The organism is Methylobacterium soli (assembly GCF_008806385.1).
In the GTDB taxonomy this organism is placed as follows: Bacteria; Pseudomonadota; Alphaproteobacteria; order Rhizobiales; family Beijerinckiaceae; genus Methylobacterium; species Methylobacterium soli.
The window spans coordinates 1-108,966 of sequence record NZ_VZZK01000018.1; the positions used below are offsets into that span (position 1 = coordinate 1).

Annotated in this window: 112 protein-coding genes and 1 tRNA gene (1 of these 113 only partly in view); 51 read left to right on the top strand and 62 right to left on the bottom strand. The window is 71.4% G+C overall.

Annotated elements, in window-relative coordinates:
* Nucleotides 1-218: 218 nt before the first annotated feature.
* Complete coding sequence (locus F6X53_RS17210) at nt 219-1,328, top strand: branched-chain amino acid ABC transporter substrate-binding protein (RefSeq protein WP_151001431.1); 1,110 nt, start codon at nt 219-221, stop codon at nt 1,326-1,328.
* A gap of 18 nt (nt 1,329-1,346) precedes the next feature.
* Here the strand turns inward: F6X53_RS17210 and F6X53_RS17215 are convergent, their stop codons facing one another.
* On the bottom strand, nt 1,347-1,919 hold the full coding sequence (locus F6X53_RS17215; protein ID WP_151001432.1) for a tyrosine phosphatase family protein: 573 nt from the start codon (nt 1,917-1,919) through the stop codon (nt 1,347-1,349).
* Nucleotides 1,920-2,119: 200 nt separating this feature from the next.
* Here F6X53_RS17215 and F6X53_RS17220 point away from each other — a divergent pair, with 200 nt between their 5' ends.
* The 3 genes from F6X53_RS17220 (at nt 2,120) to F6X53_RS32450 (ending at nt 5,788) form a co-directional block, all read left to right on the top strand.
* Nucleotides 2,120-3,253 (top strand): TRAP transporter substrate-binding protein, encoded by a 1,134-nt coding sequence (locus tag F6X53_RS17220; RefSeq protein WP_151001528.1) that lies wholly within the window; start codon nt 2,120-2,122, stop codon nt 3,251-3,253.
* Nucleotides 3,254-3,686: 433 nt separating this feature from the next.
* Nucleotides 3,687-5,075: a deoxyribodipyrimidine photo-lyase gene (locus F6X53_RS17225; RefSeq protein ID WP_151001433.1), complete on the top strand. Its 1,389-nt coding sequence runs from the start codon at nt 3,687-3,689 to the stop codon at nt 5,073-5,075.
* A 116-nt stretch (nt 5,076-5,191) separates the two neighbouring features.
* Entirely contained in the window at nt 5,192-5,788 is a 597-nt protein-coding gene (locus F6X53_RS32450; protein ID WP_191970875.1) for an SCO family protein, read from the top strand.
* Here the strand turns inward: F6X53_RS32450 and F6X53_RS17230 are convergent.
* On the bottom strand, nt 5,733-7,445 hold the full coding sequence (locus F6X53_RS17230; RefSeq protein ID WP_238296671.1) for a glycosyltransferase family 2 protein: 1,713 nt from the start codon (nt 7,443-7,445) through the stop codon (nt 5,733-5,735). The two genes, F6X53_RS32450 and F6X53_RS17230, sit on opposite strands and share 56 nt — an antisense overlap.
* Before the next feature lie 376 nt (nt 7,446-7,821).
* On the opposite strand from F6X53_RS17230, the gene F6X53_RS17235 reads away from it, so the two are divergent.
* The 4 genes from F6X53_RS17235 (at nt 7,822) to F6X53_RS17250 (ending at nt 11,434) form a co-directional block, all read left to right on the top strand.
* Entirely contained in the window at nt 7,822-8,640 is an 819-nt protein-coding gene (locus F6X53_RS17235) for a transporter substrate-binding domain-containing protein (RefSeq protein ID WP_244965588.1), read from the top strand.
* Between the two features lie 92 nt (nt 8,641-8,732).
* Complete coding sequence (locus F6X53_RS17240) at nt 8,733-9,095, top strand: nucleotidyltransferase domain-containing protein (protein ID WP_151001434.1); 363 nt, start codon at nt 8,733-8,735, stop codon at nt 9,093-9,095.
* Nucleotides 9,064-9,546, top strand: coding sequence for a ribonuclease toxin HepT-like protein (locus F6X53_RS17245; RefSeq protein ID WP_238296667.1), 483 nt, complete (start codon nt 9,064-9,066; stop codon nt 9,544-9,546). Before F6X53_RS17240 ends, F6X53_RS17245 begins: the two co-directional genes overlap by 32 nt.
* A gap of 151 nt (nt 9,547-9,697) precedes the next feature.
* Entirely contained in the window at nt 9,698-11,434 is a 1,737-nt protein-coding gene (locus tag F6X53_RS17250) for a lysine--tRNA ligase (RefSeq protein WP_151001435.1), read from the top strand.
* Nucleotides 11,435-11,479: 45 nt separating this feature from the next.
* On the opposite strand, the gene F6X53_RS17255 is transcribed toward F6X53_RS17250, so the two are convergent.
* The 11 genes from F6X53_RS17255 to F6X53_RS17305 form a co-directional block, all read right to left on the bottom strand.
* Nucleotides 11,480-12,322, bottom strand: a complete 843-nt coding sequence (locus F6X53_RS17255; RefSeq protein WP_151001436.1) for an SDR family oxidoreductase — start codon at nt 12,320-12,322, stop codon at nt 11,480-11,482.
* Nucleotides 12,323-12,377: 55 nt separating this feature from the next.
* Complete coding sequence (locus F6X53_RS17260; protein WP_056469231.1) at nt 12,378-12,557, bottom strand: DUF1328 domain-containing protein; 180 nt, start codon at nt 12,555-12,557, stop codon at nt 12,378-12,380.
* An 88-nt stretch (nt 12,558-12,645) separates the two neighbouring features.
* Entirely contained in the window at nt 12,646-13,983 is a 1,338-nt protein-coding gene (locus tag F6X53_RS17265) for a chloride channel protein (protein ID WP_151001437.1), read from the bottom strand.
* 250 nt (nt 13,984-14,233) lie between these two features.
* A complete protein-coding gene (cysG, locus tag F6X53_RS17270) occupies nt 14,234-15,688 on the bottom strand; it encodes a siroheme synthase CysG (protein ID WP_151001438.1) in 1,455 nt (484 codons plus the stop codon).
* An 82-nt stretch (nt 15,689-15,770) separates the two neighbouring features.
* Entirely contained in the window at nt 15,771-18,455 is a 2,685-nt protein-coding gene (locus F6X53_RS17275) for a nitrate reductase (RefSeq protein ID WP_151001439.1), read from the bottom strand.
* 74 nt (nt 18,456-18,529) lie between these two features.
* Nucleotides 18,530-20,125, bottom strand: coding sequence for a sulfite reductase subunit alpha (locus tag F6X53_RS17280; RefSeq protein ID WP_151001440.1), 1,596 nt, complete (start codon nt 20,123-20,125; stop codon nt 18,530-18,532).
* Nucleotides 20,122-21,915, bottom strand: coding sequence for a NirA family protein (locus F6X53_RS17285; RefSeq protein WP_151001441.1), 1,794 nt, complete (start codon nt 21,913-21,915; stop codon nt 20,122-20,124). The genes F6X53_RS17280 and F6X53_RS17285 overlap by 4 nt, the downstream gene beginning before the upstream one ends.
* A gap of 12 nt (nt 21,916-21,927) precedes the next feature.
* Complete coding sequence (locus F6X53_RS17290; protein ID WP_151001531.1) at nt 21,928-23,157, bottom strand: NAD(P)/FAD-dependent oxidoreductase; 1,230 nt, start codon at nt 23,155-23,157, stop codon at nt 21,928-21,930.
* 392 nt (nt 23,158-23,549) lie between these two features.
* Nucleotides 23,550-23,762 carry a hypothetical protein gene (locus F6X53_RS17295; RefSeq protein WP_151001442.1) on the bottom strand — a complete coding sequence of 71 codons (213 nt, stop codon included), beginning with the start codon at nt 23,760-23,762 and terminating at the stop codon, nt 23,550-23,552.
* Nucleotides 23,763-23,848: 86 nt separating this feature from the next.
* Complete coding sequence (locus F6X53_RS17300) at nt 23,849-24,865, bottom strand: CmpA/NrtA family ABC transporter substrate-binding protein (RefSeq protein ID WP_151001443.1); 1,017 nt, start codon at nt 24,863-24,865, stop codon at nt 23,849-23,851.
* Nucleotides 24,862-25,449: an ANTAR domain-containing response regulator gene (locus F6X53_RS17305; RefSeq protein ID WP_151001444.1), complete on the bottom strand. Its 588-nt coding sequence runs from the start codon at nt 25,447-25,449 to the stop codon at nt 24,862-24,864. Before F6X53_RS17305 ends, F6X53_RS17300 begins: the two co-directional genes overlap by 4 nt.
* Before the next feature lie 207 nt (nt 25,450-25,656).
* Here F6X53_RS17305 and F6X53_RS17310 point away from each other — a divergent pair, with 207 nt between their 5' ends.
* The 7 genes from F6X53_RS17310 (at nt 25,657) to F6X53_RS17340 (ending at nt 36,296) form a co-directional block, all read left to right on the top strand.
* Nucleotides 25,657-26,349 (top strand): hypothetical protein, encoded by a 693-nt coding sequence (locus F6X53_RS17310; protein WP_151001445.1) that lies wholly within the window; start codon nt 25,657-25,659, stop codon nt 26,347-26,349.
* 239 nt (nt 26,350-26,588) lie between these two features.
* Nucleotides 26,589-28,457 (top strand): glycoside hydrolase family 15 protein, encoded by a 1,869-nt coding sequence (locus tag F6X53_RS17315; RefSeq protein WP_151001446.1) that lies wholly within the window; start codon nt 26,589-26,591, stop codon nt 28,455-28,457.
* Between the two features lie 39 nt (nt 28,458-28,496).
* Nucleotides 28,497-30,572 carry a transketolase gene (gene tkt / locus F6X53_RS17320; protein ID WP_151001447.1) on the top strand — a complete coding sequence of 692 codons (2,076 nt, stop codon included), beginning with the start codon at nt 28,497-28,499 and terminating at the stop codon, nt 30,570-30,572.
* A gap of 250 nt (nt 30,573-30,822) precedes the next feature.
* On the top strand, nt 30,823-33,675 hold the full coding sequence (locus F6X53_RS17325) for a bifunctional transaldolase/phosoglucose isomerase (protein WP_151001448.1): 2,853 nt from the start codon (nt 30,823-30,825) through the stop codon (nt 33,673-33,675).
* Between the two features lie 144 nt (nt 33,676-33,819).
* Nucleotides 33,820-34,794 carry a phosphogluconate dehydrogenase (NAD(+)-dependent, decarboxylating) gene (gnd, locus tag F6X53_RS17330; protein ID WP_151001449.1) on the top strand — a complete coding sequence of 325 codons (975 nt, stop codon included), beginning with the start codon at nt 33,820-33,822 and terminating at the stop codon, nt 34,792-34,794.
* A 114-nt stretch (nt 34,795-34,908) separates the two neighbouring features.
* Nucleotides 34,909-35,637, top strand: a complete 729-nt coding sequence (pgl, locus tag F6X53_RS17335; protein ID WP_151001532.1) for a 6-phosphogluconolactonase — start codon at nt 34,909-34,911, stop codon at nt 35,635-35,637.
* Between the two features lie 185 nt (nt 35,638-35,822).
* Nucleotides 35,823-36,296, top strand: a complete 474-nt coding sequence (locus F6X53_RS17340; RefSeq protein ID WP_151001450.1) for a hypothetical protein — start codon at nt 35,823-35,825, stop codon at nt 36,294-36,296.
* A gap of 22 nt (nt 36,297-36,318) precedes the next feature.
* Here F6X53_RS17340 and F6X53_RS17345 read toward each other — a convergent pair whose 3' ends face one another.
* Entirely contained in the window at nt 36,319-37,431 is a 1,113-nt protein-coding gene (locus F6X53_RS17345; protein WP_151001451.1) for a 2'-deoxycytidine 5'-triphosphate deaminase, read from the bottom strand.
* A 50-nt stretch (nt 37,432-37,481) separates the two neighbouring features.
* Complete coding sequence (locus F6X53_RS17350; protein WP_151001452.1) at nt 37,482-38,060, bottom strand: hypothetical protein; 579 nt, start codon at nt 38,058-38,060, stop codon at nt 37,482-37,484.
* A 194-nt stretch (nt 38,061-38,254) separates the two neighbouring features.
* On the opposite strand from F6X53_RS17350, the gene apaG reads away from it, so the two are divergent.
* The 3 genes from apaG (at nt 38,255) to speG (ending at nt 40,500) form a co-directional block, all read left to right on the top strand.
* The gene (gene apaG / locus F6X53_RS17355; RefSeq protein WP_109895218.1) at nt 38,255-38,647 is read left to right on the top strand and encodes a Co2+/Mg2+ efflux protein ApaG; all 393 of its coding nucleotides are present in this window, start codon (nt 38,255-38,257) and stop codon (nt 38,645-38,647) included.
* Nucleotides 38,648-38,740: 93 nt separating this feature from the next.
* The gene (argE, locus tag F6X53_RS17360) at nt 38,741-39,934 is read left to right on the top strand and encodes an acetylornithine deacetylase (protein ID WP_151001453.1); all 1,194 of its coding nucleotides are present in this window, start codon (nt 38,741-38,743) and stop codon (nt 39,932-39,934) included.
* A complete protein-coding gene (gene speG / locus F6X53_RS17365) occupies nt 39,931-40,500 on the top strand; it encodes a spermidine N1-acetyltransferase (protein WP_151001454.1) in 570 nt (189 codons plus the stop codon). Before argE ends, speG begins: the two co-directional genes overlap by 4 nt.
* Nucleotides 40,501-40,577: 77 nt before the next feature.
* On the opposite strand, the gene F6X53_RS17370 is transcribed toward speG, so the two are convergent.
* The 4 genes from F6X53_RS17370 to F6X53_RS17385 form a co-directional block, all read right to left on the bottom strand.
* Entirely contained in the window at nt 40,578-41,705 is a 1,128-nt protein-coding gene (locus F6X53_RS17370; protein WP_151001455.1) for a hypothetical protein, read from the bottom strand.
* Between the two features lie 192 nt (nt 41,706-41,897).
* On the bottom strand, nt 41,898-42,914 hold the full coding sequence (locus tag F6X53_RS17375; protein ID WP_151001456.1) for an Hsp33 family molecular chaperone: 1,017 nt from the start codon (nt 42,912-42,914) through the stop codon (nt 41,898-41,900).
* Between the two features lie 262 nt (nt 42,915-43,176).
* The gene (gene argF, locus F6X53_RS17380; RefSeq protein ID WP_151001457.1) at nt 43,177-44,145 is read right to left on the bottom strand and encodes an ornithine carbamoyltransferase; all 969 of its coding nucleotides are present in this window, start codon (nt 44,143-44,145) and stop codon (nt 43,177-43,179) included.
* A 41-nt stretch (nt 44,146-44,186) separates the two neighbouring features.
* Complete coding sequence (locus tag F6X53_RS17385) at nt 44,187-45,380, bottom strand: aspartate aminotransferase family protein (RefSeq protein ID WP_151001458.1); 1,194 nt, start codon at nt 45,378-45,380, stop codon at nt 44,187-44,189.
* A gap of 301 nt (nt 45,381-45,681) precedes the next feature.
* Here F6X53_RS17385 and F6X53_RS17390 point away from each other — a divergent pair, with 301 nt between their 5' ends.
* Nucleotides 45,682-46,155, top strand: a complete 474-nt coding sequence (locus F6X53_RS17390) for a RidA family protein (RefSeq protein ID WP_151001459.1) — start codon at nt 45,682-45,684, stop codon at nt 46,153-46,155.
* Entirely contained in the window at nt 46,155-46,928 is a 774-nt protein-coding gene (locus tag F6X53_RS17395; RefSeq protein ID WP_238297181.1) for a glycerophosphodiester phosphodiesterase family protein, read from the top strand. Before F6X53_RS17390 ends, F6X53_RS17395 begins: the two co-directional genes overlap by 1 nt.
* Here F6X53_RS17395 and F6X53_RS32900 read toward each other — a convergent pair whose 3' ends face one another.
* Nucleotides 46,929-47,267 (bottom strand): HigA family addiction module antitoxin, encoded by a 339-nt coding sequence (locus F6X53_RS32900; RefSeq protein WP_238297179.1) that lies wholly within the window; start codon nt 47,265-47,267, stop codon nt 46,929-46,931.
* A 12-nt stretch (nt 47,268-47,279) separates the two neighbouring features.
* The gene (locus F6X53_RS32905) at nt 47,280-47,561 is read right to left on the bottom strand and encodes a type II toxin-antitoxin system RelE/ParE family toxin (protein ID WP_210386389.1); all 282 of its coding nucleotides are present in this window, start codon (nt 47,559-47,561) and stop codon (nt 47,280-47,282) included.
* A 152-nt stretch (nt 47,562-47,713) separates the two neighbouring features.
* Here F6X53_RS32905 and F6X53_RS17405 point away from each other — a divergent pair, with 152 nt between their 5' ends.
* From F6X53_RS17405 to F6X53_RS17415, 3 genes are all read left to right on the top strand, one after another.
* Nucleotides 47,714-48,940, top strand: a complete 1,227-nt coding sequence (locus tag F6X53_RS17405; protein ID WP_151001460.1) for a GNAT family N-acetyltransferase — start codon at nt 47,714-47,716, stop codon at nt 48,938-48,940.
* A 2-nt stretch (nt 48,941-48,942) separates the two neighbouring features.
* Entirely contained in the window at nt 48,943-50,103 is a 1,161-nt protein-coding gene (locus F6X53_RS17410) for a M20 aminoacylase family protein (RefSeq protein ID WP_151001461.1), read from the top strand.
* Between the two features lie 89 nt (nt 50,104-50,192).
* Nucleotides 50,193-50,705: a glutathione peroxidase gene (locus F6X53_RS17415; protein ID WP_151001462.1), complete on the top strand. Its 513-nt coding sequence runs from the start codon at nt 50,193-50,195 to the stop codon at nt 50,703-50,705.
* Nucleotides 50,706-50,735: 30 nt separating this feature from the next.
* Here the strand turns inward: F6X53_RS17415 and F6X53_RS17420 are convergent, their stop codons facing one another.
* The gene (locus tag F6X53_RS17420; RefSeq protein WP_151001463.1) at nt 50,736-51,707 is read right to left on the bottom strand and encodes a cation diffusion facilitator family transporter; all 972 of its coding nucleotides are present in this window, start codon (nt 51,705-51,707) and stop codon (nt 50,736-50,738) included.
* A gap of 312 nt (nt 51,708-52,019) precedes the next feature.
* Here F6X53_RS17420 and F6X53_RS17425 point away from each other — a divergent pair, with 312 nt between their 5' ends.
* Nucleotides 52,020-52,445, top strand: coding sequence for an HIT family protein (locus tag F6X53_RS17425; protein WP_151001534.1), 426 nt, complete (start codon nt 52,020-52,022; stop codon nt 52,443-52,445).
* Here the strand turns inward: F6X53_RS17425 and F6X53_RS17430 are convergent, their stop codons facing one another.
* The 3 genes from F6X53_RS17430 to F6X53_RS17440 form a co-directional block, all read right to left on the bottom strand.
* On the bottom strand, nt 52,446-52,871 hold the full coding sequence (locus F6X53_RS17430; protein WP_151001464.1) for a PilZ domain-containing protein: 426 nt from the start codon (nt 52,869-52,871) through the stop codon (nt 52,446-52,448).
* Between the two features lie 87 nt (nt 52,872-52,958).
* A complete protein-coding gene (locus F6X53_RS17435; RefSeq protein ID WP_151001465.1) occupies nt 52,959-53,192 on the bottom strand; it encodes a hypothetical protein in 234 nt (77 codons plus the stop codon).
* 156 nt (nt 53,193-53,348) lie between these two features.
* Complete coding sequence (locus F6X53_RS17440) at nt 53,349-55,406, bottom strand: NAD(+) synthase (protein ID WP_373875961.1); 2,058 nt, start codon at nt 55,404-55,406, stop codon at nt 53,349-53,351.
* A 267-nt stretch (nt 55,407-55,673) separates the two neighbouring features.
* On the opposite strand from F6X53_RS17440, the gene F6X53_RS17445 reads away from it, so the two are divergent.
* Nucleotides 55,674-59,249: a DNA translocase FtsK gene (locus F6X53_RS17445; RefSeq protein ID WP_151001467.1), complete on the top strand. Its 3,576-nt coding sequence runs from the start codon at nt 55,674-55,676 to the stop codon at nt 59,247-59,249.
* Between the two features lie 104 nt (nt 59,250-59,353).
* Nucleotides 59,354-60,283 carry a LolA family protein gene (locus F6X53_RS17450; protein WP_151001468.1) on the top strand — a complete coding sequence of 310 codons (930 nt, stop codon included), beginning with the start codon at nt 59,354-59,356 and terminating at the stop codon, nt 60,281-60,283.
* 25 nt (nt 60,284-60,308) lie between these two features.
* Here F6X53_RS17450 and F6X53_RS17455 read toward each other — a convergent pair whose 3' ends face one another.
* On the bottom strand, nt 60,309-61,040 hold the full coding sequence (locus F6X53_RS17455; protein ID WP_151001469.1) for a lysophospholipid acyltransferase family protein: 732 nt from the start codon (nt 61,038-61,040) through the stop codon (nt 60,309-60,311).
* Nucleotides 61,041-61,245: 205 nt separating this feature from the next.
* On the opposite strand from F6X53_RS17455, the gene F6X53_RS17460 reads away from it, so the two are divergent.
* A complete protein-coding gene (locus F6X53_RS17460; protein ID WP_151001470.1) occupies nt 61,246-62,055 on the top strand; it encodes an exodeoxyribonuclease III in 810 nt (269 codons plus the stop codon).
* A 178-nt stretch (nt 62,056-62,233) separates the two neighbouring features.
* On the opposite strand, the gene F6X53_RS17465 is transcribed toward F6X53_RS17460, so the two are convergent.
* Complete coding sequence (locus tag F6X53_RS17465; protein ID WP_151001471.1) at nt 62,234-63,760, bottom strand: amino acid permease; 1,527 nt, start codon at nt 63,758-63,760, stop codon at nt 62,234-62,236.
* Nucleotides 63,761-64,056: 296 nt separating this feature from the next.
* On the opposite strand from F6X53_RS17465, the gene rpsO reads away from it, so the two are divergent.
* From rpsO to F6X53_RS17480, 3 genes are all read left to right on the top strand, one after another.
* Nucleotides 64,057-64,326, top strand: a complete 270-nt coding sequence (gene rpsO / locus F6X53_RS17470) for a 30S ribosomal protein S15 (RefSeq protein ID WP_151001472.1) — start codon at nt 64,057-64,059, stop codon at nt 64,324-64,326.
* Nucleotides 64,327-64,528: 202 nt separating this feature from the next.
* Nucleotides 64,529-66,730 carry a polyribonucleotide nucleotidyltransferase gene (pnp, locus tag F6X53_RS17475; protein ID WP_151001473.1) on the top strand — a complete coding sequence of 734 codons (2,202 nt, stop codon included), beginning with the start codon at nt 64,529-64,531 and terminating at the stop codon, nt 66,728-66,730.
* Nucleotides 66,731-66,957: 227 nt separating this feature from the next.
* Nucleotides 66,958-67,179, top strand: coding sequence for a YgaP family membrane protein (locus F6X53_RS17480; protein ID WP_151001474.1), 222 nt, complete (start codon nt 66,958-66,960; stop codon nt 67,177-67,179).
* Between the two features lie 83 nt (nt 67,180-67,262).
* On the opposite strand, the gene F6X53_RS17485 is transcribed toward F6X53_RS17480, so the two are convergent.
* On the bottom strand, nt 67,263-67,532 hold the full coding sequence (locus tag F6X53_RS17485) for a GlsB/YeaQ/YmgE family stress response membrane protein (protein WP_109895320.1): 270 nt from the start codon (nt 67,530-67,532) through the stop codon (nt 67,263-67,265).
* A 206-nt stretch (nt 67,533-67,738) separates the two neighbouring features.
* Here F6X53_RS17485 and F6X53_RS17490 point away from each other — a divergent pair, with 206 nt between their 5' ends.
* The gene (locus F6X53_RS17490) at nt 67,739-68,110 is read left to right on the top strand and encodes a RidA family protein (RefSeq protein ID WP_151001475.1); all 372 of its coding nucleotides are present in this window, start codon (nt 67,739-67,741) and stop codon (nt 68,108-68,110) included.
* Nucleotides 68,107-69,225: a polyamine ABC transporter substrate-binding protein gene (locus F6X53_RS17495; RefSeq protein ID WP_151001476.1), complete on the top strand. Its 1,119-nt coding sequence runs from the start codon at nt 68,107-68,109 to the stop codon at nt 69,223-69,225. The genes F6X53_RS17490 and F6X53_RS17495 overlap by 4 nt, the downstream gene beginning before the upstream one ends.
* Before the next feature lie 103 nt (nt 69,226-69,328).
* Here the strand turns inward: F6X53_RS17495 and F6X53_RS17500 are convergent, their stop codons facing one another.
* Together F6X53_RS17500 and F6X53_RS32455 are read right to left on the bottom strand one after the other, a co-directional pair.
* Nucleotides 69,329-69,760, bottom strand: a complete 432-nt coding sequence (locus F6X53_RS17500; protein WP_151001477.1) for a DUF3597 domain-containing protein — start codon at nt 69,758-69,760, stop codon at nt 69,329-69,331.
* Nucleotides 69,761-69,841: 81 nt separating this feature from the next.
* Entirely contained in the window at nt 69,842-70,006 is a 165-nt protein-coding gene (locus F6X53_RS32455; RefSeq protein ID WP_191970879.1) for a hypothetical protein, read from the bottom strand.
* Between the two features lie 304 nt (nt 70,007-70,310).
* Here F6X53_RS32455 and F6X53_RS17505 point away from each other — a divergent pair, with 304 nt between their 5' ends.
* From F6X53_RS17505 to F6X53_RS17515, 3 genes are read left to right on the top strand one after another with little or no spacing between them, the layout of a single operon-like run.
* A complete protein-coding gene (locus F6X53_RS17505) occupies nt 70,311-71,339 on the top strand; it encodes an ABC transporter substrate-binding protein (RefSeq protein WP_151001478.1) in 1,029 nt (342 codons plus the stop codon).
* An 18-nt stretch (nt 71,340-71,357) separates the two neighbouring features.
* Entirely contained in the window at nt 71,358-72,110 is a 753-nt protein-coding gene (locus tag F6X53_RS17510) for an ABC transporter permease (RefSeq protein WP_151001479.1), read from the top strand.
* A 5-nt stretch (nt 72,111-72,115) separates the two neighbouring features.
* Complete coding sequence (locus F6X53_RS17515) at nt 72,116-72,889, top strand: ABC transporter ATP-binding protein (RefSeq protein ID WP_151001480.1); 774 nt, start codon at nt 72,116-72,118, stop codon at nt 72,887-72,889.
* Here F6X53_RS17515 and F6X53_RS17520 read toward each other — a convergent pair.
* From F6X53_RS17520 to F6X53_RS17535, 5 genes are all read right to left on the bottom strand, one after another.
* Entirely contained in the window at nt 72,847-74,025 is a 1,179-nt protein-coding gene (locus tag F6X53_RS17520; RefSeq protein ID WP_244965587.1) for an alpha/beta fold hydrolase, read from the bottom strand. The genes F6X53_RS17515 and F6X53_RS17520 overlap by 43 nt on opposite strands.
* A gap of 184 nt (nt 74,026-74,209) precedes the next feature.
* Nucleotides 74,210-74,461: a hypothetical protein gene (locus tag F6X53_RS17525; RefSeq protein ID WP_151001482.1), complete on the bottom strand. Its 252-nt coding sequence runs from the start codon at nt 74,459-74,461 to the stop codon at nt 74,210-74,212.
* A 124-nt stretch (nt 74,462-74,585) separates the two neighbouring features.
* Nucleotides 74,586-74,900: a hypothetical protein gene (locus F6X53_RS17530; RefSeq protein WP_151001483.1), complete on the bottom strand. Its 315-nt coding sequence runs from the start codon at nt 74,898-74,900 to the stop codon at nt 74,586-74,588.
* Entirely contained in the window at nt 74,890-75,066 is a 177-nt protein-coding gene (locus F6X53_RS32460) for a hypothetical protein (RefSeq protein WP_191970880.1), read from the bottom strand. Before F6X53_RS32460 ends, F6X53_RS17530 begins: the two co-directional genes overlap by 11 nt.
* Before the next feature lie 495 nt (nt 75,067-75,561).
* Entirely contained in the window at nt 75,562-75,891 is a 330-nt protein-coding gene (locus tag F6X53_RS17535; protein WP_151001484.1) for a hypothetical protein, read from the bottom strand.
* Between the two features lie 453 nt (nt 75,892-76,344).
* Between F6X53_RS17535 and F6X53_RS17540 the strand changes: the two genes are divergently transcribed.
* From F6X53_RS17540 to F6X53_RS17555, 4 genes are all read left to right on the top strand, one after another.
* Nucleotides 76,345-76,578, top strand: a complete 234-nt coding sequence (locus F6X53_RS17540) for a hypothetical protein (protein WP_151001485.1) — start codon at nt 76,345-76,347, stop codon at nt 76,576-76,578.
* Between the two features lie 200 nt (nt 76,579-76,778).
* The gene (locus tag F6X53_RS17545; protein ID WP_151001486.1) at nt 76,779-77,153 is read left to right on the top strand and encodes an RNA-binding protein; all 375 of its coding nucleotides are present in this window, start codon (nt 76,779-76,781) and stop codon (nt 77,151-77,153) included.
* A 126-nt stretch (nt 77,154-77,279) separates the two neighbouring features.
* Complete coding sequence (locus F6X53_RS17550; RefSeq protein WP_151001487.1) at nt 77,280-77,492, top strand: hypothetical protein; 213 nt, start codon at nt 77,280-77,282, stop codon at nt 77,490-77,492.
* A gap of 274 nt (nt 77,493-77,766) precedes the next feature.
* Nucleotides 77,767-77,952 carry a hypothetical protein gene (locus tag F6X53_RS17555; RefSeq protein WP_151001488.1) on the top strand — a complete coding sequence of 62 codons (186 nt, stop codon included), beginning with the start codon at nt 77,767-77,769 and terminating at the stop codon, nt 77,950-77,952.
* A gap of 60 nt (nt 77,953-78,012) precedes the next feature.
* Here F6X53_RS17555 and F6X53_RS17560 read toward each other — a convergent pair whose 3' ends face one another.
* From F6X53_RS17560 to F6X53_RS17615, 13 genes are all read right to left on the bottom strand, one after another.
* On the bottom strand, nt 78,013-78,462 hold the full coding sequence (locus F6X53_RS17560) for a hypothetical protein (protein ID WP_151001489.1): 450 nt from the start codon (nt 78,460-78,462) through the stop codon (nt 78,013-78,015).
* A gap of 516 nt (nt 78,463-78,978) precedes the next feature.
* Complete coding sequence (locus F6X53_RS17565; RefSeq protein WP_191970881.1) at nt 78,979-79,209, bottom strand: DUF6894 family protein; 231 nt, start codon at nt 79,207-79,209, stop codon at nt 78,979-78,981.
* Nucleotides 79,210-79,362: 153 nt separating this feature from the next.
* Nucleotides 79,363-80,133 carry a CDP-diacylglycerol diphosphatase gene (locus F6X53_RS17570; RefSeq protein ID WP_238296658.1) on the bottom strand — a complete coding sequence of 257 codons (771 nt, stop codon included), beginning with the start codon at nt 80,131-80,133 and terminating at the stop codon, nt 79,363-79,365.
* 175 nt (nt 80,134-80,308) lie between these two features.
* Nucleotides 80,309-80,719: a hypothetical protein gene (locus F6X53_RS17575; protein WP_151001492.1), complete on the bottom strand. Its 411-nt coding sequence runs from the start codon at nt 80,717-80,719 to the stop codon at nt 80,309-80,311.
* A gap of 164 nt (nt 80,720-80,883) precedes the next feature.
* Nucleotides 80,884-81,087 (bottom strand): hypothetical protein, encoded by a 204-nt coding sequence (locus tag F6X53_RS17580; RefSeq protein ID WP_151001493.1) that lies wholly within the window; start codon nt 81,085-81,087, stop codon nt 80,884-80,886.
* Between the two features lie 146 nt (nt 81,088-81,233).
* Nucleotides 81,234-81,473 carry a hypothetical protein gene (locus F6X53_RS17585; protein ID WP_151001494.1) on the bottom strand — a complete coding sequence of 80 codons (240 nt, stop codon included), beginning with the start codon at nt 81,471-81,473 and terminating at the stop codon, nt 81,234-81,236.
* Between the two features lie 381 nt (nt 81,474-81,854).
* Nucleotides 81,855-82,106, bottom strand: a complete 252-nt coding sequence (locus F6X53_RS17590) for a hypothetical protein (RefSeq protein WP_151001495.1) — start codon at nt 82,104-82,106, stop codon at nt 81,855-81,857.
* 43 nt (nt 82,107-82,149) lie between these two features.
* Nucleotides 82,150-82,782, bottom strand: a complete 633-nt coding sequence (locus tag F6X53_RS17595) for a hypothetical protein (RefSeq protein ID WP_151001496.1) — start codon at nt 82,780-82,782, stop codon at nt 82,150-82,152.
* A gap of 198 nt (nt 82,783-82,980) precedes the next feature.
* Nucleotides 82,981-83,496 carry a hypothetical protein gene (locus F6X53_RS17600; protein ID WP_151001497.1) on the bottom strand — a complete coding sequence of 172 codons (516 nt, stop codon included), beginning with the start codon at nt 83,494-83,496 and terminating at the stop codon, nt 82,981-82,983.
* 79 nt (nt 83,497-83,575) lie between these two features.
* Complete coding sequence (locus F6X53_RS32465; protein WP_191970883.1) at nt 83,576-83,719, bottom strand: hypothetical protein; 144 nt, start codon at nt 83,717-83,719, stop codon at nt 83,576-83,578.
* A gap of 221 nt (nt 83,720-83,940) precedes the next feature.
* Nucleotides 83,941-84,015, bottom strand: a tRNA-Gly gene (locus tag F6X53_RS17605).
* Between the two features lie 128 nt (nt 84,016-84,143).
* Nucleotides 84,144-84,608 carry an NUDIX domain-containing protein gene (locus F6X53_RS17610; protein WP_151001498.1) on the bottom strand — a complete coding sequence of 155 codons (465 nt, stop codon included), beginning with the start codon at nt 84,606-84,608 and terminating at the stop codon, nt 84,144-84,146.
* Nucleotides 84,609-84,616: 8 nt separating this feature from the next.
* The gene (locus tag F6X53_RS17615; protein WP_151001499.1) at nt 84,617-85,315 is read right to left on the bottom strand and encodes a fumarylacetoacetate hydrolase family protein; all 699 of its coding nucleotides are present in this window, start codon (nt 85,313-85,315) and stop codon (nt 84,617-84,619) included.
* Nucleotides 85,316-85,519: 204 nt separating this feature from the next.
* On the opposite strand from F6X53_RS17615, the gene F6X53_RS17620 reads away from it, so the two are divergent.
* From F6X53_RS17620 to F6X53_RS17630, 3 genes are all read left to right on the top strand, one after another.
* A complete protein-coding gene (locus F6X53_RS17620; RefSeq protein ID WP_151001500.1) occupies nt 85,520-86,974 on the top strand; it encodes an FAD-binding oxidoreductase in 1,455 nt (484 codons plus the stop codon).
* Nucleotides 86,975-87,422: 448 nt separating this feature from the next.
* Nucleotides 87,423-87,716: a DUF2218 domain-containing protein gene (locus F6X53_RS17625; RefSeq protein ID WP_151001501.1), complete on the top strand. Its 294-nt coding sequence runs from the start codon at nt 87,423-87,425 to the stop codon at nt 87,714-87,716.
* Nucleotides 87,717-87,790: 74 nt separating this feature from the next.
* Nucleotides 87,791-89,053, top strand: coding sequence for an aminopeptidase (locus tag F6X53_RS17630; protein WP_238296659.1), 1,263 nt, complete (start codon nt 87,791-87,793; stop codon nt 89,051-89,053).
* A gap of 54 nt (nt 89,054-89,107) precedes the next feature.
* Here F6X53_RS17630 and F6X53_RS17635 read toward each other — a convergent pair whose 3' ends face one another.
* The 9 genes from F6X53_RS17635 to F6X53_RS17675 all read right to left on the bottom strand — a co-directional run bounded on the left by F6X53_RS17635 (nt 89,108) and on the right by F6X53_RS17675 (nt 96,502).
* Nucleotides 89,108-89,872, bottom strand: coding sequence for a DUF1223 domain-containing protein (locus F6X53_RS17635; RefSeq protein ID WP_151001502.1), 765 nt, complete (start codon nt 89,870-89,872; stop codon nt 89,108-89,110).
* 1 nt (nt 89,873) lies between these two features.
* On the bottom strand, nt 89,874-90,890 hold the full coding sequence (locus tag F6X53_RS17640) for a lipid A biosynthesis lauroyl acyltransferase (RefSeq protein WP_151001503.1): 1,017 nt from the start codon (nt 90,888-90,890) through the stop codon (nt 89,874-89,876).
* 82 nt (nt 90,891-90,972) lie between these two features.
* Nucleotides 90,973-91,995, bottom strand: coding sequence for a zinc-binding dehydrogenase (locus tag F6X53_RS17645; protein WP_151001504.1), 1,023 nt, complete (start codon nt 91,993-91,995; stop codon nt 90,973-90,975).
* Nucleotides 91,996-92,121: 126 nt separating this feature from the next.
* A complete protein-coding gene (locus F6X53_RS17650) occupies nt 92,122-92,421 on the bottom strand; it encodes an SH3 domain-containing protein (protein ID WP_151001505.1) in 300 nt (99 codons plus the stop codon).
* A gap of 8 nt (nt 92,422-92,429) precedes the next feature.
* The gene (locus F6X53_RS17655) at nt 92,430-93,206 is read right to left on the bottom strand and encodes an SDR family NAD(P)-dependent oxidoreductase (RefSeq protein WP_151001506.1); all 777 of its coding nucleotides are present in this window, start codon (nt 93,204-93,206) and stop codon (nt 92,430-92,432) included.
* Nucleotides 93,203-94,501, bottom strand: coding sequence for a beta-ketoacyl-ACP synthase (locus F6X53_RS17660; RefSeq protein WP_151001507.1), 1,299 nt, complete (start codon nt 94,499-94,501; stop codon nt 93,203-93,205). Before F6X53_RS17660 ends, F6X53_RS17655 begins: the two co-directional genes overlap by 4 nt.
* A 42-nt stretch (nt 94,502-94,543) precedes the next feature.
* On the bottom strand, nt 94,544-95,674 hold the full coding sequence (locus tag F6X53_RS17665) for a beta-ketoacyl-ACP synthase (RefSeq protein WP_151001508.1): 1,131 nt from the start codon (nt 95,672-95,674) through the stop codon (nt 94,544-94,546).
* Entirely contained in the window at nt 95,671-96,147 is a 477-nt protein-coding gene (locus tag F6X53_RS17670; RefSeq protein WP_151001509.1) for a 3-hydroxyacyl-ACP dehydratase FabZ family protein, read from the bottom strand. The genes F6X53_RS17665 and F6X53_RS17670 overlap by 4 nt, the downstream gene beginning before the upstream one ends.
* Before the next feature lie 46 nt (nt 96,148-96,193).
* Nucleotides 96,194-96,502 carry an acyl carrier protein gene (locus F6X53_RS17675; RefSeq protein WP_151001510.1) on the bottom strand — a complete coding sequence of 103 codons (309 nt, stop codon included), beginning with the start codon at nt 96,500-96,502 and terminating at the stop codon, nt 96,194-96,196.
* Between the two features lie 344 nt (nt 96,503-96,846).
* Here F6X53_RS17675 and F6X53_RS17680 point away from each other — a divergent pair, with 344 nt between their 5' ends.
* Nucleotides 96,847-97,965, top strand: coding sequence for an AI-2E family transporter (locus F6X53_RS17680; RefSeq protein WP_151001511.1), 1,119 nt, complete (start codon nt 96,847-96,849; stop codon nt 97,963-97,965).
* 81 nt (nt 97,966-98,046) lie between these two features.
* Here the strand turns inward: F6X53_RS17680 and F6X53_RS17685 are convergent, their stop codons facing one another.
* Together F6X53_RS17685 and acnA are read right to left on the bottom strand one after the other, a co-directional pair.
* Complete coding sequence (locus F6X53_RS17685; protein ID WP_151001512.1) at nt 98,047-98,730, bottom strand: metal ABC transporter permease; 684 nt, start codon at nt 98,728-98,730, stop codon at nt 98,047-98,049.
* Nucleotides 98,731-98,910: 180 nt separating this feature from the next.
* Nucleotides 98,911-101,610 (bottom strand): aconitate hydratase AcnA, encoded by a 2,700-nt coding sequence (acnA, locus tag F6X53_RS17690; protein ID WP_151001513.1) that lies wholly within the window; start codon nt 101,608-101,610, stop codon nt 98,911-98,913.
* 368 nt (nt 101,611-101,978) lie between these two features.
* Between acnA and ccmA the strand changes: the two genes are divergently transcribed.
* The 5 genes from ccmA to F6X53_RS17715 all read left to right on the top strand — a co-directional run bounded on the left by ccmA (nt 101,979) and on the right by F6X53_RS17715 (nt 105,006).
* On the top strand, nt 101,979-102,653 hold the full coding sequence (gene ccmA, locus F6X53_RS17695; protein WP_151001536.1) for a heme ABC exporter ATP-binding protein CcmA: 675 nt from the start codon (nt 101,979-101,981) through the stop codon (nt 102,651-102,653).
* The gene (gene ccmB, locus F6X53_RS17700) at nt 102,644-103,318 is read left to right on the top strand and encodes a heme exporter protein CcmB (RefSeq protein WP_191970884.1); all 675 of its coding nucleotides are present in this window, start codon (nt 102,644-102,646) and stop codon (nt 103,316-103,318) included. The genes ccmA and ccmB overlap by 10 nt, the downstream gene beginning before the upstream one ends.
* 104 nt (nt 103,319-103,422) lie before the next feature.
* Nucleotides 103,423-104,211, top strand: coding sequence for a heme ABC transporter permease (locus tag F6X53_RS17705; RefSeq protein ID WP_151001515.1), 789 nt, complete (start codon nt 103,423-103,425; stop codon nt 104,209-104,211).
* A 10-nt stretch (nt 104,212-104,221) separates the two neighbouring features.
* Nucleotides 104,222-104,380 (top strand): heme exporter protein CcmD, encoded by a 159-nt coding sequence (gene ccmD, locus F6X53_RS17710; protein ID WP_151001516.1) that lies wholly within the window; start codon nt 104,222-104,224, stop codon nt 104,378-104,380.
* 8 nt (nt 104,381-104,388) lie between these two features.
* Complete coding sequence (locus tag F6X53_RS17715) at nt 104,389-105,006, top strand: DsbE family thiol:disulfide interchange protein (protein ID WP_151001537.1); 618 nt, start codon at nt 104,389-104,391, stop codon at nt 105,004-105,006.
* A gap of 51 nt (nt 105,007-105,057) precedes the next feature.
* On the opposite strand, the gene F6X53_RS17720 is transcribed toward F6X53_RS17715, so the two are convergent.
* Nucleotides 105,058-105,684: a septation protein A gene (locus tag F6X53_RS17720; protein WP_151001517.1), complete on the bottom strand. Its 627-nt coding sequence runs from the start codon at nt 105,682-105,684 to the stop codon at nt 105,058-105,060.
* 92 nt (nt 105,685-105,776) lie between these two features.
* On the opposite strand from F6X53_RS17720, the gene F6X53_RS17725 reads away from it, so the two are divergent.
* Nucleotides 105,777-106,025 carry a type II toxin-antitoxin system VapB family antitoxin gene (locus F6X53_RS17725; protein ID WP_151001518.1) on the top strand — a complete coding sequence of 83 codons (249 nt, stop codon included), beginning with the start codon at nt 105,777-105,779 and terminating at the stop codon, nt 106,023-106,025.
* Entirely contained in the window at nt 106,022-106,420 is a 399-nt protein-coding gene (locus tag F6X53_RS17730; protein ID WP_238297937.1) for a type II toxin-antitoxin system VapC family toxin, read from the top strand. Before F6X53_RS17725 ends, F6X53_RS17730 begins: the two co-directional genes overlap by 4 nt.
* 20 nt (nt 106,421-106,440) lie before the next feature.
* Here the strand turns inward: F6X53_RS17730 and ftsY are convergent, their stop codons facing one another.
* The gene (gene ftsY / locus F6X53_RS17735; protein WP_151001519.1) at nt 106,441-107,985 is read right to left on the bottom strand and encodes a signal recognition particle-docking protein FtsY; all 1,545 of its coding nucleotides are present in this window, start codon (nt 107,983-107,985) and stop codon (nt 106,441-106,443) included.
* 101 nt (nt 107,986-108,086) lie between these two features.
* On the opposite strand from ftsY, the gene F6X53_RS17740 reads away from it, so the two are divergent.
* Nucleotides 108,087-108,806, top strand: a complete 720-nt coding sequence (locus tag F6X53_RS17740) for an RluA family pseudouridine synthase (protein ID WP_151001520.1) — start codon at nt 108,087-108,089, stop codon at nt 108,804-108,806.
* 59 nt (nt 108,807-108,865) lie between these two features.
* On the opposite strand, the gene mtaB is transcribed toward F6X53_RS17740, so the two are convergent.
* On the bottom strand, nt 108,866-108,966 hold the 3' end of the coding sequence (gene mtaB / locus F6X53_RS17745; RefSeq protein WP_151001521.1) for a tRNA (N(6)-L-threonylcarbamoyladenosine(37)-C(2))-methylthiotransferase MtaB. It continues 1,162 nt past the right edge of the window; only the last 101 of its 1,263 coding nucleotides appear in the window; its start codon lies off the right edge, out of view — the gene reads right to left on this strand; it ends in the stop codon at nt 108,866-108,868.

Here is a 108,966-nt window from a genome sequence, read left to right on the forward strand (position 1 = left end):
GGTCCTGGGCGTCGCCGCCTCCGTCGCAGGACCCATCGGATCCGCCGCCTCCGTCTACGCCTATACCCGATGAGCCAAACGCGCGCGGCCGTTCCGGCCGTGTTGCACCAATTCCCCTCTTGCCAATCTGCGCGGCCCCGTCGTTTCCTCCGTACCGGGAAGACGGACGGGACCGCGGGCTTTGTATCGGCGCGGGCTGAGCGTCTAGAAGAGGCCCGATGAAGATCAGACGTGTCGCCCCCCTGCTCGGCCTGGCGGTGGGTGTCTCAGCCCTCGCATGCCCGGCCGCGGCCGAGATCACCATCGGCGTGGCGGTGCCGCGCTCCGGCGCCTACGTGGCCGTGGGCGAGCAGGTGTTGCGCGGGGTGGAGGCGGCGGCGCGCGACGCCAACGCCCATGGCGGCCTCGACGGCGAGCCCATCACCCTCGACGTGCAGGACGATGCCTGCGATTCCAACAAGGCGACGGCAGTCGCCAACCACTTCGTGCAATCCAAGGTCGGCCTCGTGGTCGGGCATGTCTGCTCGAACGCCTCGATGGCGGCCTCGGAGGTCTACGCCGCCAACGGCGCCCTGATGATCACGGCGGCCTCGGTGGCGGCCCGGCTGACCGACCGCGGCCTGCCCACGATCTTCCGGGTCTGCGGGCGCGACGACGACCAGGCCCGGCTCTCCGCCACGGTGCTGGCCGAGCGCTTCCGGGACCGCAAGATCGCCCTGATCCAGGATCTGACGCCCGCCTCGCGCACGCTGGCGGCGGCCACCAAGGACAACCTCAACCGCATCGGCATCAACGAGGCCATGTCGGTGGCCTTCTCGCCGAGCGATGCCGACGACGCGGCCCTGGCCGACCGGCTGAAGGCGGCGGGGATCGACGTGGTCTATTACGGGGGCGACGCCACCGAGATGGGGCGCCTCGTGCGGATCTCGGCCGAGCGGGGCTTCAAGCCGCAATGGTTCGGCACCTCCGCGATCGCCACCCAGGATTTCGCCAAGATCGCCGGCCCGGCGAGCAACGGCGTCCTGATGACCTTCTACCTCGACCCGAGCCGCCAGCCCGCCGCCGCCTCGGTGGTCCAGGCCTTCAAGGCCGAGGGCGTCGACCCGACGGGCTCGACCATCTACGGCTACGCCGCCCTCCAGGCGCTGGTGGCGGCGGGCAACTTCGCCCATGCGGGCGACCCGAAGACGATCGCCGCCACGCTCCACCGGGAGCGCTTCGACCTCGTCCTCGGCTCCGTCGGCTTCGACGCCAAGGGCGACGTCACCGCGCAGGGCTACGTGCTCTACGTCTGGAAGGACGGCGCCTTCACGCCCGCCGGCAAGTAGCCCCGGCCGCGGTCGGGCTCACGCCGGCGCCGACAGGGCCGCGTCCACCTCGGCGCCCCGGCCGAGATCGCGCAGGAGCTTGGCGAGGTGCGGGCGCACGCCGAGCTGGTGCGCGTGCAGGCGCCGCACCGCCGCGTTCAGGCCGTTGTCGCGCCCCAGCATCGTGTCCGCGAAGGCGATCATCCGGGCGTTCGGCCAGGCGGGCTCCCGCAGGGCGTGGAGGCGCGCCACCAGCGCCTCGGCGGACGCCTCCGGCGCGTCCTGGGCGAACAGGATCAGCAGGGCGGCGGTCGAGCGGGACAGGCCGTAATGGCAATGCACCAAGAGGTGCCCGCCCCCGCGCGCCTCGGACCCGAAGGCCAGGATCGCTGCCACATCGGCGCGCTCGGGCGGCACCAGACCTTCGCCGGGCGCGAGGCAATCGTGGAAGCGCAGGGTGGTGCGGTGATGGGCCGGGAAGCCCGCGAAGCTCTCCGGCTCCGGCGTCCCCGGATCGAGGAGCGAGAGCACGTGGCTGACGCCCCGCCCGGCATGGCCGGCGATCTCCTCGAGGCCGCAGACGGTGTGGAGGGTGATGCTCTCGGGGGTCATGGGGCCGGGTTAGCATGGGGCGCCCCCCGGTTTCGAGTCGGGAATCGGCGTGTTATGGCCCGGCACTGGGCCGGTGGATCGTTTCGGCGTGATCTCCGTTCGTGAACGGCGGCCTCGCCGCGACGCGGGACATCGACGCATTGGACGACGCCTTGACCGAAGACCACCCGAGCGACGACCGCTTGAACGAGCCGGACGTCATGCCCTCGACCCTGCCGGGAGGCGCCTTGCCGAGACGCGCCCTTCCGAGACGCGCCCTGCTCACCGCCGGTCTCGGCGGCGTCGCGGCGGCCGGCGCGCTTGCCGCCCCGGCGATCGCCCAGACCGCGCCGGAGCTGCGCTGGCGCCTCGCCTCGGCCTATCCGAAGACGCTCGACATCCTGTTCGGCGCCTCCGAGACCTTCGGGCGCCTCGTGGCGGAGGCCACCGACGGGCGCTTCCAGATCAAGCCCCTCGGGGTCGGCGAGGCCGTCGGGGCGGATGGCCTCCTCGACGCGGTCGCGGCCGGCACCGTCGAGATGGGCCACGCCCCCGCGACCCTCGCGATGCAGAAGGACCCGACCTTCGCGCTCGCCACCGCCCTGCCCTTCGGCCTCAACGCCCGCGGCCAGAACGCGTGGTGGCTCGCCGGCGGCGCGAGCGAGCTCTTCGCCGAGATCTTCGCCAAGCAAGGGCTCGCCACCCTGCCGGGGGGCAATACCGGCGCGCAGATGGGCGGCTGGTTCCGTCGCGAGATCAAGAGCGTGGCCGACCTCCAGGGCCTGAAGATCCGCATCGCCGGCCTCGGCGCCCAGGTGCTGGCCAAGCTCGGCGCCGTGCCGCAGGCGACGCCGGGCCCCGAGATCTACGCCGCCCTCGAATCGAAGGCCATCGACGCGGCCGAGTGGATCGGGCCCTACGACGACGAGAAGCTCGGGCTGCAGAAGGTGGCGCCGATCTACCATTACCCGGGCTTCTGGGAGGGCGGCGCCATGCTGCATTTCTGGCTCAACGCCGAGAAGTGGAAGGCCCTGCCCAAGACTTACCGGGCCGCCCTCCAGGGTGCCGCCGCGCAGGTCAGCGCCGAGGTCCAGGCGCGCTACGATGCCCGCAATCCCGGCGCCCTGCGCCGCCTCGTGGCGGGCGGGGCGCAGCTGCGCCCGTTCCCCCAGGACGTGATGGAGGCGGCCCTCAAGCAGGCCAACGAGGTCTATGGCGAGATCGCGGCCAAGAACCCTGACTTCAAGCGCATCTTCGAGGCGATGAAGACCTTCCGGAACGAGGAATACCTCTGGTTCCAGGTGGCTGAGTACACCTACGACAACTTCATGATCCGGGCGCGGGCGCGCGGCTGACGCACCCTCGATGCGATTCGACCAAGAAAAAAGGCCACTCCCGAAGGAGCGGCCCGAAGTCTAGGGAGGAAACGCCCAAGGAGGGCAGCGGGACCGCGACGCCATCGCGCTCCCGCGATGCACAATCTGAACCTCCTGCGGCCGAATTCAAGGGGATTGGGGCAGCAAGGCTGTCTCTTTTGGTGCGACCGCGCACATTGATTTCGTGATGTGCTCAAAATGTCGCATCCAGTCAGGCGGTCGATTTCGCGGGCCCCTCCGCCGTGCGCACCAAGGTTCGGCGCGATAACGCCCTGATCGGGCAAGTCATTCTCCGCCCGGGCGGGCTCGTTTCTCTGGTCAGGGACGCTCGCCGTCTCCCATCCGCCCCTGCGGATATGCGGGGCCCGCGCCCTAACTTGTGCTCCTGGGTTCTCGGGGGACGAGGGACAGAATGGCCATCCAGGCGGGACGTATTCGCATCCTCAACGACGTCGCGCCCCGGGCCGAGGGCGCCTACGTCCTCTACCTGCTGCAGCAGGCGAACCGCGCGCATTTCAATCCGGCGCTGGAATTTGCCATCGAGGAGGGCCATCGCCTCGGCCTCCCGGTGGTGGCCTGCTTCGGCCTGCTCGACGGGAAGAGCGGCTTTCCCGAGGCCAATGCCCGCCACTACGCCTTCCTGCTGCAGGGCCTCGCCGACGCCAAGGCGGGTTTGGAGCAACGCGGCGTCGCCTTCGTGATGCGCAAGATGTCGCCGGCCGCGATCTGCCTCGACCTCGCCCGCCGCGCCGCCCTCGTGGTCCTGGACCGCGGCTATCTGGCGATCCAGAAGCGCTGGTACGGCGAGATCAGCGCGGGCGTCGACACCCGCCTCGTCCAGATCGAGGGCGACGTGGTGGTCCCGGTCGAGGTCGCCTCCGGCAAGCACGAATACGCCGCGCGCACGCTCCGGCCGAAGCTGCACCGGATCTGGGAGGAGTACATCCAGCCGCTCGCGCCGCGCCGGGTCTCGCACGCGGCGGCCACGCTCGGCCTCGCGAGCGAGATCGACGTGACCGATCCCGACGCGGTGCTGGCCGGGATGAGCCTCGACCGCACGGTGCCTCCGGTGAAGCGCTTCCGGGGCGGGGAGCGGGAGGCGCGGGCGCGCCTCGAGGCCTACCTCGCCGGCCCCTTCGCGGATTACGGCAGCGACCGGAACCGGCCCGAGGCGGGCGCGGCCTCGCATATGAGCCCCTACCTGCATTTCGGCCAGATCTCGCCGGTGGAGATCGCCCTCGCGGTGCGGGCCGCCCAGGCGGGCGGGGCGGAGGACAAGGCCGCCTATCTGGAGGAGGTCATCGTGCGGCGCGAACTCGCGATGAACCACGTTTTCTACACCGAGGGCTACGACGCCTTCGCGCGCGCCGTCCCCGAATGGGCCCGCAAGACCCTGGCCGAGCACGCGAGCGACCCGCGCCCGCGGACCTACACGGAAGCCGAGCTCGCCGAGGGCCGCACCCACGACCGATACTGGAACGCCGCCCAGGCCGAGATGCGGGAGACCGGCTACATGCACAATCACCTGCGCATGTACTGGGGCAAGAAGATCCTCGAATGGTCCCCCTCCCCCGAGGAGGGCTTCGCCCGGACCCTGCGCCTCAACAACCGCTACTTCCTCGACGGCCGCGACCCGAATTCCTTCACCAACGTCGCCTGGGTCTACGGCCTGCACGACCGCCCCTGGGCGCGGCGCAAGATCTTCGGCACCGTGCGCTACCAGAGCGAGAACTCCCTCCGGAAGTTCGACGCCAAGTCCTATCTGAGGACGGTGGAGGACCTCTGCGCTGCGGAGGCGTGAGCGATTCCGCCTTGCCCCGGGATCGGCGGCGACCGGATGCCCCCTTGCCAGGGCGGCGCCCGCGTGGTTCGCCACGCCTTCATGGCCGCGCGCGCCCGTTCGCTGAGGAAGATTCCATGCTGCCCGACCGCACGCGTCGCCTGCTCCTGCCCCTCGGGGCGTTCCTGGCCGGGCTGGTCGGGCTCGCGGCGGTGGCGGTGCTGACCCTGGCGCCGGAGCGGGCCCCGGTCGCGACCTCCAGCGTCGGCGGCCCCTTCACCCTGGTGAACCAGGACGGTCAGACCGTCACCGAGCGCGATTTCGCCGGAGCGACGCATCTCGTGTTCTTCGGCTTCACCCATTGCCCGGACATCTGCCCGACGACCCTGCAGCAGATCTCCGACGTGCTGGCCGCCCTCGGCGACAAGGCCAAGGCGATGAAGGTCGCCTTCATCACGGTCGATCCCGAGCGCGACACCCCGGAGAGCCTGAAGACCTATCTGGGCAGCTTCGACCCGCGCATCGTCGGGCTGACCGGCAGCCCCGAGCAGGTCGCCGCCGCGGTCAAGGCCTACCGGGCCTATTCCCGGAAGGTGCCGTCCAAGGGCGACGACTACACCATGGAGCACACGGCCCTGGTCTACGTGATGGACGGCCGGAACCGCTTCATCGGCGCCCTCAACCTGCAGCGGCCGGCGGATGAGACCGCGGCGGAACTGGCAAAGCGGATCTGAGCGGCTCCGCGACCGGGCGGCTTTTCAGGGCGCCGCTGCGGGAGGTGCGCGACAGGCCGTGCTCGGTCTTGTTCCAGCGGTTCGGGGCGCGGATCAGCTCGATCAGGCCGAGCCAGGCCGCGAGGCTCACAAGCAGGAAGTAGAGCGGCAGCATCAGCACGTAGGGCACGAGGTCGATCCAGCCGCGCCGCAGCGCCCCGAGCGTCGCGGGCAGGAGCATCGCGGAAAATCCCGTGACGAAGATCGTGATGGCGAGCCCGGTTGGCAGGTTCGGCCAGAATTCGGGCCCGGCCCAGACCGGACTCAGGAGGAATTCCGCCGCCGCCGCCCCCATCAGGAACGGGTAGACCAGGGCCGAGGCGACGGTGCCGGGCACCAGCGCGAGGGCGCACAGCACCTCCAGGGGGCCGAGCGCGCGCAGGTTGCGCCAGGGGCGGCGGGCATGGGTGAAGCTCGTCTGCAGGAAGCCCTTCATCCAGCGGGTGCGCTGGCGCAGCCAGGGCCGGATCTCGGCCGGCGCCTCCTCCAGGGTGGCGCTCGGCAGGTCCCCGACGATGTAGCCCGCAACCGCGAGGCGCATCCCGAGATCGGCATCCTCGGTGACGTTCCAGGCGTCCCAGCCATGCACCGCCCGCAGGATGGCGGTGCGGAAATGCGTCGAGGTGCCCCCGAGCGGGGTCGGCAGGCACCAATGGGCGAGCGCGGGCCCGAGCACGTCGAACAGGGCCGTGTATTCGAGGGCGAAGCAGCGGGTGAGCCAGGAATCGGCGGCGTTGTCGATGACGAGGCGCCCCTGCAGGCAGGCGAGGTCCGGCCGTCCCGCGCGAAAGCGCGCGGCGGCGCGGCGCAGTTGCGCCGGGTCCGGCACGTCCTCGGCATCGTAGACCACCAGGCAGGCGCCCCGGGCAAGCGGCAGGGCAGCGTTCAGGGCCCTGGGCTTGGTGCGGGGCAGGCCCGGCGGCACCACCACGATCTCGAACCACGGGGGCAGCGCCTCGGCCGCGAGGGCCGCATGGGTTTCGGCATCGTCCGCCTCGATCACCAGCTTGATGTCGAGCTTCGTCACTGGATAATCGAGCCGCGTCAGCGCGCCCACAAGGCGGGGCACCACGGCGGCCTCCCGGCAGAGGGCGACGAGCACGGTGTAGACCGGCAGCTCGCACTCCGCGAGGGGCGCCGGCTCGGGCTGGTCGACCGGCGCCGGGATGCAGAGGGCGCCGAGCCGGAAGGTCGCCATCGCCAGGAAGACGCTCTGCACCGCCGTCAGGCAGGCGAGCGCCGCCCAGCCGGGCAGGCCGGCATAGAGGCAGGCGAGCATCGCCGCCAGGAGGGCGACCAGGATCGCGTGGCTCGGGCGCGGCCCCGGCCGGAAGGCCCAGTCCGGCCGCCGCCGCGCCAGTTCGTCCGACGCGTAGGCGGCGATCCGCCCCGGCATCGCCGCGAACACCGCCGCGCGCAGGCGCGTCGGCGTCGTGATGGCGGGCAGGCGCCCGGGCGGGCTGCGGCCGGCGAGCCACTCGGCGATCTCCGCCCCCCGCGGCGCCAGCACGAAGGCGGCGGGCGCCCCGGCCGCGAGGGGCGCGAGGCCGGTCGCGAGGCTGTCGGGGAAGCGCAGGCTCGCCCGGAACGGGATCGGACCGTCGAGGAAGGGGGGCACCGAGGGCCCGGGCCAGGGCCCGGTAATAGGCCTCCTCGCCCATCAGGCCGGCATGCAGGAGGGCGGTGGCGCCGTCGCTGCCGCTGGCGCGGGCCAGCGCCGCGGCGCGCAGGAGCCGGGCGGGCTCGACGCCCTCGGCGAGCAGGAAGGCGAGTTCCGGCGGCAGCGCCCGCGCGCCGGACCAGGGCGATGGAATCCCGAGGAACGACACGCACCCGCTCCCGCCGGCCCCGGAACGTGCTAGGGGAGACGGGTGAGCCGACCCTTCCCCGCCTTGTGCCAGCGCATCCTGGGTGCGAACCGGCCGTTCCGCCGATCCGGCCCGCGTCGCGGCGCCCGATGGGCCATTATTCCCATTTTCGTTGCGGGCGCAACCATCGCGGTGCCGGCCGGCGCCGAGACCCCTCAGCCGCCGGCGCCGGCGCAGAATGTCGCGATCCCGAACTTCTGGAATCCGCGCAGCCGCGGCGAGCGGGTGGAGGCGCCGCAGACCGGCCGCGCCGTCCGCTTCCTCACCGACGACGAGTTCCCGCCGCTGCATTTCGCCGGCCCCGACGGCAACCCGACGGGCTTCGTGGTGGAACTCGCCCGCGCCGTCTGCGAGCGCCTGTCGATCACCTGCACGGTGCAGGCCCGGCGCTTCGACACGCTGCTCGACGCGCTCAACGAGCGCCAGGGCGACGTGGTCGCGGCCGCGATCCCGCTGACCCCGACCCTGCGGTCGCGGTTTCTCGCCACGCGGCCGTTCTTCCGCTGGCCGGCCCGCTTCATCGCCCGCACCGACCGCGGCCTGCCCGAGCCCTCCGCGGCGGCGCTCGCGGGCAAGAATGTCGGGGTGATCGCCGGGAGCGCCCACGCCGCCTACCTGAAGGCCTTCTTCCCGAAGGCAACCTTGCGGGAATTCACCGATCTCTCGGCGGCGGAGAGCGCCCTGCGCCGGGGCGAGACCGACTACGTCTTCGCCGACGGGCTCGGCCTCGCGCTCTTCGTCGGCGGCTTCGAATCCGGCAATTGCTGCGCGCTGATCGGCGGCGATTACCTGGAGAACCGCTATTTCGGCGAGGGCATCGGCCTCGTCACCCGCCAGGAGGATGCGGCGCTCTCCCGCGCCCTCGACGACGCGCTCCAGCGTCTCTGGGACGACGGCCGCTACGCCGAATTGTACCTGCGCTTCTTCCCGGTCTCGCCGTTCTGAGGGGTGGCGCGGCGCGGGCGCTCTGGTGCCCGTCCGGCCGATCGCCTACATCGGGATTGGCCCTCAGCGAGGCCGAGCGAGTGTGGCGCGCGATGCCGGCAGCCAGCAGATCTCCGACGAGCCGGATCGACCGCCTCGTGGCGGCGCGGACCGAGGCGCGCGCGCGGACCGCACGGGGCCGGGCCACCGCCCTTCTGGCGGGGCTGAAGGCCCGCGGGTATGACGTCGCGGTGATCGGGTCCCTGGCCGCCGGCCGGTTCCGGCTGCACTCGGACATCGACCTCCTGGTTCGCAACCCGGTCGACGGCGCCGAGCGCGCCGAGGTCGAACGCGCGGTCGCGGAGGCGTTGCGCGCCTCCGGCATCCCCTATGACCTGATCTTCGCCTGCGACCTGACAGCGTCCCAGCGGGAGGCCTTCGAGCATGATCTCGTCGTCTCACCCGGCCTTCGCTAAGCTCGGGCCGAAGCTCGAGCGGGCTCACCGCGAGCTCGCGAATCTCGACGATTTTCTCAGGCTCTACGATGCCCTCTCGCCGGATCTGGTGACCGTCTGGGGACGAACGACGACGATCGCGGCGGCGGTCCACAACGCCTATAACGGCATCGAGGACGTTCTCCTGAACCTTGCCAACGACATTGATGGCTCGGTGCCGACCGGAGAAACCTCCCATCAGGATCTCCTCGACCAGATGCGGGCGGCACTCGCGGGGATTCGCCCGGCCCTCCTCGACGACCCGCTCTACGCCGCCCTCACGGAGCTGAAGGGCTTCCGCCACCGCGTACGTCACCGCTACGGCTTCGATCTCGATGCGGCGAAGACCGACGAGAGCCTCGCGCGGATGCGGCGGAGCTTTCCGCATTTCGTCGAGGCCGTGCGGCGGCTGGAGCAGGTCATGACCGCGTAGGCCGCGGCCTGAGCGCGTGCGACCGGCGTGTTTCCGGGCGCCGCGCAGGCCGCGACCACAAAAACCAGCATGGGGAATTTCGCAGCGCGGCAAAGCGCACTAGGGTGCCGCCCTTCGCAAAGCCCCTTTCTTCGAAGCGTCGTTCCTGATCATGCCGTCCCCGCTCTCCCTCGACCCCGCCCTGATCGAGGCCGCCGCCCACGCGGCGTCCTGGCCGTTCGAGGAGGCGCGCAAGATCGTGGCGCGGCTGGAGCGCAAGCCCAATGCCGAGGTGCTGTTCGAGACCGGCTACGGGCCCTCCGGCCTGCCGCATATCGGCACCTTCGGCGAGGTGGCCCGCACCTCGATGGTGCGGCACGCCTTCCGGGTCCTGACGCAGGACCGCGTCCCGACGCGGCTCATCGCCTTCTCGGACGACATGGACGGCCTGCGCAAGGTGCCGGACAACGTGCCGAACCGGGAGCTCCTGGCGCGCCATCTCAACCAGCCGCTGACGCGGGTGCCGGACCCGTTCGGCACCCATGACAGCTTCGGGGCCCACAACAACGCCGAGTTGCGCCGCTTCCTCGACGCCTTCGGCTTCGACTACGAGTTCCGCTCGGCCACCGCCTGCTACGAGGCGGGTGTCTTCGACGACACGCTGCGACTGGTGGCGGAGCGCTACGACGCCGTCATGGCGATCATGCTGCCCTCGCTGCGGGCCGAGCGCTCGGCGAGCTACTCGCCCTTCCTGCCGCTCCATCCGGTCACCGGGGCGGTGATGCAGGTGCCGATCGACGAGGTTCGGGCCGCCGCCGGCACGCTGGTCTGGCGCGACCCGAGCTCGGGCGAGGCCTACGAGACCCCGATCACGGGCGGCGGCGCCAAGCTGCAATGGAAGCCCGACTGGGCGATGCGCTGGGTGGCGCTCGGCGTCGATTACGAGATGGCCGGCAAGGACCTGATCGATTCGGTGAAGCTCTCGGGCCAGATCGCCCGCGCCCTCGGGGCCGAGCCGCCGGAGGGCTTCAACTACGAGCTGTTCCTCGACGAGAAGGGGCAGAAGATCTCGAAGTCGAAGGGCAACGGGCTCACCATCGACGAGTGGCTCGCCTACGGCACCCCGGAATCGCTCGCGCTGTTCATGTACAACAAGCCGCGCGAGGCCAAGCGCCTGTTCTTCGACGTGATCCCGCGCCACGTCGACGAGTACCTGAATTTCCTCGACCGCTTTCCCGGCCAGGACCCGAAGCTGCGCCTCGGCAACCCGGTCTGGCACCTGCACGCGGGCCAGCCGCCGGCCCCCGAGACGATCGGGGGCGGGCCCGAGACCAAGGCCACGACGCTCACCTTCGCGATGCTCCTGAACCTCGTGGCGGTGGCCAATGCCGAGGATCCGGCCGTGCTCTGGGGCTTCCTCCGGCGCTACGCCGACGGGATCGGCCCGCAGACGCATCCGGGCCTCGACCGGCTGGTCGGGCACGCGCTCGCCTATTACCGGGACTTCGTGCGCCCGGCCAAGACCTACCGGGCGCCGACGCCCGAGGAGCGCGCGGCCCTGGAGGACCTCGCGTCCTCCCTGGCCGAGCATGCGGGCTCGACTGATCCCGAGGCGCTGCAGGCGGTGGTCTACGAGGTCGGCCGGCGCCACTTCCCGGACCTGTCGGGCAAGGCCAAGAGCCCCGACGGGCGCCCCGGCGTGTCGCAGGCCTGGTTCACCACGATCTACAACGTGCTGTTCGGCGAGGCGCGGGGCCCGCGCTTCGGCTCCTTCATCGCCCTCTACGGCGTGGACGAGACCCGGGCGCTGATCGCGAAGGCGCTCTCGGGCGCGCTGGAGCAGGAGCGCGCGGCCATGACGGCGGCCATCACGCCGGCCATCGCGCCGGCCTTGCCGAAATCGGCCTGAGGCCGGCCCTCCCCGCGCGTCAGGGGAAGGCGGCGGGCGCCGTCTTCACGCGCTCAGCCCGACCTGCCGAAGGCTGATCTCCCAGACCCGTTCCTGCACCGCGCGGTCCTGGCTCTCGGCGGAGGGGGGCGTCGGCCGGCTGCGGGCGAAGTAGCGCCCGCTGACGCCCGCGAGGTCGGGGGCGGTGGCGAGGTGGAGCGAGGTCGCCGCGCCGTCCTCGGGCTTGCTCAGGAAGGGGCGGATCAGGCTCCAGCCGAAGCCGAGGAGCCCGCCGGTATTCTTGGCAAAGCCCGTGTTGATCACGCCCGGATGCAGGGCGTTCACGGTGACGCCGCTGCCGCCGAGCCGCCGGGCGAGGGCCGCCGTGAACAGCACGTTGCCGAGCTTGGCCTGCGCGTAGGCCTTGATGGGGCTGTAGCGCCCCGCCCCCTCGAGATCGTCGAAATCGATGCGCCCGCGGGTATGGGCCGCCGAGGCCACGTTGACGATGCGGGCGGGGGCGCTGGCCTTGAGCCGGTCGAGGAGCAGGAGCGTCAGGAGCACGTAGCCGAGATGGTCGAGGGCCCAGCTGCGCTCGATGCCGTCGGCCGTGATCTCGCGCCGGTCGAAGATCGCGCCCGCATTGTTCACCAGCACGTCGAGCCGGGCGTAGCGAGCCAGGATCTCGGCCGCGAGGCGCCGGATCTCGGCCTGCGACGAGAGGTCGGCCACGAAGGCGTCGAGCGCGGCCCCGGGGGCGCGGGCGCGGATCTCCCCGATCGCGCGCGCAACCTTGGCGGCGTCGCGCCCGACGAGGCCGACGCGGGCGCCTTCCCGGGCCAGGCCCAGAGCCGTCTCGTAGCCGATGCCGGAGGTCGCCCCGGTGACGAGGCAGACCTTCCCGGTCATCGCCGCTCGGGCGGCGGGCTCGCCGGAAGCCGTGCCCGGGCGCGCCGCCACGGCCCTAGAACACCGCCTGGCCGATGGCGAAGGCCACCACCACGATGACGATCGCCACCAGCAGGAACAGGCCGAACAGGATCCGGGCGAGCGACCCGGCGCCCGAGGCGATGCCGGTGAAGCCGAGGCCGCCCGCGATCAGCGAGATCACGAAGCAGATGAGGGCCCATTTCAGGAGGGTCATGGCGTGAAGTCCGTCAGAGTCGAGAGAATCGAGCGATAACCCGGCCAAAGCTCAACCGTTCCGGATCGCGTCCGCGCTTTCTCGCCCGTCAGGCCGTTCGCTTGACCGGCGGCGCGGCGGGATCGGCCCGGGCGAGCAGGATGTCCGCGAGGGCGTGGTAGAGGCCGCCGCGGCAGACGAGCTTCGAGGCGGCGTCGGCGATCAGGGCCGCGATCATCAGGGGGATCATCATGGCGTGGTCCTGGGTCATCTCGGTGACGATGACGAAGGAGGTGATCGGCGCCTGCAGCACGCCGGTCAGGTAGGCGACCATGCCCAGCAGAACGAGGGCGCCGATCGAGACCTCCGGGAACAGCGCGTGCCAATGGGCCCCGAGCCCCGCCCCGACCGCGAGGGAGGGGGCGAACAGGCCGCCCGGGATGCCGCTGATCGAGGACAGGACGGTGGCGGCGAATTTCAGCGGCGCGAACCCGGTCCGCACCGCCGCGTCCCCGTGCAGGATCGCGCGGGCCTCCTCGTAGCCGGTGCCGTAGATGGCGCCCCCCGTGGCGAGGCCACAGAGGGCGACGCCGAGGCCGCAGAGCATTGCGAACACCACCGGGCGGCGGGCGATGAGCCGGCCGGGCAGGCCCGGGAGCCCGCGCCCGAACAGGATCACGATGCGGCTGAACAGGCCGCCGCCGAGCCCGCCCAGGACGCCGAGGAGCGGCACCACGATCCAGCCCGGGCCGATCGCCAGGGTCGCCCTGGTGGTGCCGAAATAGGTGTAGTTCCCGACGAGCCAGAGGGAGGTGAGGCCGGCCGCCACGATGGCGGCGACGATCAGGCCGGTGGTGCGCGCCTCGTAGGTCCGTCCCAGTTCCTCGATGCCGAAGACGATGCCGGCGAGCGGGGTGTTGAACGCCGCCGCGACCCCGGCCGCGCCGCCCGCCAGGATCAGACCCGGCAGGCGCTCCGGCGTCAGCCGGCCCACCGCCGCCATGAGGGCCGCCCCGACCTGCACGGTCGGCCCCTCGCGGCCGGCGGAGGCGCCGCAGAGGAGCCCGAGGGCCATCACCACGATCTTGCCGAAGGCGACGCGGAGCGAGACCAGGGCGTGGCGGAAACCGGAATCGCGGGTGTGGCGGGCCGCGATCACCTGCGGGATGCCGGAGCCTTGCGAGTTCGGGAACACCGTGAGGGCGAGCAGGGCCGCGAGCCCGAAGCCGAGGGGCGTCATCACGAGGGCGATCCAGGGCGAGACCGCGAGGACGAGCTTGAACCCGGCCTGCGCCGCGTCCGCGACCTTGGCCATCAGCACCGCCGCGAGCCCGACGCAGATGCCCCCGAGGAGGAACAGCAGGCGCCGGCGCCAGATCGCGAAGGCATCCACCGAAGCGTCGCGCAGCCGCACCAGCGAGCGGCGGTAGAAGGGGCGTCGCGGCATGGCCCTGCGTCGGTTGGTGCCTGGCTCGGGGGGCGGCCCCGCGCGGAAGGAGCGGGCCGGCGCCTAAGATTGGCACGGAATGCATGAAGGGCGGGTGGCGGTGCCGCCCTGCGTACGCTGGCGAGGGGCCGGCATCGCCCCGGGCGATCCGGACCCCGCATCCGCCCTGGCCCGCCGGTCGGATCCGGCCCCGGTCAGATCCGGCCGGAGGAGTCCGGCCGGGATGGGATGCGCGGGAGGATGGGCCCGCTCAGGACGAAGCCGCGGCCGGCGCGGCCTCCACCGCCTGGGCGGCGGCGCGGGACAGGGCCTCGCCCACCATCAGGATCGCCGGGCCCTCGAGGCCCGAGGCCTCGACGCGGTCGGCGAGGTCGGCGGCGGTGCCGCGCACAACGGCCTGGTTCGGGCGCGTCGCGTTGAAGGTGACGAGGGCGGGGGTGGCGGGCGCGAGGCCCTCCGCGATGGCGCGCGCGAGCAGCACCCGCAGGGTGCGCTTAGGCATGTAGACGACGGTCGTCACGCTCGGATCGGCGAGCGCGCCCCAGTTCAGGTCCTCGGGCAGCGCCCCCCGGCGGTCGTGGCCGGTGACGAATTGCAGGCGGCGCGCCGCGTCGCGGTGGGTCAGGGAGACCCCGAGGGAGGCCGCCGCGCCCTGCGCCGCGCTCACCCCCGGCACCACCGCGACGGGGATGCCGGCGCGATGGCAGGCGTCGATCTCCTCGCCGGCCCGGCCGAAGACCAGGGGGTCGCCGGATTTCAGCCGCACCACCTGCTTGCCGGTGCGGGCGAGCTGGACCATCAGGGCGTTGATGTCGTCCTGGCGGCAGGAGGGCCCGTGCCCGGTCTTGCCGACCAGCATGGTGCGGGCCTCGCGCCGGGCGTAGTCGAGGATCTCGGGCGCCACGAGGTCGTCGTACAGGATCACGTCGGCGTTGCGCAAAGCCCGGAGCGCCTTCAGGGTCAGCAATTCGGCATCCCCCGGCCCGGCGCCCACGAGGGTGACGGCCCCGCCCTTCGGGGCGGCCTGGGTCTCGCCGAGGAGATCGGCGAGGTCGTGCGCGCCCGGGGCCCGGTCGGGCTCCGCGAAGGCGCGGTCGGTGAAGCGCTCCCAGAAGTGGCGGCGCTCCGAGAATCCGTGGAAGCGGGCGGAGACTTGGTCGCGCCAGTCGCGGGCGGCGGCGACCCAGGTGGCGAAGCCCCGCGGCAGCATCGCCTCGATCCGGGCCCGCACGGTCTGGCCGAAGACCGGGGCGGCGCCCTCCGTCGAGATGCCGACCACGAGGGGCGATCGGTTGACGATGGCGCCGAACTTGACGTCGCAGAGATGGGGCCGGTCGACGGCGTTGACGATGGCGCCCGCGGCTCGCGCGGCCGCCACGAAGGCCACGCAATCGGCCTCGTCCTCCATGGCCCCGATGCAGAAGGCGGCGCCCGTCAGGTCCTCCGGCGCCCATGGGCGGCGATGCAGCGTGACGCGGCCCGCCACGATGTCGCCCGGCACGGCGGCGAGCTCCTCGCTCGGCTCGGGCGCGTAGACGTCGACCTCGGCTCCGGCCGCCGCCAGCAGCTTCACCTTCCAGGGCGCGCCGCCATTCGAGCCGGCCAGCACGGCGCGCTTGCCCTGGAGCGGGACGAAGACGGGCAGGACGGCGAGGGGTTCGAGCCCTTGGCCGCGCGTCTCGCGGGGCTGGCGGGGTGTGCTCATGGTTGTCGCGCCGATCGGACTTCAGGTTCAGGTGACCCCGTTCCGGACCGGGAAGGGTCGGGACGGTGCCGCTAGATGGCCCTCAGGCGGCGCTGCGCGCAAGCGTCTCGGGCAGGAGCTTGCGAATCTCCGGTATGCAGGAGCCGCAATTCGTGCCGGCCTTGCAGGCCGCCCCCACCGCCTCGACGCTGCCGGCACCCGCCGCGATCACGCCCGCGATGACCTCGAGGCCGACGCCGTGGCAGGCGCAGATCGTGGGGCCGGCGGCGGCCGCGGCGGCGCGGCCGGAGAGCAGGGCGCGGCGCTCCGGCGCCTCGGGCTCGGCTTGCGCGAACAGGGCCTTGGCGGCCTCCCAATCGGGCTTGTCCTCGGCGGGCGCCAGGGACAGGCAGGCGACGAGGCGCCCCGCCTCGTAGACGGCGCCGCGATAGCGGCCGCGGGCGTGGTCGGCATATTCGGCGAGTTCCAGGCCCTGGAAGGCGCCGCGCATCAGCAGGGCGATCTCGCGGGAGCCGTCCTGCGTGGCGAATTGCAGCGCCGAGCCGCCCAGGATGGTGGCGCGCGCCCACCACCAGCCCGCCGGGGCCGCGTGCGGGGCGCGGGTGAGCAGGAAGCCGCGGGAGCGGTAGGCGACGGGGCGGACGCGCGCGGGCGTCGCCTTCAGCTCGGGTTGGCCGGAGACGGGATCGGGCACGCCGCGCACCACGGCGCCGACGCGCGCCTGCGAGGCGGTAGCGTCGCTCCAGTGCATCGGCATGAACAGGCTGCCGGGGCGCACGCCCTCCGTCACCATCGCCTCGAGCTCGGCCGTGCCGTGCTCGCTCGCGACCTCGCAGAGGGCGCCGTCCCGGATGCCGAGGGGGCCGGCATCGTCGGGGTGGATCTCGCAGAAGGGCACCGCCCGGTGGGCCGAGAGGCGCTGGCTCTTCCCCGTCCGCGTCATGGTGTGCCAGTGGTCGCGCACGCGGCCGGTGTTGAGCACCATCGGATAGGCCGTGCTGGTGTCCTGCGCGAGCGCCGGGGGCTGCACCGCGACGAAGCGGGCGCGTTCGTCGAAGGTGTAGAAGCGCCCGTCCGCGAAGAGCCGCGCCCGGCCCTTCTGGCCGGCGCCGCCGCGCTTCGGCAGCGGCCATTGCACCGGCCGGTTCGCCGCGTAGGCGCCGTCGCTGATGTCGCTCAAGGCGCCGATGTCGAAATCGCGGGTGCCGTTGTTCTCGAAGGCCGAGAGGGCGGCGTGCTCGCGGAAGATCGCGGCGGCCGACAGGTAGGCGAAGTTTTGCCCGTGGCCGAGGCGCCGGGCGACGTCGCTGAGGATCGCCCAATCCGGCCGGGCCTCGCCGGGCGGCTTCAGGAAGGCGCGCTGGCGCGAGATGCGGCGCTCGGAATTCGTCACCGTGCCGTTCTTCTCGCCCCAGCCCAGGGCGGGCAGCAGCACGGTGCGCCGGCCCGCGGCGCGGGCGGTGTCGCTGTCGGCCATCACCTCCGAGACGACGTAGAGGTCGAGCTTGCGCAGCGACGCCTTTATGGCGTCGGCGCGGGGCATCGACACGAGCGGGTTGGTGCCCATCACCCACAGGGCCTTGATCTTGCCGCGTTCGATCGCCTCGAACAGGGCGACCGCCTTCATGCCCTCGCCCGTGATGATGCGCGGCGCGGCCCAGAAGCGGCGCACCCGGTCCACCTCCTCGGGGGCGAAGTGCATGTGGGCGGCCAGCATGTTGGCCAGGCCCCCGACCTCGCGCCCGCCCATGGCGTTGGGCTGGCCGGTCAGCGAGAAGGGCCCGGCGCCCGCCTGGCCGATCCGTCCCGTGGCGAGGTGGCAATTGATGATGGCGTTGCCCTTGTCGGTGCCCTGCGCCGATTGGTTCGCGCCCTGCGAGAAGGCCGTGACGACCCGGGGCGTCTTCGCGAAGAGGTCGAAGAAGCGCCCGATTTCGGCCTCGTCGAGGCCGGTCGCCAGGGCGGTGGCGGCAAGGCTCGGGGCGATGGCGCGGGCCCGGTCGAGGGCCGCCTCGAAGCCCGCCGTGTGCTCGGCGATGAAGCGCTGGTCGAGGGCGCCGCTCTCGGCGAGGTGGACGAGGAGGCCGGAGAACAGGGCCGTGTCGGTGCCGGGCTTGAGCCCGAGAAAGAGGTCGGCCTCCTCGCCCGTCTGGGTGCGGCGGGGATCGATCACCACGAGCGTGGTGCCGCGCTTGGCCCGCGCATCGACCATGCGGCGGAACAGGATCGGGTGGCACCAGGCCGTGTTCGAGCCGACGAGCACGATCACGTCGGCCTCGTCGAGATCCTCGTAGCAGCCCGGCACCGTGTCGGAGCCGAAGGCGCGCCGGTGCGCGGCGACCGCGGAGGACATGCAGAGCCGCGAATTGGTGTCGACATGCGGCGTGCCGAGGAAGCCCTTCGCGAGCTTGTTTGCGACGTAGTAATCCTCGGTGAGGAGTTGGCCCGAGAGATAGAAGGCGATCGATTCCGGGCCGTGCTGCTCGGCGGTCCGGCGCAGGCCGCCGGCGACGCTGCCGAGCGCCGCCTCCCAGGAGACCCGGGCGCCGTCGAGCATCGGGTGCAGCAGGCGGTTCTCCAGCGACAGGGTCTCGCCGAGCGCCGATCCCTTCGAGCAGAGCCGGCCGAAATTCGCCGGGTGCTCGGGGTCGCCCGCGATGCCGGCGCCCCCCTGCCCGTCCGGGGTCGCGAGGACGCCGCAGCCGACGCCGCAATACGGGCAGGTGGTCCGCACGACGGAGGACGGGTCCGGCACCGGGACGGTCATGGGGTGATCCTCAGGCGTGGTCTCGGGATGGGCGCGAGCAAGAGTCGGGCCTTGCGCCCGCCGCCCGCGCCGGCTCAGTAGACGTCGGCCTGGTAGCGGCCGGCCTTCTTGAGGGCCGCGAAATACGCCACCGCCGCCTCGGGCGACTTCCCGCCATGCTCGGCGGCGACGTCGATGATCGCCCGCTCGACGTCCTTGGCCATGCGCTTGGCATCGCCGCAGACGTAGAAATGGGCGCCTCCTTCGAGCCATTTCCACAACTCGGCGCCGTTCTCGCGCATCCGGTCCTGGACGTAGGTCTTCTCGGCTCCGTCGCGCGACCAGGCCAGCGACAGGCGGGTCAGCACCTTGTCGTCCTTCAGCCGGTTCAGCTCGTCCTTGTAGAAGAAGTCCGAGGCCTGGCGCTGATGGCCGTAGAACAGCCAGTTGCGGCCCGGCGCCCCGGTGGCGGCGCGCTCGCGCAGGAAGGCGCGGAACGGGGCGACGCCGGTGCCCGGGCCGCACATGATCACGTCCTTCGAAAGATCCTCGGGCAGGCCGAACCCGTGCGCCTTCTGCAGGTAGATCTTGACCTTGGTCTGCTCGGGCAGGCGCTCGCCGAGATGGGTCGAGGCGACGCCCAGGCGCAGCCGCGAGCGATGATTGTAGCGCACCGCGTCGATCGTGAGGGAGACCCGGCCCGGATCGGCCTTGGGCGAGGACGAGATCGAGTAGAGCCGGGGTTGCAAAGCCTCAAGGGATTCGAGGAAGACCTCGGCATCGGGGCGCGCGCCCGGGAACTTGTGGAGCGCGCCGAGCACGTCGAGATAGGCGGCGTCGCCGTCCGGATCCTCGCCGGCGGCCAGCGCCTTGGCCTTCCGGCGCGCCTCGCCGGCGGTGAGGAGGGAGAGCAGCTGGTAGAGGCTGTCCGGCGCGGCCCCGAGGGCGTAGTCGGTGAGCAGGTGCTGGCGCAGGGTCTTGGCGCCGATCAGGCGCTCCGGGCGCGCCCCGAGCTCGGCGATGACCGCGTCGACGAGGGCCGGGGCATTGGCCGGGAACAGCCCGAGGGAATCCCCCACCGCGTAGGTGATCGGCGTGTCGCGCAGGTCGATCTCGATATGCCAGGTCTCCTTCTCGCCGCCGGGCGCGTTGAGGCGCGTGCGCGAGAGAAACGTCGCCTCGACCGGGTTCTCGCGGCAGAGCCCGAGGGGGCCGAGATCGGCCGCCCCGGCCGGCGCCTCGCCTGCCTCGCCCGCCTTCGGGGGCGCGCCCGCGCCGAACTCCTCCCCGAGCTTCTTCAGCATCCGGAGGGTGTCCTTGCCGCCCGGCTGGCAGAGGTTCAGCCGCTCCTCGCTCTTGAGGAAGATCGCGTTGGCGTAATCGGCGCAATTGTAGCCGCACTGGCCGCAATCCTGCTGGGCCATGGCGGCCATCAGCTTCTGCGGCTCGGGCCGCTCCCGCGCCATCTCCATCCGGTCGGCGATCGGGAGGGAGGGGTCGTGCCAGGGGGCGTCGTCGTTGTCGGCGAGCCGGGGGCCGCCCGGGGCCTCGCCGGGCGCGAGCGCCGTCGCGCCCGCGACGGCGGGGCCGAGGAGCGCCGCGAAATAGCCCGACAGCCAGGAGCGCTGGTCGGGGTTGAAGGGCGCGGTCTCCGGGATGAGGACGAGGGGGGGCGTGACGTGCTCGCTCATGCTGCGGCCTTCAGGACGGGCTGGTCTTCGGCCAGCGAACGGAGGGAATCGGGCCCGGTGCGGCCGGTGAAGGCCTGGAAGCTCTCGGCCTGGCTCTCGCGGCCCTTGAGGTAGGCGCGCAGCAGCGCCTCGATCCGGCCGGGGCAATCCTCGGCCTTGACCGCCTTCCAGATCTCGGTGCCGATCTTCGGGCTGTCGCCGAAGCCGCCGCCGACCACGATGTCGTAGCCCTCGACGGTGTCGCCCTCCTCCGAGACCACGACCTTGGCGCCGATGAGCCCGATATCGCCGATGTAGTGCTGGGCGCAGCTGTGATGGCAGCCGGTGAGGTGGACGTTCACGGGCACGTCCAGCTCCTTCAGGTTCGCCTCGATGTAATCCGCGATGACGAGGGCGTGGCCCTTCGTGTCGGAGGCCGCGAACTTGCAGCCCCGGCTGCCCGTGCAGGCGACGAGGCCGGCGCGGATGCTCGACGCCTCGGTGGTGAGCCCGAGCGCCGCCACGCGCGCCTCGACCTCGGCCACCTTCGCGTCCGGAACGCCCGAGAACAGGAAGTTCTGCCAGACCGTCATCCGGATGGCGCCGTCGCCGCATTCGGCGGCGATTTTGGCCAGCGCGCGCATCTGGTCGCTGGTCATCTTGCCCACCGGCAGGATCACGCCGATCCAGTTCAGCCCCGCCTGGACCTGTCGATGGACGCCCACATGGGCGAAGCGGTCCATCCGGCCACGGGGGGCGATATGGGCGGGGTCGACCCGATCGAGCTTGCGGCCCAGAACCTCCTCGACGGCGGCGAGGTACTTGTCGAAGCCCCAGGCATCGAGGACGTACTTCATGCGCGACTTGTTGCGGTTGGTGCGGTCGCCGTTTTGGATGAAGACCCGCAGGATCGCGTCGGCCACGCGGTTGCACTCGGCGGGGCGCAGCACCACCCCGGTGTCGCGGGCGAGGTCGCGGTGGCCCGAGATGCCGCCGAGGACGAGGCGCATCCACACGCCCGCCTCGACATTCGCGCCCTCCAGCACCCGCACGGCCTGGAAGCCGATATCGTTGGTCTCCTCCAAGACCGGCATGACGCCGCCGCCGTCGAAGGCGACGTTGAACTTGCGCGGCAGGCCGAAGAGGGAGCGGTCGTTCAGGATCCAGTTGTGCCAGGACTTGGCGAGCGGCCGGGTGTCGAGCAGCTCCTGCGCGTCGATGCCGGCCACGGGCGAACCCGTGACGTTGCGGATGTTGTCGGCGCCCGCCCCCCGGGCGGTCAGGCCGAGATCGATCAGCCCGTCCAGGAAGGGCTGCCCGTGCTCGGGCGCGATCTCGCGGACCTGGAGATTCGCCCGCGTTGTCACGTGGCTGTAGCCGCCGCCATGCGCGTCCGCGAGGTCGGCGATGCCGGCGAACTGCCAGTGCTGCAGGATGCCGTTGGGGATGCGCAGGCGGCACATGTAGGAATTCTGGGCCGGCGCGACCCAGAACAGGCCGTGATAGCGCCAGCGGAAATTGTCCTCGGGCTTCGGGGCGCTGCCGGTCGCGGCCTCGCTGATGAGCCGGTTATGGCCCTCGAAGGGGTTCTCGGCCCGCTTCCACTTCTCCTGGTCGCAGAGCTTGCCGCCGGCCTTCACGGTGGCGTCCTGCGCCCGGATGTGGATCGCGTCCGGGCCCGTGGGCTCGGCCGGCGCGCCACCGCCGCCACCCTGGCCGAGGGCGAGGCCGCCCGTGAGGCGGGCCGCCGCGATGCCGGAGGCGAAGCCTTCGAGGTAGCGCTTCTGCTCGGGGTTGAAGTCTTCAGCCACGGTCAGCCTCCGTCACGCTGCGAGGGTCTGAGGGGTGCTCGGCGCGGCGGCCGGGCGCCCGAACATGAGGTCGTCGAGATGGCCGGTGACGGGCTCGCCGGACCGGATCAGGGCCTTGCACCAGCCCTGCTCGCCGATATCGCCGACGAAGACCGCGCCGATCAGGCGCTCGTCCTCGACGAGGAGCTTGCGGTAGAGCCCGGCGCCGGGATCGCTCAGCACGATGGCCTCGGCGCTCTCCGGCGTGTCGACCACCCCGGCCGAGAAGACCGGGAGGCCCGAGACCTTGAGGCTCGTCGCGAGCGCGGTGCCCTGATAGGCGCCGGCCTCCCCCGCGAGGTGGCGGCTCAGCACCTCGGCCTGCTCGTAGGCGGGCTCGACGAGGCCGTAGGTCATGCCGCGGTGCTCGGCGCATTCGCCGAGGGCGAAGATGCGCGGATCCGAGGTCGCCATCCGGTCGTCGACCTTGATGCCGCGCCCGGTCTCGAGGCCGGCGCCCTGCGCCAAAGCCACCGAGGGGCGCACGCCCACCGACATCACCACGAGGTCGGCCGGCAGCACGGTGCCGTCGGACAAGGTCAGGCTCTCGACCCGGCCGTCGCCGTCGATCGAGGCGGTGTCGGCCTTGAGCATCACCTTGACGCCGCGGGCCTCCATGGCGCGCTTCACGAGGCCGGCGGCGGCATGATCGAGCTGGCGCTCCATCAACCGGTCCATGACGTGCAGGAGGGTCGTGTCGATGCCGAGGCGACTGAGCCCGACCGCCGCCTCAAGCCCGAGCAGGCCGCCCCCGATGACGACGGCCCTGGCGTGCCGGACGGCCGCCCGGCGGATGGCGGCGACGTCGGCGAGGTCGCGGAAGGTGATGACGCCGGGCAGGTCGATGCCGGGTTTCGGCAGCCGGATCGGCGTGGAGCCGACGGCGAGCACCAGCTTGTCGAAGGGAAGGACGTGGGTCTCGCCGACGATCGCCAGCGCGTTCTCGCGGTCGATCGCGGTGACGGGGGCGCCCGTGATCAGGCGGATGCCGTGGCTCTCGTACCAGTCGAGGCCACGGAAGGCGCAGGCCGCCTCGTCGACCTCGCCGCCGAGCAGCGAGGAGAGCAGGACCCGGTTGTAGGCGGCCACCGGCTCGGCGCCCACCACCGTCACGTCGTAGAGGCCCGGCGCGCCCTCCGTCAGGCGCTCCAGGAAGCGCAGGGAGGCCATGCCGTTGCCGACGACAACGAGGCGCTCGCGCATCGCTGCCTGGGAATCCGTCCGGGGGGTCGCCATCGCGTGTCGGGTCTCATCCTCGATGCTCGTGGGCGGGCCGCCACGAAAAAAGCCGCTGCCGTTCGTCACCCGACGGGGTCAGCCCCCGCGAGACGACCGGATCAGCGGCCTCGCTGACGGTGCTGCCCGTCGCCATTGACGGACGTGAGGATGAGAGCAGGTTCCGTGCCAGAGGCCGCTTTGGACGCCAAGCCACTGATCGGGATCAGGAATTTCGCGCCGCGGCTGGACACGCATGAGGGCCCGGCGGGGACGCGTGCGCTGCACAAAATTGAGGCGTTTGGATTCGAATGCGGCAAGCCGGTGCCGCGGTCGAGCGTCAGGCGGCGACGATCCGCACGCTCAGGCCGGCTTCGGGCTCAGATCAGGATGGTGAGGGCGAGCGCGAGGCCGATGGTGGGGGCCGTGCCGATGGCGACGGCCCAGTGCCAGAGCTTCGGGGCCGAGGCGGAACGGTTGTCGTTGGCGGGCCGCGGCGGCACGGCGCGAAGCCGCACGTAGCGCGACAGCTCGACCCGGGCGTGCCCCGTGGGCGGCAGGTTCGAGCTGAAGGAGCGGCGGCAGCTTGGCATGGCGAGCAGATAACGGCGATCCGGCGCGCCCGTTCCATGCCGCCGCGGGGGGCCCGGCGCGCGAGTTCCGCGCCTGCCGCGAGTCCTCACGCGACGGGCCCGGCGGCCTCGAACAGGTCGGGCCGGTAGATGGCCTCGACCGCCTCGCGCAGGTCCGGTCCGGAGGGAACCTGGCCGGCCGCCGCCATCTCGGCGAAGAGCCAGCGCGCCTGCTCCCGGCCCGGCCTCTGGGCCGGGGCGCCGAGGCGGATGTAATCGGGCGCGCGGCGCCGGCGCCCGGCGGAATCGACGATGATCTCGCCCTCCAGGCAGCGGGCGATCAGGCCGGCCTCCTGGCCGAGGGCGGAGCGGCGCGCCAGGCGGTGCGCCAGCTCCACCCGGTTGGCCTCGTGGCCGCACCAGAGCCCCGCCCGCGCCACCGCCCGGACCAGGGGCAGGGCCGCCTCGCCGAGCCGGCCCGAGAGGGCCAGCACCTTCTCGGGGCAATCCGGCACGATCTCGCAGCCGAGCGCCGCGATCCGCCCGATCCCGGCCGCCACCGCGACGCCGTTCCAGGGCGCGCCGGCGCAGAACCCGTCCACGAGGCCCCGGGCCAGGGTCTCGACGCTGTGCTGGGGCGGCACCGCGACGAGGCGGATGGCCGCGAGGTCGAGGCCGCCGCGCAGCAGCAGGTGCCGCAGCTGGTAGGTGTGGCTGGAGAACGGATGCACGGTGCCGAGGGTGAGCGGACGGCCCTGCGCCCGGCGTTCCCGGGCGACCCGCGCGAGGGACTGGGCGACGCTTTCCAGCCCGTCATCGGGGGGCGCCATCGCGTCCCAGAGGGGCTTCGACAGGGTGACGGCGTTGCCGTTGAGGCTGAGCCCCAGCGGCACGGCGAGGTCGGCGGGCGGGCCGCTCAGGCCCACGGCGCTCGCCAGCGCCAGGGGCGCCAGCATGTGGGCGGCGTCGAGGTAGCCGAGCGCCAGCCGGTCGCGCAGGGTCGCCCAGGAGGGCTCGGCCGAGAGGTCGAGGTCGAGCCCTTCCTCGCGGCCGAAGCCCATCTCGGCCGCCGCCAGGAGCGGGGCGGCGTCGCAGAGGGGAACGTAGCCGAGATGCAGCCTCATCCGAGCAGATCCGCGGTCGTCACGATGGCGCGGGCGATGTCGGCGATCTTGCGCTTCTCGTTCATCGCCTTGCGCCGGAGCTGCTTGTAGGCCTCGTCCTCGGACAGGCCCTTCAGGCTCATCAGGATGCCCTTGGCGCGCTCGATCAGCTTGCGGTCGGCAAGCTCCCCCCGCGCCTCCGTGAGCTCCCGCTGCAGCCGCGCGAAGGCGTTGAAGCGCAGGATCGCGATGTCGAGGATCGGCTTGATCCGCTCCGAGCGCAGCCCGTCCACCACGTAGGCCGAGATGCCGGCATCGACCGCCGCCTGCATCATGGTGGAATCCGAGCGGTCGACGAACATCGCCACCGGCCGCTCCGCCTGGCGCGAGACCACCGACATCTGCTCCAGGATGTCCCGGCTCGGGCTCTCGAGATGGATCACCACCACGTCGGGCTTGAGGGCGGCGACGCGCTCCAGGAGGTCGGCGGTGTCGGGGATGATCACGACGCGGCCGATACCGGCCGCCCGCAGGCCCTCCTCCAGGATGGCGGCGCGGGCCCGGCTCGGGTCGATCACGGCGACGGTGAGGCTGGATTCGGTCATCGGGGCCCGGCTTTGGGCATCTGGCGGGTGTCCGGGGGGCGGTAGCGCGGCGACGAGGCCGGACGCAAGCGGCATGCCCGGCGCGGGGGGCGCCATCGGCCGCGCCGAAATCGGCCCCGGGTTACCGACAGGAAAGAAAACGGCCCAGCTTCCGCCGCAAAGCGCGGCGCATTCTCGGGGCGGATCGGACAGCAGGCGAGGTGCGCGGTGAGTCGCTTGATTCGGCAGGCCCCGTGCGACGCGATGCCGAACGGCCTCGCCTCCGGCGAGCGTTCGAGCGCCAGCCTTCCCTTCCTGCCGACCCTGGCGACGGCCCTCGTCCTGGCGAGCGCCTCGTTCCTCTGCCGCGAGCCGGCGCAGGACAGGCCGGTCCCCCCGGTGCCGGGCGTCGAGACGGTGACGCTGATCGACCCGCACGCCTTCCCGGAGCCCGCCGCCGCGCCCGCCGAGCCCAGGCCTTCCGCCGCCCTCGCCTTCGCGCAGGCCTATCCGCTGCTGCCGGCCGAGCCGCGGGCGGTGGCGAGCCGCATCGCCCCCCGAATCGCCGCGACGCCGCGCGTCGCCCCGATGCCCCGCATCGCCGCGATGCCCCGCATCGCCGCGATGCCGCCGCGGCGCTCGCCCTGCCTCGCGCAGGGGCTCGATTGCGAGGCGACCCCGCGCCGGCCCGAGCCCGTCCTGGCAAGCCAGCCCGCGGAGCCGAAGGCCGCCGAGAGCCTGGTCTCCGGAACCCGCGCCCCCGAGACGATCGAGGCGGTGACGGAGGACGGCCTGCTGCCCGACCTCGCCCTGCCCTTCGCGCCGGCCGCGCGGGCCGCGGGCCGCGCCGCCGACTTCGTGCGCACCGGCGCGGCCGCGCTCGGCGGCTCCGTCACCGTCCTGGTCGACCGCCTGCGCTGAGGCGCCGGCTGCCCCGATCCGAACCGCGCCTGCCCCGGCACACCGCGCACCGCCCGGATGTGCGACCCCGCACGCGCCTCGGCCGGGGGCTGCGCAAACGCGTGAGCAGGCTGGACCGTGGCCCTCCCCGGGACTAGGTGGACCCCAACGCGGCTTGGCCGGTTCCGCGGCCTTCGGGGATCGCCCTGGTCCGGGGACCCGGCGGGCTCCGGGCCCATCGTCCGGGAGCAGGGACCATCATGGCAGCCAGGATCGAGGATTACGCCCTCGTCGGCGATGGCCGCACGGCGGCGCTGATCAGCCGGGACGGCAGCGTCGACTGGCTGTGCTGGCCGCGCTTCGACGCCTCCGCCTGCTTCGCCGCCCTGCTGGGCACCGAGGAGCACGGCTTCTGGCGCATCGCCCCGGCGGCCCAGCATGTGGAGACCAGCCGCCGCTACCGCGACGGCACCCTGGTGCTGGAGACGCGCCACAAGACCCGCGAGGGCGAGGTCCTGGTCACCGATTACATGCCGGCCGGCGACGGCTCGCACCTGATCCGCCTCGTGGAGGGCGTCCACGGCCGGGTCGCCATGCGGATGGATCTGTCGCTGCGCTTCGATTACGGCTCGGCGGTGCCCTGGGTCTCGCATAACGAGCTCGGGGACCTGCGCGCCATCTCGGGCCCCCACAAGGTGGTCCTGCGCACCAAGGCGCATCACCACGGCGTCGACCAGACCACCGTCTCGGAATTCACCGTCCACGCGGGCGAGACCGTCGCGTTCACCCTCAGCTACGGCGCCTCCCACGAGGACGACCCGCCCCCGATCGAGCCCCGCAAGGTTCTGGCCGCCACGGACGCGTTCTGGCGCGACTGGTCGCGGCGCTGCGCCGGGGGCACGCACTGGGACGATATCCTCAAGCGCTCGCTCCTGACCCTCAAGGCCCTGATCTACCGGCCCACCGGCGGGATCGTGGCCGCGCCCACGACCTCGCTGCCCGAGCAGCTCGGCGGCGTGCGCAACTGGGATTACCGGTTCTGCTGGCTGCGCGACTCGACCTTCACCCTGCTGGCGCTGATGGATGCGGGCTTCATCGAGGAGGCCCGCGCCTGGCGCGACTGGCTCCTGCGGGCGGTGGCCGGCAACCCGGAGCAGGCCCACATCCTCTACGGCATCGCGGGCGAGCGCCTGCTCCCCGAGATCGAGCTCGACTGGCTGCCCGGCTACGAGGGCGCGCGCCCGGTGCGGGTCGGCAACGCCGCGGTGGCGCAGTTCCAGCTCGACGTCTACGGCGAGCTGTTCGACGCCCTCTACCAGGCCCGCCGCCGCGGCATGGAGAGCGACCGCAACGGCTGGCACCTCGGTCTCGCCCTGATGGAGCATCTCGAGAAGGTCTGGAGCGAGCCGGACGAGGGCATCTGGGAGGTGCGCGGCGGGCGCAAGCACTTCGTGCACTCGAAGGTGATGGCCTGGGTGGCCTTCGACCGGGCCATCCGCACGCTGGAGGAGGACCGGCAGATCGCCGCCGATTCCCCGATCGAGCGCTGGCGCGCCATCCGGGACGAGATCCACGCCGAGGTCTGCCAGAAGGGCTTCGATCCGGAACTCAACAGCTTCGTGCAGTATTACGGCTCGAAGCGCCTCGACGCGAGCCTGCTGCTGATCGCCCATATGGGGTTCCTGCCGCAGGACGATCCCCGCGTCGTCGGCACCGTCGAGGCCATCGGCCGGCACCTCCTGCGCGACGGCTTCGTGCTGCGCTACGACACCGAAGGACAGGCGACGGACGGGTTGCCGGGGGGCGAGGGCGCGTTCCTGCCCTGCAGCTTCTGGTACGCGGACAACCTGATCGGGCTCGGTCGCTGCGACGAGGCCCGGGCGATGATCGAGCGCCTGATCGGGGTGTGCAACGACCTCGGGCTGGTTGCGGAAGAGTACGATCAGGTGGAGAAGCGCCTCGTCGGCAATTTCCCGCAGGCCTTCAGCCACGTCGCACTGGTGAACACCGTCCTCAACTACAGCCGGGCCGTCGGGCCGGCCAGGGAGCGGAGCGGCGAGGCCGGCGACCGGGCGGGGGTGCTGCCGGGCGGTCACGCCGTCGCGGCCGAGGCGCCGGCGCAGGCCTGACTACCGAACGTGATGACCAGGAATTAGGAAGACCGAGACATGAGCGGAGCAGATTCGGGCCCCAAGGCGGCCCTCAGCGCGGTCGACAAGCTCGGCATCGACACGATCCGCACGCTGGCGATCGACGCGGTGCAGAAGGCGAATTCCGGCCATGCCGGCGCCCCGATGGCGCTCGCGCCCGTCGCCTACACCCTGTGGAACCGGTACCTGCGCTACGACCCGGCCCATCCGCACTGGCCGAACCGGGACCGCTTCGTGCTCTCGGCCGGCCACGCCTCGATGCTGCTCTACGCGCTGCTCCACCTTGCCGAGGTGGCGGAGAAGGACGGCGGCAACGCGCCGGCCGTGTCGCTCGACGACATCAAGCAGTTCCGCCAGCTCGACAGCCGCACGCCGGGCCACCCCGAATACCACTTCACCACCGGCGTCGAGACCACCACCGGGCCCCTCGGCCAGGGCGTGGCGAACTCGGTCGGCATGGCGATGGGCGGGCGCTTCCTCGGCGAGCAGCTGAACAAGCCCGACCTGCCGCTCTTCGACTACAACGTCTACGCGATCTGCTCGGACGGCGACCTGATGGAGGGCGTCTCGGCCGAGGCCGCCTCGATCGCCGGGCACCTGCGCCTGTCGAACCTGTGCTGGATCTACGACAACAACACCATCACGATCGAGGGCCACACCGAGCTCGCCTTCGGCGAGGAGGTCGCGACCCGCTTCCTGGCCTATGGCTGGCAAGTGCTGCGGGTGGCCGACGCCAACGACGTCCACGCGATCGCCTCCGCGCTCGAGACCTTCCTGCAATCCTCCGACCGGCCGACCCTGATCATCGTCAACTCGATCATCGGCTACGGCGCCCCGAAGAAGCAGAACACCGCCAAAGCCCACTCGGACGCCCTCGGGGAGGATGAGGTCAAGGGCGCCAAGCGCGCCTATGGCTGGCCCGAGGACGCGCAGTTCCTGGTGCCGGACGAGGTCAAGGAGACCTTCCGCGACGGAATCGGCGCGCGCGGCGCCGAGCTCTTCGCCCAGTGGGAGGGCTTCCTGCGGGCCGCCAAGGAGAACGATCCCGAGCATGCCGAGGCCATCGCGGCCTTCCTCGAAGGCCGTCTGCCCGAGGGCTGGGACCGCGACATCCCGGTCTTCCCGGCCGATGCCAGGGGCCTCGCCACTCGCGAATCCTCCGGCAAGGTGCTCAACGCCATCGCGCCGCGCGTGCCCTTCCTGCTCGGCGGCTCGGCGGATCTCGCGCCCTCGAACAAGACCAAGCTCGAATTCGAGGGGGCCGGCACCCTGTCGCCCTTCGAGCCGGGCGGGCGCAACATCCATTTCGGCGTGCGCGAGCACGCCATGGGGTCGATCGTGAACGGCCTCGGCCTCGTCGGGCTTCGCGCCTACGGGGCGACCTTCCTGGTCTTCGCCGATTACATGCGGCCCCCGATCCGCCTCGCCTCCCTGATGGAGCTGCCGATCTTCCACGTCTTCACGCATGATTCGATCGGCGTGGGCGAGGACGGCCCGACCCACCAGCCGGTGGAGCAGCTCCTGTCGCTGCGCGCCATCCCGGGCCTCCTGACGCTCCGGCCCGCCGATGCCAACGAGGTGGCCGAGGCCTACCGGCTTATCTTCTCGCTCAAGGATCAGCCGGCGGTGCTGGCGCTCTCCCGCCAGCCGCTGCCGACCCTCGACCGCGCCACCTACGCGAGCGCGGCGGGCGTCGCCAAGGGCGCCTACGTGCTGGCCGGCGGCGACGAGACGCCCGAGGTGATCCTGATCGGCTCGGGCTCCGAAGTGCAGCTCTGCATCGGGGCCTACGAGGCGCTGAAGGCCGAGGGCGTGAAGGCCCGCGTCGTCTCGATGCCGTCCTGGGACCTGTTCGAGCGCCAGGACGAGGCCTACCGCGACAGCGTGCTGCCCCCCGGGGTGCTGGCGCGCGTGGCCGTCGAGCAGGGCTCAGTGATCGGCTGGGACCGCTACGCGGGCTCGGCCGGAGCCATCGTGGGCATGCACACCTTCGGCTCCTCGGCGCCCCTCAAGGACCTTCTCAAGAAGTTCGGCTTCACCCCCGAGAAGGTGCTCCAGGCCGCCCGCGATCAGATCGCGCGGCACAAGCGCTGACAAAGCGGCCCCGAAGGGCTGCCATGCGCGCCGGACGGTCTGGCACCGCTCCGGCGTAGCCCCATCTTGAGGGTGGGCGTCCGGCACGGGGCCCCTTCCGTTCAGGCCTGGCCCGGGACGGGAGCCCGGTGTCTCGGGTTCCGCGCCGGCGGCGCGGTTCGCGACCGCATCGGAACGAGATGACCGGACCAGGGACCGGCGCCGCCGCTCCGAGGGGCGCCGCAACACCACCATCGCGGGAGAGATCGGCATGAACGCGCTCAAGGCCCTCCACACCGAGCAGGATCAGGCCGTCTGGCTCGATTTCGTGGCGCGCGGCTTCATCGCCGAGGGCAAGCTCAAGGCGCTCGTGGAGGAGGACGGCCTGCGCGGCGTCACCTCCAACCCGTCGATCTTCGAGAAGGCGATCGGCGCCTCGAACGAGTATGACGGCTCCCTCAAGACCGTGCAGGAGGCCGGCGACAGCCGCGTCATCGACCTCTACGAGGGGCTCGCCATCGAGGACATCCGGAACGCGGCCGACGTGCTGCGCCCGGTCTACGAGGCGAGCGACGGCGCCGACGGCTATGTCAGCCTGGAGGTCTCCCCCTACCTCGCCCTCGACACCGAGGCGACCCTCGCGGAGGCGCGCCGCCTGCACAAGGCGGTCTCGCGCGACAACCTGATGGTGAAGGTGCCGGCGACGCCGGCCGGCCTGCCGGCAATCCGCCAGCTCACCGCCGAGGGCATCAGCATCAACGTCACGCTGCTCTTCGCGCAGGACACCTACGAGGCGGTCGCCAACGCCTTCATCGACGGGCTGGCCGAGCGCGCGGCCAAGGGCGAGGACGTCTCCCGCATCGCCAGCGTCGCGAGCTTCTTCATCAGCCGCATCGATTCGGCGGTCGACAAGCGCCTCGACGCGGTGATCGCGGCCGCCAACGATCCCGACGAGAAGGCGGCTCTCGAAGCCCTCAAGGGCAAGGTCGCGATCGCGAACGCCAAGCTCGCCTATCAGCGCTACAAGCGCCTCTTCGCGGATCCGCGCTGGACGGCCCTGGCCGAGAAGGGCGCCAAGGCGCAGCGCCTGCTCTGGGCCTCGACGGGCACCAAGAACAAGGCCTACTCGGACGTCCTCTACGTCGAGGAGCTGATCGGCCCCAACACCGTCAACACCATGCCGCCCGCCACCATGGACGCGTTCCGCGACCACGGCACCGTGCGGGCCTCGATCGAGGAGGATATCGCTGGCGCCGAGGCCGTGATGGCGCGGCTCGCGCGCGCCGGCATCGACATCGACGCGGTGGCGCGCCAGCTCGTCGAGGAGGGCGTGCAGCTCTTCATCGACGCGGCCGACAAGCTCCTCGGCGCTGTCGCCGAGAAGCGCGCGGCGCTCCTGGGGCACCGGCTCGACGGCCAGAGCCTCTGCCTCGGCGACGGCCTCAAGAGCGCGTCCGCCAAGGCCGTGGAGGCGTGGCGCGCGAGCGGCGCCATCCGGCGCCTCTGGGCCCACGACAAGAGTGTCTGGTCGAATGCCGACGAGGATCGCTGGCTCGGCTGGCTCCGCATCGTCGAGGACGAGCGGGCGAAGGCCGCCGATTACGCGGCTTTCGCCGGATGGGTGAAGGAGCGCGGCTTCACGGACGCGGTCGTGCTCGGCATGGGCGGATCGAGCCTCGGGCCCGAGGTGCTGGCCGAGACCTTCGGCCACCGCGAGGGCTTCCCGCGCCTGCGCATCCTCGATTCGACGAATCCCGACGAGGTGCGCGCCGTCGAGGCGGCCGTGAACCTGCCAGCGACCCTCTTCATCGTGGCGAGCAAGTCCGGCTCGACGCTCGAGCCCAACGTCTTCCGCGACTACTTCCTGGGCCGCATGAAGGCGGTCGTCGGCGATCGGGCCGGCACGCATTTCGTCGCCGTGACGGATCCGGGCTCCGCGATGGAGAAGGCCGCCGAGGCCGACGGCTTCGCGAAGATCTTCCACGGCGTGCCGCAGATCGGCGGGCGCTACTCCGTGCTCTCCGCCTTCGGCCTGGTTCCGGCCGCCGCCATCGGCATCGACGTGGCGGAATTCCTTGACGTCGCCCGCATCATGGTCCGGTCCTGCGGCCCGGCCGTGCCCCCGGCCCAGAATCCGGGCGTCCTGCTCGGCACCGCGCTCGGCACCGCGGCGAACACCGAGGGGCGCGACAAGGTCACGATCATCGCCTCGCCGGGCATCGCGAGCTTCGGCGCCTGGGCCGAGCAGCTCATCGCGGAATCGACCGGCAAGCAGGGCAAGGGCCTGATCCCGATCGACGGCGAGCCGATCGACGTGCCGGCGGTCTACGGCCGCGATCGCTTCTTCGTCTATCTGCGCCTCGACGGCTTCGCCGACCTGCAGCAGGACGAGGCCGTGCGCAACCTCGAGCGCGAGGGGCACCCGGTCGCCCGCATCACCCTCGAGACGGTGGAGCAGCTGCCGCAGGAATTCTTCCGCTTCGAGATGGCCACCGCGGTGGCCGGCGCGGTTCTGGGCATCAACCCCTTCGACCAGCCCGACGTCGAGGCGAGCAAGATCGAGACGAAGAAGCTGTTCGAGGCGGCCGAGGCGAGCGGCGCGCTGCCCGCCGAGACCCCGCTCTTCGAGGACGACACGATCGCCCTCTACGCCGACCCGAGGAATGCCGAGGCCCTGCCGCAGGCGGCCGAGGGTCTGGAGGCGGCGATCCGCGCCCAGCTCGCGCGGATGAGCGACGGCGATTACCTGGCGCTCCTCGCCTATGTGGCGCGCAGCGAGGGGCATCGCGCGGTGCTCCAGCGCGCCCGCATCGCGGTGCGCGACAAGCGCCGGGTCGCGACCTGCCTCGAATTCGGGCCGCGCTTCCTCCACTCGACGGGCCAGGCCTACAAGGGCGGGCCGGATTCCGGCGTCTTCCTGCAGATCACCGCCGATCCGACCGAGGACCTGGCGATCCCCGGGCGCAAGCTCGGGTTCGGCACGGTGGTTGCTGCGCAGGCGCGGGGCGATTTCGCGGTGCTGGCCGAGCGCGGCCGGAGGGCCCTGCGGATCCACATCAAGGGCGGCGACGTCGCGGCGGGCCTGAAGCGCGTCGCCGCGGCGCTCGAGAGCGCGGTGGGATAACCTGCCCCGCGCCGCGACGGGCTCCCTCCTCCCCCGGTGGGGAGGAGGCGGAGGTGGTGCGCTGGGCCCTCGCTTCCGCCGAGACCACCCCTATCCCTGACCTGACCGCTCCCCGCGAGGGGACGGGGAAATCGGAGAGCTGGCATGCAACTCGGGATGATCGGGCTCGGGCGGATGGGCGGCAACATCGTCCGGCGCCTGCTGCAGAACGGGCATACGGCGGTGGTGTTCGACCAGAACCCGGATGCCGTCGCGGCCCTCGTGCAGGAGGGCGCGACCGGCGCCGACAGCCTGGAGGATTTCGTCGCCAAGCTCGATCAGCCCCGGGCCGCCTGGGTGATGCTGCCCGCGGGCGAGATCACGGAGGGCACGGTGCAGCGCCTCGCCGGGCTGATGCAGGCCGACGACGTGATCATCGACGGCGGCAATTCCTTCTACAAGGACGACGTCCGGCGCGCCGCGGACCTGCGCCACAAGGGCATCCACTACGTCGATGTCGGCACCTCGGGGGGCGTCTGGGGGCTGGAGCGCGGCTATTGCATGATGATCGGCGGCGACACGTCGGCGGTCGACCGGCTCGATCCCGTCTTCGCCACCCTCGCGCCCGGCCTCGGCTCGGTGCCCCGCACCCCCGGCCGGGAGGGGCGCGACCCCCGCGCCGAGCAGGGCTACATCCATGCCGGTCCGAGCGGGGCCGGCCACTTCGTCAAGATGGTCCATAACGGCATCGAGTACGGCCTGATGCAGGCCTACGCGGAGGGATTCGACATCCTGAAACATGCGGGCGCCAAGGAATTGCCCGAGGCGCAGCGCTTCGACCTCGACATCGGCGACATCGCCGAGGTCTGGCGCCGGGGCAGCGTGGTCTCGTCCTGGCTCCTCGACCTCACCGCGCAGGCGCTCGCGGGCGACGAGCAGCTCGAGGATTTCTCGGGCTTCGTCGCGGATTCCGGCGAGGGCCGCTGGACGCTCAATGCGGCGATCGAGGAATCGGTGCCCGCCAACGTGCTCTCGGCGGCGCTCTATGCCCGCTTCCGCTCCCGCGAGCACGCGAGCTACGCCGACAAGCTTCTCTCGGCCATGCGCAAGGGCTTCGGCGGCCACCTCGAACCCAAATAGGCGAAACCGGCGCGCCGGGACTCTCGCCAGGACTTTTTGTCCCGGACCTTCGCGCCGGAACTTCGCCCTTCGCCCGCGCGATAAACCCCGCGCGACGAGGAGATCCCCGTGACCATTCCCCTGCCCCCCGGTGCCCAGGTTCTCCCCGATGCGGACGCGGTCGCGCGGGCGGCGGCCGATCATCTCGTGGCGGTCTGCGCCGACGCGCCGGGAGACCGGGTCGCGGTCTGCCTGTCGGGCGGCTCGACCCCGAAGCGGCTCTACGGGCTGCTCGCCGGGCCCGACTACGTCTCGCAGGTGCCGTGGGAGCGGATCCACTGGTTCTTCGGCGACGACCGGGTCGTGCCCTGGGACGACGCCCTGAGCAATGTCCGGATGGTGCGCGAGGCCTTCGGCCACGGCGCGCCGATCCCGGCGACGCATCTCCACTTCATCCCCTCCGACCTCGGCGCGGAGGCGGGCGCGGCGGCCTATGCGCGGACGCTTCGGGACTTTTACGGAGCCGACACGCTGGAGCCGGGCCGTCCCCTGTTCGACCTCGTCCTGCTCGGCCTCGGCGAGGACGGCCACACCGCCTCCCTGTTCCCGGGCAAGCCCGCCCTGGACGAGGCCGGCGCCTGGGCCGCCCCGGTGCCGGAAGCCGGGATGACGCCCTTCGTGCCGCGCATCACCCTCACCTACCCGGCGCTGGGCTCCTCCCGCTGGGTCCTGTTCCTGGTGACGGGCGCGGGCAAGCGAGATCCCCTGCGCCGGCTCGCCGACGGCGAGGACCTGCCGGCGGCCCGTGTCACCAGCGCCGGCCAGATGGTCTGGCTCCTCGACGCGGCGGCCGCGGAGGCCTGAGATTGCCGCCCGAACGGGCTTTCTGCCGAAGCGGCGGGCATTCGCCTTAAATTCGCCGCAGCGCCGCGGGCTCCGTTCAGACCGAGCCCGCCGCTCGTCAAACCGGAATTCGCCGCATGGTCCGCGCAGGACTGGTCCACCTCGTCAGAACGCCCGCGCGATCCTTGGGGCTCCGATCCTTGGGCTTGCAATCCTTGGGCCTGCACTCCTTGGGGCTGCGGCGGCGCAGCCGCGTCGCGCCCGGTCCCCTGCGGATGGTCGATCGGCGCACCGGCCCGAGCGCGGTCGGGGGTGCCCTGTTCGGCGGATTCCTCGCCCTCGCGGTCCTGGCGGCCTTCAGCCTACCCCTGGTGTTCTCGCACGGGCCGGCTCCGGACGCGCAGGTCGAGGCCGCGATCGCCTATGTGGGGGCGGCGAGCGACGAGGCCCCGCCCGCCCGGAGCGAGGCGCCAGCGCCGATCCGGGCCGCGGCGGGCGAGCCCGCCCGACCGGCGGCTGAGCGCGCTGCCCCGGCCTTCGACCTGCCGGTTCTGGAGAATGCGGCCGTCGACCTCGAGGCGGAGGCGCCCCCCGTCGCCGCCCCGGCCCCGCCGAAGCCCGCCGCCCGCAAGGCCGCGCGCAAGGCCTCCGCGAACGTGGCGCGCGCCGCGACCCCGTGAGGGCCGGGCCTCAGACGACGTCTCAGACGAAGTGCTTGGAGAGCTTCAGGCCCTGGGCCTGGTAGTTCGAGCCGGCGCCCGCGCCGTAGAGGGTGGCGGGCACCGCCCCCATGCGCTCGTAGACGAGGCGGCCGACGATCTGGCCGTCTTCGAGCAGGAACGGCACGTCGCGCGAGCGCACCTCCAGCACCGCGCGGGCGCCGAAGCCCCCGGCCTCGGCATAGCCGAAGCCCGGATCGAAGAAGCCCGCGTAATGCACCCGGAATTCGCCCACGAGCGGATCGAACGGCACCATCTCGGCGGCGTGGTCCGGGGGGACCACCACGGATTCCTTCGAGGCCAGGATGTAGAACTGGCCCGGATCGAGGATCAGCATCCCGGAGCCGTCGGCCGCCAGGGGCTCCCAGAAATCGGCGATGCGGTGGGCGCCCGGCGCATCCACGTCGACGAGGCCGGTATGGCGCTTGGCCCGGTAGCCGATCAGCCCGTCGAATCCCGCGAGGTCCACCGAGACGGCGACGCCTCCCTGGAAGGACGGGCTGGCGGCGCTGACCAGCGGCGTGCGGGCGTGGAGCGCGGCGAGCTCGGCCTCGCGCAGGCGCACCTCGCCGCGGCGGAAGCGGATCTGCGACAGGCGCGAGCCGGTGCGGACGAGGACCGGGAAGGTCCGGGGCGAGATCTCGGCGTAGAGCGGGCCGGCATAGCCGGCCTCGACCTGATCGAACGCGACGGCGTGGTCGGTGATGACGCGGGTGAAGACGTCGATGCGGCCGGTCGAGCTCTTCGGGTTCGCCCCGGCCGCGAGGTCGGGCGGCAGCGCCAGCGCCTCCTGCAATTCGGCGATGTAGACGCAGCCCGTCTCCAGGACCGCGCCGGCCCGAAGGTCGATCTCGTGGAACGCGAAGGCCGCGATGCAGGTCGAGACGCTGCGCCCCGCCCCGGGCAGGAAGCTCGTGCGCACCCGGAAGGCGCGCGCACCCAGGCGCAGGTCGAGGCTCGCGGGCTGGATCTGGCCAGGGGCGTAGGGGCTCGCCGGGCGGATCGCGCCGTCCCGCGTCAGCGCTTCGATCGCCTGCGCGGCCAGGATGCCGGGGCCCGCCGGCGCGGCCGGATCCGGCCTCGTGTTGCTGCTCACTGCCCGCACCCGTCCCGTTCCTGACCCTTGGTCTTGTCCTGCGGGAAGGCCTAAGGCCCGGTTAAGTCGGGGTCGCGCCCGATCCGGTGGACGATCCGCGCCAGCGCCAGCCGGGCGCAGGCGCCGATCGTCACGAGACCCGCGAGCGCGCTCGCCAGGACCGGGAAGGCGGCGGGCCAAGCCAGCAGCGCGAGGGCGGCCGAGAGGGCCGCCACCGCGAGCCCGGTTCCCGAGCCGAGGCCGAGGACGAGCGAGGGCAGCCCGCCCAAGGCCGCCGCGATCCCGCCCCGGCGCGCCACCTGCGCGGCCACCGCCCGGCTCACGGCATCGAGGAGGAGCGCGCCGAGGAGCGCCCCGGCCGGCCAGGCATTGGGCGCCGGCGCGAGCCAGCCGAACAGGAGCGCGAGGCCAACGAGCCCGGCGCGGCCCAGGCCCAGCCCGGCGCGGCCCAAGCCCAGCCCGGCGCGGCCCTGCCCAAGCCCGACCCGGCCCGGCCCGAGCCCGACCCGGCCCGGCCCGAGCCCGACCCGGCCCGGCCCGAGCCCGGCGCGGCCGAGGGGCGGGCCATCGGAGATTGTCGCCCGGCTTGCGCGGGTTGCATGCGTGGGGCGCAAGGCCTCCTCGACCATGCCGTGGGAATCCTCAGGTTCGCGACGTATTTCGCTGCGATTGACGGCGTTTTCGCCGCCACGTACCACGACCCTCCGAGCCTGTCGCGGTGCTTCGCGGGATGCGTGAGCCCATGCGTGCACGCGGCTCGAACGCTTGCGCGCCCGCGGCCCGCGCTCTTGCGCGCCCGCGCCCAGGGAGGCAGACACAGACGATGTACAAGGCCGAGACGCGCGGAATCAGCGTGACCGTGATGCCCCGCTTCGTCGAGGAGGAATCCTCGCCGGGCGAGAGCCGGTACTTCTTTGCCTATACGGTCGAGATCGTGAACAACGGCTCCGAGCAGGTGCAGCTGCGCTCGCGCCATTGGCGCATCATCGACGGGCACGGCGCCTGTCAGGAGGTCCGCGGGGCCGGCGTCGTCGGCAAGCAGCCGGTGTTGGAGCCTGGCGAGTCCTTCAGCTACACCAGCGGCTGCCCGCTCACCACGCCGGACGGGCTGATGGCCGGCAGCTACACCATGGCGACGGTCGCGGGCGAGAGCTTCGAGGCCGAGATTCCGGCCTTCTCCCTCGACAGCCCCCATGTCCGGCGCAGCCTGCACTGAGGCGTGAGGCGCCGCGCCGTCGCCGGCATCGAGCCCGCAACCGGCGCCGGCCGGGCGCATTGGATGGGTGGCGCCGCGAGGGAGTCTGACGCGATGGCGGAACATGGAGAACGCCCCGAGGCGCGTCCCGGGACGCGCCTGACCCCCCTCGAGATCCTGGAGCGGCTCGTCGCCTTCGACACCGAGAGCTCCCGATCGAACCTCGCCCTGATCGACTGGGCCTCGGGCTATCTCGAGGGCTGGGGCGTGCCGCACCGGCTGGTGCCGAACGCGGCCGGCGACAAGGCCGCCCTGTTCGCCACGATCGGCCCGATGCAGGATGGCGGCGTCGTACTCTCCGGGCATACCGACGTGGTGCCGGTGACCGGGCAGGCCTGGACCAGCGACCCCTTCACCCTGCGGGTGGAGGGCGGGCGCGCCTACGGGCGCGGGGCCGTCGACATGAAGGGGTTCTGCGCCCTGGCGCTCGCGGCCGTGCCGGATTTCCAGGCCGCCCCCTTGCGCCGGCCGATCCACATCCTGCTCTCCTACGACGAGGAGACGACCTGCCTCGGCGTCGCCGACACGATCGCGCGCTTCGGCGCCGACCTGCCGCGCCCGGGCGCCGTCATCGTCGGCGAGCCGACAGAGCTCGAAGTCGCCGACGCCCACAAGAGCATCGTCACCTACTTCACCACCGTGCACGGCCACGAGGCGCATTCCTCGAAGCCGATGCTCGGCGCCAACGCCGTGATGGCGGCGGCCGAGCTCGTCTGCGAGCTGAACCGCGTCGCCGACCTGATGATTGCCCGCGGCGACGCGAGCGGGCGCTTCGACCCGCCCGCCACCACGGTGCATGTGGGCACGATCCAGGGCGGCACCGCCCGCAATATCCTGCCCAAGGTCTGCACCTTCCACTGGGAGTTCCGCGGCCTGCCCGACCTCGACATGACGGAGATCCCCGGCCTCTTCGCCCGAAAGGCCGAGGCCGTGGCCCGCGAGCGCCTGAACCGGTACGGCGATTACGGGCGGATCGAGACGCTGGAGGAGGTCGCGGTGCCGGGGCTCGCCCCCGAGCCCGGATCCGAGGCCGAGCGGCTGGCCCTGCGGGTGGCGGGGCGCAACCGCACCATCTCGGTGCCCTACGCGACGGAGGCGGGGCGCTTCCAGGTCGCCGGCATCCCGACCGTGGTCTGCGGGCCCGGCTCCATCGACCAGGCGCACCAGCCCGACGAGTACATCACCCTGCAGGCGCTGGAGGACGGGGCGGCCTTCATGCGCCGCCTCGCCGAGGCCTGCGCCTCATGAGCGGGCGAACCGATCCCGGGCGGGTCAAGCTGCGGCCCCTGGAGCGCGAGGACCTGCTCTTCGTGCACCAGCTCAACAACAACGACAGCATCATGCGATACTGGTTCGAGGAGGCCTACGAATCCTTCGCCGAGCTGGCGCAGCTCTACGAGCGCAACATCCACAATCAGACCGAGCGCCGCTTCATCGTCGCCACCGAGTCCAACGAGTCCGCCGGCATGGTCGAGCTCGTGGAGATCAATCACCTGCACCGGCGCTGCGAATTCCAGATCGCGCTCCACCCGGCCTTCCAGGGGCGGGGCTTTGCCGGACAGGCCACCCGCATCGCCATCGACTACGCCTTCAGCGTGCTCAACATCCACAAGCTCTACCTGCACGTGGACAAGGACAATGCGCGCGCGGTCCGCATCTACGAGCGCTGCGGCTTCCAGCCCGAGGGCGTCCTGCGCGACGAGTTCTTCGTCAACGGCAAGTACCGCGACGCTGTGCGGATGTGCCTGTTCCAGCCCGATTACCTCGCCCGCCGGGGCGGCGGCGACATCGCGGAGCCGGTCCTGAAGACCTGAGGGCGGGGCCGAACACTCCTGTTCGATCGCCGCAGGACGAGGGGCCGGCGCGCCGGCCCCTCCTCAAGGGTTCCGGCTCAGCGGCCGCCGGCCGCGCCGCCGCGCTCGCCACCGCCGCCCGTGCGGCTGCCCGCATTCATGCCGCCGCGCTCGCCGCCCTGCTGGCTGCCCAGGGTGCTGCCCGTCGTGGTGCCGCGCCCGGAGCGGTCGGCGCCGGCGCGCTCGGAGGCGTTGCGGATGCCGCCCTGGCCGGCGCCGCGCTCACCCTGCTGCATGGCGTCGTTGCGCGGGTCCGTGGTGCGGGAATTAGCGTTGCGCACCCCGTCCCGACCGCCGCGCTCGGCCTCGTTGCGGAAGCCCTGCCCGTTGCGGTTGTCCCGCTCAACGCTGCGATCCTCCCGGCGCGAGACGCTCGTGCGGTTGCGCTCGCTGACATTCGCCTCGACCGTGCCGCCGCGACGCGTGCTCGTCGAAACGCTCAGGCGCCGATATTCGGGAGAGCCGTAGACCACGCGCTGGCCCCGGATGGTGACGTAGCGGGTGCCGCCCTCGCGGATGCTGACGAGGCGCCGATATTCGGGGGAGCCGTAGATCACGCGCTGGCCCCGGATGACCACGTAGCGGCGCGGGCCGCCGGAGCGGTGCTCGACGGTGACGAGGCGGCGGTATTCCGGCGAGCCGTAGACGACCCGACGCCCGCCGATGAACACGAAGCGGCCTTCGCGGCGATGCTCGCCGGCGACGTGCTCATGGCGAATGTCGGTGCGGCGGCTCACATCGACCCGCGTCGCCCGGCCCTCGCGGATGTCGCCGCGCTCGGCCCGCGCCGCGTGGCCACCGTCGCGCCCACCGCGCTCGGCCCGGCTCGCGCCGTCCTGACGCATCCCATCCTGGCGCGCACCGTCCTGGCGTGCACCATCTTGGCGCTCGGCGCCGCGATGGTCGCCGCCACGGGCCTGCGCGCCGCGATCTGCGCCGTCCCGCTGGCCTGCAGCCTCGCGCTGCGTGCCGGCCTCGCGCTGGGCGCTCGAGGGCGCACCCGCCTCGGACCCGCGGGCACCCGCGCCGCCGGCCCGCTCGCCGGACAGACCCGCCTTGGCGCCGCCGGCACCGCCGGCCGAATCCCGGTTCAGGCCGCCGGCATTCTGGGCAAAGACCGAAGTGCTGAACAGCAGGGCCGCCAGACCGATCGCGTATTTCTTCATGACGTATCCTCCGATACCTTCGAAGGCTTCGAAACGCCAAGGGTCTCGAAAGGGTTCAATCGAAAGTTGTCGGATTGTCGCGGCACGAAGATTGCGGCCAAGCTCGGTCATCCGGGCCTGAACTTGGCCATAAGCTGGACCGGCCCGCGCTTGGGCCGGCCCAGGTCTTGAGTTGCCCGGTTGTCGGGCGCCTCAGTGCTTGGTGCCGTCGAGCTCCGCCTCGACCTCGGCCGGATCGAGATCGTAGCGGCGCGAGCAGAACTCGCAGGTGACGCCGATGCGCCCGTCATCCGCCACCAGGTCGCGGCGTTCCTGCGCCGAGAAGGAGCGGATCATGCCCATCACGCGCTCGGGCGAGCAGCGGCACTGCTCCGCCACCCCTTGCGCCTCGAAGACCCGCACGCCGCGCTCGTGGAACAGGCGATAGAGCAGGCGCTCCGAGGAGACCGCCGGGTCGACGAGCTCGTGATCCTCGACCGTGCCGACGAGGGAGCGGGCCTCGACCCAGGCGTCGTCCTCGGGCGCGCCCGTGGCGTCGAGATGGGCGTGGCCCTCCGGGATGTCGCCGGGCGGCAGGTCCGCGAGCCGCGCCCGGTCGATGGATTGGGGCAGGAACTGCATCAGCAGGCCGCCCGCCCGGTAATGGGCCGCGCCGTTCTCGAATTCCTCCGCCACCGCGAGGCGGACCCGGGTCGGGATCTGCTCGGATTGGCGGAAATACTGGTGGGCCGCCTCCTCGAAGCTCTGGCCCTCGAGCGCCACGACGCCCTGGTAGCGGCTCGCCGCCGAGCCCTGGTCGATCGTCATGGCGAGATGGCCCTGGCCGACGAGATCGGCTGTCCGGACCGGCCCGGTTCCGAGGGAAGCCACGCGCGCGGCGTCGAAGCGGGCGGTGGCCCGCACGCGGTCCGGCGCCTCGAAATCGACCACGATCATGGCGACCGGGCCGTCGGTCTTGGTTTGAAGCTGGAAGCGTCCCTCGAATTTCAGCGAGGAGCCGAGCAGCACCGTCAGGGCCGCGGCCTCGCCGAGAAGGCGCGCCACCGGGTCGGGATAGCCGTGGCGGCGCAGGATGGTGTCGATCGAGGGCCCCAGCCGCACGATGCGGCCGCGCACGTCGAGGGCCTCGACCGCGAAGGGCAGCACGGCATCGTCGAGGCCTTCGCGGCCATCGGCGGGGGTGGGGGACATCTCGGTTCCGGAGGTCATGGCCTCTCCGCTCGTTCGGGTCTGACTGGTGCGGGCGCGCCGCTTCCATCCCGCCAGAGCTTCGATCCCACGAAGGTTTCGGGCGTCACGGATCGCGACGCGGCCGGATCGGGGCCGCCGTCTCCCGCGCGGAAATCGACGGATCCTGCGCAGGAGAGGGAACCCGCGCCGCGGGGCGGGGGTCGAAGCCGGGGGGAGAGGCGGTGGCGCCCGCCGACCCTCATATAGGAAGTCTGCCGCGCCGCCGCGAGGCGTTCGGGGCTCAGAGCCCGTTCGCCCCGAAGCACCAGGCCAGGATGCCCTTCTGGGCGTGGAGCCGGTTCTCGGCCTCGTCGAAGACCACCGATTGCGGCCCGTCGATGACCTCGGCCGTGACCTCCTCGTCCCGGTGGGCCGGCAGGCAATGCATGAAGACCGCGTCCTTGGCGGCGGCCGCCATCAGCTTGGCATTCACCTGGTAGGGGCTGAGCAGGTTGTGGCGGTGATGGTCGTCGTCGTCCCCCATCGAGACCCAGCAATCGGTGACGACCGCCTCGGCCCCGTCCACCGCCGCGAACGGGTCGGTGGTGACGTTGACGTCGGCCCCCTCCGCCTTCGCCCAGGCGAGGAGCCCGGCCGGCGCCGAGAGCTCGGGCGGCGCCGCGATGTTGAGGGTGAAGCCGAGGCGCGCGGCGGCGTGCACCCAGCTCGCCAGGACGTTGTTGGCATCCCCCGACCAGGCCACCCTGCGGCCCCGGATCGGCCCGCGATGCTCCTCGAAAGTGAGGATGTCGGCCATGATCTGGCAGGGATGCGAGACCTTGGTGAGGGCGTTGATCACCGGCACGGTGGCGTATTCGGCGAGCTCCAGCATCAGGTCGTGGTCGAGGATGCGGATCATGATCGCGTCGACGAAGCGCGAGAGCACGCGGGCGGTGTCACCCACGGTCTCGCCGCGCCCGAGCTGCATCTCGCTGCCCGTCAGCATCAGGGTCTCGCCGCCGAGCTCGCGCATGGCGACGTCGAAGGAGACGCGGGTGCGGGTCGAGGGCCGGTCGAACACCATCGCGAGATTCTTGCCGGCGAGCGGGCGCTCCGCCGGGGGCTCGCCCTTGCGGCGGCGCCCCTTCATGGACGCCGAGGCATCCAGCATGGCGCGCAGCTGCGCTCCGGAGAAATCCTTGAGGTCGAGGAAGTGGCGGGGGCCGTGCTGGCCGGGGACCTGGGCAGTCCCGTTGCTCTGGGCAGTCATGACGATCGATCTTCGAGAACAGGTGATCCGGGGCGGCGCTCTTACTCGGCCGCACCGCGCTGGGAGGTCGCGAGGGCGGAGGCCGTGGCCTCCAGGCGCTCGACGGCGGCGGCGACATCGGCCTCCGTGACGATGAGCGGAGGCAGGAGCCGGACCACGTTGTCGCCGGCCGGAATCACGAGAAGGTGTTCGCTCCGGGCGGCGGCCGCGAAGTCGGTGTTGAGGACCCCGAGCTTGAGGCCCAGCATCAGGCCCTCCCCGCGAATCTCCGAGAAGACCTGCGGGTGCCGGTCCTTGAGGCCGGCGAGCTTCTGCTTGAGAACGAGGCCGACCTGCTGGACATGGTCCAGGAAGCCGTCGGCCAGCACCACGTCGAGCACGGCGTTGCCGACCGCCATGGCGAGCGGGTTGCCCCCGAAGGTGGTGCCGTGGGTGCCGGCCGTCATGCCGCGGGCGGCCGCGCGGGTCGCGAGGCAGACGCCCAGCGGGAAGCCGCCGCCGATGCCCTTGGCGGCGCTCATGATGTCGGGGGCGATCCCCGACCATTCATGCGCGAAGAGCCGGCCGGTGCGCCCGACGCCGGTCTGCACCTCGTCCATGATGAGGAGGAGGCCGCGCGCGTCGCAGAGCGCGCGCAGGCGGCGCAGGTCGGCATGCGGGATCACCCGCACGCCCCCCTCCCCCTGGATCGGCTCGATCATCAGGGCCGCGGTCTCCGGGCCGATCGCGGCCTCAAGCGCCTCGAAATCGCCGGTCGGGACCTGATCGAAGCCGTCGACCTTGGGGCCGAAGCCCTCGATGTATTTCTGCTGGCCCCCCGCCGCGATGGTGGCGAGCGTCCGCCCGTGGAAGGCGCCCTCGAAGGTGATGATCCGGTAGCGCTCCGGATGGCCCTCGGCCGCATGGTACTTGCGCGCCATCTTGATCGCCGCTTCGTTCGCTTCCGCACCGGAATTGGTGAAGAAGACGACGTCCGCGAAGGTGGCGTCGACGAGGCGCTGGCCGAGCCGCTCGCCATCGGGGATCTCGAACAGGTTCGAGGTGTGCCAGAGCTTGCCCGCCTGCTCGGTCAGCGCCGCGACGAGGTGCGGATGGGCGTGGCCGAGGGCGTTCACCGCGATGCCGGCGCCGAAATCGAGATAGCGCTCGCCCCCGCGCGCGACGAGCCAGGCCCCTTCGCCACGCTCGAAAGCGATGGGGGCACGGGCGTAGGTCGGCAGAAGGGCGGATGTCACGATTCCGTCTCCGTGTCTGGCCTCTCGGGTCCGGGGGCCGGCCCGGCGGGCATCGCGCCCGCTCCAAATGAAAGTGCCGCCTCGTCAAGCGGGCGGCACGCGCGCGATTACTATGAATCGAGCCCCATCTGTCAATCACAGGGCGGCGGCGCAGCCCGGACATGGATGTATCCTGCGGGATTTTCGTGGGCTGATTTCCGCAAGGCGCGCGCCGGGTCTTGCCGCAGCCCCCATGCCTGTGCAGGACAGCCCGGCGCGGCGCCCGCGAGGGCGGCGCCGGATGCGCTTCGGGAGCACCATCATGAGCACCGTCAAGGAACGTCTGGAGCAGCTGGGTCTGACATTGCCGAGGGCGGCGGCGCCGGTCGCGAACTACGTGCCCTTCCTGCGCACCGGCAACCTCGTGGTGATCTCCGGCCAGATCTGCTTCGGGCCGGACGGCATGCTCAGCCCGGCCCATACGGGCAAGCTCGGCGCCGAGGTCTCGGCCGAGGACGGCATCGCGGCGGCCCGGCTCTGCGCCCTCAACGTGCTGGCGCAGCTCGACGCGGCGGTGGGCGACCTCGACCACGGCGTCGTGCAATGCGTTCGCCTGGGCGGCTTCATCAACGCGGTGCCGAGCTTCGCCGGGCTCGCCGGCATCATGAACGGCGCCTCCGACCTCATGGTCGAGCTCCTCGGCGACCGCGGCCGGCACGCGCGCTCCACGGTGGGTGTCGCCGAGCTTCCCCTCGACGCGGCCGTCGAGGTCGAGGCGATGTTCGAGGTGAAGTAGTGGGCTTGCCGCCCGCCGCGCCGGGGCCGAACGCTCCGGACTGGCTCACCGCGCGCCCGATCGCGCATCGGGGCCTGCATGACCGCGCGGCCGGCCTGCCCGAGAACACGGTCGCGGCGGCGCTGGCGGCGGTGGCGGGCGGCTATGCCATCGAGTGCGACGTGCAGCCGAGCCTCGACGGCGACGCGATGGTGTTCCACGACGCCGCGCTCGGGCGCCTGACGACGGCGTCCGAGGCGGTCGCGTCCCGCAGGGCCGCCGACCTCGAGACCCTGGCGGTCGCCGGGACGGCCGAGTGCATCCCGACCCTCGGGCGCTTCCTCGCGAAGATCGGCGGGCGCGTGCCCGTGATCATCGAGATCAAGTCCCTGTATTCCGGCGACCTCGCGCTGACCCGGCGGGTCGTCGAGGTCGTCTCCGCGCAGGACGGGCCGGTGGCGCTGAAATCCTTCGATCCCGGCATCGTCGTGGCCCTGCGGGCGCTCGCGCCGGGCATCCCGCGCGGCATCGTGGCCGAGACCACGCAGGACGATCCCGCCTACGCCATGATGGCCCCGACGACGCGCCGCGCCCTCTCGGACCTCCTGCATCTCGGCGAGACCCGGCCCGATTTCCTGTCATGGCGGGTCGACGACCTGCCCTGCGCGGCGACGCATCTCTGCCGGCTCCTCGGCGGCCTGCCCGTGATGACCTGGACGGTGCGCAACGAGGACCAGCGGGACAGGGCCGCGCGCCACGCCGACCAGATGGTGTTCGAGGGGTTCCGGCCCTGATCAGGCGGCCGCGCGCGGCATCGGGGTGATCCGAGCGAGCGCATCGCCGACTTCGGCCTCCGCGATACGCAGGTCGTACTGCGCCTGAAGGCTCAGCCACAGCTCGGCCGAGGTTCCGAGATAGCGACCGAGCCGGAGGGCCGTGTCGGCGGTGATGCCGATCTCTTCGCGGATGATGCGCTCGATGCGCGTGCGCGGTACGCCGCAGGCCTTGGCGACCGCGTAGGCGCTCAGGCCCAACGGCGTCAGGAACTCTTCCCGCAACACCTCGCCGGGGTGGAGGGGCGGAAGGGTCTCGACGATGTCCAGCGCGGCACCGGTGTCGGAAGCCTCGTCCATCCGGATTCTCCGTCAGTGATCATCCACGATTTCGACCTCCGCCGGTCCGGCCTCGGTCCAGCGGAAGCAGATCCGGTATTGATCGTTGATCCAGATCGCGTGCTGGCCTGCCCGATCGTGAAGCAGGGGATGCAGCCGGTTGCCCGGAGGCGCCCGGAGATCGCCGAGATCGCGCGCGCGATCGAGATAGACGAGCTTGCGGCGGGCAGCCTGGAAGATGTTCGCGGGAAATCCTCTCGGCCGCCGCCCCTGATGGACGGCCTCGGTCGTGCGATCCGCGAAGCTCTGGATCATGCGGCTTCCCTGCGGATCGTCCTTAGTATCAATCAATGATACGAAGAACACAATGAAGAAGCAGCGCCGGTCCCCGGGTAGGCGCTCGCCTGCGACGGCGGCGCGCCGGGCTCCGGCTTGCCGGTCCCCGGCGCATGACTAGATTGGCCGGCATGGAAGAACGCGGCAGGGCGGCCGAGGCCGCGACGGAACTTCGGGTCCGTGCGGTCACGGATCTCACGCAGATCGGGGCCGCCGCGTGGGATGCCTGCGCCACCTCGCCCGAGACCCTCGGGGCCGGGGACGAGACCCACAACCCCTTCGTCTCGCACGCCTTCCTGTCGGCCCTCGAGGAGTCGGGCTGCGTCTCGCGCCGGACCGGCTGGTTGCCCCTGCACGTCGCGGTGGAACGGGGCGAGCAATTGATCGGGGTCGCGCCCTGCTACCTGAAGACCCATTCCCAGGGCGAGTACGTCTTCGATCACGGCTGGGCCGATGCCTACGAGCGCGCCGGCGGCAGCTACTACCCGAAGCTCCAGGTCAGCGTGCCCTTCACCCCCGTCACCGGGCCGCGCTTGCTGATCGCGCCGGGGGAGGACCCGGACGCGGCGGTGGCCGGGATCGTCGCGGGCCTGCGGGCGCTTCGGGCCGAGACCGAGGCCTCCTCGATCCACGTCACCTTCATGCGCGAGCGGGAATGGGCGCAGGCCGGAGCCTTGGGCTTCCTGCAGCGCACGGACCAGCAATTCCACTGGGAGAATGACGGCTACGCGAGCTTCGAGGATTTCCTCGGCGCCCTCGCCTCCCGCAAGCGCAAGGCGATCCGGCGCGAGCGGCGCGACGCGCTCGCCGACGGCATCACCATCGAGACGCTCACGGGCCCGGACCTGACCGAGGCGCATTGGGACGCGTTCTACGCGTTCTACACCGATACGGGGGCCCGCAAATGGGGGCGGCCCTATCTCAACCGGCGCTTCTTCTCCCTCCTGTCCGAGCGGATGGCCCGGCGCGTGCTTCTGGTGATGGCCTCCCGGGCGGGGCGGCCGATCGCCGGGGCCTTCAACCTCATCGGCGACGCCGCCCTCTACGGCCGCAACTGGGGCTGCATCGAGGATCATCCCTTCCTGCATTTCGAGGTCTGCTATTATCAGGCGATCGATTTCGCGATCCGGCGCGGCCTCAGGCGGGTGGAGGCGGGGGCGCAGGGCGAGCACAAGCTCGCCCGCGGCTACCGGCCGGTGCTGATGCACTCGGCCCACGACATCGCCGACCCGGACCTGCGCCGGGCGGTGGCGGACTACCTCAAGCGCGAGCGCGCCCACGTGCAGGACGCCGCGAGCGTGCTCGACACCCTGACGCCGTTCCGGCGCGACACCCCTCACACCGAGAGAGACGCGTAAGCATGAGTCCGCTCGACCGCATCAAGACCTACGCCGACGAACTGACGGCGCTCCGCCACGACATCCACGCGCATCCCGAGCTCGGCTTCGAGGAGGTGCGGACCGCGGGCCTCGTCGCCGACCTGCTCCAGGGCTACGGCATCGAGGTGCATCGGGGCCTCGGTGGCACCGGCGTCGTCGGCATCCTGAAGGGGCGCACGGAGAATGGCCGCCGCATCGGGCTCCGGGCCGAGATGGATGCCCTGCCGATCGAGGAGGCGACGAACCTGCCCTACCGCTCGACGGTGCCGGGCAAGATGCACGCCTGCGGCCATGACGGGCACACCACGATGCTGGTCGGCGCCGCCCGCTACCTCGCCGAGACCCGCGACTTCGACGGCACCGCCGTGTTCGTGTTCCAGCCGGCCGAGGAAGGCCTCGGCGGCGCCCGCGCCATGATCAAGGACGGGCTCTTCCAGAAATTCCCGGTCGACGAGATCTACGGGCTGCACAATTCGCCGAACGGGCCGCACGGGCGGCTCAGGACGCGCCCCGGCCCGATCATGGCGGCGGCCGATTTCTTCGACATCCGCATCATCGGCCGCGGCGCGCACGCGGCCGAGCCGCAGCGGGGCATCGACCCGATCGTGGTCGGCACCGCCCTGGCGCAGGCGATGCAGTCGATCGTGGCGCGCAACGCCGACCCGCTGAAATCCTGCGTCGTCTCGATCACGCAGTTCCATGCGGGGGCGGCCTACAACGTGATTCCCGAATCGGCCCATCTCGCCGGGACCATCCGGACCTTCGACGCAGCGATCCGCAGCCTCGCCTCCGAGCGCATCCGCGCGCTCGCCAAGGGCTACGCGGCGGCCTACGGCGCCGAGATCGAGGTCGAGATCCAGGACGTGTTCTCGGTCCTCGAGAACAGCGCCGAGCAGGCGGCGGCGGCGGCCGAGATCGCGACCGAGCTATTCGGGAGCGACAATGTCGAGGCCGATTGCACGCCGCGCATGGGCAGCGAGGATTTCGCCGACATGGTGATGGCGGTGCCCGGCGCCTATGCCTGGCTCGGCGGCATCCCGGGACCGGGGCTTCACAACGCCTCCTACAATTTCGACGACAGCCTGATCCCGCTCGGCAGCGCCTACCTGGCGCGCCTCGTCGAGCGCCGCACCGTCGCCTGAGCGGGCGATCCCGCTTTGTGGGGCCGCGTGATTTTTCGCGCGACCCCGCGGCCGTGCCGCGGCAGAATGCGGCCATGCAGGACGCGGCCATGACGACGATCCACGATTTCACCCCGGACGGCCCCGACGGCACGCCCCATCCCCTGGCGCAGTACCGGGGCAAGGTGGTGCTCATCGTCAACACGGCCTCGAAATGCGGCTTCACTCCGCAATACGAGGGGCTGGAGGCGCTCTGGCGCGCGCACAGGGCGGCGGGGCTCGTGGTTCTGGCCTTCCCGTGCAACCAGTTCGGGGCGCAGGAGCCGGGCGACGCCGCCGAGATCGCCCGCTTCTGCAACCTCACCTACGATGTCAGCTTCCCGGTCCTCGCCAAGATCGACGTGAACGGGGCGGGAGCCGACCCGCTCTTCGTCCATCTCAAGGCCGAGAAGCGGGGCTTGCTCGGCACCGAGGCCATCAAGTGGAACTTCACGAAGTTCCTGATCGGGCGGGATGGCCGGATCATCGGCCGCTACGCGCCGCAGACGAAGCCCGCCGCCCTCGAGGCGGCGATCGCGGGAGCGCTCGCCGAGCGCGACGGGGTCTACGGCGAGGGGATTTGACGCGGGGCCTCAGGCGCTCGCTGCGAGTGCTCAGGCGCTCGCCGCGAGTGCGGGCGCCCGGGCCGCGCGCTCCTGCGCCTGGATCTCGATGAAGACGCGCCGGACTTTGGGGCTGCGCGCCCTGAGGGCCTGTTCGAGGCGGGCCACGCTCCGCTCGACCTCGCCGGCGCTGAGGTCGTCGGCCATGTCGAGGCTGAGATTGACCAGGATGTCGTCGGGTCCGAGATGCTGGGTCAGCACCTCGTTGACGTGGTCGACGCCGGGCTCCCCCCGAACCAACTCCCGGATCGCCGCCACGATCTCGGGGTCGGCCGCCTCCCCGATCAGGAGGCCGTGCGTCTCGATCATCAGGAAGAGCGCCATCCCGACGAGGACAAGGCCGATTCCGATCGAGGACCAGCCGTCGAGGACCGGCATGTCGAGGATCTCGGCCAGGACCACGCCCGCGATGGCGATCACGAGGCCGATCAGCGCGGCCACGTCCTCGATCAGCACCGTGAACAGGGCCGGGTCCTTGCTGCGGCGGATCGCCGTGATCGGCGGGCGGCTGCCCTTCTCGGCCCAGAACGACCGCAGGGCGACGAAGCAGGAATAGCCCTCCGCCGCGACGGCGAAGCCGAGGATCGCGAGGTTCACCCAGAAGCCCGAGAGGTGGTGGCCGAGGATCACCGCGTCCGAGACCGGCTCCGGGTGCTGGATCTTGTGGATGCCCTCGTAGATCGCGAAGGCGCCGCCGCCGAGGAAGATGAACAGCGCGACGATGAAGGCGTAGAAGTAGAGCTCGCGGCCGTAGCCGAAGGGGTGGCGGGCATCGGCCGGCTTCTTCGCCCGCTTCAGCCCGACGAGGAGCAGGATCTGGTTGGCGGTGTCGACCAGGGAATGGGTGCCCTCGGCGAGCATGGCCGAGCTTCCGGTCAGGAAGGCGCCGACAAACTTCGCCGCCGCGATGGCGAGGTTGGCGCCGGCCGCCGTGAAGATGGCGCTGTTGCTCTCATGGGCCATGCCGACCGTCTCCTGGAGCGGAAATGCCGCGGGCCCGGAACGCCTCCGAGCCCCCGGGTTCCGTCAAGCCTTGCTCTCTCGGGCAAGCCTTACTGTGTGGGAATCCAGCCTCAACGCGCGGAGCGGGGTCGCGGTTCGGCGGGAAAACCCGTTCGGCGGGAGAACCCGTTCGGCGGGAGAACCCGATCGGCGGGAAAACCCGGCCGCGCGCCCGTGGACGCGCCCGGCGCCGCGGTGCATCGTGCGGCCCCGATCCCTGCCGACGATTTTTTCGCCGACGGAGCCGCCATGAGCGCACCTGCCGAGCCGACGATGCCCGCCTACGACCCGAACAACATCTTTGCCAAGATCCTGCGCGGCGAGATCCCGGCCCACACAGTCTACGAGGATGCCGAGACCCTCGCCTTCATGGACGTGATGCCCCAGGGCGAAGGCCACACGCTGGTGATCCCCAAGGCGCCGGCGCGCGGCCTCCTCGATGCCGAGCCGGCCTCGCTCGCGGCCCTGGCGGCCACGGTGCAGCGCGTCGCCCGGGCCGTGAAGGCGGCCTTCGCGGCGGATGGGCTGACGGTGTTCCAGTACAACGAGCCGGCGGGCGGGCAGACGGTGTTCCACCTGCACGTCCATATCGTGCCCCGCCACGAGGGCGTGCCCCTGAGGCGCCACGAGGGCGGCATGGCCGACCCGGCGCTGCTCGCGGGCCATGCCGACCGCATCCGGGCGGCGCTCGGCGCCTGATCAGGCGACGCTGGCGGAGCTCGCGGGCTGCACCATGGTGGCGAGGACCCGGCGCAGGGCGGCGTTCTCGCCCTCGAGTTCGCCGATGCGGCGCAGGAGGACCTCCATCGAGGCGTCGAGGGCGGGCGCCGGCGGCGGGCCCGACGGCGCGGCGGGGGCGGCCTCGGCCGCCGTGGCGGTCTCCGAGAAGGTGATGCCGACGCCGTCCTCCCGGCGCCAGCGCAGAACCGACCGGTAGGTCCGGTCCTTCTGCGGGATGTAGAGCTCGAACACCTCCGGGAGCGTCGTGGTCTCGCTCAGGGCAAGCCGCGCGCCGGAGGCGGAGAGGTCGCGCACGAGGCAATCCATGCTCGATGCGCCGTGGTTGAAGTTGATGCGGCCCTTGAGGAAGACCCTCTGGCGCGTCTCTTTGCGATGTTCCGACATCGGTCGGCCCTCAAGTTCCCGGACGTGCCGGACCCTCGCATGGCAGCCCTTAAGGAATGCTCGCCGGAATGCGCGACTCGCGCCGCCTCAGGCGCAGGTGAAGCGCCGGTCCACGGTCTGGAACAGGTAGAAGCCGTTGAAGCGGATCGCGGTATCGGCCGCCCGGTCGTCGAAATCGAGGGGGGCGCCGCCATCGCGGTCGAGCTTGCCCCCGAAGGTCCAGCGGCCGCCGCCCAGGAAGGCCGGCACGGCGCAGGCCTCGGGCACCGCGCAGCAGAGGCCGTCCACGCTCTTCAGGCGAAACAGGTTGTAGCTCCGCATCGGTGCACCTCCGCTGGGCTGCCCGGTCCCCGCGGCGGTGAGCGTCGCGGTCCCGAGGTCCTGTCACGGCACGATCATCCCCGCGAGCCGCGACTCGGCCAGGAGGTCATGCGCGAGGCCACGGCATAGTCGCACATTCCGTCACGTTTGTGTCGATCAGGTTTCGGGGACGTTGCGCTCGAGTTCCGCGAGCCAGGTGCGCGCGCTGGCATCGGAGGGCGCGCGCCAGTCGCCGCGCGGGGAGAGCGCGCCGCCGGCCGAGACCTTCGGGCCGTTCGGGAGGGCCGAGCGCTTGAACTGGCTGAAGCCGAAGAAGCGCGCGACGAAGACCCCGAGCCAGTGCCGGATCTCGGTCAGGTCGTAGGCCCGCCGCTTCGCCTCCGGGAAATCCGGCGGCCAGACGCCGTGCCGGGCATCGCTCCAGGCATGCAGGGCCAGGAAGGCGATCTTCGAGGGCCGGAACCCGTAGCGCAGCGTGTAGAACAGGGTGAAATCCTGCAGCGCGTAGGGGCCGATCTTGGCCTCGGTGCTCTGGGGGCCGGCATCGGCCTCCGCCGGGACGAGCTCGGGCGAGATCTCGGTGTCGAGGACCGCCTGCAGGGTGCGCCCGACCTCCGCGTCGAACTGGCCGGTCCCCATCACCCAGCGGATCAGGTGCTGGATCAGGGTCTTGGGCACGCCGGCATTGACGCCGTAATGGCTCATCTGGTCGCCGACCCCGTAGGTGCACCACCCGAGCGCCAACTCCGAGAGGTCGCCGGTGCCGATCACGATCGCGGCGTTCTGGTTGGCGAGGCGGAACAGGTAATCGGTGCGCAGGCCCGCCTGCACGTTCTCGAAGGTGACGTCGTAGACCGCCTCGCCCCGCCCGAACGGGTGGCCCATATCGGCGAGCATCTGCTTGGCCGCCGGGCGGATGTCGATCTCCTGCGCGCTACAGCCGAGGCTGCGCATCAGCGCGTGGGCGTTGGACTTGGTCGCGTCCGAGGTCGCGAAGCCCGGCAGGGTGTAGGCCAGGATGTTCGCGCGGGGCAGGCCGAGGCGGTCCAGCGCCTTGGCGACCACGATGAGGGCGTGCGTCGAATCGAGGCCGCCCGAGACGCCGATGACGACCTTGCGGGTGCCGGTGCTCTCGAGCCGCTTGGCGAGGCCCGCGACCTGGATGTTGTAGGATTCGTAGCAATCCTGCGCCAGGCGCGCGGGGTCGGCCGGCACGAAGGGGAAGCGCTCGACCCGGCGCAGCAGGCCGAGATCCTCGGCCGGCGGCTCGGCCCGGAAGGCGATGCGCCGGTAATCGCCCGCGCGCGTGCGGGCATTGTCGTCGAAGCTGCCGGCCTGGAGCCGGTCCTGGCGGATCCGGTCGAGGTCGATATCGGCGAGCGTCGCGACGGGGCCGGCCGCGAAGCGCTCGCCCTCGGCGAGGCGCACGCCGAGCTCGTCGATGCTGGTCTGCCCGTCCCAGGACAGATCGGTGGTGGATTCGCCGAGGCCGGCGGCCGCGTACACGTAGGCGCAGAGGCCCCGCATGGCGGCGGCCCGGGTCAGGAGGGCGCGCGCATCCGCCCGCCCCACCGTGATCGGGCTGCCCGACGGGTTGACGAGCACGCTGGCGCCCGCCAGCGCCGCCCGCATCCCGGGGCCCTCCGGCACCCAGAGGTCCTCGCAGATCTCGATGCCGACCGTGAGGCCCGGGAGGTCGGCGGCCTCGAACAGGAGGTCGGTCCCGAAGGGCACCGCGTGGCCGGCGACCCGGATCGTCTCGCCGGTGATTCCGGCGCCGGGGGCGAAGTGGCGCTTCTCGTAGAATTCCCGGTAATTCGGCAGGTAGCTCTTGGGCACCACGCCGAGCAGGCGCCCGCCCTGGATCGCCAGGGCGCAATTGTAGATCCGGTTGCGCCAGCGCAGCGGCGCCCCGACCACGAGGAGGGGGCGCAGGGTCCCCGAGGCGCCCACCACCGTGCCGGCGGCGGCCTCGACGGCGTCCAGCAGGGTGTCCTGGAGGAACAGGTCCTCGATCGCGTAGGCCGAGAGGTTCAGCTCCGGGAACACCGCCAGCACCGCGCCGTGGGCGTGGCATTCCCGGGCGAGGTCCAGGGTCTCCTCCGCGTTGCGCTCCGGCTCCGCCGGGTGGCTGCGGCCCATGCAGGCCGCGACCCGGGCGAAGCCGTGCCGGTAGAGGGAGCGAAAATCGGACTGCGAGGGAGATGAAGCCAACGTGAGGAGAATCCGAGCGAGGAACCGACCCTCCATCCTAGAGCGATCGGGCGCCTCTCTCCAGGGGGCCGCCCGCGCGGCAGCGCTCCATACTCCGCCGGGCCACGCTTCCGCGAGGCCGCCGCGTGACGTCCGGGGTGCCGTTCGGGGACGGTGCGGGACCCGGCCGAGGGGCCGATTTCAAGCGTCTGTTAACGACGATCGGCCTAACTGGCCGGGAGCCGCCCCGTCTGGGGCGAACCCTTGTTCGAGTCATCTTGAGAATCCATGCGCGCATCGGGACGGCCTCCGTATTCCCATCGTGATCCCTCCCGCCCCGGCCGGGGCGGCGACCGCTCCGGCCTGTCGATCGGTGCCCTGGCGCACCGGCTGATGTCCCTGCGGGCGAGCCTGACGCGGCGCCTCGCCGGCGCGCCCCCCCGCCCGAGCTACGCCATCGCGGGCACGCGGCCGGCGCCGAGCTGGCTCACGGCGCCCCACGCCATGATCGGCCGCGGCCCTGACGAGATGCAGGATTCCGACGAGGCTCCGCTGCGGAGCGCCCGCCAGCAGGGCGCCGGCGAACCGCGCTACGAGCCGCCCCGGCGCGAAGCGACGGGCTCGGCCTGGCCGGCGCCCGCGCCGTCCGCGCAGGCCTGGTCCGCCCAGCTCTGGCCCGCCCAGCTCTGGCCCGCCGAGGTCTTCGACGACCGGGCGAGCCTCGACATGCTGGCGCCCGCCGCGCGTCCCCAGAGCCGCATCGACGTGGCCGCATCGAGCCCCGGCGTCCTGATCCGCTCGCCCCGCCGCCCCGCCGCGATCACGCCGGAGGCCGAGATGCCGGGCCTGGAGGCGCCCATGATGGCTGCCATGACGGGTGCCATGACGGGTGCCATGCCGGCCTACGCCGCCGAGCCCGAGCGGCCGGCCGTGCGCTACACCCGCACCCCCGACACCGTGCTGCACGAGCGGCGCCAGCGGGCCCTCGATGCCGAGCGCGCCGCCCTCGCCCAGGCCCAGGCCGAGGCGCAGGCCGCGACGCTCGCCCTCGAAGCCGAGCGCGCCGCGACCGAGCGCGCCGCGCAGGAGGCGGCCGAGGCGGCCTCCGCCGAGCCGCCGGTGCCCCTGTGGCGCCAGCCCTTCGTGCCGCCGCCGGGCGTTCGCTTCTTCCGCACCCCCGACCGGCGCCCGGCCAGGCCCCCGGCCGTCGACGCCTCCGCGCATGTTCCCGAGGCCGCCTCCGCGTCGCTGGCCGCCTCTGCGCCGCAGGCCGTGCAAGCGCCGCTTGCCGTGCAAGCGCCGCAGGCCACGCCTGAGCGCGACTGGTCCGAGGTGCCCGATTGGTCGGACATGCAGCCCTGGTTCGAGGGGCAGGACTGGTCCGCCATGGAGGCCTGGGCCGCGATCCAGACCGGGGCCGAGACGCCGGCCGAGCCTTCCGCCGACCGCGCGGCGGCGCCCGACAGCGACGCGTCGTCGGAGCGCTTCGTCTCGGTTCCCCTCGACATCTCGCTCCTGCGCGCCCTGCCGCCGGGCCCCGTCTACGTGCTCGACCGCCTCGTGCGCTTCGACGGGACCCGCCTGCCCCGCCCCGCCCACGGGCAGGATAACGGGCAAGGCAATGGACAGGACAATGGACAAGACAAGGGGCAGGATCACGCGGTGACGATCGACGGGCAGGCGCAGGAGATCCCCGCGCCGGCCTCCATCCGCCCGGCCCTCTCGCTCGTCTTCGGTCCGGGCACGGATTTCGCCGCGCGGCCCGAGGCGGTCATGCCGGCCGCCGCGCCGGCCCCGGCGCCCCGCCCGCGTCCGGTCTCGGCCATGGCCGCCCGCGCGGCGATCCGCGGCATCGAGCCGCCGGCACCCGTGTCCGAGGCGCAAGGGATCGCGCCGGCCGGCGCACCGGGTCCGGCTCCGCTTCCGCTCACGACGCTTGCCCGGCCAGTCGCGGTCCCGGTCGCCGCGCTGCCGATCGCGCCGCGCCCGGTCCTGCTGCGCGGCAAGGCGGCCCCCGAGGCTCCGGCTCCCGAGCCGGTCGCGACTTCGGAGCCGGCCCCGGCTTCGGAACCCGTCGAGGCCGCGCCGGAGCCGATCGAGGCTGCCGCCGAGCCAACCCCCCTCCCCGCTCAGGCGATTCCTCTCATCGCCCCGCGCGCCATCCTGCCGGAGCCGCGCTCGACCCTGATCCCGGCCGGGCGCCACCTCGCGGTCGCGACCATCCAGAACGACGATTACGAGCACCCGTCCCTGGAGCTTCTGGCGATGCCGGAAGCGAGCGAGGGCGAGGAGGTCGATGCCGACGTGCTGGAGCAGAACGCCCTGAACCTCCAGCAGACGGTGCAGGATTTCGGCGTGCGCGGCGACATCCTGGCGGTGCGCCCCGGGCCCGTCGTCACCCTCTACGAGCTCGAGCCCGCCCCCGGCACCAAGTCGAGCCGCGTCATCGGCCTGTCGGACGACATCGCCCGCTCGATGTCGGCGGTCTCGGCCCGCGTGGCGGTCGTGCCCGGCCGCAACGTCATCGGCATCGAATTGCCGAACGAGACCCGCGAGACCGTGTATCTGCGCGAGCTCCTGGCCTCGCCGGACTTCTCGGTCAGCAAGCACAAGCTGGCGCTGTGCCTGGGCAAGAACATCGGCGGCGAGCCGATCATCGCGGACCTCGCCCGCATGCCGCACCTGCTCGTTGCCGGCACCACGGGCTCCGGCAAGTCGGTGGCCATCAACACCATGATCCTGTCGCTCCTCTACCGGCTCAAGCCCGAGGAGTGCCGCCTGATCATGGTCGATCCGAAGATGCTGGAATTGTCGGTCTATGACGGCATCCCGCACCTGCTCTCCCCCGTCGTCATTGACCCCAAGAAGGCGGTGATCGCCCTCAAATGGGCGGTGCGCGAGATGGAGGAGCGCTACAAGAAGATGTCCAAGATCGGCGTGCGCAATATCGACGGCTACAATGCCCGCATGGCCGAGGCGCGCGCCAAGGGCGAGGTGATCCTGCGCACCGTCCCGGCCGGCTTCAACCGCGAGACCGGCGAGGCCGTGTTCGAGCAGGAGGCCATGGACCTGTCCGCCCTCCCCTACATCGTGATCGTGGTCGACGAGATGGCCGACCTGATGATGGTGGCGGGCAAGGAGATCGAGGGGGCGATCCAGCGGCTGGCGCAGATGGCGCGGGCGGCGGGCATCCACCTGATCATGGCGACGCAGCGCCCGTCCGTGGACGTGATCACGGGCACGATCAAGGCGAACTTCCCGACCCGAATCTCCTTCCAGGTCACGAGCAAGATCGACTCGCGCACGATTCTGGGCGAGATGGGCGCCGAGCAGTTGCTCGGCCAGGGCGACATGCTGTTCATGGCCGGCGGCGGGCGGACCACGCGCGTGCACGGGCCGTTCTGCTCGGATGCGGAGGTGGAGAGCGTGGTGGCGCATCTGAAGCGCCAGGGCCGGCCGGCCTATCTCGAGGCCGTCACCGCCGATGACGGGTCCGGCGAGACCGAGAAGGGCGCCAAGGGCTCGAAGGCGGAGCGCGCCGAGCGGGCCGAGCGCCAGGAGGAGCCCGAGGAGGCGGAGGTCGCGGTGTTCGACGTCGGCAGCTTCGTGGCGAGCGGCGGCGGCGAGGCCGGCGGCGACCTCTACGAGCAGGCCATCCAGGTGGTGCTGCGCGACAAGAAAGCGTCCACGAGCTACATCCAGCGCCGCCTCCAGATCGGCTACAACCGCGCCGCCTCGATCATGGAGCGCATGGAGATCGAGGGCATCGTCGGCCCGGCCAACCATGCCGGCAAGCGCGAGATCCTGGTCGAGGGCGGGCCCTCCGCCATGATGTCCGGCGGGATGATGTACGACGACGATTGAGCCTCGCGCCGGCCCCTCGGGGCCGGCGTCGCATATTCGCCACAGGGCGGGGCTCTAAGCACGCAGCCTCCCGCCCTTCCTCCCGCTCCCGGAGTACGCCCACGATGATCGGCCGCCGCCAGAGCCTGCTTGCCGCGTCGCTGCTCGTCCTCGCGGGCGGCCTCCTCCAGCCCGACCCGGCCGCCGCGCAGGTCTCGTCCTTCCTCGACGGCCTGTTCGGCCGCAAGGAGGAGCCCGCGCCGGAACCCGCGCCCGCCCCGAAGCCTCCCGCACCGGCCGCCGCGCCCAAGAAGGCGGCCGCGAAGCCCGCCAAGGAGACCAAGGAGGCCAGGAGCTCCGACAAGTCCGGGGAGAAGGGCAGCGAGAAGACCGGGAGCCTCAAGGCCGCCGCGCACAAGGCCGCGCCGGCCGAGGCGAAGGTCGCCGCTGTCGGCGCGCCCAACGCCGCAATCGCCGCCGAGGATGCCGACCCCGCGACCGTGCTCGCCCAGGCCAATGCCTATTTCAACGGGATGACGACGCTCACGGGCAACTTCGTCCAGATCGGCGCCGACGGGCGCCGGATCGGCGGCAAGCTGACGCTCGCCAAGCCTGGCCGCCTGCGCTTCGATTACGACCAGCCCTCGCCCCTCGAGGTCGTCGCCGACGGCACCTCGGTGGCGGTGCGCGACCGCCGGCTCTCGACGCAGGACCTGTACTTCATCGCGCAGACGCCGCTGAAATTCCTGCTGCGCGAGAAGATCGACCTTGCCCGCGACCTCTCGGTGACGGATGTCGCGAATGATCCGGGCGGCATCCGCATCGCCCTCGAGGATCGCTCGACCCTGGGCGGCACCTCGAAGATCCAGCTCTTCTTCGACGCCGAGATGAAGACGCTGAGCCAGTGGCGGATCACCGATCCGCAGGGCTACCAGACCATTGTGCAGCTCTCGAACCTGCAGAAGGGCAAGGCCGTCGACGGGATGCAGTTCGTGATCAATTACGGCCGCGCCGAGGACAAGGCGCTGCAGCAGCAGATGCAGCAGCGCCCCTAGGCGTCCGAGGCCCCCGCCTCGGCCGTCAGGGCATCTGCAGGCCGAGTTCGGCCGGGCGCCAGCGGTCGAGTTCGCGGTCGATCGCGCCCTCGGTGCCGCGCAGGAAATCGGCGGAGGGCAGGCCCGGCGCCAGGGCGTCGAGATAGCTCACCACCACGGTGCCGGCCCGCGTGCGCGATCCGCTCGGCCAGTACAGGCCGGAATTGACCGCCACCGGCAGCACCCGCAGCCCGAGCCGGCCGTAGAGCAACTCGACGCCGCGCTTGAACTGGACCGGATCGCCGATCGTGCCCCGGGTGCCCTCGGGGAAGATCAGCACCGAGCGCCCCGCCGCCACCGCCGCCCGGCTCTCGTCGATCATGGTGCGGAGCGCCTGGGTGCCGTTCGCCCGGTCGATGATGATCATCGGCGAGCGGCGCAGGAACCAGCCCACCACCGGGATCGCGATCAGCTCGCGCTTGGCCACGATCGCGACGTCCGGCACCAGGATCAGGAAGGCCAGGGTCTCCCAGGCGGATTGGTGGTTGGCCACGATGAGGCAGGGCTCGCGCGGGATGCGGTCCCGTCCCTCCTCCACGTAGGTCAGCCCCACGAGGTGGCGCAGCCCGAACAGGATGCCCCGCGCCCAGAGCCGCGTCGCGGCCCGGATCGGCCGGGCCGGCGAGCCGGAGGCGGCGAACACCACCAGGGGGGCCAGGAATAGCGAGGTCCAGGCGGCCCAGTAGACGTTGAAGAGCACGGAACGGGGATGCGGCAAGAAGTGGCCTCTGCGGGTGTCGGCCCCGGGCCATAACCCCTCCGCCGCCCGCGCGCACGGTTTTTCCGTTCTGGCGGCCCCCGGCGAGACGCGCCGCCGCACCCGCCCGGCCCGCTTCGGGCCCCGCGCCACGCTGCTGCCGAGCTCTCGCCAAGCCCGAAAAATCCGCTATCGAGGGATCGCTCCTCCCTCGCGAGTCCCGCCCTTGCGCTTCACCGTCACCACCTGGAACATCAACTCGGTGCGCCTTCGCATCGACCAAGTCCTGCGCTTCCTCGCCGAGGAGCAACCGGACGTGCTTTGCCTGCAGGAGACGAAATGCCCCGACGACGCCTTCCCGCTGAAGGCGCTCCGGGGCTCGGGCTACGAGCACGTCGTGTTCGCGGGCCAGAAGGGCTATAACGGTGTCGCGATCCTGTCGCGCCACCCGCTCCTCGGCCGCGACGTGATGGCCTTCTGCGAGCGGGCCGATGCGCGCCACATCTCGGCGGTGCTCGGGCCCGAGGCAGGCAAGGCCGCCGGCCTCGTTCTGCACGATTTCTACGTGCCGGCCGGGGGCGACGTGCCGGATGTGGGCCTGAACCCGAAATTCGCGCACAAGATCGACTTCCTCGACGCCCTGCGCGCCTGGGGCGGGCGCCGGGTCTCGGGGCCGGCGATCCTCGTCGGCGACCTCAACGTGGCGCCGCTGGAGCACGACGTCTGGTCGCACAAGCAGCTCCTCGACGTGGTGAGCCACACCCCCGTCGAGACCGAGCGGCTGGAGACCCTGCGGGGCGAGGCCGGCTGGATCGACGCCGCCCGCCTGCTGACGCCTGAGCCCGAGAAGATCTACACCTGGTGGAGCTACCGCTCCCCCGACTGGGCCGCCGCCAACAAGGGCCGGCGCCTCGACCATGCCTGGGTCTCGCCCGACCTCGCCGGCACGGTGCGGGGCGTCTCGGTCGCCCGCCACGCGCGGGGCTGGGAGCGCCCGTCCGACCATGTCCCGGTGACGCTCGCGCTCGATCTCTGAGGGCGCAGGCGTGAGGCATCGTGGGGGCTTGCGGAACGGCGGGGGCCGTCGCGGCATTCTTCCCGCACGATGCGGGTTCTTCGGCCCGCGAACCTCACAGAGCGAGCGGCCTTCCCCCCATGCGCAAGATCCTCATCGCCTTCCTGCTCCCCAAGGTCATCCAGTTCCTGCGCCGGCGCTACGGCGGCGGCCGCGCCGGCAACCGCTCGTACTGAGCGGCCCTGCCCCGCTTCAGGCCCGCGCGCCGGCGCCCGTAGCCGGCGTAGATCGCGAGTCCGATCGCCAGCCAGACGGCGAGGCGGATCCAGGTATCCCCCGGCAGCCCCGCCATCAGGGCGAGGCAGGACAGGATGCCGAGGCCGGCCACGACCGGCGCCGCCCGGACCCGGAAGGGCCGCGGGCGGGCCGGCTCGGTCCGGCGCAGCACCAGCACGGCGGTGCAGACCAGGATGAAGGCCAGCAGCGTCCCGATGCTGACGAGCTCGCCCAGGATATCGATGGGCACGAAGGCGGCGACGAGCGCCGTCACGAGCCCGATCAGGCCCTGGCTCAGGGCGGGCGTGCGGGTCACGGGATGCACCCGCGCGAAGGCGTCGGGCAGGAAGCCGTCCCGCGCCATGGCGTAGAAGATCCGCGCCTGCCCGTAGAGGGCGGTGAGCGCCGAGGTGGTGAGCCCGATGAGCGCCCCGAGCTTGATCACGATCGCGAAGGTCCCGAGCCCGATGGCGTCGATCGCCTTGGCGATGGGATCGGCCACGTCGAGGTCGCGATAGGGCACGAGCCCGGTCAGCACGGCGGCCACGGCCACGTACAGGATCGTGGTGAGGAGAAGGGACCCGAGGAGGCCGACGGGCGCGTCGCGCTGCGGCGTCCGGGTCTCCCCCGCCGCCGTCGCCACGGTCTCGAAGCCGATGAAGGCGAAGAACACCACGCCCGCCCCCCGCAGCACCCCGCTCCAGCCGAAGGACCCGAAGGTCCCGGTATTCTGCGGCACGAGCGGCGACCACAGGGCGGGCGTCAGGTGCAGGGCGCCGACGCCCACGAAGGCCAGGATGATCGCGACCTTGAGGGCGACCAGCGCGGCATTGGCCCGGGCGGCGTCGCGGTTGTCCCGCACCAGGAGGGCGGTCAGGGCGAGCACGATCCCGGCGGCCGGCAGGTTCACGAGGCCGCCCGCGCCCGGCGCCCCCGCCAGGGCGGCCGGCAGGGCGAGGCCGAGATCGGCCAGGACGCTCTGCGCGTAGCCCGACCAGCCCACCGCCACGGTGGCGGCCGCCATGGCGAATTCCAGCACCAGGTCCCAGCCGATGATCCAGGCGCAGAGCGGCCCGAGGGTGGCGTAGGTGTAGGTGTAGGTCGAGCCCGGGACCGGGATCATCGCGGCGAGCTCGGCGTAGCAGAGGCCCACGAAGGCGCAGGCGATGGCGCCGAGAAGGAAGGACAGGACCAAGGCCGGCCCGGCATATTGCGCGGCGGCGGTGCCGGTCAGTACGAAGATCCCGGCCCCGATCGTGGCGCCGACGCCGATACAGACGAGGCTGAAGGCCGAGAGGTTGCGGGCGAGCGGCGGCCCCTCCGCCTCCGCCTGCTCGGCGAGGATCCGGGCGACCGGCTTGCGGGCGATCAGCGCGCGGAGATCCGGGCCGGCGGGCAGGATGCGCAAGGGCTTGCTCCCATTCCGGCACCGGGATTCGGGCGCTGGCATTCCGGCACCAGGATCCCTGTACCGGGATTCCTGCACCGGGGTATCCCGGGCGGCAAATCCTGCGCCAGGGTCGAGGCCTTGGACAAAGCGGCGCGGGGCCGCGCAGGAGAGGGCTGGCGCGGTCGGCGGTTTCGTGTATGGTCCGCGCGGCCTCGACCCGGCAACGGGCGGGGCTTGAACCGCTTGGGGGTAGACCCTGCTGGACGACATCCCGGCAGCGGCCAAGGCCCGAGCACGCGCCCTCCCGGCAACGAGGGGGGCCGCATTTCTACACCCCATCCCGAAAGGCAGATGCGATGTCGATCACGGCAGAGCGCAAGACCGCGCTCATCAAGGAATACGCGCAGGGCGGCAAGGACACCGGTTCGCCGGAGGTCCAGGTGGCGATCCTCACCGAGCGGATCACCAACCTGACCGGCCACTTCAAGACCCACGGCAAGGACAACCATTCCCGCCGCGGCCTCCTGAAGCTGGTCTCGCAGCGCCGCTCGCTGCTCGACTACGTCAAGCGCAAGGACGAGGCCCGGTACCGCTCGCTGATCGAGCGCCTCGGCATCCGTCGCTAAGATCGAACGCGCGGTTCCGGGCCCGGCCCGGGACCGCGTTTGAACAGCGACGGGGCGGAATGGGTCCGGCCCGTCGATCCCCGGGCGACTTCGAGGCACGACGCCAGGGCAGGATCGCGAGGGGCTTCCCGAGCCGGGAGCCCCTCGCCGTCTTGCCGCTGGCGCTGCCGGGTTCGCCCGACCGTATGAAGGCTGATGTGAAATGTTCGACGTTCAACGTGAAGAGCTGATCTGGGGCGACCGCAAGCTCGTCCTCGAGACCGGCAAGGTCGCCCGCCAGGCCGACGGCGCCGTCGTCGCCACCTACGGCGAGACCTCGGTGCTGGCCACCGTCGTGTCCGCCAAGGAGCCGAAGGTCGGCATCGACTTCCTGCCGCTCACCGTGAACTACCAGGAGCGCGCCTACGCCGCCGGCCGCATCCCGGGCGGCTACTTCAAGCGCGAGGGCCGTCCCTCCGAGAAGGAGACCCTGGTCTCCCGCCTGATCGACCGCCCGATCCGCCCCCTCTTCGTCGAGGGCTGGCGCAACGACACCCAGGTCGTCGTCACCGTGCTGACCCACGACCTCGAGAACGATCCCGACATCGTCGCCATGGTGGCGGCCTCCGCCGCGCTGACGCTCTCCGGCGTGCCCTTCATGGGCCCGATCGGCGCGGCCCGCGTCGGCTATCTCAACGGCGGCTACAAGCTGAACCCGGCCGTGACCGAGACCGACGAATCGACCCTCGATCTCGTCGTCGCCGGCACCCAGGACGCCGTCCTGATGGTCGAGTCCGAGGCGCGCGAGCTCTCCGAAGAGGTGATGCTCGGGGCCGTGATGTTCGGCCACAAGCACTTCCAGCCGGTCATCGAGGCCATCGTGCGCCTCGCCGAGAAGGCCGCCAAGGAGCCGCGCGACTTCTCCCCGCCGGAGAATGCCGACGTCGAGAAGGCCGTCCTGGAGATCTGCGAGTCGGAGCTGCGCGACGCCTACAAGAAGACCGTCAAGCAGGAGCGCTACGCGGCCGTCGACGCCGTGAAGGCGAAGGTGGTGGCCAGCCTCTGCCCGGCCGACGGCGAGCAGAAATTCGCCCCCGAGAAGGTCAAGGCTGCCTTCAAGGAGGCCCAGTCGAAGGTGGTCCGCTGGAACATCCTCGACACCGGCTCGCGCATCGACGGCCGCGACGTGAAGACGGTCCGGCCGATCGTCTCCGAGGTCGGCGTGCTGCCGCGCGCCCACGGCTCGTCGCTGTTCACCCGCGGCGAGACGCAGGCGCTGGTCGTCGCGACGCTCGGCACCGGTGAGGACGAGCAGTTCATCGACGCGCTGGAAGGCACCTACAAGGAGACGTTCCTGCTGCACTACAACTTCCCGCCCTATTCGGTGGGTGAGACCGGCCGCATGGGCTCCCCCGGCCGCCGCGAGATCGGCCACGGTAAGCTCGCCTGGCGGGCGATCCACCCGGTGCTGCCGCCGGCCCACGAGTTCCCGTACACGATCCGCGTCGTGTCCGAGATCACGGAATCGAACGGCTCCTCCTCGATGGCCTCCGTCTGCGGCGGCTCGCTGTCGCTGATGGATGCGGGCGTGCCCCTGCGCCGCCCCGTCGCCGGCATCGCCATGGGCCTCATCCTCGAGGGTGAGCGCTTCGCGGTGCTCTCCGACATCCTCGGCGACGAGGATCACCTCGGCGACATGGACTTCAAGGTGGCCGGCACGGACGAGGGCATCACCTCGCTCCAGATGGACATCAAGATCGCCGGCATCACCGAGGAGATCATGCAGGTGGCCCTCGCCCAGGCCAAGGACGGCCGCGGCCACATCCTGGTCGAGATGGCCAAGGCCCTGACGGCGGCCCGTCCCGAGCTCGGCGAGTACGCGCCGCGCATCGAGACCATGCAGATCCCCACCGACAAGATCCGCGAAGTGATCGGCACAGGCGGCAAGGTGATCCGCGAGATCGTCGAGAAGACCGGCGCCAAGATCAACATCGAGGATACCGGCATCGTCAAGATCGCCTCCTCGGACGGCAAGGCCATCAAGGCGGCCTATAACTGGATCCGCTCGATCGTGGCCGAGGCCGAGCCGGGCATGATCTACGACGGCACCGTCGTGAAGACGATGGAGTTCGGCGCCTTCGTGAACTTCTTCGGCGCCAAGGACGGCCTCGTCCACATCTCGGAACTCGCCGCCCAGCGGGTCGCCAAGGTGACGGACGTCGTCAAGGAAGGCGACAAGGTCAAGGTGAAGTTCCTCGGCCAGGACGACCGCGGCAAGATCCGCCTCTCCATGAAGGTCGTCGACCAGCAGACCGGCGAGGACCTCACCGAGAAGCTCAAGTCCCAGCGCGACAACGAGCGCGCCGAGCGCGGCGACCAGGAGCCCCGCCGCGAGCGCGGCGAGCGCCGCAACTCAGGCGAGTAAGCGTTCGTCCGGACGGATCGGTTGACACGAAGCGCGGCCCCTTGGGGCCGCGCTTTTTTCATGCGTGGGGTTTTTGCGCGAGTTTCTTGCGCGAGTTTCTTGCGCGGACGCGCCTCTGCGGCGCCGGCTCGCGGATTCTCGCGTGCGATGCGGCACCGCTTCGCGGAACGCCGCCCCGGGCTCCGCGTTCGCCCCGCGACATCCCTCATCCCAGGAGAGAATGCCCGATGGCGAATGCGATGATCCACGACATCTTCAGCGGCCAGCAGAACCTCACGACGACCGAGCGCGCCGTGTCGGTGGTGCTCGGCCTCGGCATCGCGGCCGCCGCCGCGCAGCCCCGGCCGAACAAGCTCCTCAGCCTCGCCGCCCTGATCGTCGGGGCCGGCCTCGCCATCCGGGGCGCCACGGGCCATTGCGCCGTCAAGGCGGCGGCCGACCAGCTCTGAGGCGCGCCGCCTCATCCTCGCGCGAACGAAAAAAGGGGCGCCCGCGCGGCGCCCCTTCTGGCCTCTGCCCCGCCTGCGGGGTTTCAGAGCGTGGTGGTGCGGCTGCGGCCGGCCACGAAGCCGTAGATCGCCAGAACGACCACCGCGCCCACGATGGCGCCGATGAAGCCCGCCCCCTGGTTCGGCCCGTACCAGCCGACCGCCTGCCCGATGAACGTCGCCACGAAGGCGCCGACGATGCCCAGGATGGTGGTGAGGATGAAGCCCGACGGCTCGTTGTTCCCCGGCATGAGGAACTTGGCGATGACGCCGGCGATGAAGCCGATGATGATGGTCCCGATGATCGAAAACATGGCGCTAAGTTCCTGAGCTTCACTGTATACTGCCCAATGAACGTGCCAACCGGCCCTTGGGTTGCGCTGCATCGTGAGAGTTTGTCGCAGTTCGTCCGTTGCCGCGCCGGGCCCGCGGCTGCCCCCTTTACGGCCGGCCGCATCCGGCGGCACAACGCGGCGGACGGGCGGCCGCGCCCGCATCCTCGAGAGAGTTCAAGGCGACCATGACGATCAAGCGTTTCGAGTCCGGCCCGCGCATGAGCCAGGCGGTCGCCTACGGCGACATGGTGTTCCTGGCCGGACAGGTGGCGGCGGACACGGTGGGCACCGGGGTGACCGCCCAGACGCAAGCGATCCTCGCCGAGATCGACCGGCTGCTCGCGGCCGCCGGCAGCCACAAGAGCCGCATCCTCGCCACCACCATCTACCTCGCCGACATGTCGACCTTCGCGGAGATGAACGCGGCCTGGGACGCCTGGGTCGACCGGGCCAACCCGCCGGCCCGCGCCACCGTCGAGGCCAAGCTCGCCGGCCCCGAATACCGCGTCGAGATCGTCGTGACGGCCGCCAAGGCGCCGGCCGGGGACGCGCAGTGAGGCGGCGCGCCGTCCTGGGCGCCGTCGCGGCGCTGGCCACGGCCCTGGCGGCGTCGCTGGCCGGCGCCCCGGCGGGGGCGCAAGCCCCGGAGCGCGTCGTCAACATCTACAACTGGTCGGATTATATCGACCCGAAGGTGCTGGAGGATTTCACCCGGCAGACCGGCACCAAGGTCGTCTACGACACCTACGACAACAACGAGATCCTGGAGACCAAGCTGCTGGCCGGCCGCTCGGGCTACGACGTGGTCGTGCCCTCCGGGCCCTTCCTGCAGCGGCTGATCCGGGCCGGCGCCTTCCAGCCCCTCGACAAGGCCAGGATCCCGAACCTGACGCATGTCTGGCCGGAGATCGCCGGGCGGCTCGCCACCTACGATCCGGGCAACGCCTACGCGGTCGATTACATGTGGGGCACGACGGGGCTCGGCCTCAACCTCGCGGCCGTGCGCGAGCGCCTCGGCGCCGGGGCGGCCCTCAACACCTGGAACCTCGTCCTCAATCCGGCCAACGCCAACAGGCTCAAGGATTGCGGGATCATGATGCTCGATTCTCCCGAGGACCTGATCCCCAGCATGCTGCCGGCCTACGGCCTCAAGGCGGATTCGAAGCGCTGGGACGACATCACCCAGGTCACCGACGCGCTCTACAAGGTGCGCGGCACGGTGCGGAAATTCCATTCCTCGGAATATATCCAGTCCCTGGCCAACGGCGACCTCTGCGTCGCGGTCGGCTATTCGGGGGACGTGCTGCAGGCCAAGAAGCGGGCCGAGGAAGCCAAGAACGGCCTCGAGATCGCCTATCTCATCCCCCGCGAGGGGGCGCTGATGTGGTTCGACGCCTTCGCGATCCCGAAGGACGCCCCCCACGCGGCGGAGGCCCACGCCTTCATCGATTACATGATGCGGCCCGATGTGGCGGCGGCCAACACCAACTTCGTCTCCTATGCCAGCGGCAACCTTGCGGCCAAGAAGCTGGTCAGGCCCGAGATCCTCAACAATACCGGGATCTACCCGGACGAGGCCGTGATGCAGCGCCTCTCCACCAACACCGCCTGGGACGACCGCACCCAGCGCTTCGTCACCCGCCTGTGGACCCGAGTGCGCACCGGCAAGTGAGGGCCCGGGCGCGCCGTGCGCCCCCGGGATGACGATCTGCGGAGGCGGGCGCCGCGCGGCCGCCCCGGGGGCGGCCCGACCGGCTCGGCCGGGCCGCGCCAGCTCAGTCCTTGAGGTCGGCCGGGACCTTGCCGCCATTCTCCTCGAGCTTCTTGATCACCTGCTTGTGGAGCCAGATGTTCATCGAGGCGGAATCGCTCTTGTCGCCGGTATAGTGGAGCTCGTCGGCGAGCTGCTGGCGGGCATGCAGGCTCGAATCGAGATCGAGCAGCTTCATCAGGTCGACGATGGAGGTGCGCCAGTTCAGCGTCTGCCCCTTCTTCGCCGCCATGTCGTTGAGGACCGACTCGACGTCGACGCTGCCGCCCGAGGCGGCGGGCGCCGAGCCGGCCGAGCCGGTGGTCGCCGTCGAGGCCGGGTTGCTGGATCCGCCCGCGGGCGCGCCGGCCGAGCCGGAGGTCGATCCCGCCGCCTCCGCGGTGCCACCGCCGAACGGGTGCAGGATCTTGCTGACGATGCTGCCGATGAGGCTCATGGCACTACTCCCTGTGATCATCTCGTGGCCGCGTTCGCAGCCCGGTGACAACGAAGGGTGCGCCAGCCTGTTCCGCTTGTCTCAGCGTACGGCCTGCAGGCCCAGGCCGATGATGCAGAGCCCGACGAGCAGGCAGAGGCCGCTGCAGCGCTCCAGCACCGGGGCGTGCCCCCGGTGGCGCAGGGAGACCCAGGCGAGGCCGAAGCCGGCGGAGAGGGGCAGGACGCTCAGCAGCACGATCACCATCTTGACTTGTCGACGCGCGGCGCCGGCTCGGCAGCCCGCGCGGAAAACCGGGCCGGCTCCAGCCATGAATATTGCAGAAAATATCCAGTTCAATTGAATTCGTGAGTCTCGGTGAATTCAGCGGTGAATTCGCGACGATCTCGCGCGTCGCGATGGGGCGGGAGGTACTGCAAATGTTGCGTGAAGCGTCAAGCGAGCCCATCGCCTTGCGTGCAATGACGAATTTCACGACGCCATAATGGTATTTCAAGTTTTGCCCGTCTGTGGCATGGGAACGGCCCCTTCCCCCGACCGGATCCCGCCGATGCGCCCGCCGCTCTCCGTCTTCAGGACGCTCCTCACGGCTGCCGCCGGCCTGATCCTGGCAAGCGCCGCGACGGCCCAGACAGCACCGGTGCCGGTGCGTATCGGCGTGATCCCGGTCGTCGGCGCGGCGCCGGTCTTCGTGGCGAATGGCGAGGGCTGGCTCAAGGAGGCGGGCCTCGCCCCGACCTTCACGACCTTCGAGTCCGGCCCGAACATGATCCAGGCCCTGGCCTCGGGCACCATCGACATCTACGTCGCCGGCATCGCGCCGCTGGCGGTGGCGCGCACCAAGAACATCGACGTGCGGGTCGTCGCGGCGACCGCGATCGAGGAGATGGTGTTCGTGGCGGGCCCCAAGCTCGCCCCCTACTTCAAGGACGGGGCCGACAAGGCCGAGGCCTTCCGGGCCTTCCACGCCAAGGAAGGGCGCGCCGCCCGGCTCGCCACCCAGCCGCCGGGCTCGGTGCCGAACACCACCCTTCAGCACTGGCTCTGGCAGGTGGTGAAGGCCGGGCGCCCCGACGCCGACATCGTCGCCATGGGGATCGACGCGACCCAGCAGGCGCTGCTCGCCGGCGCGGTCGATGGCGCCTCGATCCGCGAGCCGGCGCTGACCATCGTCCAGTCCCGCAACCCGGCGATGACGCTCGTCGCCACCGGCGGCGAGATGTTCCCCGATCAGCCCGGCACGGTGGTGGGCGTGTTCGGCGCCTTCGCGGACAAGAACCCGCAGGCGGTGGAAGGCCTGGTCCGGGCCCTCGTCAAGGCGACCGACCTGCTCAAGCGCGACCCGGCGCGCGCCGCCGTGCCGGTGGAGCAGGCGCTCGGCAAGGGCATCACGGACGTCGCCACCATCCAGAAGGCCCTCACCTCCCCGGCCGCCAAGTTCACCACCGACCCGCGCGCGATCATCGAGGCGACGAAGAAGATGCAGGCCTACCAGGTCAGCATCGGGACCCTCGACCGGGACATCCCGGTGGACGGCCTGTTCGTGCCGAGCTTCTACGAGAAGGCGACCGCGCGCTGAGGCGCGCCGCCCGGCCCGATGCGCTACCTCCGATCGACACTGCTCGCCGCGGCCGGGCTCATCGCCTTCCTGGGCTTCTGGGAGGCGATGCCCCGGCTCGGCCTGATCAACCCGGCCTTCCTGCCGCCGCCGAGCACCCTGCCGGCGGCCTTCCTGCGCGAAATCTCCCTCGGGATCTGGCCGGAGGCGGTGGTGGCGAGCCTCAGCCACTACATCGTCGGCCTCGCGGTCGGCGCCGGCGCCGGCATCGGGCTCGGCCTCCTGAGCGGCATGTTCCGGCCCTTCGAGGCCTTCACGGCCTGGATCGTGCGCCTGCTGCGCCCGATCCCCGGTCTCGCCTGGGTGCCCTTCGCCATCATCTGGTTCGGGGTCCAACCCTCGGCGGCGGTGTTCATCATCGCCATCGGGGTGTTCTGGATCGTGTTCTTCGCGACCCAAGGGGCGGTCCGGCATGTCGACCGCGACCTGATCGAGGTGGCGCAGGCCTTCGGCTTCCGCTCGCCCCTGAGCCGCCTCGTCAAGATCCTGCTGCCGGCAGCGACCCCCGGCATCCTGGTCGGCCTGCGCACGGCCCTGGGCCAGGCCTGGATGGCGGTCGTGGCGGCCGAGATCTTCGGCGTGCCCGGCGTCGGCCAGCGCATGATGCAGGCCTCCAGCCTCCTCTCCACCGACATCGTGGTCGTCTACATGCTCACCATGGCGGCCCTCTACGGGCTGTTCGACACGGCCTTCGTGGCGCTGCAGGGCTGGCTCCTGCGCTGGCGGGCTTGAGCCGCATGACCGAGCGACCCGGCGACACGCCCATCATCGACATCCGTGCCCTAAGTCTCGCCTACGAGCGGGGCGGCACGCGCAACGTCATCCTGTCGAATCTCGACCTCAGCATCGCGCGGGGCGAGTTCCTGGTGATCGTCGGCGAGTCCGGCGTCGGCAAGTCGACCCTGCTGCGGGTGCTGATCGGGCTGGCCAAGCCCTCCTCCGGCCGGGTCCGGCTCGACACCCGGCCGGGCTGCCGCACCCCGATGGCCCTGGTGTTCCAGGATGCCCGCCTGCTGCCCTGGCGGCGGGTGGTCGACAACGTCGCCTTCGGGCTCGAGGGGGCCGGCCTGTCGCGGGCGGCGCGCCGGACCAAGGCCACCGAGATGCTCGCCCTCGTGGGGCTCGCCGACCTGGCGGGCCGCTGGCCGCACCAGCTCTCGGGCGGCCAGCGCCAGCGCGTCGCCATCGCCCGGGCGCTGGCGGTGGAGCCCGACGTGCTCCTGATGGACGAGCCCTTCTCGGCGCTGGACAGCTTCACCCGCGAGGGGCTGCAGGACGAGTTGCAGCGCATCCAGGCCAAGACCGGCAAGACCATCCTGTTCGTCACCCACGACATCGACGAGGCCGTGACGCTGGCCGACCGGGTCGTGGTCCTGGCCGGCAGCCCCGGCCGGATCGCCGCCGAGGTCCGACTCGATCTGTCCCGCCCCCGCCAGCGCCGGGCGCCTGCGCTGACGGAGGCCGCCCGTCACCTGCGGGCCGAGCTGTCGAGGCGCTCGGCCGAGCTCTGAGCCTCGGTCGCCTCCGTGGGGTGCGCCAGGAACTCGGCGAGATAGCCCTTCCAGAGGTTGGCGAAGCGCAGCGACTGATGCCCGTGGGTCTCGGTCGAGGTCGGCACCAGCACGAAGCGCCCGTCCTTCACCTTGGCCAGCGCGGCGTTCATCACGTCGAGCTGGGGCGGGTTGAGCTCGTCGTCGGCGAAATTCACCGCCAGCACCTTGGCGGTGATGCGCCCGAGATCCGCGAAGGGGTCGTAATCGTAGGACGAATCGAACCAGTACATCCAATCGTTGGCGTCGGCCTTGTTCTCGTAGGAGGCGATCAGCTTGTCGTAGAGGGCGTCCGCCGCGCCGCGGGTCGGAGCCAGCTTCTGCTGGCCCAATACGCTCTCGGTCATGATGTTGAAGATCGGCAGGATGTGCCCGAAATTCTGCGGCTGCGTCGTGTACTCGCCGTTCTTCCAATCCGGATCGGTGCGGATGCCCTCGATCAGGAGGCGCCGCCACAGGGCGTTGCGCCCGCTCACCGGGATCGGCTGGCTCGCCACCGGCATGATCAGGTCCATCATCTCCGGGTAGCGCTCGCCCCAGATCCAGGCCTGCATGCCCCCCATCGAGGTGCCGAGCACGAGGCGCAGGTGCCGGATGCCGAGCGCCTCGGCCACGACCCGGTGCTGGCCCTCCACCACGTCGCCGTAGCCGTAGCGGGGAAAGCGCGCCCGCAGGCCGTCCGAGGGCTTGGTCGAGCCGCCCCGCCCGATTCCGTCGGGCAGGATGACGAAGTACTTGCGCGCGTCCAGCGGTGCGCCCTCCCCGAACAATTCGGGGCCGAGGCCCGTATTGAGGAAGCTCTTGCCGGTGCCGGTGGTGCCGTGCAGCGCCAGGACCGCGTTGTCGATCTCGCCCTGCGCGTTCCGGTGCGGTGTGCCGAGGGTGGTGTAGTGCAGGCGCACCGGTAGGGTCTCGCCAGTGGAGAACCGGAAATCCTTGACCCAATGATCGGCTTTCCGCTGCTCCGGGAACGGGGCCCCGAAAGCGGTCGCGACGCCCCCGAGGGTGAGCGCGGCGGCGAGGGCGATCCCCGCCAGGCCCGACCTTTCCGGCCCCCGCTTCGGCACGCCGCGTTTCATCAATCCCTGCCCCGTCATGACCGCGTCCCTTCCCTGCCCGCGCCCGGAGGCGTGGCCCACCCGCGCCCCATCGATCGGGGCGGGGCCGGTCTCGGATGACCGGCCGGCGCATCAAGGCAAGGGATCGGCCCGCGGTCAAACCCCGGGCCTGCGGCGCGAACCGGACCTGTGCACGGTGCCGGAACTCGACGGGTGGTCGGTCTCAGGGGCTGGCGAGCGCCTGCATCAGGGCGAGGCAGCGGCGGCGGGCATTCGGGTCGCTAATGCGCAGGAAGGCCGCCATGGCGGTCGCGCATTCGGCTTCCGTCGGGGGCGCCTCGCCGCGGCGCAGGGCGTGGCCGTAGAGGTCGGCGATCTGCAGGTCGAGGGCGTCGGCGATCCGGTGCAGCATGTGCAGCCGTTCCGCTTGAGGCGCTGTCGCCACGAAGGGCAGCGCGTTGCCGGCATCCGCCATGAAACATCCCCGTCGAGCTTGCTGGCGGCACCGATACTCAGCCGGGGCCGCGGGTCAAGTCGATTGTCCGCGATCGAGTTTTTGTGTTCAGGCGTGGGCCGGTGTGTGGGCCCACACCGCCGCGTCAGAATCCGGCGGCAGCGAGCGCTAGGGCCTGCCCGGCGAGCACCGCCGCGCCGAGGAAGCGCCGCCACGGATTGACGCCGCGCAGAACCTCGTCGAGCGCCCACCAGGCGAGGCTCGCCCCCGCCGCGAGGCGCAGGATCAGGCCAGGTGGTCCCGGCGGGTGGAGGATCCAATCCGCGAGGCTCGTGCCGGCGAACAGCCAGAGGGGAAGGTTCGGCCATTGCGCGATCGTGATCGCGCCGGTCCGGCGGTCGCGGAAGATCCAGTCGAGGATCCGCCGCGGACCGCCCGTCCGCGTGCCCTCAGGCGCCATCGGCCTGACGGATCGGTGCGCAGATCTGCGGGCTCACCTTGTCGAGATGCACGCAGGCATGGTCGCGGTACCACGCGCGCAGCTCGGGCTGCGAGGGCGCGACATACATGGCGACGAGCACGAAGCCGGCAGCGGCGAGGATCAGGAGGAGGAGGATGTTGCGCATGTCAGAACTCCGATGGAACGCGCGTTCCGTAGCCCGATCCGGCGGAACGGTGCCAGGCCCGGCGGGGCGGCGCGGGACGAGGCTTCCGGACCTGCGCACGTGAAATGGCCCGCTCACCGGTTCGGGGAGCGGGCCGTTTGGCCTTGGGAAGGCACACGGTTGTTGAGACCTGTCTGCACAACCGCGTCCAACCGCCGAGGTTCCCGCCGGGCCTCGCTTTCCGGCGCGCCCCGGTTCGTCGCGGCGCGAAGCCCGATGGACAGGCTCGTCGCAGGCCCGGAAGACCCGGTGACGAAACGCACGGCGAAATCGCCGTGAAACACCGAATCTCTAGGCATCCCCCGCACGGGATGCGGCCCGATGACCGGGCCGCCGGAGACGGACATCACCTGAGGACGCCATGGCCGAGCGGATCGAGGACCTGAAATTCATCGCGACGCTGGCCTTCGTGGTCCTGTGCGGCAGCGGCCTCGGGGCGATCCTGCACTGATCGGGTCAGGACGGCTGGCCGCCGGGCGCCCGCGCATAGGCGCGGCGCAGCGCGCCGAGGGCGTCCGAGACCTGATCCGGGGCGTGGGCCGGCGCCGCGCCCGCGCGTGGCGGCTGCGCCCGGCGCGCGCTCGCCCGCTGAGCCACGACCGGGCGCGGCGCCGTTGGCCGCCAACGCGCGGGCGGGGCGGCCCTCACGGCATTGCCGGAGGTCAGGAAGCTCCTGAGCCCCGCCGCCTTGGCGCGCTGCTCGGCCCGGAGCAGAATCAACCCGAGAACGAGACCGGCGGCCCCGGCCAGCACGAAGCCGATCGCGATCACGTAACCAGGGGCCATCTCGTCCTATCCCGCCGCACGCCGTGGGCCGCCTCGCGCGTGCCCCTCCGGCCCTGGTCTCGGCCAACGTGGTTACCCGAGGGTTAAGCTCGGGGGTCCCGAGGGGCGCGGTGCGGGCGCGCTGCCGCAGCCGCCTCGCGCGCGCGGCGCTCGGACAAGGGGTCAGACCCGCTTGGCCGGCTTGTGCACCTTGGGCGCCGCCCAGGCTTGGGCGATCGCCGTGGCGGCTTTCTGGGTGAGCTTCATGGCGTTTGTCTCCATCGGCCCCGCCCATCAAAGATAGGTTGTGCAAGTCCCGCTGGAAAGCGCTGCCAGCCCTTCGTCATGTAACGGCCAAGTCGAGCTTGCGATGTTCCAGCGACATACAGCGAAGTCCAGACTTGTCCTGAGCAGTAAACTGCCTCAGACAGTCGCGCAGGCTCAGCGCCGTCAACCCGAATCAAGAGGTTGCGCATGTATTCGGAACTCGACCGAGCGCGACAAGGGTTCAACCGTAGCCAGGAAGCTTTCGCGGAGCTGGAGACACGCCGGCCCGACGATCCCGAGGACGCGTCCCGCCACGACGCGCTCCTGCACCTCGCGCGCCTTCGGGTCTACATTGCCCTCGGCCGCGTCGCGGAACTCGAGCGAAGTACCCACGCCCACCGCGCCTGCGAGGACAGTCCGACCCGCCGCCTGTTCCGATGACGGCGTCCGAGCCCGCACCGGACCGCCCGCCCGATGTCCCGAACCGGCTCGACCGGGGACGGGGGTTTCGCCCCCGCCGGGATCGGCGGCCGCTCCTTCCTGCCGAAGCCGAGACCAGGGCCACGCCGCGCCGGGCATCGCCTCCCGCGGCGGGGCATCTCGGCCCGCACGCCGCGTGCGGGCCCGTTGGAGACGCGAGCGTGCCGAACACCCTCATTCTCTGCCGCTACAATCCGGGCCGCGGCGGCCACGCTCCGAGCTATCTCCGCGAGGCCTTCCTGGAGGTGATCGAGGATCTGCCCGGCTGGCGCCCCGGCATGCTGGAGCCGATCGCCGAGGTGCACGAGCGGGCCGTGCCGCTCTCCGTCCTGTGCGGCCTCCTGTGGAATTGCCCGGATCTCCTGCCGGGCCTCGAGGCCTGCGAGGTCGAGCGGCTGAGCGGGCGCCGGGTCAGCACCTACGCGTCGGCCGCGCGGGCCATCAAGGCCATGCTCCGCCGCCGCGCCGCCGAGGGCGCGTTCGGCGAGCCCTGCGGATCGTCCGGGCCCGCGGCCGTGCCCGTCACGGAGGTCTGACGCACGCTCGCGCCCGGGGCCCGCTTGTCGGCGCAGGCCCGCGGGCCCAGGATGGGGACCGGCCGCGTCGACGGCCGCGAGCCCTGCCGCGGTCGACGCGGCCCCGTGCAGGAGGCGATGCGCCCCATGAGCCCGATCAGGAAACTCGCCCGGATCCTCACCGACGAGGTGCACGGGGAATTCCACCTCACCCTGGAGGCACAGAACGGCGAGACCTTCCAGGTCTGCGCCACCGAGGCACAGGTCCAGGACCTCATCGTGGAACTCGACGCGCTGATCGGGGACGACGTGGACGAGGAGGACGACCTCACCGAGCGCAAGGAATTCGGCGACGAGTGACCCGCCGCGGGAGCGGCCTCGGGCGGCCCAGGTCCCGGCCGGGGCGGCCAAGGTCGCGGCCCGCACCGAACGTGAGCTTCGTCACGGAGGCGGGCTGAGCCGGAGCCTACAGCGCGGCGTCCACGATGCCGAGGAGGCCACGATGCTGCGCGGTCCGAGACGGTCGCTGACCGGAAGGCACGACTTGGCGAACGAACTGGCGAACGGCCGGAGCGGGCTGCCCGGAGCCGCGCCGGTCGAGCCCTGCGCGAGCCTCACGAGAGGAGCCTGGTCGATGCCGCATGACTTTGAGACGACGCTCGCCTCCCGGGCGCCCCGTCCGGGCGAGAGGCTCGCGCCGCGGGCAGGATCCGAGCCGCGCGATTACGTGGTGTGGACCTTCGTGGCGATGGCGGCGAGCTGCGCCTTCGCCTGGGGCGGGCTCACCCTTTGGATCGTCTGGGGAATGCTGGCGTCCTGAGCCTCGGGCGCCGGATCGGGCCACTCCGGTGCCGAAGCGCCACCCTTCCGGGCGGGCCCCCTAACGCCGGGGCATCCGCCGGATCTGATCGATATTCTCCGCCGAGAGATCGCTGTAGAGCTGCCGGCCGTCCCGCGCAGGCGCCGCCGCGCGCCGTGGGGACGGCTCCGGGGCAACGGCCGGCGCTCCGGGATTGAGCCCCACGAAGCTCTTCCGGTTGGCGAAGTCGTCCTGGATCGTCTTCCGGTACGAGGGCGTGTTCCCGCCGCACCCTTCGCAGATCGAGGTGGTCCAGGATTGCCACAGGCCGTTCGTCCGCTCCTGCATGGACTCGGAGCGTTCGCGGTGGGCGGAGGCAAGCTGCAACGTGTCGAGATCCTTCTGCTGCTTCGGCTCGGGCGCCGTCCGGAGCTCATTCAGCCGTGCATTGTCCTCGGTTTGCGCAAGAATCGGACTGCTGAGACAGGATAGCAGTACGATGGATACGACCAACTTCATGGTTGCCTCCATTTCGGAGTTAACCGTGCAGGTTCGAGACGGTTCTGAGCGCTGCCGTACGCTCCGGAATTGTCCCGACGCGGCGGCGGGATGGGGGGAAGACGTGCGCAATCGGCGGACGCGGCCGCCAGATCTCGCGGAAAGCCGCGGCGGATCCGCTGCCCCGAACGGTCATCAAGTCTTGATTGGCTGCCGCCGAGGCGGAGATAGCGTAAAACTTTCGAATTACGTCAGGTTCGTGCGTGTACGATTCCAACGTTTACATAGGTTATACGGTCATTACATAAAGATATCGACCGCGATCGATGAGGTTGCCTTGCAGCGACTGATCTGGGGTCGTCCCGTGCGCGAACCGAGGCTACGGCGCGGTGAGACGGTGAGGCTGCCATGCTGCCCAGCGACGAGACGCGCTGCGACGCGCGCCCCTCCCCAGCGCCCTCCGGAGCCAGGACGACGGGCGTGCCGGATGCCGGAACCGCCTTGGCGCAGGTTCGCGCCCATGTGCGGGCTATCCTGCTGAAGCTCGCCTCACGGGAGCTCAATCGTCCGCAGCAGAACCCCTGACGCGCTGCGAATCTCGAGGCGCCATTCGCCGGTGCCCTCCGGCATGTCGCCCTGGCGGCGCAGGTCGGCGATGGCCGAGAGGGCTGCGGCCTGCGCCTCCTCGATATCCTCCGCCAGCGCCCCGACAGGATCCTCGATGATGTCCTGGGCGCTGACCAGCCGGAAGTGGAAGCGTTGCGGCATGCCCTGGCGCACTTTCGAGGTCTCTGCACGCGTCGCGCGGGCCAGGACGACGCTCCGGCCAGGACCATCGTGCGGACTTGGGGGCGCAGCTGTAAAGCCTCTTTCGGTGGCAGTTCGCCGACGCGTCCGGAGCAAACGGGGTAGCCCCACCCCGGCCCGCATGCCTCACCGAACCGCGGCTTGCGCTGCCGCCATGCAGGCATGGTCGAGGAGCAGCTCGCCCGCGAAGCTGCCATGGGCGCGGTTGGCCAGGATGATGAAGCCCGGCTCCGGGTCGTTGCGCGGCGTGCTGGCCACCGCCAGGGCCACGGCGCGCAGATCCGTCGCGTGGCCCGGCAGATGGGCCAGGGCCGCGAAGGGATTGAAGGCCTCCGCCTCGGCGGCCCGCACCCGCATGGCGAGGAAGCGCCGGCCCTGCAGCGGCACGGGAAACGGGGCCCAGCCGCTGGTCACGCGCGCCGCGTGGTTCTGGAGGGCCAGCCGGACGCTCGCTTGCAGGCAATCGAGGTGGATATGCAACTGGTCCTGGCTGCGCCCGCCGGCCGAGTTCACCGCCATCCCGACCTCCTCGACCGGAAGGCGCCCGTTCAGGGCTACCGTGACGCGGGGGCGCGCGGCGAGCGCTGCGCGCCAATAGGCGTTGCCGGCCGGGCGCTGGAGCTCGGGCGCTTCGAGGCCCGGCACGTCGCCGGTCGGCATGACGACGAGGTGGGTCGGCGCGCCGGGCGCGCGCAGGATCGCGGTTCCGGGTCGATCCCGGTCGCCGAGATCGACGCTGAGGCAGGGGAAGGCCCGCCCGGTCGTCCGCTTGGCGATGAGGCAGCCCTGCAGGGCGACCCAGAGGACGTTGCGGGAGGGATCCGGGAGGGCGCAGGCCGGCGCGGCCAGCCACGCTGCGCCGACGAGGAACGCGGACAGCCCGGTGATCGCTCTCAATTCGGATCGCCCCTCGCCTCGGATGCCGGCTGGCGGGTCCCGCGCCGGGCCGCCCGACCCTGGCCCGAGGCGGGAGCCGCCGCAAGCCCGCGCGCGCGACAACCCCGTGCAGGCGAAAACAGAGGGCAGGACGGTGGGCGCCCCCGGGGCCCGGTCGGGCCGGGCCGATGCGGGCCTATTCCATGTGCCGGGTGACCGTGATGGTGAAATGCTGACCCTTGGCCGAGGCGCCCGCCACCGCCTCGACGCGCGCGGCATCCTGGCCCTCGCTCTCCGGGCCGGCCCGGTAATACAGGCCAAGCGCCGGGATCTTCTTCTCCGGGCAGACCTTCGAATCCGCCTTCAGGCTGAGCGCCACGAGCTTGACCGTGAGGGTGCCGCGCGTCGGCGCCGTCGTGATGCGCAGGTCCGGCGCCGGCAAGCCGGAGCAGGTCTCGTTGACGTTGGCGTAGACGCCGAGCTGGATTTCCTGGCCAGACGCGGCCCGCACGGCGCGGTCGTTGCCCTCCAGCGGCGCCTCCGCCGAGGCCGCCACGCTCGCCATCCAGAGCGCGCAGAATCCGCAACTGACCGCCCCGATGCGCAAACCCTCGGCCTCCTGCGGGGCGGGACGCGGCCGACGCCTCCGCCAAACCATCCCGCTCCGGCACGAGGCTTACGGCGGCCCGGCCCCTCCGGCAACGCAGGAAAACAGAAAGCCCGCCGCGGCAAGGCCGGGCGGGCTCGGGTTCGTCGGCCTGGTGGGCGGCGCTAGCGGTCGCCCACGCCGGAGAGCAGCTTCTCGATCTGCGCCATTCCGCTCTCGCGGGCCTTGGCCTCGCTGTGCAGGCTCCGGTCGGAGCGCTGGGCGAGCTTCCCGTTCTTCCGGATCGCCCACTGATAGGAAGCACCGTCCGCCTTCGGCGGCAGAATCTCGAGAGAGTACGGGTAAAGCTTGGGATCTGTCTCTGTCATGCCCCCGATATGGTGCATCCGCCCGCGATTGCCAACCCTCGGCCGCGCTCGGGGTACTGTTCAGGCACAGAACCCCGCAGCCTTCCGAGTGGCGGGTTCACCGACGTTGTAATGTCAGCAATCGGTCGCGGTCACCGGGAGAGGCGTCAGGCTTGCCGAGCGCTTGATTGAAAGCGAGCGGTCGCGACTCCTGTTTCGGACGCGAAGGGCCGCGCGGCCTCCTGATCGAGCCGGCGACCTGCATGTTGTGCGGCCTGACGCTCGACGAGATGGGCACGCATAAGGTCAATTCTTCGAGCGCCCTTGCGCGCTGCGCGCCAGCCAAACCAAGCGGCCACGACCGCCAGCAGCGGCGGGACAGCCAGGAAAAGGTAGGACAGTTCCATCAGCGAAGGCTCTCGAGCATCGTCCTCGCCCACCAATGTAAGCCTCCCGCGACCAAAGCCCAAACGATGGCCGTGATGCCGGCCTGGGCTGGTAAAAGCCGTCATGTCCCGTTGGCTTGAACCTGAGTGCGCGCTCGCCCTCTACGTGGTTTTCATGGCCGCGGTAACTCGCTCAGTGTTGCGCTGAGCACCGAGCCCCGAAGCTGCATCGAGCGAGCACTTGGTCTCCGCAGGCCTTGCGATCCTAGCGTTCGGCGTGGTGCCCACGCTCGTCGTCTACGAACTTTGGTGGCGCTCGGGGCGCGATTGGAGTCAGGGTGATGGGGCGAAGGCTGAACGACGACATGGAGCTTAAGCAGCAGAGATGCTTAAGCTCTTCACTCACGGACGATATCGGCCCTTCTCGCACCAGAACTTCGTCCGTACACCCTCTTGTCCGTTGAACAGGACGGCCGCTACGTCGCAGTTCTCACGGTTGTAGGCCTCTCCATCCTTCGCATCGAAACTCGCAACATGGATACGAGCGCCGTCAGTCACGATTGAGTTGCGGTAGAGAGTGTAGCCTGATCCGCTAATCAGGTCACAGGCTCCTACGAGGCCGCACAGGCCGAAGGCGAGCAGGGCAGTGCGCATGGCGAGAATGTATCCGGGTATACGCCGTTGTCGAGGGACGCTATCAAAAACGCGAATTGCGGCCGCTGTAATATAAAATCGGAAATCGAGTATCGGCATCGAAAATTAATTCGTCGTCTGCAAATATTACACGTTTATGGCCATGGACTGTCTTAAAAAGCTCAAATATTCGCTCAAGGAATTTGAGGTGGAGTTCATTTAGATCAGGCAAAATAGTCTCCAGCCAATCGTTCATTTTAGAAATTTTCATTCCTTTGGCTTCGTCTTCCTCGAGGAGACTTAAGTGATAGATGTCCTCACTGGCTGGAAAGAATGAATTTGTCGGTTGCGGATGATGAAGGAGGCTAAATTGATAGTTTTTCGGGAACATCTCAACATGTTTGTGCGCGTCCTCTGAAAGATAGTGATGCGTTGCGCTTGTCCGCATTTTCTTCGCGAATTCGTATTCGACTGTTGATGTCCAAGTTTCGATTTTGTCTGAAATTTTCTCGCCGTATTCCCTTTCGCTTTGCTTCTTATGCCTGACAAGCTTAATTGAATAATCATTGAATACTTTGATAAATTCTACTAGCTTCGCGTAGAGATTACGGCGCATCGTCAGGTGATGAATCTTGATTATTTCGTTGAGCTGGTCGTTGTCATTCCTGTCATGCATGTAACCAATAACGAGTTTCACAAAAACGGAACGTCATTGGCGGCTAAGCCGGACGCAGCAACGAAATTCAAATGCTCCTTTGGTAGCCGGAGCAGTTCAGAGCGATCCAACTTAATCTCGGCCCACTCGTAAATTTTGAATGCCATCGCCGTTTCCATTCCCACGCCTATACTCTTCACTTGCGACGAAATCACCGCCGCCTTGCCGCGCGCGGGATGCCTAGTCGGCCCACCGCACCTTCTTATCACCGAGGTGACGCGTGCTGCTGGCGAACTGGAGCAGTGCCCTGTTCCTACCTGTCTCGACGATTAGCGCGATGGCAGACCTCAGCGCGTGGGCGACCGGCAGGCAATCTGCGGGCCGTGGAACGGACAATCGGTAGCTGGTCGGATATCGGAGATCCTGCTTGTTGCTCATCTCGTGAAGGTGCAGCACGAAGGCGGCGAGGTTCTCGACTGCCGGCAGACGGCGGCTTTCGCATTCCGATAGAACCCAAGGCAAATCATGCCCCAGCTTTCCCCGAATGATCTTTTCGGCAACCCCTTGAGACGCGAGAAATGATTTCAGCAGAAGCTCGATCGAGTGCGTCAGCAGGAAGTAGCCTGCAAATTTGAGGTCCGGCTTGGCTTCGGACAGATGCTCGAACGCCTCAAGATACTCAACGCCTCGCGCGTACAACTCGCCAGCGAAGAGCCCTTGGGGCCGTGGCATCTCGATGGCTTCAGGATCTGACATCGTGCCTACGCCCGCTATGTGAACCGGCCGCAGCTCGGGTCACCCAGACAGCCCTTCGCCTTTCGGTGCCTGCCGCGGATCATTGCTGCCATTGATCCCACCGTATCTTCCCGAGCACGATGATCGAGGCGAACGGCGCCGCGGCGGTGTCGCCCAGCGCTACCTCCGGATCATCGGGCTCTAGCATTAGCAGCACGGCGGCCGTTGCGAGAGCGATGATCACCCCCCGACAATCGCCACTGAATGCGCTGGTTCACGATCAGGCGACCCCCTGCCCTCCGGTGCTCGGTGCGCAACCGTGCTCCCGAGCGAGGTCAGGATCTGGCGCGGCCCGCCGTCGCGACAAGACCGACACCACCGCGCTTCAGCTGCTTCCGCGCATCCCCGGAAACGACTAAGGCCGCCCGGAGGCGGCCTTTAAGTCATTCGTCTGGTTGGGAAAATTGGAGCGGGCGAAGGGATTCGAACCCTCGACCCCAACCTTGGCAAGGTTGTGCTCTACCCCTGAGCTACACCCGCTCTCTCTGGCGCCGTTGCGGGGCTGTGGGCCCCGGCGGCCCCGGACGGCGATCTCTAAACACCATTCCGCTGGAGGTTGCAAGCGCTGAGTTTGGGGTTCTTTTCAGCCGGTACGCGTGCCTCGGCCCTCACCAGAGGGCGGCCGGGGGGCGGCCTTCGCGGATCTCCGCGAGGCGGTCGCGGGTGGCGCGGGTGGTCTCCTCCGGCAGGGCGTCGAGGGGGAAGAAGCCGCATTCCGCGATCTCGCGGTCCGGCGCCTTGCGGCGCAGTACCGAGAAGGCGGGGGCGACGTAGAGCGCGACGTGGTCGCGGCCCGCGGCGGCGGCGTTGCGGTAGAAGCCGTGCAGGCGCAGCGCCCCGCTCGGCACGATCTCGGCCTCCTCGCGGAACTCCCGCAGCATCGCGTCGGGGGCGTTCTCGCCGGGCTCGATGCCGCCGCCGGGCAGGTGCCAGCCGGCGACGTAGGTGTGGCGGACGAGGCAGACGCGGCCCTGCCCGTCGATGGCAGCGCCGCGCACCCCGAGGGTCATGCCCCGGGTCACCAGGGCGCCGAGGTGGAAGAGGCGCCGCAGCAGCGGCTGATCGAGGAGCATCCGGATGATCAGACCACCGCGAGCGCGATCTCGCCGAGCCCCTCGATGCTCGCCACCAGGGTCTGCCCGCGCTGCACCGGGCCGACGCCGGAGGGCGTGCCCGTGAACAGGAGGTCGCCGGGCTGCAGCTCGAAATAGGCCGACAGGTAGGCGACCTGCTCGGCCACCGACCAGATCATCTCGGACAGATCCCCGCGCTGGCGCGGCGCGCCATCCACCGAAAGGCCGATCAGGCCCCGGTCCGGATGGCCGATCCGGGCGGCGCGGTGCAGCGGCCCGATCGGCGCGGAGGTGTCGGCCGCCTTGCCGAGATCCCAGGGCCGCGCCAGGCGCTTGGCCTCGTCCTGGAGGTCGCGCCGGGTCATGTCGAGGCCGACCGCGTAGCCGTAGACATGGTCGAGGGCGTCCGCGACCGGGATGTCGCGCCCGCCCGTGCCGAGGGCCGCCACCAGCTCGACCTCGAAATGGTAATTTTGCGTGCGCGGCGGGTACGGATGAGGCACGGGGTCGGGCCCGCCGGCGATCTGCAGGGCATCGGCGGGCTTCATGAAGAAGAAGGGCGGCTCGCGGTCCGGGTCCGCCCCCATCTCGCGGGCATGGGCGGCGTAGTTGCGCCCCACGCAATAGACGCGGCGGACCGGGAACAGGTCCTCGCTGCCGACGATCGGCAGCGCGACGCGGGGCGGGTTCGGAATGACGGAGAGCATGGTGTCGCCTCGTGACCTCGACCTCTGGGGCCTGGCGCCTGCCTCGGCGCGCGCCGCCCTGCACGGATCCGGCCCGTCTGGTATCTAGCGGATGCGACGGTCGGCGCCATCCCACCCGCCCGCACGGCTTTGCTATCCACGGGCCGCCCAAGATCCGACTTTTCGCCAAGATCCGACTTTTCGCCAGGGACCCACGCAGGACGCATGACCGAGCCCGCCCCCGTCCCCGACGCCCTCCTGTCGGCCCTGCGCGCGCGCCTCGGCGCCGCGCAGGTCCTCACCGAGCCGGCGGCGCTCGCGCCCCATCTCGTCGAGACCCGCGGGCTCTATCGCGGCACGGCCTCGGCGGTGGTGCGGCCGGCCGACACCGCCGAGGTCGCCTTCACGGTCGGGGCCTGCGCGGCGTCGGGCGTGCCGATCGTGGCGCAGGGCGGCAATACCGGGCTCGTCGGCGGCGGCGTGCCGCGGGGCGGGATCGTGCTCTCGCTCGCGCGCCTGTCCGGCATCCGCGCCCTCGATCCCGTCGGCGCGACCCTCACGGTGGAGGCCGGCGCGATCCTGGCGGAGGTGCAGGCGGCCGCGGCGGCGGCGGGGTTCCTGTTTCCCCTCTCGCTCGCCTCGGAGGGCTCCTGCACCATCGGGGGCAACCTCGCCACCAACGCGGGCGGCACCGCCGTCCTCGCCTACGGCAATGCCCGCGACCTCGTGCTCGGCCTCGAGGTGGTGCTGGCCGACGGGCGGATCTGGAACGGCCTGAAGGGCCTGCGCAAGAACAACGCCGGCTACGACCTCAAGCACCTCTTCGTCGGGTCGGAGGGCACCCTCGGGATCATCACGGCCGCGACCCTGAAGCTGTTCCCCAAGCCGCTCTCGCGGGCGGTCGGCTTCGTCGGCCTCGCCTCGCCCCGCGCCGCGCTCGCCCTGTTCGCGCGGATGCGGCGCGCCGCCGGCCCGAGCCTGACCGCCTTCGAGGTGATGCCGCGCTTCGGCCTCGACCTCGTCCTGGCCCATCGGCCCGGCGCCCGATCCCCGCTCGCCGAGCCCCACGACACCTACGCGCTCGTGGAGTTCTCGAGCCTGCAGCCCGAGGCCGGGATGGAGGCGGCGCTGGCGGCGTCCCTGGCCGCGGCCCTGGCGGACGGCACCGCCCAGGATGCCACGATCGGGGCGAGCGAGGCGCAGAACGCCGCCCTCTGGGCCCTGCGCGAGGATCTCTCCGAGGCCCAGAGGCGCGAGGGCGGCTCGATCAAGCACGACGTCTCGGTGCCCCTCGCGCGCTTGGCGGATTTCCTCGAGGAGGCGACCGCCGCGTGCCTTGCCGCGATGCCGGGCCTGCGGCCCTGCGCGTTCGGGCATTTCGGGGACGGCAACATCCACTTCAACCTGAGCCAGCCCGTCGACATGGACCGGGATGCCTTCCTGGCGGAATGGGGCCGCTTCAACGCAATCGTGCACGACATCGTCGTGCGCCTCGACGGCTCGATCGCGGCCGAGCACGGCATCGGCCTGATCAAACGTGACGCGCTGCAGCATTACGGCGATCCGGTCGGCCTCGACCTGATGCGCCGCCTCAAGGCCGCCCTCGACCCGGCCGACCTCCTCAACCCGGGCAAGGTGCTGCCCGGCGAGGCCGCCGCGCAGGCGCCCGGCCTGCCCTGACACGGGTGCGATGCAACGCGACCGGCCCCGGCCGCGTTAGATCCCGCATCAAGTGCAGATCTCGGGGCGCACATTTCAGGATGCAGCTCTCGGGGCGCAGGATTACGGTTTCGAGAGCGTGCGGGACGGCGAGGCGCCGCCCATCCACAGGGCGGAGACCGGATCGGGGACGGGCCGCTCCGTTGGCCGGAAGGGTATTGTGCAATGCACAAAACAGGGTCAGGATAGGCGACCGAGACAGGCCGGGCGTGATTGCCCGGCACCGTGGAGCGGTCGGGATTTCCGGGCCAGGGGCGCATCGATGTGCGTTATCGAGACCTTAACGGCTTTCGCCAAATCCTCGCGGCCCGTGCTCGCGCCGGCCCCGATGCGGGACGGATGGCACGCCGCCCGCATGAGCTGCCGCTCCGACGAATCGCACGCGTGATCGAGACAAGGAGACGATTCCATGCCCACCTCACAGGCCCGCGTCCAGACCGCCGAGGCCAGCCGCTACCTGCAGCAGCTCTGCCGCCACTGGAGCCACAAGTTCCCGGTCGAGAACACGCCGGAGCACGGCACGGTGCCGTTCGGCGAGGACCGGGTCTGCACCTTCGAGGCGGAGCCGGATGCTCTTCTGATGCGCGTCGTGACGGCGGACCCGGCCGGCCTCACCCGCCTGGAGAACGTGGTCTCCGATCACCTGATGCGCTTCGCCTTCCGGGAGAATCTCGGCGAGATCACCTGGTCGCGCGCCGCTTGAAACGGCCGGTCTCGCACCGATCTTGCTCCTGATCTCGTGCGTGAGATCGGCCCGGTACGCGAGGTTTGGCCCCCATGACGGCTCCGATGACCCTGAAGCCCGCCGACCTGCCCTTCGCGGAGCGTCTCGACCGCCTGGCCGAGGTCGCGGTGCGGGTCGGGCTGAACCTGCGCCCGGGCCAGGAACTCGTGATGACGGCGCCCCTCGACGCGGTGCCGCTCGCCCGGGCCATCACGGTCCAGGCCTACAAGGCCGGCGCCTCCCTGGTCACCACCCTGTTCGGCGATGACGCCGCGACCCTCGCGCGCTTCGCCCACGCGCCGGATTCGGCCTTCGACACGGCCGCCGGCTGGCTCTACGGGGGCATGGCCGAGGCGTTCCGCGCCGGCGCGGCGCGGCTCGCCATCAGCGGCGACGATCCCTCGCTGCTGGCGGGCCAGGATTCCGACAAGGTCGCGCGGGCGAACCGCGCCCGTTCCAAGGCCTACGTGCCGGCCCTCGAACTCATCGCCAACTTCGCCACCAACTGGACCATCGTGTCGGCCGCGACGCCCGCCTGGGCCCGCACGGTCTTCCCGGACCTCGCCGAGGACGAGGCCGTGGCCAGGCTCTGGGACGCGATCTTCGCGGCCTCCCGGGTCGACGGGCCGGACCCGATCGCGGCCTGGGAGCGCCACAACGCGGACCTCCACGCCCGCACCGTCTGGCTCAACGACCAGAATTTCGCCGCGCTGCGCTTCCGCGGCCCCGGCACCGACCTGACGGTGGGCCTCGCCGACGACCACGAATGGTGCGGCGGCGCCTCGACCTCGCGCTCCGGCATCCTCTGCAACGCCAACATCCCCACCGAGGAGGTCTTCACCACGCCCCACAAGGCGCGGGTGGACGGCTCCGTGACAAGCACGAAGCCCCTCTCCTACCAGGGCACCCTGATCGACGGCATCCGGGTGCGCTTCGAAGGGGGACGGATCGTCGAAGCCACGGCGCGCACCGGCGCCGACGTCCTGGCCCGGGTCCTCGACACCGATGCGGGCGCCCGCCGCCTCGGCGAGGTCGCCCTGGTGCCGGCCTCCTCGGCGATCTCGGCCTCCGGGCTCCTGTTCTACAACACCCTCTACGACGAGAACGCGGCGAGCCACATCGCCCTCGGCCAGGCCTACAGCAAGTGCTTCCGCAACGGCGGCGCCGATTTCAGCGAGGCCGACCTCGCCGAGCGCGGCGCCAACCGCAGCCTGATCCATATCGACTGGATGATCGGCTCGGCCGAGATCGACGTCGACGGCCTCGCGGCCGATGGGCGCGCCGTGCCGGTGATGCGCCGGGGCGAGTGGGTCTGACGCCCGCGCGCCGGCCATTTCCATCCGTGAGCCGGGGCTCTGCCGCGCGGCTCCCTAGAGCCCCGGTCCCTTCGCGGCACCCCAGATCCGGCCCGGGCGCCCGCCGGCAGCGCTCTGGACCACGATGACATAGGTATCCGCCTCGCCGATCCGGGCGGCGCTCCGGAGAGCCTCGAACCGTGCCGGCTGGCCGGTCCAGGTGCCGAGGCGGTGGAGGCCGCGCGCGACGTTGACGTAGACGACGACCCGGCCCTTGTTCTCGCCGCGCTCGACCGAGACCGGCCGGTTGCGCAGGACCGGGATCAGCCAGACCTCGCCCCGGGCGGCCGGATCGGCATCGGCGCCGATCTCCACCACGATGCGCTCGCCGTGCTCCTCGCTCGCCACCGGCACCCGCAGGATGTTGAGCGCCCGCGCCTCGCGCAGGATCCGCTCGACGTTGGGCCGGTCGGAGGCGACCGCCACCGCGCCGCCATTGACCACCGCCTGCGGGGTGTAGACCTGCCGCTCGCCACGGGCGCTGGCATAGGCCCGCTGCCGCTCGCTGAACGGCGCCAGGGCGAGGGTGTCCTTCCAGCCGAGATAATCCCAGTAGGTGACCGGGAAGGTGAGGGCCAGGATCCCGGGGCGCCGGGCCAATTCGCCGAGCATCTGGTCGGCCGGCGGGCAGACGGCGCAGCCCTGGCTCGTGAAGAGCTCGACCACCGCGCGCAGCGGCTCGGCGGCCGCGGCGGGGCAGGCGGATGGAAGGAGGGCCGGGCCCAGGCCGATCAGGAACGCCGCGAGGCGGGCGCGGGGCCGAGGAGCGTCCGACGTCATGTCATGAGAACGCACGGGCGGGCGCAACCGACTTCACGTTGCCTTGAGCGGCCTCCACGGGTGTCCCGGGCTGATCCGCCCCCTTCGGCTTCGGCAGCATGGCCGGGCGCCAGCGCCGGTGCATCCACAGCCACTGGCCCGGATTCTCCCGCACCCAGGCCTCGACCTCGGCGGTCATCGCCTGCATGGCGCCCTGCACGTCGATGGCGCCGCTGGCGTCCCGCGGCAGGTCCAGGGGCGGGCTCAGCTCCAGGCGGAAGCGCACCCCCGGGCGCCGGACCACCCGGGCGCCGTGGACCGGACAATCGTAGTGGCGGGCGAGCTTGGCGAGAAGCGGGTTGGCGAGGCAGGGCTGGCCGAAGAACGTCACCACGACGCCGCGGGTGAAATGCTGGTCGATGAGCTGCCCGAGATGGCCGCCGCGCTCCACCACCCCCTGCATGGCGAAGGCGGCCCCCGGACCGGCGGCCGCGAGGCCCCCCATGGTCTCGCGCCGCACCTCCTGGACGAGGCGCGCGGCGGCCGGGTTGTTCGGGGGGCGGAACACCGCGGTCGTCTCGAGCCCGAACTTCGCCGCGCAGATCGCGGGCAACTCCCAGTTGGCGAGGTGGGCGGAGAAGACGAGGCCGGGTCGGCCGTCGTCGCGCAGGGCGTCGAAATGGTCGATCCCCTCGACCTCCATGCGCTGGGTCGCGGCGACCGCCGGGTCGTAGTCGAACAGGGTGGCGAGGTGGGCGTATTCCGCGCCCGTGCGGCCGAGATTGTCCCAGGCCTCGCGGGCGATGGCCCCGATCTCGGCCTCGCTCCGCTCGGGGAAGGCGGCCCGCAGATTCGCGATCGCGGTGCGGTGGGCCGGGAGCCGGGGGCCGAGGGCGCGGAACAGGGCGCCGCCGAGATGGCTCGCCCGCTCGGGCCCGAGGGCGCGGGCGAGGAGGAAGAGCCCGCGGATCAGCGGGATCATGGCGAAGCCCGCCAGCCGGGGCAGGTTCCGTTTCAGGATCAGGGCAAGGCGCAGCAACGGGGTTCTCTGGGAGGGGGCGTCCCGGCCATGCCGGAGGCCTATCCGCTTAGATCATTTCCGTGTCACTGGGGAGATGGGCTCAGAGCGTCACGAGGATCTTGCCGAAGACCTTGCGGGATTCGAGCCGCTCCAGGCCTTTCGCGAAGTCGGCCAGGGGATAAACCGTGTCGACGACCGGCACCAATCCCTCCGCCATCTTGCCCAGCGAATCGCGGATGTTGCGGATCGAGCAGCCGAACGACCCCGTGATGCGGTACTGTTGCTGGAATAGCTGCATCAGGTTCATCGTCGTGGAAACCCCGGAGGTCGAGCCGCAGGTCACGAGGCGCCCGCCGCGCTTGAGGCAGAGCAGCGAGCCGTTCCAGGTGTCGGGGCCGACATGCTCGAACACCACGTCGACGCCCTTGCGCTTGGTCAGCCGGCGCACCTCCCCCTCGAAGCGCTCGTCGCGGTAATTGATGACGTGGTCCGCCCCGAGGGCGGCGGCCTTGGCGCCCTTCTCGTCGTCGCCGACCGTGGTGAAGATTGTGCAGCCGATGGCCTTGGCCATCTTGATCGCGGCGGTGCCGATCCCTGAGCCGCCGGCATGGACCAGGATGCTCTCGCCGGGCTCGAGGCGCGCATTGTCGAACAGCATGTGCTGCACCGTCCCGAAGGCGACCGGCGCGCAGGCGGCGTCCGTGAAGCTGACGCCGTCCGGCACCCGCACCACGAGGCGGGCCGGCATGGTCACGATCTCGCGGGCGAAGCCGTCGATGTGGAAGCCCATCACGCCGGCGACCTCCTCGCAGAGGTTGTCGCGCCCCTCGCGGCAGGCCCGGCACCGGCCGCAGGTTTGGGCCCCGTAGAGGGCGACCCGGTCGCCGGCCGCGAGGCCCTCGACGCCCGCCCCGACCTCCACGACCTCGCCCGCCGCCTCGGCCCCGACGGTGAGCGGCAGCCGGCGCTTGGCGAAGGCCATGCCGCGAAAGCCCCAGACGTCGATGAAGTTGAGCCCGACCGCCCGCACCCGCACCCGCACCTCGCCGGGCCCGGGTGCGGGCGGCGCCTCGACCTCGGTCAGGCGCAGGTCGCGGTCGCCGAAGAGCTGGAGGGCTTGCATGGGCTGTTCCTGTGGGGGCCGGGGGCGCGGATGCGGCTTTTAAGGCGGAGGCGCGTCCGCGCCCTCCGGAGCCGGGCGGATCTGGCGGCCGTCATACCAGGGCGCCCCCGCGCATCAACCCGGAGGTCATTCCGGCGCGAGATAGCGCCGCCGGGCCCAGCCGAGGGCGCGGCCGAACTTGACCCGGCACCAGGTGGTGCGGCTCGGGGTGTCGTTGGTGCAGCCGAAGCCGAGCACGCGGCGGCCGACCGGGATTTCCCCGATGACGGCCGCGCCGGCATCCGGCTCCTCGCGGATGCTGAGGCTCTCGCCCCGGCCGAGCCCATCGACCCGGAACGCCTCCTGGTCGGCGAGCGCCGGCCCGGCGAGCGGGAGGGCCGAGAGGATGAGGACCGGAAGGGGGATGAGGCCGAAGGGCAGGCGCATGGACCGGCTCAGCTGCGGTGCACGCCCATCATGGCGGTGAGGCCGCCATCGACGGGCAGGACCGCCCCGGTGATGTAGGACGCCCCCGGCCCCATCAGGAAGGCCGCGAGCGCCGCGACCTCGTCGGGTTCGGCGAAGCGCCCGGCCGGGATCTGGCGCTCCATGCCGTCGCGGTGGGCGGCGTAGGGGGCCATCATCTCGGTGTCGATGAAGCCCGGCGCGATCACGTTGACGGTGACGCCGCGCTTGGCCGACTCGATCGCGAGGGTCCGGCAATAGGCGATCAGGGCGCCCTTGCTCGCCGCGTAGGCGGCGTTGCCGGCATTGGCCTGCAGGGCCGCCACCGAGCCGATCGCCACGATGCGCCCGCTGCGCGCCCGGATCATGCCGCGCACCATCGCCTTGGCGATCTGGGTCAGCGACCAGAAATTGACCTGCATGGCCGCCTCGCCCCGGTCCTGGGACAGCATGGCGGCCAGCGCGTCGTAGGATTGGCCGGCATTGTGGACGAGGCCGTGCCAGGTCTCGCCCTCCAGGCCCTCGCAGAAGGCCGTCAGGGCCGCGCGGTCGGCGAGGTCGAGGGCCCGGCTCTCGATCCGGCGCCCTGGATGCGCCTCGGCCAGCTCGGCCCTCAGCGCCTCGGCCTTCCCGGCCGAGGAGCGATAGGTGAAGAGGACGTCGTGGCCGGCCCCGCAGAGCGCCCGCACGATGGCGGCGCCGAGGCCGGTGGCGCCGCCGGTGACGAGGACGCGGCCGGCGGCGCGCTGCGCGGGGGCGGCGCTCATGCGGGTTCGGAGCCCAGGACCAGGCAGGTGTTCTGGCCGCCGAACCCGAAGGAGTTCGACAGGACCCGCTCCACCCGCGCGTCGCGGGCGTCCGCCACCACGTCGAGGGGGATCGCCGGGTCGGGCACCGCGTAGTTGATCGTCGGCGGGATGCGCCCGTGCCGGATCGTCAGGAGCGAGACCACGGCCTCGATCGCGCCGGCGGCCGTGAGCGTGTGGCCGATCATCGACTTGTTGGAGGAGATCGGCAGCTGCCCCATGCGCGGGCCGAACACCGCCATGCAGCCGAGCGCCTCCATCTTGTCGTTCTCCGGCGTCGAGGTGCCGTGCGCGTTGATGGTGTCGATCCGCTCCGGCCCGAGGCCGGCATCGTCGAGGGCGGCCTGGATCGCCGCGATGATCGGGGCGCCGTCCGGGCTCGACCGGGTGCGGTGGAACCCGTCGCCCTTCTCGCCGCAGCCGAGCACGTAGCCGAGGATCGTGGCGCCACGGGCTCTCGCGGCGGCGGCATCCTCGAGGACCAGGGCCGCCGCGCCCTCCCCCATGACGAAGCCGTCGCGGTTCTTCGAGAACGGCTTCGAGGCCGCCTCCGGCACGGCGTTCTGGGTCGAGAGGGCGGAGAGGAGCGAGAACCGGATCAGCGATTCGGGGTTCACCGAGCCGTCGGTGCCGATGCAGAGGGCGGCGCTCATCTCGCCGCGCCGGATCGCCTCGACGCCGAGCTGGATCGCGGTGGCGCCCGACGAGCAGGCGGTCGAGAGCGAGATCGGCGAGCCCTTGGTGCCGAAGCGGTCGGCGATGCGGTCGGCCACGGTGCCGAAGATGAAGAGGTCGTGCCAGGGGTCGAAGCGCCGGGTCGCGGCCGCCCGCTGCAGCCCCGCATAGGTCACGGCCGTGGTCTCGCCCGAGGCCTCGGCCAGCGCCTGGCGCTGGGGCCATTCCATCTCGACGGGGGGCACGGCGATGAAGAGCGCCCCCGGGAAATCGCCCGCATGGCCGATCCCCGCCTGGGTGATCGCCTCCTCGGCGGCGGTGGCGGCGAAGCGCTCGGACAGGGCCGGGGCGACCATCGGCTCGGCCGCGAGGAAATCGACCGTGCCCGCGATGGTGGTGCGCAGCCCCTCGGTGGGGAAGCGCGCGATGGCGTGGATCCCGGAGCGCCCGGCGGTGAGCGCCGCCCAGTTCGCCTCCTGGCCCTGGCCGAGGGAGGTGACGATGCCCATCCCGGTCACGGCGACGAGGGGCCGTCCCTGGGCATCCGAATCGCGCGCGTCGCGGTGGGGATCTCGTGTCATGGCGTCGTCTTACACTGCTTCCGCGTCGGCCGCTCTGCCGCTTCAGGCCGCGCTGAGCCGCAGCACGCCCTCGCCGCGCCGGTGGCCGATTGTCGTGACCGCGACCTCGGTGAGCCCGGTCTCGGCCACGAGGCCGGCCGCGAGCGCGGCGCCGAAGGGCGCCGCGACCTCGAGGCCGTGGCCGATGAGATCGCCGAGCGCCGTCACGGGCGCGTCGGGCGCGAGGCCGCCGAGGCGCTCCCGCTCCTCGGCGGTGATCGGCGCGACGCCGGTCGCGCCCGAGATCACGGCATCCGGATGCCGGAGGCCGGCGCGGTGCCACAGGGCCGCGAGGCTCGCCCCCACGCTGCCGGGCTCGCGCCGGGTCCGGTCGCTGGCCACCGGCCCGAGGCGGGCGAGCGCGCGGGCGCCGCGGGCGCGTGCGGCCTCGGCCGCCTCCAGCACCAGGAAGGCCGCGCAGCTGCCGAGGATGAAGCCGCCCTCGCCCGCCCGCTCGAAGACGGGCCGGAAATCGGGCGTCTGCAGGAAGCCGCCCATCTCGTGGATGACCATCACGTCCGGCCGCTCGGCGCTGTAGGAGCCGCCGACCAGCATCGCGTCGATCTGGTTCGAGGCGATGCGCGCCTGGGCGATCCGCAGGGCGTCGACGCCCGCCGATTCCTCGCCCATGAAGGTGCGGGACGCCCCCGTAACGCCGTGCACGATGGCGATGTTGCCCGCGAGCAGGTTCGAGAGCTGCGCCAGGAACAGGGTCGGGCGGAGGTCGTTCTGCAGGCGCTCGTTGAGGTAGGCGCCGGGATCGGCCGCGTCGCGCAGGCCCGTCAGGATCGCGCCGTCGACCGCGTAGTCGCGCTCGCCCCCGCCCGCCGCGACGACGAGGTGGAGATTGGCCTTGAAGGCCGCGTCGTCCTTGCAGCCCGCGGAATCGAGGGCGAGCCCCGCCGCGTAGACGCCGAGGCGCTGCCACGCCTCCATCTGGCGCTGGTCGGATTTCTTCGGAATCTGCCCGTCCCAGGCGAGCGCGGGCGCCGGGTGCACCGGATAGGGCGCGTAGGTCTGCGCGTCGATGCGCGGCGGCGCGTTCGCGGCCAAAGCCGCAAGATGCGGGCCGAGGCCCTCGCCCGCGCAGGAGACGAGGCCGATGCCCGTGACGACGACGTCGCGCCCGCTCACGGCGCCACCCCGCCCGCGTCCTCCATCGGGAGGCCGATCGCGCGGGCCCGGGCGCGCATCGGCGCGTCGAGCCCGTCCGGGAACGGCATGGTGCGGAAGCGCAGCTCGGCATCGGCCAGGAGCTTGCCCGCGTGCCGGATCGTCGCCTTGGTCACGGCGTAGCCCGAGCCGTCATGCTCCAGGCTCGCCGCCACGTTGAGAGTGGCGCCCGGGCCCACGAAGGACCGGAAGCGCGCCTTGTCGACCGCCATCAGGAAGGGCATCTGGGCAAATCCGAGATGGGCCAGGACGAGGTATCCGGAGGCCTGCGCCATGGTCTCGGCGAGGAGCACGCCCGGCACCAGCGGGTGGCCGGGGAAGTGCCCCTCGAAGACCGGGCTCGCATCCGGCACCACGGCCAGCGCCTCGATCCGGCCGGCGGCCCGATCGAGATGCACGACCTGATCGATCATCTCGAAATATTCGAGGCGCATGGGGCGGGTTCGGTGCGCGGAGGAAAAGGCGAACGGATCGCGGCGCTCAGGCCTTGGCCTTCTCGGCCACCAGGCCGTCGATGCGCGCGCAGAGGTTCTTCAGCACGAAGTATTCCTCGGCCGGCACCTTGCCCTCGTTGACCTCCTGGGTCCACCGCTCCAGCGGCAGCTTGATGCCGAAGGCCTTGTCGACCGCGAAGGCGATGTCGAGGAAGGCCAGCGAATCGATGCCGAGATCGTCGATGGCGTGGCTCTCGGGCGTGATCTTGTCGCGCGGGATGTCGGCGGTGTCCGCGATGATGTCGGCGACCCGGTCGAAGGTCGCGCTCGTGCCGGTGATGGGCTGGTCAGACATGCGTTCTCGCCGTGTTCCTGAAGACGTCGCCGGGCGGGAACACGCCCCGCGCCGGGCGCAAGCGGCCCGGCGCCCCCCGGGATCATGCGCGCATCAGGGGGCCGCGCGGCGGCCCCTCATGGGCCGCGACCTCTACACGAGGGGGTCCGGCCCGGCAACCTTGCTGAGACAGGCGCGCGAACCGGCCTCCGCGCGCCGCCCCGCCGCCCCGCGCCCCGCTCCGATCCGCGCTCCTCCGGGGCGCCGTCCCGCGCGGGCGGCCTTGCAGGGCGCGGTTGCGCCCTAGATGCGTGCGGGGCGGGGCCGGCCGAATGCCGGGCGGCCCCCTTCGGAGAAGCTCGGTGATGGATCGGACATTGCGCGCGGCGAACGATCCCGGGCCGCGGGATGAGGGAGCTCGGGCCCGCTCCCAGGGCGCCGCCCGCGTCGCCCTCGTGCTGGCGCTGGCGCTGCTCGGCCTCTGGATCCTGCACGGATTCCTGCCCGCCCTCGTCTGGGCGGTGATCCTCGCCATCGCGCTCGGGCCGCTCTATGCCCGGGCCGAGCGGCGCTGGCCGCCGAGCGGCCACAACATCCTGCTGCCGGCCCTCGCCACGCTCGTCGTCGCGCTGGTCTTCCTCGCCCCCCTGGTGGTGCTCGGCGTGCAGGCGGGGCGCGAGGCGCATGACGTCCTGGATTTCCTGCGCTCGGCCGAGACCAACGGCATCCCGGTGCCGGACGTCCTGCAGCGCCTGCCCTTCGGCGCGGCCCAGGCCACCGCCTGGTGGACTGAGAACCTGAGCCATCCGGAGGCCGGCTCCGCGCTGCTGCACCGGCTGGACAATTCCTCGGTGATCGGGCTGTCGCGCAATTTCGGCCGCGAGGTGGTGCGCCGGGCCGTCCTGTTCGGCTTCACCCTCGTGGCCCTGTTCTTCCTGTTCCGCGACGGCCGCGCGGTTGCGAGCCAGGTGCTCGTCGCCTGCAACAGGCTGTTCGGCCCGCGCGGCGAGCGGGTGGCGCGGCAGATGGTGGCCTCGATCCACGGCACCGTCGACGGCCTCGTCCTTGTCGGTCTCGGCGAGGGCGTCCTGCTCGGGGTGGTGTATTACTTCGCGGGCGTGCCGCACCCCGTCCTGCTCGGGGCGCTGACGGCGATCGCCGCGATGATCCCGTTCGGGGCGCCCCTGGTCTTCGGGATCGCCGCGCTGGTCCTGCTGGCGGGCGGATCGGTAATGCCCGCCATCGTGGTCGTCGCGGCGGGCCTCGTCGTCACCTTCGTGGCCGACCATTTCGTGCGCCCGGCGCTCATCGGCGGCACCACGAAGCTGCCCTTCCTGTGGGTGCTGCTCGGCATCCTGGGCGGCGTCGAGACCTTCGGGCTCCTGGGCCTGTTCCTCGGGCCCGCCGTGATGGCGGCCCTGATGCTGCTGTGGCGGGAATTCACCGAGAACCCGGCCGAGGACAGGTCCGAGCACGCGGCGTGAGCGGGGCCGGGCACGCATCCGCGCCCGGCCCGCCGATCGGCCGATCTCACATCTCGACCGCTCTCACCATGTCGGCCGATCTCACATGGGCGGCGTCAGGCCGTCCTTGCCGACCGCGACGAGCTTGCCGGCGAGCGTCTCGCCGTCCCGCGTCACCACGGCGAAAACCTTGGCGCCGGGCTTGAGGACCGCCTTGTCGGCGGGCTCGAAGGCCACGATCGGCGCCTGCGGCGGCACCGCGATCTGCTTCGCGCCGTCCTTGTCGTAGGTCACCGTGAGCATCTTCTCGCCGGACGCGCCGCTCGTCTTGGCGACCGTCCCGTTGGTCATGGCGCTCTTCACCTTCGGACCCGCGGCGGATTCCGCCTTCACGGTGCCGTTGGTCATGGCGCTCTTCACCTTGGCGCCGCCGGCCGCCGTGTGGTCGGTGATCGCGTCCCAGGCGTAGTGTCCCTCGCCGGTGCCGCGCATGGATTCGGGGAAGATCACGACCTCGAGGGCGGTCGGCGGGTTCTCGCCCTTGGTGGCGGTGCCGATGAAGACGCCGTCCTTGATCGCGTCGAGGCTCGACTTCACCACCGAGACCACGCCGGCTCCGCCAAGCTGCACCGTCGCGGACTTGCCCTCGTCGGTCTTGATCGTGACCGTGTTCGCGTCGGCGCTGTCGATCGTGCCGCGCACGCGCTCGAGCTGCGCCGCCGCCGAGGCCGCGCCGGTCAGGGCCAGCAGGCCGGCGGCCGCCAGGACCGTGGTGATACGTGACATGGAGATCTCCCGGGTTGAACCAGCCGGGGAGATGGCGCGCCGGAGCCCGCAAACCAGGGTTGCGCGCAACAAATTGATGCGCAACCGTCTTAAGTGTCCCTTAGGAATCGGAACGGCCGCGCGGGGCGCGGCCGTTCGATCTCGGGCGGGCTGACCCGCGCCGTGCGGGCCGGGGGCGCCTCAGGCCGCGAGGGAGCGCAGCACGTAGGGCAGGATGCCGCCGTTGCGGAAATATTCGAGCTCGTCGAGGGTGTCGATGCGGCAGGTCAGCGGTACCTCCTGCGTCGAGCCATCCGCCGCGGTGATCTGGGCGATCAGGGTCTGGCGCGGCTTCAGCTCGCCCGCGAGCCCCTTGATCGTGACGGTCTCGTCGCCCTTGAGGCCGAGGGAGGCCCAGCTCGTCTCGCCCTGGAAGACCAGCGGCACCACGCCCATGCCGACGAGATTCGAGCGGTGGATGCGCTCGAAGCTCTCCGCCACCACGGCGCGGACGCCGAGCAGCTTGGTGCCCTTGGCCGCCCAGTCGCGCGACGAGCCGGTGCCGTATTCCTTGCCGGCGAAGACGACGAGCGGCGTGCCGGTCTCGGCGTATTTCTGCGCGGCGTCGTAGATGTACATCCGCTCGCCGGAGGGCTGGAACAGGGTCCAGCCGCCCTCGACCACGTTGCCGCCCGCGTCGCGGACCATCTGGTTCTTGATGCGGATATTGGCGAAGGTGCCCCGCATCATGACTTCGTGGTTGCCCCGGCGCGTGCCGTACTGGTTGAAGTCCTGCACCCGGACCTGATGCGATTGCAGGTAGGCGCCGGCCGGCGAGGCCGCCCGGATGTTGCCGGCGGGCGAGATGTGGTCGGTGGTGATCGAGTCGAGGAAGAGCCCGAGGATGCGGGCGTCGACCACGTCGGTGACCGGTGCCGGCTCCTTCTGCATGCCCTCGAAATAGGGCGGGTTCTGCACGTAGGTGGAGGTGGAATCCCACGCGAAGGTCTCGGCCTCCGTCACCTCGACGGCCTTCCAGTAATGGTCGCCGCCGAACACGTCGGCGTAGCGCGACTTGAAGAGCTGCGAGGTGATGTTGCGCTCGATGAATTCCTGGACCTCGGCGGAGGAGGGCCAGATGTCGGCGAGGTAGACGGGCTTGCCGTCCGGGTCGGTGCCAAGCGGCTCGGTGGTGATGTCGATCTGCATCGAGCCGGCGAGCGCGTAGGCGACGACCAGCGGCGGCGAGGCGAGGTAGTTCGCCCGCACGTCGGGATTCACCCGGCCCTCGAAGTTGCGGTTACCCGAGAGGACGGCCGCCGCCACCACGTCGTTGTCGTTGATCGCCTTCGAGATCGGCGCCGGTAGCGGGCCGGAATTGCCGATGCAGGTGGTGCAGCCGAAGCCCACGAGGTTGAAGCCGAGCGCATCGAGCGGCTTTTGCAGGCCGGCGCTCTCCAGGTACTCGGCCACCACCTGGCTCCCCGGCGCCAGCGAGGTCTTGACCCAGGGCTTCGAGCGCAGGCCGCGGGCGACCGCGTTGCGGGCCAGAAGCCCGGCGCCGATCATCACGCTCGGGTTCGAGGTGTTGGTGCAGCTCGTGATCGCGGCGATCACCACGTCGCCGTGGCCGATGTCGAAATTCGCGCCCTCGACCGGGTAGCGCTTGGGCAGGTCGGCGGCCTTGCGGAACTCGGTCTCCATGGACTGGGCGAAGCCGGGCTTGGCGCCGTCGAGGAGAACCCGGTCCTGCGGGCGCTTCGGGCCGGCGAGCGAGGGGCGCACGTCGCCCATGTCGAGCTCGAGCGTGTCGGTGAAGACGGGGTCGGGCGTGTCGGCATCGCGCCACATGCCCTGCGCCCGGGCGTAGGCCTCGACCAGCGCGATGCGCGCGTCCGAGCGGCCCGTGACCGTCAGGAAGTCGATGGTCTTGCGGTCGACCGGGAAGAAGCCGCAGGTGGCGCCGTATTCGGGGGCCATGTTCGAGATGGTGGCCCGGTCGGCCACCGCCATGTCGTCGAGGCCGGGGCCGTAGAACTCTACGAACTTGCCCACCACGCCCTTCTTGCGCAGCATCTGCGTGACGGTGAGGACGAGGTCGGTGGCCGTGGTGCCCTCGGGCAGCTTGCCCGAGAGCTTGAAGCCGACGACCTCCGGGATCAGCATCGAGAGGGGCTGACCGAGCATCGCGGCCTCGGCCTCGATGCCGCCGACGCCCCAGCCGAGCACCGCGAGGCCGTTGACCATGGTGGTGTGCGAATCGGTGCCCACCAGGCTGTCCGGATAGGCGAGGTCCGTCCCGTCCTCGGACTTGGTCCACACGGTCTGCGATAGGAATTCGAGGTTCACCTGGTGGCAGATGCCGGTGCCGGGCGGCACCACCGAGAAGTTGTCGAAGGCCGACTGGCCCCATTTCAGGAAGGTGTAGCGCTCGCCGTTGCGCTCGTATTCGAGGGCCACGTTGTCGGCCAGCGCCTTCGGGGTGCCGAACTCGTCGACGATGACCGAGTGGTCGATCACGAGATCGACCGGCACCAGCGGGTTGATCTTCTGCGGGTCGCCGCCGAGCGCCACCATGGCGTCGCGCATGGCCGCGAGATCGACCACCGCCGGCACGCCGGTGAAGTCCTGCATCAGCACGCGCGAGGGCCGGAAGGCGATCTCGGTCTCGGTCTTGCCGCGGTTGCCGAGCCAGGCGACGGTGGCGTCGATGTCGCCCTTCTTGACCGAGCGGTCATCCTCGTAGCGCAGCAGGTTCTCCAGGAGCACCTTCATGGAGAACGGCAGGGCGGCCGCATCGGAGAGGCCGTTCTTCTCGGCCTCCGGGATGGAGTAGTAGGTGTAGGTCCTGTCGCCGACCGTCAGGGTCTGGCGGGACTTGAAGCTGTCGAGCGATGCCACGGCTAGTCTGATCCTCGCTGGCGTTTGTCGAACACGCGCAGGCATAACCTGCGCCACGAAACTCGTGTTCGGCTGATCTCGCGCCGTTGCCGGCGCGCGCCGCCCCGGGGGTGCCCGGGCAGGATGATGCGCGAGGGGCGAATTGGACGCCCGATGGGTCGCGCGGCGCAGCCTGGGGCCCGTATAGAACAGTTCGAAACTCGCCGCTACCGGGTGCGGATGACAGCTGCGCGCGGGTGTCCGGCGGCGGTGCCCTCATACGGCGCGCCGGGCTTGCGTAGACGCTGGCGCCGGCGCGCCGTATGAGGGCACCGCCTCCCGGGAGCGGGTCCGGGACGGCTCAGGTGCATCCCGTCTCAGGCCAACCCGTGCGGCTCACCGTCACCAACCTCGCCGTGCGCCGCTCCGGGCGCCGCATCTTCTCGGGGCTGTCCTTCGGGCTCGGGCCCGGGGAGGCCCTGATGGTCACGGGGCGCAACGGGGCCGGCAAGTCGACGCTGCTCGCGGTCCTCGCCGGTCGCCTCAAGCCCGAGGCCGGGACGCTCGCGGTGGCCGATGTCGGCGAGGCGAGCCTGCCCGAATGCCTGCACGTGGTCGGGCACCGGGACGGGCTCAAGGGCGCGCTCACGGCGGAGGAGAACCTGGCCTTCGCCCGCGACCTCCTGGGCGATCCCGCCCTCGCGCCCCGCGAGGCTCTGGCCGAACTCGGCCTCGCCCACGCGCTGCGGCTGCCCGTGTCCTATCTCTCGGCCGGGCAGCGCCGTCGCGTGGCGCTCGCCCGCCTCCTCGTCTGCCGCCGGCCGCTCTGGCTCCTCGACGAGCCGACGGCCGCCCTCGACCTCGCCGCGCAGGGCGTGCTCGCCGGCCTGATGGCGCGCCACCGCGAGGCCGGCGGCCTCGTCGTCGCGGCGACGCACCAGGCGCTCGGCCTCGACGAGGCCCGGGAGCTGCGCATCGAGCGCCCGGAGCCGGACGCGCCCCGCGTCCCGCGCCCCGGCGACGCCCCGGTCGCGTCCGGCCCAGGGCTGGAGGATTGGGCGTGATCGGCACGATCCGGGCCCTCGTCGCCCGCGACCTCGTCCTGGCGGCCCGGGTCGGCGGCTCGGGGGCGCTCTCCCTCGTGTTCTTCCTGATGATCGTCGCCCTGGTGCCCTTCGCGCTCGGGCCCGACCTCAACCTGCTGTCGCGGATCGGCCCGGCCATCCTCTGGCTCTCGGCGGTGCTGTCGACCCTGATCGGGCTCGACCGCCTGTTCCAGGCCGACGAGGAGGACGGCTCCCTCGATCTGATGACGGGGGCGCCCGTACCCCTCGAATGCGTGGTCCTGGCCAAGGTCACGGCGCATTGGCTCACCACCGGCCTGCCCCTGGCGCTCGCCTCGCCGCTCTTCGGCCTCCTCGTCGCCCTCGACGGGACCGCGATGGCCGGGACCGCCCTCACCCTCCTGGTCGGCACCCCGGCCCTCACCTTCGTGGGCGCCGTGGGCGCGGCGCTCACCGCCTCGATCCGCCGCGGCGGCCTGATCCTGGCGGTCCTGGTCGTGCCCCTGATGATCCCGACCCTGATCTTCGGGGTCTCGGCCGCCCAATCGGCCACGGCCGGCACGGTCCCGTTCGCGACGCCCCTGATGGTGCTGGCCGGGCTCAGCCTCATCGCCGCGGTGGTCGGCACGGCCGCCGCCGCCGCCGCCCTGCGCTGGTCGGAATAGGGCGCCGGCCGATCACGCTTGCGTGCGGGGCGCGTCGATGACGCCCGCCTGCGCCCCTCGCCCGCATTGCCGCTGCACCGCACCCCGCGCTAAAGCGGGGCACCATGTGGACACGCCTCTCCAATCCGGGCCACTTCATGCGCTGGTCGGGCGCGCTGTTGCCCTGGCTCGCCGGCCTCTCCGCCGCGGGCCTCGCGCTCGGCCTCTACCTGTCGTGGTTCGTCGCCCCGCCCGATTATCAGCAGGGCGAGACGGTGCGGATCATGTTCATCCACGTGCCGGCGGCCTGGCTCGGGGTGTTCTTCTACGGCTCGATGGCGCTCTCGGCCATCGGCACCCTGGTCTGGCGCCATCCGCTGGCGGACGTGGCCCAGCGCGCCGCCGCCCCGATCGGCGCGGCCTTCACGCTGATCTGCCTCGTCACCGGCTCGCTCTGGGGCAAGCCGATGTGGGGGACCTACTGGGTCTGGGACGCGCGCCTGACCTCGATGCTGATCCTGTTCCTGATCTATTGCGGCATCATGGCCCTGTGGCGCACCATGGAGGACCCGAACCGGGCCGCCCGCGCGGTCGCGATCCTCACCCTCGTGGGCGCCATCAACCTGCCGATCATCAAGTTCTCGGTGAACTGGTGGTCCACCCTGCATCAGCCGGCCTCGATCCTGCGCATGGGCGGCTCCACCATCGATTCCTCGATGCTCTACCCGCTGCTCACCATGATCGCCGCCGCGACGCTCACAGGCGTCACGCTGCACCTCTACACGATGCGCACCGAGATCCTGCGCCGCCGCGTGCGCACCCTGACGATCCGGGAGGCGGAGCGCCTCGATGCCGGCGCCGTCGCGGTCGCGCCGGCGCGGGTCGGGGCCGTGCCCCTCGGCCAGGCGCTCTGAGGCGGACGCGATGGATCTCGAACCTCATACCGGCTTCATCCTCGGGTCCTACGCCTTCACGGCCCTGGTCCTCGGCGGCCTGATCCTCAACGCGGTCCGCGACCAGCGGGCGCAGAAGCGGGCGCTGACCGAGCTCCAGGCGGGCGAGCGCGCCGGAGACCGCCCGTGACGGCGCCCATGTCCCCTGCGGATCCGGAGGACAGGCCCCCGGAGCCGGTCCGCCGCTCCCTCCTGCTGATCGTGCCGCTCATCGCCTTCGCGGTCCTGGCCGGCCTGTTCTTCCTGCGCCTGCGCTCGGGCGTCGATCCGGCGGCGCTCCCCTCGGCGATGATCGGCAAGCCGGTCCCGGCCTTCGACCTGTCCGGCGTGCCGGGCCTCGAGGCTGAGGGCCGTCCCCTGCCCGGCCTGTCGAGCCGGGACCTCGCGGGCGGCGTCACGGTGGTGAATTTCTGGGCTTCGTGGTGCGCTCCCTGCCAGGTCGAGCACCCGATGCTGATGCGGCTCGCCAAGGAGCCGGGGCTGCGCCTCGTCGGCGTCGACTACAAGGACGCGCCCGAGAACGGCCGCCGGTTCCTGGCCCGGAACGGCATTCCGTTCTCGGCGATCGGCCTCGACGCGACCGGGCGCGTCGGCATCGAATTCGGGGTTTACGGCGTGCCCGAGACCTTCATCATCGGGCCCGACGGGGTGATCCGCGACAAGCTCGTGGGCATCCTCACCCCGGAGAACTACGCCGACGTCCTCGCCCGGATCCGCGCCGTCGCGCGCAGGAGCGAGACGGCCGCGAGCCGCTGAGGCGGGTCCGGGGGCGCCGGCCTCGCGTCGACCGGCCCGAGCCGGCCCGGGTCAGGCCTTGGCCGGATCCACCTCCTCCGGCGCCTTGCGCTCGTAGCGCGACAGGAGCGGCGTCTGGGCGAGGGCGAACAGCACCGTCAGCGGCATGATGCCGAAGACCTTGAAGTTCACCCAGAAATCCTCCGTCTGCGTGCGCCAGACCACCTCGTTCAGGGCGGCGAGCGCCAGGAAGAACAGGCCCCACCGGAAGGTGAGCTTGCGCCAGCCCTCCTCGGTCAGGGTGAACATGCTGTCGAGAACGACCGAGAGCAGCGACTTGCCGAAGGCGAGCCCGCCGAGGAGCACGAGGCCGAACAGGGTGTTCACGATGGTGGGCTTGACCATGATGAAGGTCTTGTCCTGCAGGAACAGGGTCAGGCCGCCGAACACCACCACCACCACGCCGGAGACCAGCGGCATGATCGGAAGCCGCCGCACCAGCGCGTAGTGGATCGTCAGCGCGATCACGGTGGCGGCGATGAACAGCCCGGTCGCCACGAACAGCTTCTGGTCGGCGCTCACGCCGAACCGCTCCGCGTAGGCGTTGCCGAGGAAGAACAGAACCAGCGGCCCGAGTTCCAGCGCGAGCTTGGGCAGGGGCGCGAGGTGGCGACGGGGAGGAACGGGTTCGATGAGCATGCGTTCGCAGCGTCCGAGAGGGGGTGAGTCCTAGCCTCGTCAGGGCCGGCACTGTAGGATTTTCCTGCGTCTGTATCGACCGGGGGTGCGCGATGTCCATCACCATCGAGAACGAGGAGGCGGAGGCGCTTCTCTCGGAGTTGACCGCGCTCACGCGGCGATCCGAGCCGGATCTCCTGCTCGACCTACTCCAGCGCGAACGCGAGCGGATCGAGCGCGAGATGAGCGAGGCCGTCGCATCGGGTCGGACCCTCCACGAACGATGGACGGCGCGGCCGATCACCGATCCGCGCCCCGTCGATGATGTGCTGGCCTATGACGAGAACGGCCTGCCCGCGTGAGCGGCCTGCTCGTCATCGACACATCGGTCTTCGTCGCGATCCTGTTCCAGGAGCCGGATGCCGAGAGTTGGAGCCGCGCGATCCGCACCGGCAGGCAGCGCGTGATGGCCGCGGGAACCTACCTGGAATGCGCGATCGTCGGAGGCCGACGCCTGGGCGGGCGCGACGACCTCGACGAATGGCTCCTGCGGGAGTCGATCGCGGTCATTCCCGTCGACCACGCCCTCGCGCGCCGCGCGGCGGATGCCTTCGCGCGGTACGGCAAGGGGCGCCACCCCGCTGGCCTCAACTTCGGCGATTGCTTTGCCTATGCCCTCGCGGCCTCGCTCGGCGCGCCCCTGCTGTTCAAGGGCGAGGATTTCGCCCGCACCGACGTGGCGCGGGCGCCCGTCTGAGCGCGCGTCGGATCGACGGCTCAGTCCTTCTCCAGCCCCGCGATGGCCCGGGCGAAGTCGCGGGCCGCGAAGGGCTCGAGATCCTCGACGCCCTCGCCGACCCCGATGAAGTGCACCGGCAGGCCGAATTTCGCCGCGAGCGCCACCAGGATGCCGCCGCGCGCGGTGCCGTCGAGCTTCGTCATCACGAGGCCGCTGACGGGGGCCGCCTGCGCGAACAGCTCCACCTGGCTGAGCGCGTTCTGGCCGACCGTGGCGTCGAGAACGAGAAGCGTCGCGTGGGGCGCCTCCGGGTCGAGCTTCGCCAGGACGCGCACGATCTTCTCGAGCTCGGCCATCAACCCGGCCTTGTTCTGCAGGCGGCCGGCCGTGTCGATCAGGAGCACGTCGCTGCCCTGGCGCTTGGCCTCCTGCAGGGCATCGAAGGCGAGGCCGGCCGCGTCCGACCCTTGCGGCCGGGTGATCACCGGGGTGCCGGTGCGCTCGCCCCAGACCTTGAGCTGCTCGACCGCGGCGGCCCGGAAGGTGTCGCCCGCCGCCAGCATCACGCTGCGGCCCTCGGCCCGCAGCTTGAGGGCGAGCTTGCCGATCGTGGTGGTCTTGCCGGCGCCGTTCACCCCCACCATCAGGATCACGAAGGGCCGCTTGTCCCTATCGACCCGGAGCGGGACCGCGACGGGATCGAGGGCCCGCTCCACCTCGGTGGCAAGGATCGCCCGCACCGCGTCCGGCGAGATGCCCTTCTCGTAGCGGCCCTTGCCGACGGCGTCCGAGATCCGCGTCGCGGTCTCGAGGCCGAAATCGGCCTGGATCAGGGCATCCTCCAGATCCTCCAGGGTCGTCGCGTCGAGCTTGCGCTTGGTGAACAGCCCCGTGACGCGGTCCGACAGGGAGGTGGAGGTGCGCTTCATCCCCTCCGTCAGGCGCCCCCACCAGCCGCGTTTGCCCGGCTCCGGGAGGGCGGAATCCTTGGCCGCGTCCGACGCGAGGGCCGCCGCGGTGTCGATGGGCTGGATGTCGGGATCGGGCGCCGCGGCCGGTGCCGCCAGGGCCGAGGCCGTCCCGGGCTCCGCTTGGCCGAACCCGGAGGCGGGCGTGCCTCCAACGGCGCTCGGCGTGGGCGCGAAGGCGCGGGACGTCGTGTCGGCGGGCTCGGCGCCGCGCGCGGGCGCGTCGCCGGCGGTGCCGGCGGGCGGGCGCTCCGTCTTCCCCGCGATCGGCTGCAGATCCGCGCCCTCGATCTCGTCCGGGACGCTGTTGCGGTCCGGATCCGCCGGGGCGGGCTCGGAGGCCGGCAGCGGCACATGCGCCACGTCGTCGGCGCCGGTGGCGAAATCCGGCTGCCCCTCTGCCGGCGATGCCGGAGCCGGCGATGCCGGAGCCGGCGATGCCGGAGCCGATGATGCCTCATCCGGCGCTTCCGACGCCGGCGCCGCCTCTGCCGGCACCTCTGCGGCCTCGGCCGCCGGCATCTCAGTGGGCGGCGTCTCCGCCTCGTCCGGGGCCGGACCTGCCTTGCGCCCGAACAGGCGGCCGAACCAGCCCGGCTTCTCGTCTTGACTCATCGCGTCCTTGCTCCCGCATGCGGGCTCACCCCGTTCGGGGCGCATCGATTTTCTCCGCGACCCGAGTGTCGCTTCGTGTCCGGATGCTTTAGCCGACCCGCATGCCCGTTCCACCGACGATCGACCGACCGACGCTCCTGCCAGACATAGGGGCCCGGCTGCTCTACCGCGATGCCCTGCTGCTCGTCATCGACAAGCCGGCGGGGCTGCCGGTGCATCCGGGGCCCAAGGGCGGCGAGACCCTGACCGACCATCTCGACGCCCTGCGCTTCGGCCTGCCCCGGCGGCCCGAGGCCGTCCATCGCCTGGACCGCGACACGTCGGGCTGCCTCGCGCTCGGGCGCCACGCCAAGGCGCTTGCGCGCCTGAACTGCCTCTTCTCCACCGCGGCCGCCGAGAAGACCTACTGGGCCCTGGTGGAGGGCGGCCCCGAGGGGGAAGGGAGCCGCATCGACCTCCCCCTCGCCCGCCGCTCGGACGACCCCCGCAGCTGGTGGATGAAGGCGGACCCGGCCGGCGACCCGGCCTTGACGGAGGTCCGGGTGCTCGGCCGCGGGCCCGGCCGCGGCACCGCCTGGCTCGAACTGAAACCCGTGACCGGGCGCACCCACCAGCTGCGCGTCCACTGCGCCGCGATGGGCTTCCCGATCGTCGGGGACGCGATCTACGGCCGCGCGCCCCGCTCCGGCGGCCCGGGCCTGCAGCTCCACGCCCGGGCCCTCAGCCTGCCGCTCTACCCGAAGAAGCCGCCCGTGCGGGCCGAGGCGCCGGTGCCGGCGCATATGCGGGCCGGGCTCGCGGCCTGCGGCTGGCCGGCCTAGCCTCAGGCTCTCCGACCCAATCCGGTTGATCCCTTCGGGATGGCGGATCTGGGCTTCGCTCAGGCGCCGCGCGGGCTTGCCGAGACCGCCTCGGCCAGCAGAGCCTGCCCGTCATGGCCCACGATGCGGACCTCGCGGATCTCCCCCGGCTCGGCCGCGA

What these genes read in the sequence shown, in the direction of transcription:
- F6X53_RS17210 (WP_151001431.1), top strand. Translation starts at nt 219, where the DNA reads ATGAAGATCAGACGTGTCGCCCCCCTGCTCGGCCTGGCGGTGGGTGTC.
- F6X53_RS17215 (WP_151001432.1), bottom strand. Translation starts at nt 1,919, where the DNA reads ATGACCCCCGAGAGCATCACCCTCCACACCGTCTGCGGCCTCGAGGAG.
- F6X53_RS17220 (WP_151001528.1), top strand. Translation starts at nt 2,120, where the DNA reads ATGCCCTCGACCCTGCCGGGAGGCGCCTTGCCGAGACGCGCCCTTCCG.
- F6X53_RS17225 (WP_151001433.1), top strand. Translation starts at nt 3,687, where the DNA reads ATGGCCATCCAGGCGGGACGTATTCGCATCCTCAACGACGTCGCGCCC.
- F6X53_RS32450 (WP_191970875.1), top strand. Translation starts at nt 5,192, where the DNA reads ATGCTGCCCGACCGCACGCGTCGCCTGCTCCTGCCCCTCGGGGCGTTC.
- F6X53_RS17240 (WP_151001434.1), top strand. Translation starts at nt 8,733, where the DNA reads ATGCCGGCAGCCAGCAGATCTCCGACGAGCCGGATCGACCGCCTCGTG.
- F6X53_RS17245 (WP_238296667.1), top strand. Translation starts at nt 9,064, where the DNA reads ATGATCTCGTCGTCTCACCCGGCCTTCGCTAAGCTCGGGCCGAAGCTC.
- F6X53_RS17250 (WP_151001435.1), top strand. Translation starts at nt 9,698, where the DNA reads ATGCCGTCCCCGCTCTCCCTCGACCCCGCCCTGATCGAGGCCGCCGCC.
- F6X53_RS17255 (WP_151001436.1), bottom strand. Translation starts at nt 12,322, where the DNA reads ATGACCGGGAAGGTCTGCCTCGTCACCGGGGCGACCTCCGGCATCGGC.
- F6X53_RS17260 (WP_056469231.1), bottom strand. Translation starts at nt 12,557, where the DNA reads ATGACCCTCCTGAAATGGGCCCTCATCTGCTTCGTGATCTCGCTGATC.
- F6X53_RS17265 (WP_151001437.1), bottom strand. Translation starts at nt 13,983, where the DNA reads ATGCCGCGACGCCCCTTCTACCGCCGCTCGCTGGTGCGGCTGCGCGAC.
- cysG (WP_151001438.1), bottom strand. Translation starts at nt 15,688, where the DNA reads ATGAGCACACCCCGCCAGCCCCGCGAGACGCGCGGCCAAGGGCTCGAA.
- F6X53_RS17275 (WP_151001439.1), bottom strand. Translation starts at nt 18,455, where the DNA reads ATGACCGTCCCGGTGCCGGACCCGTCCTCCGTCGTGCGGACCACCTGC.
- F6X53_RS17280 (WP_151001440.1), bottom strand. Translation starts at nt 20,125, where the DNA reads ATGAGCGAGCACGTCACGCCCCCCCTCGTCCTCATCCCGGAGACCGCG.
- F6X53_RS17290 (WP_151001531.1), bottom strand. Translation starts at nt 23,157, where the DNA reads ATGCGCGAGCGCCTCGTTGTCGTCGGCAACGGCATGGCCTCCCTGCGC.
- F6X53_RS17295 (WP_151001442.1), bottom strand. Translation starts at nt 23,762, where the DNA reads ATGCCAAGCTGCCGCCGCTCCTTCAGCTCGAACCTGCCGCCCACGGGG.
- F6X53_RS17300 (WP_151001443.1), bottom strand. Translation starts at nt 24,865, where the DNA reads ATGAGGCTGCATCTCGGCTACGTTCCCCTCTGCGACGCCGCCCCGCTC.
- F6X53_RS17305 (WP_151001444.1), bottom strand. Translation starts at nt 25,449, where the DNA reads ATGACCGAATCCAGCCTCACCGTCGCCGTGATCGACCCGAGCCGGGCC.
- F6X53_RS17315 (WP_151001446.1), top strand. Translation starts at nt 26,589, where the DNA reads ATGGCAGCCAGGATCGAGGATTACGCCCTCGTCGGCGATGGCCGCACG.
- tkt (WP_151001447.1), top strand. Translation starts at nt 28,497, where the DNA reads ATGAGCGGAGCAGATTCGGGCCCCAAGGCGGCCCTCAGCGCGGTCGAC.
- F6X53_RS17325 (WP_151001448.1), top strand. Translation starts at nt 30,823, where the DNA reads ATGAACGCGCTCAAGGCCCTCCACACCGAGCAGGATCAGGCCGTCTGG.
- gnd (WP_151001449.1), top strand. Translation starts at nt 33,820, where the DNA reads ATGCAACTCGGGATGATCGGGCTCGGGCGGATGGGCGGCAACATCGTC.
- F6X53_RS17350 (WP_151001452.1), bottom strand. Translation starts at nt 38,060, where the DNA reads ATGGTCGAGGAGGCCTTGCGCCCCACGCATGCAACCCGCGCAAGCCGG.
- apaG (WP_109895218.1), top strand. Translation starts at nt 38,255, where the DNA reads ATGTACAAGGCCGAGACGCGCGGAATCAGCGTGACCGTGATGCCCCGC.
- argE (WP_151001453.1), top strand. Translation starts at nt 38,741, where the DNA reads ATGGCGGAACATGGAGAACGCCCCGAGGCGCGTCCCGGGACGCGCCTG.
- speG (WP_151001454.1), top strand. Translation starts at nt 39,931, where the DNA reads ATGAGCGGGCGAACCGATCCCGGGCGGGTCAAGCTGCGGCCCCTGGAG.
- F6X53_RS17370 (WP_151001455.1), bottom strand. Translation starts at nt 41,705, where the DNA reads ATGAAGAAATACGCGATCGGTCTGGCGGCCCTGCTGTTCAGCACTTCG.
- F6X53_RS17375 (WP_151001456.1), bottom strand. Translation starts at nt 42,914, where the DNA reads ATGACCTCCGGAACCGAGATGTCCCCCACCCCCGCCGATGGCCGCGAA.
- argF (WP_151001457.1), bottom strand. Translation starts at nt 44,145, where the DNA reads ATGACTGCCCAGAGCAACGGGACTGCCCAGGTCCCCGGCCAGCACGGC.
- F6X53_RS17390 (WP_151001459.1), top strand. Translation starts at nt 45,682, where the DNA reads ATGAGCACCGTCAAGGAACGTCTGGAGCAGCTGGGTCTGACATTGCCG.
- F6X53_RS32900 (WP_238297179.1), bottom strand. Translation starts at nt 47,267, where the DNA reads ATGGACGAGGCTTCCGACACCGGTGCCGCGCTGGACATCGTCGAGACC.
- F6X53_RS32905 (WP_210386389.1), bottom strand. Translation starts at nt 47,561, where the DNA reads ATGATCCAGAGCTTCGCGGATCGCACGACCGAGGCCGTCCATCAGGGG.
- F6X53_RS17405 (WP_151001460.1), top strand. Translation starts at nt 47,714, where the DNA reads ATGGAAGAACGCGGCAGGGCGGCCGAGGCCGCGACGGAACTTCGGGTC.
- F6X53_RS17410 (WP_151001461.1), top strand. Translation starts at nt 48,943, where the DNA reads ATGAGTCCGCTCGACCGCATCAAGACCTACGCCGACGAACTGACGGCG.
- F6X53_RS17415 (WP_151001462.1), top strand. Translation starts at nt 50,193, where the DNA reads ATGACGACGATCCACGATTTCACCCCGGACGGCCCCGACGGCACGCCC.
- F6X53_RS17420 (WP_151001463.1), bottom strand. Translation starts at nt 51,707, where the DNA reads ATGGCCCATGAGAGCAACAGCGCCATCTTCACGGCGGCCGGCGCCAAC.
- F6X53_RS17425 (WP_151001534.1), top strand. Translation starts at nt 52,020, where the DNA reads ATGCCCGCCTACGACCCGAACAACATCTTTGCCAAGATCCTGCGCGGC.
- F6X53_RS17430 (WP_151001464.1), bottom strand. Translation starts at nt 52,871, where the DNA reads ATGTCGGAACATCGCAAAGAGACGCGCCAGAGGGTCTTCCTCAAGGGC.
- F6X53_RS17435 (WP_151001465.1), bottom strand. Translation starts at nt 53,192, where the DNA reads ATGCGGAGCTACAACCTGTTTCGCCTGAAGAGCGTGGACGGCCTCTGC.
- F6X53_RS17445 (WP_151001467.1), top strand. Translation starts at nt 55,674, where the DNA reads ATGCGCGCATCGGGACGGCCTCCGTATTCCCATCGTGATCCCTCCCGC.
- F6X53_RS17450 (WP_151001468.1), top strand. Translation starts at nt 59,354, where the DNA reads ATGATCGGCCGCCGCCAGAGCCTGCTTGCCGCGTCGCTGCTCGTCCTC.
- F6X53_RS17465 (WP_151001471.1), bottom strand. Translation starts at nt 63,760, where the DNA reads ATGCCAGCGCCCGAATCCCGGTGCCGGAATGGGAGCAAGCCCTTGCGC.
- rpsO (WP_151001472.1), top strand. Translation starts at nt 64,057, where the DNA reads ATGTCGATCACGGCAGAGCGCAAGACCGCGCTCATCAAGGAATACGCG.
- pnp (WP_151001473.1), top strand. Translation starts at nt 64,529, where the DNA reads ATGTTCGACGTTCAACGTGAAGAGCTGATCTGGGGCGACCGCAAGCTC.
- F6X53_RS17480 (WP_151001474.1), top strand. Translation starts at nt 66,958, where the DNA reads ATGGCGAATGCGATGATCCACGACATCTTCAGCGGCCAGCAGAACCTC.
- F6X53_RS17485 (WP_109895320.1), bottom strand. Translation starts at nt 67,532, where the DNA reads ATGTTTTCGATCATCGGGACCATCATCATCGGCTTCATCGCCGGCGTC.
- F6X53_RS17490 (WP_151001475.1), top strand. Translation starts at nt 67,739, where the DNA reads ATGACGATCAAGCGTTTCGAGTCCGGCCCGCGCATGAGCCAGGCGGTC.
- F6X53_RS17500 (WP_151001477.1), bottom strand. Translation starts at nt 69,760, where the DNA reads ATGAGCCTCATCGGCAGCATCGTCAGCAAGATCCTGCACCCGTTCGGC.
- F6X53_RS32455 (WP_191970879.1), bottom strand. Translation starts at nt 70,006, where the DNA reads ATGGTGATCGTGCTGCTGAGCGTCCTGCCCCTCTCCGCCGGCTTCGGC.
- F6X53_RS17505 (WP_151001478.1), top strand. Translation starts at nt 70,311, where the DNA reads ATGCGCCCGCCGCTCTCCGTCTTCAGGACGCTCCTCACGGCTGCCGCC.
- F6X53_RS17510 (WP_151001479.1), top strand. Translation starts at nt 71,358, where the DNA reads ATGCGCTACCTCCGATCGACACTGCTCGCCGCGGCCGGGCTCATCGCC.
- F6X53_RS17515 (WP_151001480.1), top strand. Translation starts at nt 72,116, where the DNA reads ATGACCGAGCGACCCGGCGACACGCCCATCATCGACATCCGTGCCCTA.
- F6X53_RS17520 (WP_244965587.1), bottom strand. Translation starts at nt 74,025, where the DNA reads ATGACGGGGCAGGGATTGATGAAACGCGGCGTGCCGAAGCGGGGGCCG.
- F6X53_RS17525 (WP_151001482.1), bottom strand. Translation starts at nt 74,461, where the DNA reads ATGGCGGATGCCGGCAACGCGCTGCCCTTCGTGGCGACAGCGCCTCAA.
- F6X53_RS17530 (WP_151001483.1), bottom strand. Translation starts at nt 74,900, where the DNA reads ATGGCGCCTGAGGGCACGCGGACGGGCGGTCCGCGGCGGATCCTCGAC.
- F6X53_RS32460 (WP_191970880.1), bottom strand. Translation starts at nt 75,066, where the DNA reads ATGCGCAACATCCTCCTCCTCCTGATCCTCGCCGCTGCCGGCTTCGTG.
- F6X53_RS17535 (WP_151001484.1), bottom strand. Translation starts at nt 75,891, where the DNA reads ATGGCCCCTGGTTACGTGATCGCGATCGGCTTCGTGCTGGCCGGGGCC.
- F6X53_RS17540 (WP_151001485.1), top strand. Translation starts at nt 76,345, where the DNA reads ATGTATTCGGAACTCGACCGAGCGCGACAAGGGTTCAACCGTAGCCAG.
- F6X53_RS17550 (WP_151001487.1), top strand. Translation starts at nt 77,280, where the DNA reads ATGAGCCCGATCAGGAAACTCGCCCGGATCCTCACCGACGAGGTGCAC.
- F6X53_RS17555 (WP_151001488.1), top strand. Translation starts at nt 77,767, where the DNA reads ATGCCGCATGACTTTGAGACGACGCTCGCCTCCCGGGCGCCCCGTCCG.
- F6X53_RS17560 (WP_151001489.1), bottom strand. Translation starts at nt 78,462, where the DNA reads ATGGAGGCAACCATGAAGTTGGTCGTATCCATCGTACTGCTATCCTGT.
- F6X53_RS17580 (WP_151001493.1), bottom strand. Translation starts at nt 81,087, where the DNA reads ATGACAGAGACAGATCCCAAGCTTTACCCGTACTCTCTCGAGATTCTG.
- F6X53_RS17585 (WP_151001494.1), bottom strand. Translation starts at nt 81,473, where the DNA reads ATGGAACTGTCCTACCTTTTCCTGGCTGTCCCGCCGCTGCTGGCGGTC.
- F6X53_RS17590 (WP_151001495.1), bottom strand. Translation starts at nt 82,106, where the DNA reads ATGCGCACTGCCCTGCTCGCCTTCGGCCTGTGCGGCCTCGTAGGAGCC.
- F6X53_RS17600 (WP_151001497.1), bottom strand. Translation starts at nt 83,496, where the DNA reads ATGTCAGATCCTGAAGCCATCGAGATGCCACGGCCCCAAGGGCTCTTC.
- F6X53_RS17610 (WP_151001498.1), bottom strand. Translation starts at nt 84,608, where the DNA reads ATGCTCCTCGATCAGCCGCTGCTGCGGCGCCTCTTCCACCTCGGCGCC.
- F6X53_RS17615 (WP_151001499.1), bottom strand. Translation starts at nt 85,315, where the DNA reads ATGCTCTCCGTCATTCCGAACCCGCCCCGCGTCGCGCTGCCGATCGTC.
- F6X53_RS17620 (WP_151001500.1), top strand. Translation starts at nt 85,520, where the DNA reads ATGACCGAGCCCGCCCCCGTCCCCGACGCCCTCCTGTCGGCCCTGCGC.
- F6X53_RS17625 (WP_151001501.1), top strand. Translation starts at nt 87,423, where the DNA reads ATGCCCACCTCACAGGCCCGCGTCCAGACCGCCGAGGCCAGCCGCTAC.
- F6X53_RS17630 (WP_238296659.1), top strand. Translation starts at nt 87,791, where the DNA reads ATGACGGCTCCGATGACCCTGAAGCCCGCCGACCTGCCCTTCGCGGAG.
- F6X53_RS17635 (WP_151001502.1), bottom strand. Translation starts at nt 89,872, where the DNA reads ATGACGTCGGACGCTCCTCGGCCCCGCGCCCGCCTCGCGGCGTTCCTG.
- F6X53_RS17645 (WP_151001504.1), bottom strand. Translation starts at nt 91,995, where the DNA reads ATGCAAGCCCTCCAGCTCTTCGGCGACCGCGACCTGCGCCTGACCGAG.
- F6X53_RS17650 (WP_151001505.1), bottom strand. Translation starts at nt 92,421, where the DNA reads ATGCGCCTGCCCTTCGGCCTCATCCCCCTTCCGGTCCTCATCCTCTCG.
- F6X53_RS17655 (WP_151001506.1), bottom strand. Translation starts at nt 93,206, where the DNA reads ATGAGCGCCGCCCCCGCGCAGCGCGCCGCCGGCCGCGTCCTCGTCACC.
- F6X53_RS17660 (WP_151001507.1), bottom strand. Translation starts at nt 94,501, where the DNA reads ATGACACGAGATCCCCACCGCGACGCGCGCGATTCGGATGCCCAGGGA.
- F6X53_RS17670 (WP_151001509.1), bottom strand. Translation starts at nt 96,147, where the DNA reads ATGCGCCTCGAATATTTCGAGATGATCGATCAGGTCGTGCATCTCGAT.
- F6X53_RS17675 (WP_151001510.1), bottom strand. Translation starts at nt 96,502, where the DNA reads ATGTCTGACCAGCCCATCACCGGCACGAGCGCGACCTTCGACCGGGTC.
- F6X53_RS17680 (WP_151001511.1), top strand. Translation starts at nt 96,847, where the DNA reads ATGGATCGGACATTGCGCGCGGCGAACGATCCCGGGCCGCGGGATGAG.
- F6X53_RS17685 (WP_151001512.1), bottom strand. Translation starts at nt 98,730, where the DNA reads ATGTCACGTATCACCACGGTCCTGGCGGCCGCCGGCCTGCTGGCCCTG.
- F6X53_RS17705 (WP_151001515.1), top strand. Translation starts at nt 103,423, where the DNA reads ATGTGGACACGCCTCTCCAATCCGGGCCACTTCATGCGCTGGTCGGGC.
- ccmD (WP_151001516.1), top strand. Translation starts at nt 104,222, where the DNA reads ATGGATCTCGAACCTCATACCGGCTTCATCCTCGGGTCCTACGCCTTC.
- F6X53_RS17715 (WP_151001537.1), top strand. Translation starts at nt 104,389, where the DNA reads ATGTCCCCTGCGGATCCGGAGGACAGGCCCCCGGAGCCGGTCCGCCGC.
- F6X53_RS17720 (WP_151001517.1), bottom strand. Translation starts at nt 105,684, where the DNA reads ATGCTCATCGAACCCGTTCCTCCCCGTCGCCACCTCGCGCCCCTGCCC.
- F6X53_RS17725 (WP_151001518.1), top strand. Translation starts at nt 105,777, where the DNA reads ATGTCCATCACCATCGAGAACGAGGAGGCGGAGGCGCTTCTCTCGGAG.
- ftsY (WP_151001519.1), bottom strand. Translation starts at nt 107,985, where the DNA reads ATGAGTCAAGACGAGAAGCCGGGCTGGTTCGGCCGCCTGTTCGGGCGC.
- F6X53_RS17740 (WP_151001520.1), top strand. Translation starts at nt 108,087, where the DNA reads ATGCCCGTTCCACCGACGATCGACCGACCGACGCTCCTGCCAGACATA.